Raw genomic sequence first — 115,343 nt, forward strand, 5'->3', positions numbered from 1 at the left:
ACGGTAAAGCAGATGTCGCGGTAAGGCGACCGTCCACCCAGTATCAGTATATTCTGCGCAGTAGCGATGGGGTCACAGAGCGAGTGTGGTTTGGCAAAGATGCAGCGGATATTCCACTGGCTGGTCCGGTACTCACCCGAATGTCGATGGCCGCCGCAGCCAGCGACTAATCGGGTAATTTATCAGGGGCCGCTATTGCGGCCTTTTTTATGGCTGTGACTGGTCGGCGGTAATGGCACAAAAGATGTTGTTCCACAACGATTCACAATGACTGCGAAAGTAACCCATATGACCAATTTGTTTGTCAAACTGGCGTGAATCGACGGTTTCCATATAAAGTTGGGCATTCTGATAATGGCGCATAAAGGCATCCCGGGAACGGGGTGGTGCCCATTTATCGTCAGTGGCATTAATCGCAGTGACAGGAAACTTTACCCGGGCAAAGTGCTGTTTGAGTTCCGACATTTCCGGATCATCAAAAAAGTAATTGGGAAAACTGCACCAGTGTTTCCACTGTTTATAAACATTTAGCGGGAGATCTTCCCCCATTCCCAGGCGACTCCAGGCTAAAAAACCGTACAAGCGAGTGATTAGCGGGGCAACAACATGCCACATAAAGCGCACTTTTATTTGCTCTGACTTTGGCATCCAACCATGCCAACCCGCGCCGGTACCGAATGTCCAAACGCCACGAACCGGGGTTAAATCGGGAAGCAACCCAATGGCATGACCGCCATAGGAGTGACCAACAATATAAAGCGGAGATTCAAATCGGGCGCAAAATTGTATTACCGCTGCCAGATCTTTTCTCGCCCAATCCAGATAATTCATTTTATAGCCTTTTAATGACTCCGGTTTAGAACGGCCAATTCCGCGATAATCAAAGGTTATTACCTGGCAACCTCGGGAAACGGCAGCAAGGGCGAAGCGTTTGTAAAAACCCTGAGGGGTGCCTGTTGCTCCTGCCAGAACAATCAAAGGAAGTTGAGGGGCATGCGCTGATGTGGTCGCAGGATGGTAGTGTAGGGCACCCAGTTGCACGCAATCGTCAGTGGTAATCGTCAGCTCTGTTACTGTGGCCATTATGGCTCTCCCATTAAATACTTAGCTGCATGATAAACTATGGAGTATACTCCGTAGTCAAGAGATAAAATGGGAAAAGCCTGATGCGCTCCGAACAATTAGCTGAAATAGCCAACGTGGGCAAAGATACGCTCAGATATTATGAAAAAATCGGTTTGTTAACGCCGCCACCAAGAGGGGCCAACGGCTACCGGCGCTATTCCAAAGAAAATCTGAACGAATTGAAATTTATCAAACTGGCACAATCCGTCGGTTTCACTTTAAATGAAATTAAACCTGCCATTGCTTTTGTGAACAATCCACAGCCGGGCTGTCCCAGGTTACGTCAGGCAATAGAAGACAAATTAACTGAAATTGAACTGCGAATAGAAGAACTGAACCAGTCAAAAGCGAAACTACGCCGCTGGATGGAGTACCACCTGGAGTGATCCGTGACCCCGTAGTGAGCTATAAATTCAGATCCTGTAGCGCGTCTTTAAGCTGAGGATACATAAAGGAAAATCCTGCTTCGCTGAGTTTGGTAGGGATTGCGTTTTGTCCCGTGATGAGCAAATCGGCCATCTCTCCCATCAGCACCTGCAATATTTTTTCAGGCATCGGCAGAAAAGCGGGTCGGCTAATTACCCCGGCCAGCGTTTTACTGAACTCCTTATTGGTAACCGGAGTGGGGGCCGTTAAATTAAAAGCACCTTGGCAATCGACGGTTTTTATCAAAAACAGTACGGCTCTGGCCATGTCTTCCAGATGAATCCAGGGCATATAATGGCTGCCATCACCGATTGGGCCCCCCAGACCAAATTTGAAGGGCAGTAGCATTTTGTCCAGCGCCCCGCCTTTATTGCTCAATACTATACCGGTACGGAGCAAACATACCCGGCTATGTGCTGAGGCCGACAGCGCCAGTGTTTCCCACTTTTTACAAAGCCGGTGGCTAAATTCATCGTGAATGTGCTCATAATCTTCTGAGATTGCAGCGTCACCCTGACGTCCGTAATACCCCACTGCAGAACCACTGATAAACACTCTGGGCGGAATATCACTGGCGTTTATCAGATCAGCCAGGCGTTTGGTGATCAACCAGCGACTGTTTTCCAGAAGGCGTTTTTGCTCGTCCGTCCAACGCTTGTTGACTATGGGCTCACCCGCCAGATTTATAACGGCATCAAACTCATTCAAATCTTTGAAACTGTCCAGGTTGCTGGTCCATTCTGCTTTAGCGGCAACCTGAGGCCCGTAGTACTTTTTTAATCGTTTTTTCGCGGCACTGACATCTCTGCTGACTCCCACAACTTCATGCTTTTCAATCACGGCATGTTTTATGATTTCCCGGCCTATCAGGCCTGATGCGCCAGTCAGCAATATTTTCATGGTTATTCTCGATAGCAACTCAATGTTAATGAAACGGAGTCGGCAAAACGCAGGGCGTGGGGCTTGTCTATCTCGACTGAAGCATAGGTTACCCATTCGTGTTCGCTGGCAATCTCCAGTACGTCTGAAGTCAGTTTTTCCAGAAGTGAAAAACGGTTATTTTCAACGTGCGCAATAATTTTTTTGGTGATGGTCCGGTAGTTCAGCGCGTCATTCATTTTATCTGAATCGGTGGCGTTGTCCGCGGGATAGTGAATAATGACATTTACAACAACATCCTGTTTGTTGTTGATCTCATCATCTTTGATGCCAATGTAGGTTCGTAGGCGTAAATTTTTAATTCTTATAACTGCTTGATTTAAATTCATTCTGGTAATCAACTTCCTGCTTTTTCTATGACATTTTAAACCATAAAATCTGAATATCACTGGTTAACACAAAGGTTATCTGCTACTTTTTGCAAAAAAATGAACAGGCCCCGGGTAATCGCGCCCGTGCTAACAATTTCTGGGAAAGCTACATGGAAAACCGTCTACCTACAACAATTAAGGTACTATTAGTTTGTGCTGCACTGGTGATAATACTTGCCGGGGTCAAAGCGGCGAGCAGTATTGTTGTGCCCTTTTTGTTGTCGATATTCATCGCCATGGCCAGCCATCCGATTATTAAGTGGATGAGCCGATACCACATCCCAAAAGGTATATCGGTATTATTGGTTATACTCACCATTGTGGTTTTTGGATTTATGCTGGCGGGATTAGTCGGGCAATCCATGAATGATTTTTCCGAGAAAATGCCGCAGTATAAATTGCAACTGGAAAATGAGTTTGTCTGGGTGGTGACACAGCTTCAGAATTTCAACATCCAGATCAACAAAGAGCAATTGCTCTCCTATCTCGATCCCGGTATGGCCATGAACGTGGCCACCAATCTGTTGTCCGGTCTGTCTGGTGTGCTGGGTAACTTTTTACTGATTTTACTGACGGTTATTTTTATGTTGATGGAAGCTGACAGCGTTCCACACAAGGTCCATATTGCGCTGGATGATCCGGCTATGCGCATGAATCAGGTCGATAAGGTACTGGCGTCAGTCAAAAATTATCTGGTGATCAAAACGGTAGTAAGCCTGGGGACTGGTTTACTGGCGGGCACATTTTTGTATTTCCTCGGCCTGGATCATTATTTCCTGTGGGGCGTACTGGCCTTCTTACTCAACTATGTACCTAATATTGGCTCCGCGATTGCCGCAGTCCCTGCGGTACTACTGGCTCTGATTCAGTTGGGGTCGGCATCCGCCGGCATAGTGGCTATCGGATACATAATTATTAATACTGTGATGGGTAACGTTATAGAGCCAAGGTACATGGGTAAAGGGCTGGGATTGTCTACGTTAGTGGTATTTTTATCACTGATCTTCTGGGGGTGGCTATTGGGGACCGTAGGCATGTTATTGTCGGTACCGCTCACTATGATTGGCAAAATTGTGCTGGAATCCAATCAGGATACCCGTTGGATTGCACTACTGTTGGCCGGTGGAGATATCAGTAATCAGGTTGCCGAAGCGCCTGAGGAGCAAGCTTAAAAGTGGCGCTTTTGAGAGTCAGGTAGCACTTGTCTGAGTAACGCCTGATACTGTTCATTCAGCAATAACTGTTGGTGCGTTTCGACGATTCGCTCACTGATATCAGCCCGGATTGCCGGGTTGGCTGCTAAGTACAACACTGGATTAGGCACAGGTACTGGTATGTCTGTTACGGTAAGCAGGTCCTGTTGATAGCCATAGTGAGCCAGAATTTGCGGTGTGATGGAAGGTTCATAAAATACAAAGTCCACCAATTGCGCGGTGATCATCTTTAACAGTCGCGATGATGAATCAACCAGAAGCAGTTGTTCAGATTCCAGAAAACCGGCTTCCTTCAGCATATGGTGGGTAGATAGTGCCCGCACAGCTGCCACTTTATAGTGCTTTAGCTGTTCGAATCTATTGATGCTAAGCTCAGGGCGACTGCTGAGCCTGGCAATTTGCAACTGCAATCTGGCAATGGGTATTAACCATTTGTAGTGGGCTTCGCGTTCAGGTGTTCTGGCTATCGCATAGATCAATGAGTTGCCATTGTCCTGACATTGTCGCTGCGCCTGTGCCCAGTTCATCATCAGTATTTCATAAGGTTGCCCGGTGGCATCTAACAACATTTTTACCGCATCTGTTGCTCTGCCGGCAGGTTGTTCCTCATGAATATGTTGCAGCCCATAGGTGATACCGGCGTAAACCTGAACAGGTTCCTGGCATTGACCCACTGAAACCAGCCATAAACCCGATAAAAATAATAAAACCCTGAGCACTTGCATATTGTTTGCCGATCATCTGCTATCGCATTAAGTATTTGTCATTTGCCGAATTTCGCAAGTGATTCCCGGCAATGACGTTGCAATGCTTAAAATTGCAAAATCACTTCCACACCGGACTGGTCAGCCAGGTTACGGATGCGAATTTTCGCCTTGTGATATTCAGCCACTATCCTGGCGATGAACAATCCCAGCCCTAAATGCGGAGTTTCCTGCGATTCTTCATGGCGGACCGAAATCATCGAGTCGAATAACTGTTCCTGCATATCTTCAGGCAGTAATTTGCCCTGATTACTCACCCGCAAAACGGGTTTTTGATTTTCGGTCATAAGAGAAATATCAATGCGGCCACCAGGGGGGCTGAAGTCAACCGCATTCGCGGTGATTTTGTCCAACATCTGCACAAACAAATCCGGTGCGCCCCAAAGTTTCAATTCCTTGTACTGGATATCACAATAAAAGGTCCGTTCCGGATACGCCAACTGATAACCGTGAGAACAACTATGTAGCAATGCCACCAGATCAAACTCTTCCGGCTCTGTGGCCTGTAGCGCATTTTCCAGGCGCGAAGCCTCACTCATGTTAGTGAGAATTTTGCTGAGCCTTTGCAGGCCTTCCTGTGCTCTGTCGATGTAGGGTTGTTGTTGTGGCGTGGGAGATTCAAGGCTTAAATTTTCCATTGAGGACTTAACAATGGCGACGGGAGTGCGTAGTTCATGAGACAGGCGTGACGCCATCTTTTCCAGGTAATTGTGATATTGCTGTAGTTTATCCAGGACACTGTGAAAGGTTCTGGACAGATCGCCGATTTCATCACGGGTACCGGACACCGGAATATTCGACAGGATTTTGCCATTGCCGTCTATCGCTTGCTCTGTTTCGTTGCGCAGTTTTCTGATCCGGGAGGAGATACGTGAAGCAAACAAAAACAGCGCCAGTGTGCCTAATATCATCACCAGTAAAATGATATTGAATAGGTCTTCCAGGGCTTTATTTTTCAGACTACGGATGCCATTTGTGGTTTGCTCAACAACAACCGCCCCCAGTACCTTGTCATCCAGATAGACCGGGTGTGCTGCCGACAGTATGACGGCCTTGTTGTCGGGCGTCAGCCGCCACAAGCTGTCTGCGGCACCTGCCAGCGCATTGTCAATGTCCTGGCCTTCCAGTGCGTAAGCATCTGTGAGTTCATCTACAAAGTCATCCGGTGGCCGGGTGAGAATGTGGTAATACAGCGGAAACAGGTATTCCTGTTCAAATTCTTCCCAGAGGTTTTCCGGCGGCAGCGGTTTAGCCAGGCGTGCTTCCAATCCCACGGAGGAAAAAATATCGCCGGAACGCGCCATTACCCGTTTGTGTTTGTCCACCACCCATACCCTGGCACCGGAGTGTTGAAGTCCTTTCACGATGCGTTCAATTTCCGGTGAGGGGACCAGCACTGTGCCCAGCGAATCCGGTTGTGCTGGGTTAGCGGTGCCAATTTTGAGTTTAACCTGAGGAGCCTCAGTATCGTCAACATCGTTAATTTCAAACGCAATTTTATCGGATAGCATCGCCAGTGGGATACGCAATTCAATGTTGTATCCCTGCTCCGTTGTTTCCCAATGACCCTGTATACGCGACTCAATACCCAACGGGCGAAACGAATCGTTAACGGGCGGTAACTCCCAGGCATTTACCCAGCCTGAGCTGTAATTTGAAATAAGATAGCGGTGAAAGCGTTTTTCCCTGTCAGTCAGAGCGATATGCAAAAAGTCATTGCGGTCCACACGTAAACTGTTTTTGTCCCGCATTACGGTGTGGTCGTCAGTGACCTCGAAAAACGCGTAAAGATAGGCATCGTAAATGCCCACCATATGGGTAAAGTGCAAATCTTCGCGCTGATAATTTTCAGATTCACCCAACACATAGGATTCACCATAATTGATGGCCAGATGTTTGTAGTCCAGCCAGTCCGCGAGTCCGCCATCCAGGCGTATGGGATCAACAATACGATGAGCGTACAGATCCCGTCCTGGGAATACATCTTGTTGATAGCTGGCCTGGGTATCGAATAAGGTAGGTCGCTCGTGCAGCGCCGTAGCAACTGCGCGGGCTGTTCCCATCAGGGTTTGTTCCTGTCCCAGCAACAGGTAATTTTCCAGCTCCCACATGTACTTGTATCCCAGCCAGGGAATAGTAAACAGGAATGACGAAAGCACGAGTAGTTTAAAGCGAATACCAACGCGAAAGTGCCACATTACAGAGTATCCCGACTCACAGGCTAGTGACTTTTCCAGCGATAGCCCATACCGTAAACCGTTTCTATGCGGTCAAAACTGGCATCTGATTGCTGGAATTTGCGTCGAATACGCTTGATATGGGAGGTAATGGTGGTGTCATCCACCACCATGCGGGATTCATCCATTAGCTGTTGTCGACTTTTCACATGACCGGCATGGCGGGCAATGGCAAACAACATCCAAAACTCGGTAACAGTCAGTTCAACAGGCTGTTGCTTCCAGCAGATGGTCATGCGATTTGTGTTCATACTCAGATCGCCCGATTCCAGGATATCTTCCTGATTTACCGGCATTTTTAGCAGTTCGGTGCGGCGAAACAAGGCGGCAATTCTGGCCAGTAAGTGAGGCAAACTAATGTCTTTGGTCAGGTAGTCATCCGCCCCCATCCTCAATCCACAAATGGTGTCATAGTCATTGTCTCTGGCGGTAAAGAAAATAATGGGCAGGGAAGGGGACAGACCCCGCAATTGTTGGCACAAGGTGAAGCCGCCGTCGATTTCTTCTTTCAGACCAATATCAATGATGGCCAAATCCGGCAATCGTTGTTGAAAGGCATCTGATGCGCTGAGTCGGTCTTCATAGCAAAGTACGTCGTAGCCTTGTTTACTCAGCGCCGCGTGATAGTTGTCCCTGATGGCGAAATCATCTTCTACCAGGGCGATTCTTTTTGACATAGTGATACGTACTCAGGTTACCAGGACAATAAAATATCGTTGATTAACAAATGCAGTCTTTGCTCCTGATAATCCTCAAGGTTTAAATAAAACAAAAATGCGATAGCAATCACGAAGCTCATCAAGAGTAATCCTTTATGACGTTTGCTGCTCATGTTTCTTCTCGTTTTTCAGGTTGCTGTCAAAGTGACATCTATATGACCGTAAGCATAATAAAAAATTCGGCCTGAACCAGAGTTAAATGACGAACCGTCACAATTTCCATTTTTTCGCCACAATTTGGCCTTTCATTGACACTTTTAACAGGCCGCAGCCGGGGGCATATTCTCGCCACAATTGCTCGCCACATTGCCATTTTTTATCCATACAGCGGCCATTTGTGAGGTTTTTAATGATAGGCACACAAAGCAAAAACCACTGAGGTGCATTATGAAAAACATCAACGTTAAAAAAACACTATTGGCCGTATCTGTTATCTCTGCCGTGAGCCTGTCGGGCATTGCCCACGCTGTGCCGCAGACATCCTATCAGGAGCAGGAAGAGAAGAATATTTTGGTGGGCATGGGCAGCGGTGCTTTGATCGGGGCCGGGGTTGCCGGACCGGTGGGCGGCATCATTGGCGGTGTTCTGGGAATGTTCATTGGGGATGACGTCAGTAAAACAGAGCAAAATCAAGATTTACAGGTACGACTAAAACACTCAGAAACGGCCCTGCTGGCAATGCAAAAAGACTACGAGGCAACCCTGTTTGCTTACCAACAACTGCAGAAGCAGCAAGGTCAGGTGCAGGTGGCCGCGATGGAAAAGAGCCGTTCACCTGTGGCCCTCGACGATCTGCTGGCAGCCAAGGCCAATATCCAGTTTAAAACCGCCTCCTGGCAGCTAGAGCAACACTATGTCGAACAACTGGATAAGGTTGCAGCGCAACTGAAAAGTGACCCAAAACTCATGGTTCAGTTGTTTGGCTATGCCGATCGTCGCGGCGATGAAGATTACAATCTGCAGTTGTCTGAAAAACGGGCCGACCAGGTTAAACGCTACCTGTTATCGGTAGGCGTTAATGCAGCCCAAATTGAGACCGCAGGCTATGGTGAGGCCCAACCGGTAACGGTTGAGCAAACCTGGGAAGATGACTTTTTTGATCGCCGGGTGGTGGTGCGTTTGACCTCCGATGATTCTGTGATGACAGCGAAACAATAGGGGAATTGTAGTGCGCAGCAATCATTCAGAATGGGAACGTGGGCAAACGCCCACCATTTCCCGGTGGTTTTCAGTGGCTTTTGCCAGATTAGTTTTCTCTGCCGCTATGCTACAAGGTATAGCATTTCTGGGCTTATTGTTATTGGCTGTGTGGCTGGCTTCATCTGCTGAAGCCAGCCAGAGCGAGCGGCGTCAAACGCAATGGGAGTTGTCTGTCATTAATGGGCTGTTGGTTTTTAAACAGGAAACCACAACCGATACTGGCGCTGATATTAAACCCGGAAGCGAGGACGCTGCTAAACAGCAAAATCGCACAGCTGAACAACAGAATGAACCCATGGTGCTGGTGTCGCAGCACAGCCAATACAACACTGTGGTTTCCGGGATGGTGGCCCGTTCTACACTGGTGCAGCGGTTCAAAAATCCTGGTGAAGATTGGCTGCAAGGGCGTTATCAATTTCCGCTGCCTGAAGACGCGGCAGTAGACAGCCTGACCATGCGCATAGGTCAACGGGAAATCAAGGGCGTCATCAAAGAAAAGCGCGCGGCACAAGCCGCTTTTAAACAGGCGCAGCAAAATGGACAACGCGCTTCTTTGGTGAGCCAGCAACGACCAAACTTATTCACCACGCAACTGGCCAATATTGGCCCGTTTGAAGACATCGAGATAGAAATTCAGTTTCAACAAAAGGTGCGTATTGTTGATGGTGAATTCCGGTTGCGTCTGCCGACCACTTTTATTCCTCGCTTTGGCTCTGATTCGGAGCATGAGTCGGTATTTGCACCCCGGAACAGACCTGATATCGATATTCGCCTGACCCTGGATGCACAGGCTGAACTGGCCTACCTGAACAGTCCTCACTTTCCAATTCGGACAGAACAAAGCGGCGGGTATCGCTATGCAATCAACCTCGCACAAGCCAGTATTGCTGATCGGGATTTTGAATTGCTCTGGCGCTACCAAAATCAGCAGCCGACAGTTTTGCATTACCGGGAAGCTTTGCCAGATGGCGAGTATGGATTACTGATGCTGTTACCGGGTCAGGAATCCGCGCGTATGCCCTTGTCACGAGAAATCACGCTGGTTGTTGATACCTCTTCGTCCATGGGCGGACAGGCCATAGAACAGGCTAAAAAGGCATTGTTATTGGCGATTGATGAGTTAACTGAACTCGATGCTTTTAACATTATTGAATTCAACTCAGCGGCAACTTCGTTGTGGGGTTCACCGCGCGCTGTAAATGCGACCAGTAAGCAGGCCGCTAAAGATTTTGTCACCCGCTTAAAAGCGGATGGCGGGACGAACATATACGAGGCGATTGATCTGGCACTGCTGACCCAACATGCTACGCAAGCTTTACAGCAAATCGTGTTTATCACAGACGGTGCTATCGGTTACGAAAACAGTATTCTTACCGAGATTCAGTCCCGGCTTGGTGAGACCCGGCTGTTTACCGTGGGTATTGGCGCCGCGCCAAACAGTTATTTTATGGTGCAGGCAGCACAGGCTGGCAGGGGAACCTATACCTACATCTCCTCGCCACAACAAATCGAGCAGCGGATGCGGGAGCTACTTAAAAAGTTAGCACAGCCGGCGTTGACCGACATCAACTTGCAATCTGACGTGGCAATGGCGTTTTATCCTGAACGTATACCTGATCTGTATTATGGTGAGCCCATCGTTATTGCCTATCAATCGCCGACAGCGGTAACCGATGTGCATTTTACCGGTGTGCTGGGTGAAGCCGCCTGGCAACAGACGTTGACCCTGGATTATTTGCCGGACCGACCCGGTGTGGCAAAGTACTGGGCACAACAAAAAATTCAGGATCTGTTGGCGAAGCAGCGGTTCATGGCTTTCGATGCCAGCAGCGATACGGCGCCATACCAGCAAAAGATTCTGCAAGTGGCGTTGCAACACAATCTGGTCAGCCCTTACACCAGTTTAATTGCGGTAGATCTGGCTGAAAACGGTCGCCCCAACAATACTCCTTTGTTGGCTCAAATGCCTTCAACCGCGCTGGACTCACCCAGACGATTTATGCTGGCTGGAATTTTATTGCTCATGGGATTGTGCCTATCTGTTTGGCACTGGCGGTCAGAACAAAGTCTCAGGCAATCGGGAGCTACTCATGTTTAGCAGTGAAACCTATTATGAGACCCGAAGGCCTTTTGTGACCTGGCGTAAGGCGTTGATCTTATTGTTGATTGCCGCTGCTGCGTGGCAATTCGGACAAGGTATGTGGATACAGGCGAAAGCATCAGTGGCGCAACTACTGATTTCCAGAGCGTGGCAGGAAACACTGCGCACTGAACAACCCATTCCGCCCTGGCCCTGGGCGGACACCTGGCCGGTAGCCAAACTGAGTATTCCGGCACATGGCAAACCACTGTATGGCCTGGCGGGAAGCTCTCCTGCGATTATCGCCTTTGGCCCCGGTCATCTGGTGCAATCAGCGTTTCCTGGGTAACCGGGCAACAGCGTATTTGTGGGTCATCGCGATACCCATTTCGCCATATTGGAAGCAATACAACCCGGCGAATTGATTGAAGTGGAAACCCGATACGGTAAAACTTTGTATCGCGTCGATGCGGTTCGAATTGCCCATGAATCTCAGGCGGATGTTGTCGAAGAAACCTTGTCGAGTACTCTGACACTAATCACCTGCTATCCCTTTAATTCTGTGCAGGCAGGTACTGACATGAGATTTATCGTGACTGCGAATAAAATTAGTGAGTAATTTGGGCTGATGCATGGTATTGCATCAGCGCGGGAATGTTACTGTAATCCTGGCACCCTGAAATTCTGATGTGCCCATGGCTAACTGGCCCTCGTAGGCTGACACCAGGTCAGAAACGATGGCCATACCAATGCCCTGACCGGATTCGTAACTATCCAGGCGTTTGCCCCGTTCTAACAACAGGTGTTGTTTGTCTTCGGGGATACCCGGACCGTCATCACTGACAGATAGCTCAAGGTACTTATCCGTTTGCCGGACTTCTATCAGTACCCTTTGTTTCGCGGCTTTACAGGCGTTATCCATCAGGTTCCCCAGCAATTCCATCAGATCCGTGGCATCACCGCAAAACTCGGTATTGGGGGCGATGTCGTGCTCGATAAGAATGAATTTATCTGCGTATACTTTTTCCATAGCAACAGTGAGTTTTTCAATCACAGTGTTCACTGGGGTGCTCTGGTTCCAACGGCTACCGGCACCGGCGACAGCACGTTTTAACTGGCGTTGAATGATCTGATCGATTTGGGTGACCGGCTCTCTGCCTTCGTCCGGCAAATTCCGAAGTCCGGACAACACGGCCAGCGGGGTTTTCAGACTGTGGGCCAAATCACCTAAACTGTTTTTATAGCGCTCTCTTTGATTTTCCTCGGTGCTGAGTAAATGGTTCAGATTGTTTTTTAAGGTTTCCAGTTCCGGAGGATATTGGTGGGTGATGCGAGTGTGGCTGCCTTTTTTGATACTGGCGATTTCATTAACCAGTTTATTGATAGGCCGCAACGCGGTATTCAGGGTGAAGAGCAATAACAGTAGCAAGAGTGCAGCAATAATGCCCAACCAGTTTAACAAGGTCGATTCAAAGCGTGCGATTTCTTCATCGTAGGTGGCCTTATCCATAAACACATGAAAAGCTACCGGGGAAAGCCCCAGGTCAGTTTCAAACTCGGCAGTGTAGCTGTAGCGAAAGTAGGTTATTTTGTTTTCGTCATCGGGTATCACCACAAACTGCGACTTTCCGGGTAGCGGAAAGGTTTGGATTTTGGGCCAGCGCCAATTTATCGCCGACATGGATTTCCACACCAGGTTATCGTAGTTGTGGATGATCGCGTAGATACCGGAGTCGGGCAGGTTAAATTCGCCATGGATCATTAACTCAGGCATATACACTTCTTTGCCTTCGATTTCGAACTCAGAAATCAGGGTTAAACTCAATAATCGCAGGCGTTCAAAGGTGGCCTGGTGAATACTGGCAGAGTAGGCCTGTTGCAAGGCGTAGTTCATCAGTGGGATAAAAAACAGCAGCGCTATAAGCGCTGCTGTGAAAGTACGTACCTTTAACGAGATGGGTTTCATAGTTGGCGATTAATGCGATATCCCCGGCCGCGCAGTGTTTCGATGGGCTTGTAACTATTGTCCGGATCCAGTTTTTTCCGTAAACGACCCACAAACACTTCGATAACATTACTGTCTAAATCAAAATCCTGGTCGTAAATGTGCTCTGTTAGCTCTGTTTTTGAGATGATCTTTTTCGGGTTCATCATCAGGTATTCTATGACTTTATACTCGTAAGCCGTCAGATCTAAAGACTCACCACCAACCAGGACCTCCTGAGTGACAGTGTCCAGGGTAATTGGGCCAATTTCCACTTTCGGACTGGATTGGCCAGACGAACGTCTTATCAGGGCGTTAACTCTGGCCAGTAGTTCCTCTTCCTGGAAGGGTTTAGTCAGGTAGTCATCGGCGCCGGCATCCAGGCCTTCTACCTTTTCCTGCCAGCGATCCCGGGCTGTGAGAATCAGTACCGGGCAACTGATTTGCTTTTGACGAATGCGTTTTAACAGCTCAAAACCATCGATTTCTGGTAAGCCAACGTCAACAATGGCAGCGTCGTAGGGGTATTCTTCAAATAAAAATTGCGCTTTTTTGCCGTCGTCAGCCAAATCAACACTGTATCCTTGCTTTTGCATCAGTTGGTCTAACTGAGTCAGTAGTCGGGCGTCGTCCTCAACAATTAATATTCTCATGTGCTACGTCCTTCTTGTCCTTCTTCGGCGCGTCTGTTGATTTCAATAAAAATGACGCGGCCCGAGCTTTGCAATATTTTAACCCGGTATTTATCACCGTACTTTTCTACTTTCAGCACCCGTCCAGATACCTGGCGCTGCGCCAATTTAGCCGCTTCCGCTTTGCTGCCGGCAGATTCAGACGCCATGCTCTGAAAGCCGAAAAACAACATTGTGAAAAGCGTTATATACCTCAAAAACTGCATTAATTTGTCCGAAAAATTCAGGTTACCTGGTGAATTAAACTCGCCATCGGGCGCGTTAACTTATGTGATTCACCTGTTTGGCAACCTCTAGTGTAACTGCTTATTTTCTTTTGTACATGGTCGGAGATAAGTTCACCTCCAGTCGAATCCGATTGCCAGGATGTTGTCGGGTAAACGTGGTAAAACGCTCCCCCTTATAGCGGTAGGTTACCTCATACCCTTTCAGTTTTTTACTGTAGCGAGAATTATGCACATTGTCGTAACAACGCTCGTCGTACTCCCTGACATGAGAATCATGGCTGTTGACGTAGTAATAGTCGTCTGAATACCCGTCATTGTAATGGCGAACATGCGGATCGCTATCCCGACCCACTTCGTGCCCAATGACGCCACCAACCAGGGCACCGGCAACCGTAGCAATACCTCTGTTTTTACTGTTTTTGCCCAATGTGTTGCCTACCACACCACCCAACACCGCGCCGGTGATAGTGGAAGCATCAGAGCGATGACCCTGGTAGTGGTGTTGGGTTCTTCGGTATTTCTTACGGCATTGATAGTGAGAATGTGAATGGTATCCATGACCACCGTGATAAACGGGCGTAACCTTAATCACTCGCCCATAATCATAATAACGGCTGTGGTGGCCTGCGAACGCTGTTGTACTGATGATTAACAGCAGTGATGTTAAAGCTGGCAATATGCGTTTCATAGTGACTCTCCTCAGTATATGGACCCAAATTACCGCAAGATTTTATGTCTGAGTGATCGCTGCGCCTTTTGCCAAAAACGCATAAAACAATACTCGACAACCAGCATGGTCAGCTCACTGTTGTTTGCCTGAACGCGTTATATTGCGCCGAATTCGAGCATCTTTAAGTACTCTGGGTATGTTTATACTGTAGGTCAGTGTTGCTGAATAACTGCTGAACTTTTATTAAACCATCAGGCACCACGCAGAAAACTCGCAGGCGCAGATATCTGCGTCTACAGGGACTTAAGATAATTCGGTATTGCGAGTCGGAGCCCGGTTCAGGCTTTGCTCATGGGGTTTTCACAATGGGCGTAAACGGTGTGTTTCTTGTTGTAGGTATAAACGTGTACTGACAGCGGAATATCCTTAATTTGCTGCCACATAGCGTGTTTGCTGGACGAAGGGCAGAGTGACATCTGCAGGTATTTTTCTTGATCACTGCGACTCATATTGAGTTTATCCGGAATTTGGATGTAGGCGTTGATTGTTCCGTTAACCGCCTGTGCCCCCTGATAATACCAGTTACCACCCAATATTGTGGTTCGAAAAGCGGCATTGACGCTTCTGAGCATGGGCTCGGTTACGGTTCCTTCAGAATCAAAGCTGATTTGTGTTGCAGCATTGCTTTGCATACAGCCTGACAGCGTCAAACTGGCGGCAACTGTCAATATGGCGAAAACCCATTTCAGTGTTTTATTAGTGGAAGCCGTTACTATGGTCATTTTACTGCTCTGAAGTCTTTCATAGTGCTTTTCTATCGGCCATTAGGGAAAACTCTGAAGCGAATATTTATATTAACGAGAAATATCCAGGCGGTTATTTCGTGTTATTTGTTATATGCTTTGAGGGATAATTTCTGGAGAAAGTGGGTCTTAAACACTATGTTGTTTACATAGAAATTTTTAAACAGATTGGTATGCAAAGGGTTTTTCGGTTTTTCAGTTTTATGTGTCTGGCCTTTATAAAGGTATTTGCCAGTGTTTTTTACCGGGGCAGGCCGGTTTGGTTAAGTGCCGAAAAAGAGGAGGCGATGCAGCAGGTGAAACTACTGGTGTTTTTAAATCACACCAGTTTGTTTGAACCGCTTTTCATACGTTTTGCCCCCTGGTCGTGGTTGTGGACTTTGTCGCATAAGTTGGTAGTGCCCGGAGCGGATATTACCCTGCAACGACCAATGACCGGACGAATTTTAAAAGCACTGATGCCCGGATGTGTGCCAATTACCCGAAAAAATGATCATTCATGGCTGTATTTTTTGAGTCAGGTCAATGACCAAAAAGTCACAGCAATCCTGCCCGAGGGCAGGATGAAGCGGCGCAATGGTCTGGATAAGTTTGGTAAACCCATGAGTGTCCGGGGTGGGGTGGCCGATATTTTAGAATGTCTGGATGAGGGGAAAATTCTGTTTGTTTACTCCGGTGGTTTGCATCACATTCAGGCCCCGGGCGACAAATGGCCCAATCTGTTTAAAACGTTAAAAGCCAACATGGAGTTGGTTAATATCAGAGATTACAAACAGCAGTTGTTAAACTCCGCAGACAACTTTATTGAACGACAAAAGGCATTCAAGGTGCGTGTTATTGAGGACATGAATCGTCGGCTGACAGAGTGCGTGCCCGGCAACTGAGCTTAGGTGAATGACTACCTGTAATGTTAACCGAAGAACCGGATTGATTTTGGTTTAACTGTCCGAAACTTAGCTGTTTACAGCAAGATATAGTGAGAAAGAGCTAACAACTTTACTGTCGGCGAGGACCTTGTAACGGCTGTATTGTCGTGTCACCAGGGGGGAGTGTTTTCAAGTTGATGAAGGTTATTTTCTGGTAACCCAAAAAACAAAAAAGCACTTCAAAGATGAAGTGCTTTAGAATCTTCTTTCGCAGTGAAAATTAAGCGTTGTTTAAAACCGCTGCTTTTCTTTTCATCAGGTTGTTCACCTGGCGCATAGAGTTAAGATGCATATAAATCGAAGGCAACATGCCTTTTTTACGCAACTCAAGGAAGTCTTCATCGGACATGTTGTTGAGTTTTTCTTCATCTACCATAGCAACACCGTCAACAGACATGCGCTTTTCACCAATGTTAACGGAGATATTGCGGGTTACCAGCATCTCTTTTTCAGCCAGCTCTTTAGCAAATAAAGTGGTGATGTGTTCCTGCTCTAAATACTTAGCCATTGCTTCTTTTTGCTTTTTCAGAAACTCAGTCTCTTCACCATCTTCAGTGAATAATGCCTGACCTTCTGTCTCAGAAACCTGGGTGTGCTCAACATCAATAGCAATGCCATATTGTGTATCATCATCAGGATTTCTCAACAGACCGAAGGGGGCGTGAGTGTATCTGGCAGGCATATAGGACGCGTCCCACTTGTCTTCTTTAACAAACAGGTTTTCGCCGCGTTCGATGCCCATCAGCGCAACGACCTGGTAACGTTGATTGTTTGGGTTTTGTACGAAGCAAATTGGAAATTCAACTGCGGCACTAGCAAATTCAGCAATGACCAAAGGTAACAGGTTTTGCTCTTTCAGGTCACTGACATCTGTATTAGGTTTAACGCGCAGGTTTTGATGTAGTTTATTGTTTAGTTGTTCTATCTTGGCCATTGCCACTCCAACTCATTGAACTTTAAAAAATCAGGAGCACATACTAAACGGTTCAGTGTATTAGGCAACCTATTAAGCGATAAAAACACAGAATTTACGCGATTTGTGGCGATAAAATCACCGTCCGGGATCAGGCTGAGGCGTCCAGTGATATTGGGGCGTTGGTTGAATCTGGCGCGGCTGGCTGAAACTGATCTCTGCCGTTTGATTTGGCTTTGTAGAGATTTTCATCAGCTTTGGCGATTGCGTTTTCGATATCGCTTTTATTGTGGGTAATTTCGCTGATCCCCATGCTGACCGTAATTTCAAAAATCGCGCCTTCATGTTCGATAGCGGTTGATTTTATTTTGTCCCGAATCTTGTTTGCCACGATTTGCGCCTGCAAGCTGGTGGTTTGGGGCAATACAAACAGAAATTCTTCGCCACCCCAACGTGCCACGATATCCTGTTTGCGCAACGTTTCCTGAAACAATTTAGACAATAACACCAGGGTCTTGTCACCGGCATCGTGCCCGTAATTATCATTCACCAGTTTAAAGTGGTCGACATCACACAAAATAATCGCAAGTGGGGTACTGTTGCGTTCCACCCGTCGTAATTCATAGTGGAGTTTATCCATAGCATCCCGTCGGTTTGACAGTTGCGTCAATGGGTCCAGTTTTGCCATCTGCTCATATTTGTTGCTCATTTCCTGCATAAAATCAAAAGACTGTTGCCGGGAATGTTCGTAAAACGCCGACAAAAAGGTAATGGTGAGAAACGAATAAAGTAGTCGTGTTTTAAATTCAATACTATATGACGTCGCCAGTAATTGCTCATTGGGGAAAAACATAATGACACTGATAATTACGACGAACAGAGAAATGGAAAATAACCCCTTTTTTAATCCACCAAAAAACAGCGCAACCGGTGAAACCATAAATATCCACAGTGGCCCGGTATTGTCTTTTCCACCTGAATAAACGAGGTAGATCATCAACGCAAACAAACTGTATAAAATTACGTTTGATGCCAGCCGAAAGTTGCCGGTGAACTTTTGATAAAGGTGCGCTAACAAATAAACACTGCTGGCGAGCAGCAACACAACAGCTAACAGCCATTGCTGGTTAAGAAACGCCGACACCGACATTATTGCGGTGATACTTAACCCTACTAATCCGAACAGATTAACAGTGAAAATCTTGCGGTTTGATTCGAAGTCGTACCTATCTTGCATACCTGTGTGCAGGTATCGAGATAGAAGTTGTTTGATCATTTTAATCAATGCTTACCGGAGCGGAAATTTATTCACATTGTTGCAGTATAGTAATTATTGGTTTAGGTGTCTTGGCGCTGACTGCATTTTTTGACCAAAGTATGAGTTCAGATCAGCACTTAATTGTTGCAATAATTGATATTGCTGGCTGACTGCATGGGAAAATCCATCGGTTGCCAGCGTTTCAGTGTAATTAAAGTGTTGTTTGGTGTGTGCTTTACCATCCACAAAAAACAACCAGGTTCCCTGTAATATGGCTTTGCCGGAGTCTGTGGGGTAAAACTGTTGAATGTTAATGTCCAACTGATAATGGGGTTGAGCCGGCGCATTTTTATAGTGTTCCACCATATACCAGGGGGCATCATGAGGGCTGATTTCATTCACCAACGCAGCCCTTATACTCTTCAAAGGTATCTGGGCCCAAAGGTGTAATTGGGCAAAATGCAGCTGATGTTGTCCTGTTTGTACCACCATCTTATTTTGCTTCAGATAGTCCGGTACTTTTACAGTTAATAGTACAGAATGTTTGCTGCTTAAATCGCTGGTCTTGGCCGGGAGGTTGTGCGCAGTGTCCGGACCCAGCTGATAGTAGTTAAAATTGCCGGGCTGAGTTGCACAGGCATTGATCATGATTAACAGAATTACTATGAAGAGTTGTTTCATGGCTGGGTTAATTCCTCTTAGCTCTGGGTAAGGTGTCGGATTGTCCGGTTTCTATGGGAAATACCAGGCTGCTGGGGGTTTCGTTAAGACGCTGTAATACCGGCTTTAATTCCAACATCAGTGCCTGGAATTCCAACAGGAGTTCATTAATTCCGGCATTGGTTTGAGAGTGACCCGAATAGGTATTTGCCAGCACCTCCAGGGCGTGCAGAGCATCGTTTAATTGGGAAATCAGCGCTTGTTCCTGAGTTTGTTGTAGTAGCTGATTTATCTCTTGTCCCGATTGTTCAAACGTCTTCGCTGTAGTATGAAGTTGCTGCAGGGTTTGATTGAGATTTTGTGCCAGACTTTCAAATGGCAATTCGTTGACCTTGTTCAGAATTGAAGAAATTTTTTGAGTAAGCTGGGCAAATTCATTCGAGATGGTTGGAATAACCGGCAAACCGGATGATTTAGTGATTTCGATTGATTCGAGGTTTTCATAGTTTTGCAAATCTACGTATTGCCCACCGGTAATGATATTCCCTGTCTCCAGGGTGGCCCGGAGTCCTTTTTGAATCCAAAGGGTGATTTGTTCGTTAACCCATTGCACGCCTTCGGGAGAATCTTCGAAGGACGCCATTCCCGGAAATATGGCAATAATGATAGGGATTTTGTAACCTTCTTCCAGCAGTCCTGGTTTTTGTTCGGTGACAACGTTGATTTGCTCCACCTCACCGATGGGGAGCCCCCGGTATTCAACTGGCGCACCGACTTTCAGCCCTCTTACAGAATCTTCTATCATTAATGCAAATCGCGCTTTGTGTTTGTAGCGGCGGGCATTGGCATCTGTCTGACTGGCATGAATGTCAAAATAAGCCCGTTGCTGGATAGTGTCACCCTGAGACAAGCCTTCAGGGATACCAAAGGTGACACCGTTGGTTAGTAAGGTTTCTACTGTACCTGTGTGAATCATCAGCCCTTCGGCGCCCAGCTCTAATCTGACCCCACTGGTATCCCAAAATCGGGTGTTGGAAGTGATGAGTTGATTGTAGGGGGCCTCTATAAAGGCATTGTAATAGACAACACGCTCCTCCAGATTGAAATAAATATCTTCTATCTGCCCCACCTGCAGACCTTTGTAGATAATGGGATCGCCTTCTTTATAGGCAAATTCATCATCACTGTTTAGAGTTACATGAAGCCCGGGCGTGCCTGCTGGTGTCACCGGAGGATCTTCAAGGCCTTCAAAGGTAAATTGCTCTTTGCCCGACATACCTGGCGTTAACTCTATAAATGGCCCCGATAATATGGTGCTCAATCCGGATACGCCGGACAATGTTATTCGCGGCGTAACTATCCAAAGATTGGTATCTTCCCTTAACAGGTGCGTTTCATCCTGATTGATTCGGGCGGTAACCACTACGCCGGGGCTGTTTTTTCGCAACTGAATGGCTGTTACGGTACCAATATCGACATGCCGGGTTTTTATTCTGGTTTTACCAGGCTCAAGCCCTTCAGCGGAGCTAAAGTAAATGGTGATCTCTTGTCCGCGGTTGCTGATCTGATAATAAACCAGCCAGGCCCCGATAAATATTGCGACAATAGGCAGTAACCATAATTTGGAAATATTGTGCAGCTCTTCAGCGTGGGCTTCGTGAATGACTTCTTGTTTGTCGTTATCTGTCATCGTGAGTCTGTTTTCCATAATAACTTAGAGTCAAAACTGTGTGCTGCGAACATAGTCACTATGACAACACCTGAAAAGGCGAGGGCCGCAGGCCCGGGATAAATGGACATGGTACCTCCTAACTGGACCAGGCTAACCAGAATTGCCACCACAAAAACGTCCACCATAGACCATTTGCCAATTAACTCTGTCAGTCTGTACCAACTCATTTTCTGCTCAGGTTTTTTGATGATGCCGTGCTGCACCGTCGCATTTAGCCAGCATAATATAAGTAACTTGACCACCGGCACGACTACACTGGCGGTGAAAATGATAATTGCAACCGGGTAAGAGCCTGACTCCCACAATAAATAAACGCCTCCCAGGATCGTAGATAATTCTGATTGTCCTAAAAATTGTGTTTTCATTATCGGCCACAGGTTGGCCGGAATGTACAACAGGCAGGCGACAATGAGCAGGCCCCAGGTTTGGTTGATGCTTTTCTGACGGCTTTTGTGGCGGGGTTTTATCAAGGCCTGAGTGATGGCGCGAAACTCATGTTCATCGAGATGAACCACCGTAAGGGTGCTGAAGCCCACAAAAGCACAAAACGTGAAAAAGGAAGGACCAAAAGAGACATCCGCCAATGATATTATTTTTACCAAGCTGACCAATACGCTGATCAAGAATATTTCTGCCATGCTCCAGGGGAGTAGCTGAAACACCATGTGAGTCAGGCGGCGATGATAGGGTTGTCGTTTATTGAGCAGCACAGACATCGACAAATAAAACACCGTGCCCAACACAATGGCCGGGATAAACAAAATAAAAAATGATTCAATGATGGCCAAAATCAAATATTGGTTGCTGACCAACACAGCTAAACCGGACGGAATAGAAATGGATTGTGTTTTCCCGGCCGCGGAAAATGAAATGAATTCAAAAGGGAGGCTAAGCAACAGAAACAGCAGTGAGGTCAGGGAGAACAGAGCGACTTTCTGCACCGCATTAGTACGTTTAGCGGTCAACAAATAGCGGCACTGAGGACAGATAACCCTGTGCTTTGGCGGCAGCATTTCAATGCGAACATTGGCTGCACATTCGTGACAATGAATAGTGTGAGCTTGGTTGTCCATTGCGCCGGATGATTGAAGCTTTATCCTGAGTGTGCATTAAATCTCCCGCGCCTGCAAACTGCAAATATCTGACCTGCAACAAAAAAGCCGACACTGGGTCGGCTTTTTCACATTGGTATCACACGGTTAGGGAACAGTTACAATCTTGCAGCCATTGGTGGCACCGACCGTTTCCATCGCATCGCCATAGGTCATGATGAATTGATCACCTGACTCCACCAGACCTTTCTCCAGCAGGCAGGCAATTACGTCATTCTTCAATTCACCCGGTGCACTGTGACTGGAATCAAAATACACAGGCTTGACACCCCGGAATAACGCCATTTCATTGAGTGAGTGCTCGTGACGTGATAACCCGTAAATTGGCAGGTAGCTGGTAATACGTGACATCAATTTGGCAGTATTGCCACTTTCTGTCAGTGCCACGATGGCTTTAATACTCTTCAGGTGATTGGCAGCATATACTGCGGACAACGCCGTGGTTTCGCTGATGGTGGTAAACTCTTCAGTAACACGATGCTTGGAGATTTTAACGCTGGGATGGGTTTCTGCACCTTCACAGACGCGAGCCATGGCCTGAACGGTTTCAATTGGATAATCGCCCGCTGCTGTTTCTGCAGACAGCATTACCGCATCTGTGCCGTCCAATACCGCATTGGCAACATCCATGACTTCTGCCCGTGTTGGCATAGGGCTGGTGATCATTGACTCCATCATTTGCGTCGCGGTGATCACCACTTTGTTTAGCTGACGCGAACGGGAGATCAGCTTTTTCTGTACACCGACTAATTCGGCATCGCCAATTTCAACCCCTAAATCGCCGCGTGCCACCATAACTGCGTCACTGGCCGCAATAATGTCATCCATAGCCTCGTCGGTTGCAACGGCCTCGGCGCGCTCAACCTTGGAGCAAATTTTAGCGTGACAGCCTGCTGCCACTGCCAGTTCTCTGGCGTAATTCAAATCGGCACCTGACCGCGGAAAAGACACGGCTAGATAATCAACATTCATCTTCGCGGCGGTTTTGATGTCTTCCTTATCTTTATCGGTTAACGCGTCAGCCGATAATCCTCCGCCCTGGCGATTAATCCCTTTATTGTTAGATAGTTTGCCGCCAACCGTTACTTCAGTGCGTACTTTAGCGCCTTCAACAGCGGTGACTTTTAGCTGAATTCTGCCGTCATCCAGTAGCAAAATATCACCGGGACCAACATCGTTAGGCAACTCTTTGTAATCAATACCAACTTCTGTTTGTGTGCCGGATTCCCGATCTAATTCAGCATCCAGTGTAAAGGCATCACCAACGGCCAATTGAATCGGCCCGTCTTTGAATTTTGCCACGCGAATTTTGGGACCTTGCAGATCTCCCAGGATTGCCACGTATTTTCCTAAGCGTTTCGCGGCATTTCTGACTTTCTGAGCGCGCTTGATGTGATCTTCCGCTGTGCCGTGAGAGAAGTTCATCCGGACAACATTTGCGCCCGCGGCAATAACCGCTTCAATACGTTCGTCAGTATCGGTGGCGGGACCGAGAGTAGCCACAATTTTGGTTCGTCTTAACATCTTTTTCTGCTCGCTTAGGTGGATATGAAGAAGGTCAGGAGCCTAAAAAAAGCACCTGAGTATCCAGTTTTGTAATTTTATTACAAAATACTAGTCTAAAATGAAGGGTTTGTGAAACTCATCTGAAATAAATTGAGATTTTTCCGCAAGTCATCGGATGAGTTGTCACGCGAAATGCTGTCTTATTCAGCTATCGCTTGTCATAACGCGAGTCGCGCAATGAGTCTTTGACCCGTTTCAGATTTTCTCTGAATTTTGAACCGCGACGCAGGGTAAAGCCCGTGGCCAGAATATCAATAAGCGTTAACTGCGCAATACGCGATGCCATTGGCATGTACATATCAGTATCTTCCGGGACTTCCAGAGACAACACCAGGCTGCACTCATTGGCCAGTGGGCTATTGACGGCGGTAACGCCCACAACCGTGGCGTCATTGGCTTTGGCCAACTGCGCCAGTTCAACCAGGCTTTTGGTGCGACCGGTGTGAGAGATAAGAACAACCACATCACCTTCACTGCAGTTCATGCAGCTCATGCGTTGCATTAAAATATCTTCAAAATAAATAACCGGGACATTAAAACGGAAGAATTTGTTAAGTGCATCGTGGGCAACAGACGCAGAGGCGCCCAACCCAAAAAACGAGATTTTCTTGGCCTGGGTTAACAGATCAACAACGCGATTGATTGCCTGTATATCGACAGACTGGCGCGCAACTTCTAACGCTGCCATCGTAGATTCGAAAATCTTTTTGGAATATTCTTCGGGAGTGTCATGCTCTTCCACATGCCGGTTGACATACGGCGTGCCGTTCGCCAGGCTTTGTGCCAGGTGCAGCTTAAAGTCCGGATAGCCCTTGGTATCTAACCTGCGACAAAAGCGGTTCACCGTGGGTTCGCTCACGTCTGACATCTTGGCCAGCGTAGCAATACTGGAGTGAATCGCGGTTTGTGGATTAGCCAGGATGATTTCAGCTACCTTGCGTTCAGACTTGCTGAAAGCCCCTTTTTGTTGAGCAATCTTTTCTAGAATATTCATGCGCTCTCGAAATAATTAATTATACTTGTTGTTTACTGCGTTTTTCGGCTGTAATTCTTTGACATGAAAATGTCACATAATTACAAACTAAGGCTGACATTAAATGAACGCTTCGTCAAAATTATATGCATTTAGTTGTAAATTTACTACAAATATAGTTTACTGTCGCCATGTGGCTAGGGTAAACGTGTTAAAATATAGTAAAATTACAGCACGTATCTGTACCTAACTGATTTTACTACAAAAGGTTAATTCTATGGCGCCTAATAAAGTAATTGAGCCTTGTGATTTTGTATTGTTTGGAACCAAAGGTGATTTGGCTCGTCGAAAATTACTGCCTTCCTTATATGAGCTTGAAAAGGCCAATTTGATTCACGAGCACACCAAGATCATCGGTGTGGCTCGCTACGAAGTTTCCCAAGACGAATATGTTGAACTGGTAAAAGCCAATATTGAAAAATTTACCGGTAATACCCTTTGCAATGATACCTGGAAAAGATTTAGTGCAAAATTAGAGTATGTACAAATCGACATGCAGGACTACGAAAGCTATTCCCTGTTGCAGGGCTGTATCGATGCTTCCCGCACTATGGTCTGTTACCTGGCTACGCCGCCTTCAATTTACGGTGATATCTGTAAAGGCATGAACGCCGCAGGTCTTATTGATCCCAGTGTCAGAGTGGTGCTGGAAAAACCCATTGGTCATGACCTGGAAACCTCCAAGGTGATCAACAATCAGGTGGCTGAGTTCTTTAAAGAAAGTCAGATCTATCGCATCGACCATTACCTGGGCAAAGAAACTGTACTGAACCTGATGGCGCTGCGTTTTGCCAATTCGATTTTTGCAACCAACTGGGATCACAATTGTGTTGATCACGTACAGATCACGGTGGCTGAATCGGTGGGTATTGAAGGCCGCTGGGGCTATTTCGACGATGCAGGACAAATGCGGGACATGGTACAAAACCATCTTCTGCAGATTCTGACGTTGATCGCAATGGAGCCGCCCGCCAGTCTTGACGCCAACAGCGTACGGGATGAAAAGCTAAAAGTCTTAAAGTCTTTGCGTCCGATTAATGCCTCTAATATTCGCGAAAACACAGTGCGCGGCCAGTACACCAGCGGCTTTGTCCGTGGCGAAGAAGTCCCTGGTTATCTGGAAGAAGAGGGTGCTAACACCGAAAGCGAAACAGAGTCCTTTGTGGCCTTAAAAGTCGAACTGGACAACTGGCGCTGGGCAGGCGTTCCTTTTTATCTGCGTACCGGTAAACGCATGCCGCGCAAAGTCAGTGAAATTGTGATCTACTTTAAGCCTCAGCCTCACAACTTGTTTAAAGACAGTTTTAATCAACTGCCGCCAAACAAGCTGACAATTCGTCTGCAACCCGATGAAGGGGTTGAAATCACCGTAATGAACAAAGTGCCTGGCTTAACCAGTTCAGGCTCGATGAATCTGCAAAAGTCTAAACTCAACCTGAGCTTCTCTGAAGCGTTTGATACCAAGCGCATTCCTGACGCTTACGAAAAGCTGTTGCTGGAAGTCTTACTGGGTGACCAGTCACTGTTTGTGCGCCGGGACGAAGTGGAAGAAGCCTGGAAATGGGTAGACAGCATTCTGGAAGCCTGGAATAAGAGCAATGAAAAACCAGAGCCTTACCAGGCCGGAACATGGGGACCGGTGGCGTCTATCGCGTTGTTGGCGCGTGAGGACCGCGCCTGGTACGAGAGCAAGATAACCAAGAAGTAGACCGGTTGGTGACGAGGGATATATGAAACAAACACTTTACAGAAACGCTGAAGAATTAACGGCCCATTTTGCCGGTAAAATCACCGCAATTTTAGATGATGCGATTCAGCGTAAGGGGCAAGCGAGCATACTGGTTTCCGGTGGCCGCACGCCATTACCTTTGTTCAAAGCGTTGTCACAATCGGACATTGACTGGTCTAAAGTAGTGATCAGTCTGGCGGATGAGCGTTGGGTTGCTGCGGAGGATGATGCCAGCAACGAAAAACTGGTCAGAGCCAATCTATTGCAGGACAAGGCTGCATCAGCCACCTTTATCAGTATGAAAACTGCCCACGAAGATGCTGCCGACGCCGTTGTTGAACTGGAATCGCGCTATGCAGCAATGAGTTGGCCGGTAGACGTTCTTATCCTGGGAATGGGGGAGGATGGTCATACTGCGTCATTATTCCCTTGTTCTGAGCAAATTCAGGAAGGGCTTAAAACCGAAGCGAAATTGCTGGCGGTGCAACCCACTACAGCACCACATCAACGCATGTCTTTTTCACTCAGCGCTCTGTTGCAGAGTGAAAATATCTTTTTACACCTGACTGGCGAGAGCAAAAAAGCTGTAATTGAGCAGGCTCTGGCTGGTGATAATGCACTAGAAATGCCCATTCGAGCGGTAATTCAAAATTCCGACATCGAATTAGTATGGGCTCCATAGGAGGAATTCATGAATACCCTTATTCAGGAAGTAACTCAGAGAATCGAAGAGCGTAGCAAAAAAACGCGCGCTGCTTATTTGAAGAAAATTTCTGATGCCAGAGAGCAAGGCCCTCACCGTGGCGTGTTGTCCTGTGGTAACCTGGCGCATGGTTTTGCGGCCTGTAGCAAAGAAGAAAAAGCCGACTTAACCAGCATGTTGAAGGCCAACATCGCTATTGTATCTTCATACAATGACATGTTGTCTGCCCATCAGCCGTATGAAGAATACCCTCAAAGAATTAAAGAAGCCGTGCGCAAAGTGGGCAGTGTTGCTCAGTTTGCTGGTGGCGTACCGGCCATGTGCGATGGGGTAACCCAGGGGACGCCGGGCATGGATTTGAGTTTGATGAGCCGTGACGTCATTGCTCAGTCAACCGCCATTTCGCTTTCGCACAACATGTTCGACGGCGCATTAATGCTGGGTATATGTGACAAAATTGTCCCGGGATTGCTTATCGGTTCATTGGCATTTGGGCACCTACCCACAGTATTTGTGCCTGCCGGACCTATGCCTTCTGGTTTACCAAATAAAGAAAAAGCGCGAATTCGCCAGTTGTTTGCCGAAGGTAAAGTCGGGCGCGATGAACTGTTAAAAGCCGAATCTGAGTCCTATCATTCTGCGGGAACCTGTACCTTTTACGGCACGGCCAATAGTAATCAGTTGGTGGTGGAAATGATGGGCTTGCACTTACCGGGTTCTTCGTTTGTTAATCCGGGTACTGAGTTACGCGATGCCCTGACCGAAGCTGCAGCAGTGCAGGTAACCCGACTCACCGATCTGGGGGATAACTACCTGCCGATCGGCGAGATTGTTGACGCCAAATCTATTGTTAATGGTCTGGTGGGCCTGTTGTCAACGGGCGGTTCAACAAACCACACCATGCACCTGGTGGCGGTAGCCAGAGCGGCGGGTTATATCATTAACTGGGATGACTTCTCTGATATTTCCAATGCGGTGCCATTGTTGACTCGCATTTATCCCAACGGTTCTGCCGATATCAACCACTTTACTGCTGCCGGCGGTATGTCGTTGTTGTTTAAAGAATTATTAGACGCCGGTTTACTGCATAATGATGTTAAGACTATCTGTGGTAACAGTTTAGACAAGTATCGAATGGAACCCAGAATCCTGGATGGTGAACTGACCTGGGTGGAAGGTCCGACACAGTCCATGGACAAAGAGGTTGTTGCTTCGGTGGCTGTGCCCTTTAAGCCTGATGGTGGTTTAACGGTACTTAACGGTAACCTGGGCCGTGCAGTCATTAAAAACTCGGCCATGAGAGCCGGTTCTGAACATATCAAAGCACCCGCTGTGGTGTTTGAAGATCAGTTTGAATTAGATGCCGCCTTTAAAGCCGGTGAACTGAATAAAGATTGTGTGGTTGTGGTGAGATTCCAGGGACCGAAGGCGATTGGTATGCCGGAATTACACCGTCTGACACCACCGCTGGGCGTGTTGCAAGACAAGGGCTTCCGCGTAGCTCTGGTCACCGATGGCCGTATGTCGGGTGCGTCCGGAAAAGTACCGGCCGCCATTCACGTGACACCGGAAGCCTGGGACGGAGGTTTAATCGCCAAAGTGCAAAATGACGATGTGGTTGAACTTAATATTGATACCGGTGAGTTAACCTTACATGTCTCAGAAGACGAGTTGGCTCAGCGTGAGGCCAAAACAGCCGACATTGCACATCACCAGATTGGTATGGGGCGCGAGCTGTTCGGCGGTATGAGAACCCACATGAGTAAGGCTGAAGAAGGTGCCTGTTCCTTGTTTATTGAGCAGGAGCAGGGGGAATGACTGCGAGTTTTGTAGCCGATGTCGGCGGCACTAATATCCGTCTGGCTCAGAGCCAAAACGGTAAGCTGACATCCATCAAAAAATACCTGTGTAACGACTACGAAACGATTGCCGACGTGATAAAAGCGTACATGGCTGAGTTTCCGGGGCAGAAATTCGTTGCCGGTTGTATTGGTATCGCCTGTCCGGTTAACAGTGATTTGATCATCATGACTAATCACACCTGGCGCTTTTCCGTTAAGGAGTTGCAGCAGCAACTGGAATTAGACTGGTTGCATGTGATCAATGATTACACGGCTGTAGCGATGTCTTTACCGGTGTTGGACGCCAGTCAAAAAGTTCAGATTGGTCCGGGTGAAGTTAAAGCCAGAGAAAATATTGCGGTATTTGGGCCAGGTACTGGACTGGGTGTTGGTCACCTGGTGCCGGTTTCCGAAGGTTGGCAGTGCCTTGATGGTGAAGGTGGTCACGTAGACCTGCCAATCTATAACAAAGACGATTTGGTGGTTTGGGAATTTCTGCGGGACAAATACGGTTATGCCTCTGCAGAGGAAGCCTTATCAGGGCGAGGACTGGTGCAAATTTATGAAGCCATTGCCCTGAATCGCAAACTGGCGGTTCGTTTTACAGAACCAAAAGAAATCACCGCAAATGCACTGGATGGCAGTTGCAATGTGTGTTTGTCTGCATTGAACCGTTTTTGTGAACTCATGGGGACATTTGCCGGTAATCTGGCATTAAATGTTGCTGCACATGGCGGAGTTTACATTGCCGGTGGCATTGCACAACGATTTGTGGATTTTCTTAAATCCAGTGATTTTAGAACACGTTTTGAAGCCAAAGGTCGGTTTCAGCAATACGTGGCAGATATTCCAACCTTTGTTATCACAGAGCCTGATCACGGTTTGATCGGCACTGCTGCATATCTGGAACAGAATTTTAAGGGTTAACACTATGAGTAATAATTGGCTCCGCAGCTCTGCGGATGTTTTCGCCCAAGGTCCGGTTGTTCCGGTATTGGTAATCAAAGAACTGGAGTACGCAGTGCCATTGGCAAAAGCGCTGATCGCTGGCGGCATTAAGGTGCTTGAAGTGACATTGCGCACACCGGTTGCTATCGATGTCATCGCAAAAATTGCTCAGGAAGTGCCTGAAGCTGTCATTGGTGCTGGCACAGTAACTAATCGTGAGCAGTTAAAGGCTGTTACCGAAGCAGGTGCGCAGTTTGCTATCAGTCCCGGGTTAACCCCTGATTTGCTGAAAGCAGGTCAGGAGGGGTCTATTGCCTTGATCCCAGGAATAGCCTCTATTTCTGAGTTAATGGTGGGCCTGGATCACGGCTATGATCATTTCAAATTTTTCCCGGCAGAAGCATCGGGCGGCATCAAAGCCATCAAATCCATCAGTGGACCCTTCCCGGATGTGACATTTTGTCCTACCGGTGGCATTAGCCCCAATAACTATCTGGACTATCTGGCGTTATCTAACATCAAGTGTGTTGGTGGCTCCTGGTTGGCACCGGAAGATGCCATGGAGTCAGGTAACTGGCAGCGCATCACTGAACTGGCAGCAGAAGCCGTTGCGGGTGCAAAGACAGTCAGCCAAAACTAATTGGCGTCTGGAAACAGAGATCAGAAAACCAGCAGTTTTGCTGGTTTTTTTGTATCTGCAGGTTGCCCATTTGTCAACGGGCACTGACCGTGACTATCAGGTTATCGATATAGCGCCCGGCGGGTTTAAAGTCTACATCAGTAACCTTAACTTTAAACGGAATTGAGCTGGTGGAGAGTGGGTTGTAATTGGTATAGCCTCTTGAAAATCCGCCGGCGGCATCAAAGGTACTGCCATCCATCGTTACCTGATAGGGGATCAGGGCTGAGCTATTTTGATGTTTCAGGCCTCTGTTTTCCGAAGCAACAGAGACGGTGTAATGAACATTGGAGTAGATATCAACATTCCAACTGGCGCTGGAGCCGTTATACAGGTTTCCCAATTCCACATAATAGTAACTGCCTGAGCCTGATACCTTCGAGTTGGTGGGCACACTGACATCCAATACAGAAGGAACTTCAGCTGACACCGTCGCCCACACTTCCGGCGAAATGTGATAGCCGTAATAGGTGGCGACAATACTGGTGATACCTGTGTAATTTCCGGCGATTTGTGCATCAGTACTGCGCAGTTGTGCCCAGACTTTCAGGTTTTTTACCCGATATACCGGCACTGCCCAGGCAATACGCCCGTTTATTGAATACTGCGCAAAATGATTGCGGTGTCTGTCTACCAGGTCTGTTTCCATGTTGTCCTGACCTGAACTTAATACCAGTGACGTGTTGTTATCTGTGTAGAAAAGAATGTGGGTTACACAATCATCGGTTCTGTCTGAGAATCTGACTGTGATTGGGATCGTTTGTTGGTTTCGTCTGTTGGCTCGCCATGACAGTGGATCGGTACTGACAGTAAAGTCCGTCGGGCAGAAGTCATAGTAGTACGAATCCGCCAGGCCGGGTTTAATGCTGAGTGCAAATAACCAGAGCAATACTGTGCCAACCAGCATTGCTTGTTTTAAGGGGAATCTGCCAGTGTTAACGCTCATTCTGATACTTTCTCGCTGTCTTTTAGTTTCACTATTCCCAGTCTAATCAGGCTGATTTCTCCTGCGGTTACTGTTATGTTGGCCTGCCGCTGACCAAACTTAATGATGTATTCACCCACCCCGATACCTTCAACAACAAACCGGCCTTTTCGGTTGGTAAACAAGGTTGCGGAATAATTCTCGCCGGTAATGGTACCTCGTTGCAATGATAACGGGTTGTTGTCCGGATCTTTGACGTAGCCTAATACCGTATATGAAAGATCCGAGCCAATTGTTAACACATGACCGGTATTTGCGCCACCAACGATATTATAGGTACCAGGCCCCCAGTCGTAACCAAACGGCACATTGAGGGCGTTAATATTAATAATCCCTTCGGTATAACCTGAGCCCACATTTACCAAACCGCCAAGTGCTGAACTGGAAGCGCCTAAACTCAATCCGGTGGGGGATGGGTTGATTTTAATGTCTGCTTTTTGCAGCGTTTTATGGGTTTCGATTACGGCAAAAGGTGTTCTGATATTGCTGCCAACGCCCACTTTACCATCCGCTATACCCAACGAACTGGAAAGGTTAACCCGATAATCGTTGCTGCGGGATAAATTGCTGCGTTGCTGGGTTCTGGCGCTCACATCCAGTCTAAATCTGTTGTGAGTATAGCTTCCTGCCAGGTTAACTGATTCCAGGTCATCGGATTTATTACCCTCCAGACTATACCCCCAGTCGTCCTGATAGTTTCGGTTTATTTTTGCATAACTGGCTCGCAAATTATTATTCTGACTGCGGTAATCAATCCTTTTTCGCGTGAGGCTGCGGTTGTCAAACGCTGACCAGTTAAAATTGATAAACAGGCTGTCTTCATCCTGAGTGACCAGACTATCATTGTTTTGTCGTTGATACTGGATACTGACTCGCATGTTTTGATACCGCCAGTTCAACTGCGCCGAAATGTTTTCCGAAGTGCGGTTTTGATTGTTCTTAGCCCGTCTGGCATTGATGTTAAAATCCATCTTTTCGGTGATAAACCAACTGTAATTTAGTGACCAGCTTTCATCGTTCAGTGAGGTGGGCGATTCCAGCCAGGGCGATTGGACAAAGTTCTTGCGCTTTTGATAGCTCAATCTGAGATTGGGCACGCCGAAACTGGAACTGCCAAATACCGTGTGTTCTGAATCCAGAGAAATCGCTGAACCCGGTGTATCCTGGTATTCACTGGTTGTCATGCGCAGAGTCAGGTTGCCGTATTGCGTCCCGGTGGTAACTGAACTGCCAATCAGGAAGTTACCTTCGCTGTATAGCGCGTTAATACCGGCGGTCAGCGTATTACTAAGTCCTGCCTCATAAAACCCTGTCATGACTAAAGGATCGAGATAATCATAGCTGAAATCGCGAAATTGACTGGGATATCCCATTTTGAATGCCCAAACGGATAGCCCTTCTTCCAACAATTGGGAGTTAAAAAAAGTGTTAAAGGTAAAAGATTCGCGTTCGCCGTTCGCATATGTTGCCACCACTTCTACGTCATTTTGCCCTGTGCTTAGCGGCAGGTCGTTTAAATCATAGCGGCCCGGGTTTAGTCTGACCTTGGCAACTATGTTGTTATTGACGATGACCTGCACTTCACCGGCCTGTTTCATATAAAACTCTTGAGAATTTGTGGGGCTGATTCGTTTCAATGGTTGTAGTTGTTGATATGGCGTAGAAATGCTCAGTCCGCCGGCATTGAGGGCAGGCAGGTGGCCTTTGTTAAAACTGGAAATGTCACCCACTTCGATGCGCCTGGGTTTGACAAAGTCATCTTTAAACAGTGTTATCTCGCCGCGATATACTTCGCTGTTGTTATCATCTTTTTCAAAAAATGCGGACCAGTCCAGGTTATAGCCATCGTGCCCGCCGAAATTACTTTGTGCAATCCAGTCAAATGCCAGGGCATCGTTTTCCTGATTGGATTTGTCTATGCGCAGATTAAAATTGTTAAGCACCGACCAGCGGGCCGCCGGACTGGGTTTGGCTAAATAATTGCGGTTGCCGTAAGTTAACTGATCCACCGCCATAGCTTCCGGCGTTAAGGTCAATTGTACTACCAGATCTTTGGTGTTCAGCGCCAGGCTGATGCCGCGCTCCGCTAATTCTGTAATAGGAATTTCACCCTGGTAGTTATTCAAAAACCGTTTCAGGTCGTCATTGATTAACTCCGCCAGTGGCAGGGCAAGTGCATCCCCTTCAACACTGTGCAGGCTAAAGTTATCTAATACAAAGGTGACTTCACCGATTTTCCGTTCCTGCCATTGAACAGGCAAGCCCATGCTGTACATGGCAGCATGGGCATTTAGGGTCAAAAAAAGCAGTATGAGTAATGCATTACTGCGCATTGTCGGCAGTCACCAAATTGACTTGCGCGGGTAGAGGAGATTCAGCAATGAGTTCTTTAATATTGATAGATAACTTATGTTCCGGCATTAGGAAGGTCACCGGCATATTTTGTTGTAACCACTGCCAGTTCCCGGTCATTTCACCATTGATGTGAATAGTGCTTTGTACCAGATTCACCACTGCATCACCGGTATTGACTATGTTCAGGTAACAGTGCTCTTTGTCTGTACAGTCCAGCGTCTGGAGTAACTGTCCAACAGTGTCAGGTTGAGAGACAAATACCAGCGTCGCAAAGTTAAAAATCATATTAACCTGAGAAGCCTGGCCTTGTTGTTCGATAGGGAGCTGTTTAAAAACAATGCGGTAAGACTGGGTTTTTTCAAAATCCGGATCTCCCAGAAATTGTGCTCTGAATACCTGATAGCCATTGGCAGGCACATCAACCTGGGGAGGCAGCACAATAAAGTCTTCTTCAGTTTCGGTGAGTATTTCCTTTTGGTTTTCATCAAAACTGCGCTTGTAAACGACGACTTCAATGGGGACCGGAGTGTCACTGGGGTTGATAACGCGATAGGTGACTGCGGAACGATTCCCGCTGGTGTGAAGCTCTGCCACCATAGGCTGCACCTGATAGGCGAACGCGCTGACGGAGAGGCCTGATAACAGAAAAGAAATTACCCATATAACATGGCGTAAGTGAAGCATGTGTGCACTCCGTTTTTTTTATTTTTATACAGGAAAGCAAAAGTCGGCAGGGCGCCGACTTTTGCTTAAATTGGTATGCACATTTATAACTCAAAATGGGGATTGAGTCACCTGCTACCTTAGTTGTAGGATACGGTGACCGTGATGGTATCTGAATATGAACCCTCGTATTCGAAACCGGATACCTGTGGTCTGATTGACACTGTTTTAGCGACAGAGTCACCTTTGACATCACTCCCCGAGCTTTGATTAACTTCCTGGTCGGAAGTCAGGCTTAAACCAGTCGCCGTATCGGAAATATCTAACAGGTAGCCAATGTCTTTGCCGCTGTGGGTATCATTTTTTAGTACACCACCATTCGCCGATGAATAGGTAGTATTGGCGGTACCTTGCCCGGTGTTACACCAGATTTCGACGCTGGCAACATCCTGTGAATTCGTGGAGGCCAGATCCAGACTGGTAGCACCATTTGCCTGAGTTCTGTTCACCTTACATTCCGGGAGAATTTCTCCACCGATATCAAACGAGGTTTGTTCAGTGTCGTCTACTGAAATGGTGGCAGCAACGTTCAGTGATGTAGCCAGTGTGGAAAAAGCAATTGTTTTAATAAAAGTGTTCATTTGTATTCCCCTAAAATTCTGTTAACTAATTTTGTTTTAATTCTGTTGGTTTATTCGTAAGAAACGGTAACTTCGATGGTGTCAGTGTATGTTCCGGCGTATTCAAATCCGGTAACTAAAGGTTTTACTGAAACCGAACGGGTTGCTTCTGCACCGTCCACACCTTTACCCGAAACCTGATTGACGGTTTGGTCTCTGGTTAGCGATAAATCATTGGCGGTGCCGGAGATATCAATAGAGTAGGCGATTTTCTTTCCTTCCTGGCTGACCATGTAGCCACCATTGATCGAAGAATAAGTCGTTTTGGCTGTTCCTTGTCCGGTATTACACCACAAGGAAATAGAAGCTGTTCTTTGCGCTTCGGCTGATGACAGGTCCAGCGCGGTTGCTGTGGTCGCTGCATTATTAGTGACTTTACATTCAGGTAAAATCTCGCCACCGATATCAAATGAGGTTTGCTCGGTATCATCTACGGAAATTGTGGCATTGGCATTTAAAGCAGTAAAAGCAGCGATAGCGATAAGTGTTTTGTTGATAGTTTTCATTGTATGGCCTCTCAAGCATTCGGTTAATTTTGTTTTTGGGGATTTCCCCGTTTGATTAACTCAATGCAGGAGTGGTGCCAACTTTTTCAAATGATGCTGTGAATTTCTCGAAAATTAATTCGCTGCGAAATAAAACATATAAAAAACAATACGTTAACTGTTAAATTTATAACGTAATTTTTTGAAATTATTTTGAATGGCTCTAAATTTGTGGTGCGAAGCGCAGATCGGCTCGACTTGGCGAGCAAAAATTTGACGCACATTTACCGGCACAACAGACAATATTCCAGCTGTCATATTTTTGGCAGTCAAAAACATGACACTGCTATCGCATTGCCATTGGCATACACAAATTTGACTGTCGTTTGTATCGTCGTATGTTTATAACCCGGCGCAGGGCACCCTATATTTTAAAATTACCGATAGGCAGTTTCCTTGTTTGATTCGGACGCAACCAAACAAGATTGGGGGAGCAGAAGCAGAACTGTTTAGTTATAGGATACGGTAACGGCTATTGTATCGCTGTACGAACCGCTGTTTTCAAATCCACTAACCTGAGGAATAATTGCAACATTGCTGGATTGAACTCCACCTTGCACACCGGTACCGCTGGCTTGCTGTACCGTCTGTGGAGAGCTCAACGACAGTGCGCTGGCATTGTCACCGACATTAATATTGTAAGCGATTTGGTTGCCAGACTCGTTGACGAGATAACCATTGTTTGCTGAAGAATAAGTGGTATCCGCTGAGTTTTGTCCGGTGTTACACCAGACTGAAATGGTGGCGGCACTTTGCGCAGAAGCATTGCTTAAGTCTAAACTCGCAGCCTGTTCCGTTGTGGTGTTGGCTACTTTACACTCTGCTGCAATAGAGCCACCAATATCAAACGACGTTTGCTCTGTTGCGTCGAGCGACATTTGGGCTGATGCGTTTATCGCTAAACCGGATAAACACAGCACAGCAGCAAACACTCCTGGTTTCTTCATTGACTTGTCTCTAAAATCGCACCGCATTTATATTGTTGTCAAACAATATAAACGGGACGCTGAGCAACAAATCACGATAAACGCGACCATTGCCTGATACCTTCACACCTTAAAGACTATATCGGCAAAAATTCTGGTTCTCAAGTCACAATTTTGCAAATTTCCTAACTTTAGTTCCGGGTACACTCCTCATCTTGTTTGTTCTCTGTAACATTTGTTATTTCAATATCGGCTTAGGTTGCAGCCAACATTGAAATAACAAAGGCCTCGTCAGAGGCCTTGCAGAATTACTCGTAAGAAACGGTAATGCTGATGGTATCGGAATAGCTACCTTCGTATTCAAATCCGTTAACCTGCGGTCTGATTGACACCGTACGTGCGATTGATGCGCCTTCGATATCTGCGCCAGAACCCTGGGATACAGTTTGCGCGGTAGAAAGGTCAATGCCGGTTTGCGTATCAGAAATATCTAACAGGTAGGCGATATCTTCTCCGGAGTGAGTACCATTTTTCAGTACACCACCGTTAAGCGATTCATAGGTGGTATTAGCAGTGCTTTGCCCGGTGTTACACCAGATTTCAACAGTGGCAACGCCCTGAGCTTCTGTCGATGCCAGGTTCAATGACATGGCGCCAGAAGAGGAAGTGTTGTTGACTTTACACTCGGGTAAAATGGTTCCGCCAATTTCGAATGACGTTTCTGCGGTATCGTCAACCGATATCGCGGCATTGGTGTTTAAAGCTGCAGTCACAGAAAGTAAAGCAACGGTTTTAATAAATTTTTTCATTGTTTTATTCCTAAAGGTTGAAATTGCAGCCCGGCTGTCTCTTGCTCGTTCTCCTAAAAACTGAGAGACCCGTGGATTTCCGTCCTTACCTCGCGATAAGTTTGGCAGGTTTAAAGCGTTCGGGTCTTCCTTAGCAGGTGGTGTGCCAACTTTTAAATTGACACCTAAATCGGTGTGTTGAAACTTCGGTTGTGATATTTAACTGTATGAAATTACTGGATAAAAATGGGTGTCTAATACTTTTGTCCAGGTTGGTTGGTCAAGTTGGCGGCAGGTTTCGAAGCCTAATATTAAGAGTGGGATTTCAATTTTTTGACGGCGTGATTTTGCCGCTTTTACTGTTGCCGGAGGCGAAGGGACGGATAGAGTTCAGGCGCAGTCGATCATGAGATCGACTGCGTTAGCGTGTGGCTTTGGCCTGGTGCGATGGAAAGAGGTGATGTTATTGCCGCTTCAACACAGACAAAATGCTGTATTGATTCATCCGGAATGTTATTGATCGTTGTCACTAACGTGGCACCGGGATTCCAAACTACCAGACTGTCATGGCCAGCATTGTCTGTGACGGTGTGAGCTTCTTTATCTTTAATGGTGACCTGGTTTATCTGGGTTTCGTGGATCCGATCCACTTCGCCATCAAAATTGTAATGTGCCGGTGTTTCAAATGTTTCAAAGTTTTTTGTCTTGTCCCGGTATGGTCCTGTTAAGCCGGTCAGGATCACATCATTTAAGTTGTCGACACGAAAATAGGTGTGCAGTGCGCTGGTAACAGCAAAGGTTTGCGTGTCGGTGTTGTGTGTGGTTAGTGACATTGTTAGTTTGTTACCAATAACGATGTTGTACACCAGTGTAGCTGAATAGGGAAAACCTGGCTGATGGTTACAGCTGAACTGCAATTGTATCTCTGTTTCACCGGATGGCAGGCTATTAATATGAGCAATCGCCCACTGGCTGGTGCGGGCAAAACCATGAGCAGGTAGGTCTGCTGCATTGTCGGGAAACTGATTGGAGAACCATGGCCAACATACGGGAGTGCCACCGCGGATTGCTTCGTTGCCTTCGAGGTTAGCCAGAGGACTGAGCCATAAGCGTTCTTTGTTGTCCTGCTTCGGAATAAAAGAAAACACATGAGCGCCCACCAGAGAAATACTGGCTTTTGCGAATTGATTTTCGATATGGATGACTTGATTGTGGGAAAGCGTATCGATTGAGATAGTCTGCATAGTATTTCTGGTTTTAGTAAAGCGGTTGACGGGTAACTTGCGTACCAATAAAAAAGGCGACATATGTCGCCTCAGAGCGTATTGTTCTCTGCAAAGTTTGTACTACAGAGACCAACTGCCTCTATAGTACAGCAGATTAGTGCTGATTACTTCGCGATGTGTGCCGCCAGGTCAAGAACCTTGTTTGAGTAGCCAATTTCGTTGTCGTACCAGGAGACTAATTTAACGAAAGTATCTGTTAGTGCGATACCTGCTTTAGCATCAAATATGGAAGTGCGAACATCTCCGATAAAATCCTGAGAAACCACTTCGTCTTCGGTGTAACCCAAAATACCGGCCAGCTCTCCTTCGGATGCTTCTTTAATCGCTGCACAGATTTGTTCATAACTGGCAGGTTTTGCCAGGTTTACTGTCAGATCAACCACAGATACATCCGGTGTAGGTACTCTGAATGCCATGCCGGTTAACTTACCATTTAACGCAGGGATAACTTTACCGACTGCTTTGGCGGCACCTGTCGATGATGGAATGATGTTTTGATACGCACCACGACCACCACGCCAGTCTTTCATTGACGGGCCATCGACGGTTTTTTGCGTTGCAGTGGCGGCGTGAACTGTCGTCATCAGGCCATCTACAATACCAAACTTATCATTGATAACTTTTGCCAGTGGTGCCAGGCAGTTTGTCGTACAGGAGGCATTGGAAACAATGTCCTGGCCTTCGTATTCTTTGTGATTAACACCCATGACGAACATCGGCGTGGCATCTTTTGAAGGTGCTGACAGTACGACTTTTTTAGCACCGGCTTTGATGTGGGCACGGGCTGTTTCGTCAGTCAGGAACAAACCGGTAGACTCAACAACGACATCTGTATCTAAATCGCCCCAGGCCAGATTGGCCGGATCACGTTCAGCAGTAATGCGAATGGGTTTGCCATTGACGATTAATTGCCCGCCTTCGACTTCAACTGTGCCTTTGAAACGGCCATGTGTGGAGTCGTATTTCAGCATGTACGCCATGTATTCAGCGTCTAACAGATCGTTAATACCAACAATCTCTATATCATCTCTTTCACATGCCGCTCTAAAAACAAATCGACCGATGCGGCCAAAGCCATTGATACCTACGTTAATTGCCATGAGTATTCCTCGCGATCTCGGTATAAAATGAAAATAAATTACGGAAATTATGTCTTAATACCGACAATATAGCAAAATAATTTCAATAAATGTTGTTTAATTACAGTTTTTCGTAATGCAAATTTCTTCCAACTGTTTTATTTTAGACTGGTTAAATTGGTCTATTATTTAAAATTTGTTGTCTGAATACGTTTGCAGTCACAGCCGCAGCTGTTTCGGATCGCTAGCGGGTGTTGATAGAATAGCCCACTTAAACGATTTTGATACAAGCTAACGTTTAAACGTTTGGACCATGGTTTTGTGACATCTGATAGATATCGTTGTCGTAAGTACCGCTGAGACCACAATGTCCAGTGTTAGCAATGAATAGGAAGCTAAGCCAGCATGACCCCATCTGTGATTGAAAAATTGGTAGAAATTCGTGGCATTGAGTCGAATTACGTCGACGCCTGGGGGAAACCCGCTACGGTCAGTGAAACCAGTAAAGCCAGACTACTGGAAACCATGGGATATACCGTTTCTGATGAGACGGCTCTGCAAACGGAGTTAAAAGAGTTTGTCGCTAACAACTGGATGCAACCGTTAAATCCGGTGCAGGTAAATCGCGAAGGTGAGCAAGTTGTTTGCGCCCTCCGTTTGCCAATTGAATTGGTCAACGACAGTTATGATCTGCGCTTTGTGTTAGAAGACGGCACGGAACTGCATCAGAAACTTATCCCTTCTGATGGTGAGTTGATCAATGTGGCACACATCGACGATATTGAGTTTCAGGAATACATCATTGATATTCAGCACGTATTACCACTGGGCTATCACGATGTACACTTGCTGGGTGATGATGGCGATAAAATTGCCGACATGCGCCAAATCATTGCGCCCAAATCATGTTACAAGCCCGACAATATTGCCGATGGCAATAAAGTGTGGGGGCTAAGTGTTCAATTATATTGTTTACGCAGTGAGAAAAACTGGGGGATCGGAGATTTCACTGATCTGACCTATCTGATTCAGGAAAGCGGTCGTCAGGGAGCGCAATTTGTCGGCCTGAACCCAATTCACGCCTTGTATCCCGCTGATCCCGAAGCCTGCAGTCCTTATGGTCCTTCGTCTCGTCGTTGGCTTAATTTTATCTATATTGATGTCACCAGACTGGATGGATACAGCGATGAAAGTGTCCAGGCGATAGTGAAAGCGCCTGAATTTCAGGCCGCACTGGAACACGTAAGAAATGTGGATTACGTAGACTATGACGCGGTAGTGAAATTAAAGCTGCAGGTGCTGAAAGCCGTATTTGAAGTACAGTGGAAAAAGTCACTGAGCAAAAATACCAAACTCAACAAGGCCTTTAAGGGCTTTATTGAAGAAGGCGGTGAAAGTCTTGAAATGTTGGCAACGTACGATGCTATTCAGGAAAAGTTAGCGTCTGAAGGTAAGGCATCGTGGGGTTGGCCGGTTTTTCCTAAGGAATTGAGTGAGTTTCATAAACCGGGTGTTGAAAAGTTTTTTAAAGCCAACAGTAAAACGGTTAAGTTTTATATGTTTTTACAGTGGCAGGCTGCGCTGCAATTAGATGCTGCACAAAACGCCGCGTATCAGTCGGGCATGAGTATCGGCATCTACCGAGACCTGGCCGTAGGCGTCAGTGAGGGCAGTGCTGAAATCTGGGGAAACAGAGATCTGTACATCACAGAAGCCAGTGTTGGTGCGCCACCCGATGTGCTGGGTCCACTGGGACAAAACTGGGGCTTACCGCCTATGGATCCGGAAACCCTGTATCAGCAAAAATACCAGCCAATTATCGACTTGTTTAGTTCTAACATGAAGTCAGCCGGGGCATTAAGAATTGATCACGTTATGGCGTTATTGCGCTTGTGGTGGGTTCCCAAAGGTGAAAATGCGAAAGCGGGCGGCTATGTTTATTACCCGGTTGATGACCTTCTCGGTATTTTGGCGTTGGAAAGCCACCGCAATGAAAACCTGGTGATCGGTGAAGACCTGGGCACGGTTCCGGATGAAATCCGTATTAAACTGGCGGAAAATGGCGTGCATTCCTATCGGGTATTTTTCTTTGAACAGGCAAAAGACGGTGGTTTTTACTCTCCGCATCATTACCCGGTGCAATCAATGTCGACACTGACAACCCACGATATGCCGACGCTGACCGGTTTCTGGCATTGCCTGGATCTGGAAAAGGGCCAGGAGCTGGGGCTTTACCCAAGTGAAGAAATATTACAAGAGCTCTACAGCAGTCGACACGATAATAAACAGCAGATATTAGATACGCTGCACGGTCACTTCTCTATCCCTGACTGGATGGGACGTCAGGTAGAGCAGGTGGGTATGGTCAAAGAGCTCAATCATGGCATGCAGTATCACATGGCTAAAGGCAGCAGTGCATTGCTGAGTTTGCAGCTGGAAGATTGGCTGGAAATGGATAAGCCGGTGAACATACCGGGAACATTCAAAGAGTATCCAAACTGGAAGCGCAAATTAACTCGCAATCTGGAGCAAATTTTTTCAGATCCGGTATTAAATAGTCTAGCCTTAGGGTTGACCGAAACCAGAAAGAAGGCGTCAGAACAAAAGTAGTGTGTCGCTAAACTGCCTCCGGCAAACATCATCCACAATGAGCAAAAATGGGTAGATTAATGCAAATAGTAGAAAAGTTAGAAGTCGCCAATTGTGGTTCGCCTTTTGAAATGTTGGGTTTAAAAGAATCTGAAAAAGGCCGAACATTAACAGTATGGAAGCCAGGTGCGAAATCTATCAAGGTGAAGGATTTAAGCACGGGCAAAATGCTGGCTGACATGACCCCGGCCAACAAAACCGGGCTGTTCGTTGCAGAATTTGCGCAGCAAGACGATTTTTACTATTCGCTGGATGTCGAAAATGAAGAAGGCGGGTTTAATCAAATAGATCCTTACCAGTTTCAGGAGCAGGCCTATCACGCGGTGCATTTTGTTGATCACCAGCCGGAGAACGTCTACAACCAGTTAGGTGCTCAGGTGTTGTCTTTAGACATCGGTCTGGAAAAGCCTGTGCCCGGTACGCGGTTTGCGGTGTATGCGCCCAATGCTTCTTCGGTGGCCTTGGTGGGCGACTTTAACTGGTGGAACGGAGCCACGCACCCCATGCAAAAAACCAGCATGGGGTATTGGGTTTTGTTTGTGCCGGGAGTGCAGGCGGGCGTGAAGTATAAATACCACGTCAAAGACAGCCATGGAAACGGATTGCCACACAAGGCCGATCCGATCGGGTTTCAGGCAGAACAATATCCCTCTCATGCCTCAGTGGTGTACGATCACCAATCCTATCAATGGCAAGATGCAAAATGGATGCAGCGAGAGCAGGGCAGTGTTTACGAAAAGCCCATGAGTGTCTATGAAGTGCATCTGGGGTCCTGGCGCAAAAAGACTGACGAGAACGGCCAGCTTGCCTATCTCTCCTACAAAGAACTGGCGGCCGAATTGATCCCTTATCTAAAAGACATGGGTTACACGCACCTTGAGGTGCTGCCGGTTCACGAACATCCTTTTGATGGGTCCTGGGGGTATCAACCGGTTGGTTTGTTTGCTCCAACCAGTCGTTTTGGCGATCCTGACGACTTCAAATATTTTGTCGATCAGTGCCATCAGAACGATATTTCAGTCATCATTGACTGGGTGCCAGCACACTTTCCGGAAGACGGTCACGGCTTAGCAAGGTTTGATGGTACGCACGTTTATGAATACGAAGACCCGCGCAAGGGCTGGCATCCCGACTGGAATTCCTGCATCTATGATTTTGGTAAAGATACGGTGCGTCAATTTCTGGTGGCCAACGCATTGTATTGGGTTGATAAGTTTCATATCGACGGACTCAGAGTCGATGCGGTAGCGTCAATGTTATATTTGGATTATTCCCGTAACGACGGTGAGTGGATCCCCAATGTTGATGGCGGCAATAAAAACTACGAGGCCATCAGTCTGTTGCAATGGATGAACCGGGAAGTTTACCAGAAACACCCTCATGCCATTACCATCGCAGAAGAGTCCACTTCATTCCCCAAAGTATCTCGTCCAATATATGACGGAGGCCTTGGCTTTGGCTTTAAGTGGAATATGGGCTGGATGCACGATACCTTGCATTATATTGCTAAAGATCCCGCTTATCGACGCTACCATCACAATGAAATTACCTTCTCTATGGTTTATGCCTTTGACGAGAATTTTGTATTGCCGATTTCTCACGATGAAGTTGTGCATGGTAAAGGCTCATTGCTGCGCAAGATGCCCGGTGATGAGTGGCAACAGGCGGCGAATATGCGCCTGTATGCCGCGTTTATGTATGCCCATCCGGGTAAGAAGTTAAACTTCATGGGGAACGAGATTGCGCAGTCTGCTGAGTGGAATCACGACAGCTCGATAAACTGGCACCTGTTAGAATTTGATAAACACAAAGGAATTCAAAGCCTGTACCGTGATCTGAATCACTTGTATCAGCAACAACCTGCATTGCATGAACAAGACTGCCATCATGAGGGCTTTGAATGGATAGACCATCACAATTCTGAGCAAAGTATTCTTTCATTTGTCCGAAAATCAAAAGATGGCAAAGAAAAGGTGTATATAGTCAGTAACTTTACGCCGATTCCTCGCGAACAATTCCGATTAGGGGTGTTGGACAAGGGCAACTATCAGTTATTGCTGACTTCTGATGATAAAGACTATTGGGGCAGCGGCTTTAACTGTAAAGACAACGTCAAGTCTGAAAGCGTCGCCTGGAATGACCGCGAGCAGTCAATTTGTATTAATATACCGCCGTTGGCCACCTTATACATTTTACATAAAGAAAAATAGCTATGGACGAAAAATGGATACTTGAAACCGGTTCGCCGCTGCCGATGGGCGCGACACTGAGTAGCGAAGGGTGTAATTTTTCATTACATGCACCTGACGCAGAAGCTGTCCATTTGTGTTTGTACAACCAGGCTGAACAGTCCATTGCTGAATTACCCTTACCTAAAAAGACCGGTAAGGTATGGCATGGATTGGTAAAAGGCATAAAACCCGGGCAACGTTATGGCTATCGGGTTCATGGTGCGAATATGCCGCAACTGGGGTTGCGCTTCGATCCGCAAAAACTGCTGATTGATCCCTATGCCAAAAGGTTGACCAGACCACTGGTCTGGAACAAAGCTCAGTACGAAGGGGACAGTGCTGAGATGATTCCCAAAGCTGTCGTGTGTGACAACGACTTCAACTGGGATGGTGTAGAAAAACCCCTGTATGGCCCCGACGAAATCATTCTGTATGAAACTCACGTCAAAGGCTTAACACAGCAACACCCTGAGGTTCCCAAAAAATTGCGGGGTACGTATCTGGGCGTTGCCAGTGCACCGGTGATCAAGCACTTGCAGGCCTTAGGGGTAACGGCTGTGCAACTACTACCGGTTATGGCTGCCATGCCTGAACCCTTTATCACCGAAAAAGGGCTGACTAATTACTGGGGTTACAACACCATTAATTATTTTTCTCCTGATAGTCGTTTTGCCATTGAAGACCCGGTCAATGAATTCAAAACTATGGTTAAAACACTTCATCAGGCTGGCATTGAAGTGATTCTGGATGTGGTTTACAACCACACAGCTGAAAGCGGAGATCAGGGGCCTACCTTGTCCTTTAAAGGTATCGATAATTCTGCGTTCTACCTCTTTGAAATGAACGAGCATGGCGCAGTGGATTTTCTGCAATACAGCAATAATTCAGGTTGTGGCAACAGTGTCGATATCTCTCATCCTTATACTATGCGCCTGGTACTGGATTCGTTGCGCTATTGGGTGGAAGAAATGGGCGTGGATGGCTTTCGATTCGACCTGGCGGCCAGTTTGGGCAGAGATCCTCATGAGTTTTCGGCATCTTCGGGATTTTTTAAAGCCCTGCGACAAGATCCCGTGCTGCAACAGGCCAAGTTAATTGCTGAACCTTGGGATATTGGTCATGGTGGTTATCGCCTCGGTCATTTCCCCAGCAACTGGCACGAGTGCAATGACAAATACCGTGACAATGTACGCGCGTTCTGGCGCGGTGACAAAGGCCTCACCAGCGAATTCGCCACCCGTTTACTGGGTTCCCGCGACGTCTTTAAAAAGGGACATCGCTCTATACATTCTTCCGTCAATTTTATTAGTTACCACGATGGCTTTACCTTGCATGATCTGGTTACTTTTCGCGAGAAACACAACGAAGCCAACAGGGAACAAAACCGGGATGGTCACGGCCACAATGTATCGGAAAACTATGGTGTCGAAGGGGAAACCCGCAAGCCTGCAATCATCGCAATTCGCGAGCGACAAAAACGCAATTTGTTTACCACTTTATTGTTGTCTCAGGGCATTCCACATTTACTCGGTGGCGACGAACTAAGCCGTACACAGTTGGGCAACAACAATGCCTATTGCCAGGATAACGAAATCAGCTGGTATCACTGGAAGCTGAACGAGCGGAAACAAGACTTTTTACACTTTTGTCAGGCGGTCGTGGCATTGCGTAAGAACAGCGTATTGTTGCGCAATTTAAATTTGGAAGATGATAGTTTTTGCAACCGGCACAATGTGGTCAGTGTGGGTTGGTATCGTCCTGATGGTCGTCGCAAAGTTGAGGATGATTGGCACGACGCTGACAACCAGGCGTTTGCGGTGGAATTACAAGGGGATGACCAGTCAGATGAACACTGGTTATTGCTGTTTAATGCCAGTGATCACGATGTCAGGTTTAGCTTGCCAGAGCTATCTGCAGATATCGCCTGGCGACTCAAACTGGATACCCGCTACAACAAATTACGTGATCTACCGGAAATCTCGGTAACCGGACATTTTCTGCAGTCTGAAAAAAGCATCAGCGTATTTCGTAAACGAAAGAAGTAAGCTTTCGGTGAATTAAACTCACTGACAGGGATTGTTTACAGTTCAAATCGCTATCACTGGCTGCAAAAGACATCAGTAATGGTTATAATACAACGCCATAACACTGCACATTATTAGTACCTTGCCTGTCTTCGGGTAACCGGTACTCCTACTAAGGATTTCTCAGTACATGTCTGATTCACTTTGTAATATCGGCTTTATCGGTTTGGGGGTTATGGGTAAGAACCTCACGCTTAATCTGGCTGACCACGGTTTTAAAATCGCCTGTTTTGATCTGGACAGCAGTAAGATAGACGATCTTATTGCCACCGATAAATATGAAAATCCGCAAGGTGAATCCCGTATAGTGGGTTGTTACTCCTATACTGAATTATTGCAAAAACTCACTGCACCACACCTTATTATTTTGTCGGTACCGGCTGGTGAACCCGTTGATCACGTTTGTCACCATCTGATAGATGCTGGTATTGAGGCGGATGACATTGTCATTGACACTGGCAACAGCTTGTGGACGGATTCCGTTGAGCGGGAAAAGAAATACAAAGGTAAATTTATCTTCTTCTCGACAGCCGTTTCCGGTGGCGAAGTAGGGGCGCGTTTTGGGCCTTCGCTGATGCCCTCTGGCGACCCTTACGCCTGGACCCGAATCGAACCGGTTTTCACCGCGATTGCCGCAAAAGTGGACCCCGAAACCGGTAAGCCAATGGAATCCCATGTGCCAGGTCAACCGATTCAGGGTGGCGAGCCATGTGCGACTTATATTGGTCCGATTGGCGCTGGTCACTATGTCAAAATGGTACACAATGGCATTGAATATGCCGATATGCAGTTGATTTGCGAAGCATACGATTTAATGAAAACCGGACTGGGTATGACCAGCCTGGAAATTGCCGAAATATTCAGAGAATGGAACAAAGGCATTCTCAACAGTTACCTGATGGAAATCAGTGCCGAAGTTTTATCTAAGATCGACGACGAAACCGGACAGCCTCTGGTGGAGCTGATCATGGATAAAGCGGGACAAAAAGGCACTGGCTTATGGACGGCAGTTAGTGCTCTGCAGGTTGGTGCACCCACGCAAACCATTACTCAGGCGGTATTTGCCAGAAGTTTATCCAGCCTAAAAGCTGAGAGAACACAGGCCGCATCGGTATTGACCGGCCCGGAACCGGCTCGCTTGTCAAATGACGCCAAATCGGCGGCGATTGAGGCATTACGCGATGCCCTGTATTGCTCCAAAATCTGCTCTTATGCTCAGGGTTTTCAGTTGATGGCCATGGCAGCGAAAGAGCACGGCTGGAAGCTGGAATTCGCTGAAATCGCTAAAATTTGGCGAGCAGGTTGCATTATTCGTGCTGTTTTTCTGCAGTCGATTACCAACGCCTATGAGCGCGATGACGACTTAGCCAATCTGCTTTTAGATCCTTTTTTCGCTGAGCAGCTTATCAACTTACAGGGGCACTGGCGAAAAACCATTGCTGATGCCACACTCATGGGGATCCCCTGTGCAGCGATGTCTTCGGCATTAAATTATTTCGATTCCTATCGTCGGGAAACCCTACCGGCTAATTTACTGCAGGGACAACGGGATTATTTTGGCGCGCACACCTATGAACGCGTGGATTGTACGCCTGGTAAAAAGTATCACACAGAATGGAATATGACAGGGCAACCGCAAATAAAGATTAAACGCTAAGCTGAGGTATTATGAAACTGACTGAGCAACAATGGCGAGATAAGCTGACCAACGAGGAGTATCGCGTTTGTCGGGAAAAGGGCACAGAGCGACCTTTTACCGGTGAACTGCTCAATGTCACCGAGCAGGGCGATTATTGTTGTAAGTGTTGTGGCGCGCTGTTGTTCAGTTCAGAGCATAAATTTGATGCCGGCTGTGGTTGGCCATCATTTTTTGAAGAAGCGCAGCAGGGCAATGTGGGTTATCACGAAGACCACAGCCATGGTATGCACCGAATCGAGATTGTGTGTAACAGCTGCGACGCCCACCTTGGGCATGTGTTTCCGGATGGTCCACAACCCACCGGAAAGCGTTATTGCGTGAATTCTGTATCCATGGCATTCAACGCCAAAGAGTAGCCTGCCATCTGTACAGATATTTATACATTGTGGTTATAATTTAGAAGAAAATTAATTTTTGTAATTCTCTTTCAAAATTACCGGTAACTCAGTGTCAAAATGCATTGCCCGTATGGCATTTAATAGACAAACGGCTTGTGTTCTGGTGCAACAAATTTCCCGGAGCGAATGTCGCTGATATAGTCATCAGCGATGTCTTCCAGGCGGTTGGGACGCTTTCCAACTTGCCGCACCAGGGCTTCGATTTGTGCCAGATCTAAATCTTTAACTCCATATTCCTTGGCGATATAAGCCCATACATATGCTCTGGGAAAGCGTTCCTGCTTTAAGAAAATGGTAGACAGACTGTAGAATATCTCGGGTTCAATGGTATCGCCGGATTCATAGAGCTCCAGGGCGTGGTAGAGAAGATTCACGGTTTTGTCTAAATCCTTTTTAACATAGTATTCTGCTAATTTGACCTGCAGATCCGGTTTCTCTAACTCGCCAGTGTTTTCCAGCGCCAAAAACTGCGTCATTGATTCTTCTTTGCCAAAGCGTGACCAATGGTAGTGCAGCAGATAAGGGTATTTAGAATCTTTAGTATCTCTTGCTAACTGTGCTAACTGACGTCTGGCAGTGATCACCCCTTTAACCCGGTCGGTTTTCTTTTCTTTGCGCTTAATGTGCTCTATCTGTGCAGCTTTGCCGATACACACTTTGTAATCTTCAAATTGCAACAACAATTGGTACTTAAGTGGGTCAGAGGGGGCCTGTAGATTGGCATAGCGGGTGCGAATGATCTCTGCTTTTTCCTTTCTGCAATGAGCGTCAGTATTAAGATCCTGACACATCTGCGGATAATCGCGGCAGATTTGCGAAATGGTCTTTTCACCAAAAAATGCGTTTTCACAAGCAGTCAGAAAAAAACAAATAGTCAGAAGACAAAGTAAACGCATTGAGCAGGCACCCTTTGGAGAAAACTTACAAACATAAAGCTGGTTTAACCCTGGTTATTGGTCAAACGTGAAAATTTAGCACAATTTTGTGCAAAGCATAGCTTCCCATAAAATAGCCGCCCTTCAAGTGATTAGCAATGTAAAAACCGGAAGAAATCAGCTTTTACGATTCTTTCATGACCATGAGGTAAACAACAAACATGAATCAGCAGTTAGAACAGGCGTTATTAAATAGTTGGCAGGAACGTCAGGAATACGCGGAGCAAATGCTTCCCTTGCTGGGCAAGCTATACCGTAATTTCGCTGTTGAAGTGACCGTTTTTGGGAAGCCGTTAATGGGCGCGAGTGTCATTGATATTATCAAAGCGCATCGTAGCGTTCGGTTGCACAAAGAAGAAAAATTAAAAGTCAGATATAGCTTTGCCGTGTTAGAAGCTTTATCAAAAATGACGCTGTCTCCGGCGAAAGTGGATATCGGAAAGCTGGCTTATGGCTTCTATCACGAGGATCGCGCTAACGGTCTGGATATGGAAGCCTACCTGGCCCGGGAACTGGAAGGTGTGGCCGGATGTGTGGACAATCACGCACCACAAGACGTCGTGCTTTACGGATTTGGTCGTATCGGACGTATCATGGCGCGTTTGCTAATCGAAAGACAGGGCGAGAATAATAAACTGAGATTGCGCGCTATCGTAGTCAGAGGCGGTAAAGACGGCGATCTGGAAAAACGTGCCAGTCTGTTGCGTCGTGACTCGGTACATGGTCCGTTTAACGGCAGTATAACGGTGGATCACGAAAGAAATGCGTTAAAGGCGAATGGCTCATACATTCAGGTGATATATGCCAATAGTCCTGAAGAAGTGGATTATGAGCAATATGGAATTAAAAATGCGCTGGTGGTAGACAACACCGGTGTTTGGCGCGACCGCGACGGACTGTCAAAGCACCTGGCCTCTAAAGGTGTGGCAAAAGTACTGTTAACAGCCCCAGGTAAAGGCGATATCAAAAATATCGTGTATGGGGTTAACCAGGACGATATCGTTGCCTCTGATCAAATAATGTCTGCTGCGTCCTGTACCACAAATGCAATTACGCCGGTATTAAAGGCGCTGGATGAAAAGTACGGGATCCGCAACGGCCACGTTGAAACGGTACACTCATACACCAACGACCAAAACCTGATTGATAATTTCCACAAGGCAGAACGCCGCGGTCGCAGTGCTTCTCTGAATATGGTTATTACTGAAACCGGTGCAGCTAAAGCCGTGGCTAAGGCCTATCCTAAGTTGGCGGGTAAATTGACTGGCAACGCAATACGGGTACCAACGCCGAACGTTTCGTTGGCGATCCTGAACCTGAACCTGGACAAAGCCACATCAAGAGAAGAAATCAATGAATACCTGAAAGAAGTCTCATTGAACTCTGAACTGCAGGATCAGATTGATTACACCGCATCAACCGAGATTGTCTCTACCGACCTGGTAGGGTCTCGCGCTGCATCTGTAGTGGATTCTCAGGCGACAATCACTTCCGATGATCGCGTTACCCTCTACGTTTGGTACGACAATGAGTTTGGTTATACCTGTCAGGTAGTCAGAGTTGCTCAGAAAATGGCTGGTCTGACATTTGAACACGTGCCAAAGTGGTAGGCGTTAAAACGGGTCTGCGTTAAAATGCGCGAAAGTTGAAATAAAAACCCGGTTCGCCGGGTTTTTTGCTATCTGAGCTTCTGCATTTTCAAAACAGGTGACACTGTGCCGCTAAATAAAAAAAAGTTACTCCGCTGGGGATGTGAGCTATCGCTGTTAGTACTCATTGTCGGTGCAGTCATTACCTGGCAAAGCAAGGATATGCTGTCTGCTGATGGTAGCAGCACTGTCCCTGAAGCCCGCCTTGTGAGCCTGAGCGGTGAGGTACTGCCGCTCGCAGAGCGGGGTAAACGTACCCTGATTTATTTTTGGGCGCCATGGTGTCAGATTTGCGCGCTCAGTATTGGCAGTTTACAAAATATCGAACAACAAGATTTGCATGTAGTTACTGTGGCAATGGATTATGATTCTGTTGAATCAGTGGCAGCATTTGTTGCAGAGCACGATGTACAAAATACGGTGTTATTGGGTACGCAAGCAATTAAACAGGACCTGCAAATTCTGGGATATCCCAGTTATTACCTTGTAAACGAACAACGCAAGATTGTCGCCAAAAGTTATGGCTTAAATACTTCTGTGGGCATAAAAATGAACAACTGGCTTGCACAACTCCGGGAAAGTGCAGAAAAACCCTGATAAGCCCTGTTTTGTTTGGGCTTGGTGGGCTTTGGTGCTAGATTATTCCGCGTTTAAATTCCGGGAATAATAATAATGAGAATAAGCGCCAACTTCGACAGTGGCAACATTAACGTGCTGAAACAGCAGGCAGCCGATGATATCGAGCTGCAAATTCACAAAGATAATAATTCCGATTTTTTCCAGTGGTTCCATTTTTGTCTGGAGTCCACGGCTTTACAGTCCCATGTTATTCGAATCACCAATCTTAAAAACTCTGCTTACCCCGATGCCTGGGAAGGTTATCAGGCCGTCGCTTCATATGATCGCGAAACCTGGTTTCGCGTCGATAGCAGTTTTTCTGATGGCACCTTAACCATTGAATTTACGCCGGAAAATGAATGTACCTGGTTTGCCTACTTCGCGCCTTACAGTTATGACCGCCACCTGGACTTAATCGCCTGGTCTCAGGCTCAGACCGCCTGTCGTGCTGAATTTCTCGGTTACACGCTTGATGGCCGGGACATGACATTGCTGACGGTTGGCAGTGAAGGCGAGGGCAAAAAACGGGTTTGGTTGACGGCCAGGCAACACCCGGGTGAATCCATGGCCGAGTGGTTTATCGAAGGATTACTGGAGCGGTTGCTCAACGAAGACGATCCGATGAGTCAGGCGTTGCTGCAGGAATGTGTATTCTACATAGTGCCGAACATGAACCCTGATGGCTCTGTTCGCGGTCATTTGCGCACCAACGCTAACGGTGTAAACCTCAACCGCGTATGGCACGATCCCAAAGAAGCGACCGAACCGGAAGTCTTTCACGTGCTACAAAAAATGCATCAAACCGGTGTAGACCTGTACCTGGACATACACGGTGATGAAGCCATCCCCTACAATTTTGTGGCAGGGTGTGAGGGGAATCCGGACTATAGCGAGCGCCTTGCCCAACTCGAGGCAAACTTTAGTAAAATTCTGCTTAGCGTAACACCGGAATTCCAAACCACGCACGGTTATGCTAAAGATGCTCCTGGCAAAGCGAATATGACCGTCGCTTCAAACGCAGTATGTAATTATTTTGACTGCCTGGCGCTTACGGTTGAAATGCCATTTAAAGACAATGATAAACTGCCAGATCCTGCCTACGGCTGGAGCCCTGAGCGTAGTAAACGTTTTGGCGAAGATATGCTCACCGCCATTTTCAATATCAAAGAACAATTAAAATAAGAACGGAATAACAAGTAAGAGGGTAAAGCTTTGGAAGCATTAGGAAATTTTTTATTATTGCTGGACAGTTATCTTGGGAGTTCATGGTGGTTCCCATATGTCTTGTTAGGCACCGGTCTGTACTTTACGTTGTATCTGAAGTTTCCTCAGATACGCTATTTCAGACACGCTCTGCGCATTGTCTCCGGTAAGTATGACAAGAAAACCGACGAAGGTGATACCTCTCACTTTCAGGCACTGGCCACGGCGCTCTCCGGTACTGTCGGTACCGGTAATATCAGTGGTGTGGCATTAGCTATCTTTTTAGGTGGCCCTGCGGCACTGTTGTGGATGTGGGTTACGGCATTTTTGGGGATGACCACTAAGTTTGTGGAAGTCACCTTGTCTCATAAATACCGTGAAAAAACCGAAGATGGCACCATGGCTGGGGGCCCCATGTATTTCATGGATAAGCGCCTGAACATGAAATGGTTGGCAGTGGGTTTTGCCATTGCTACCGTCGTCAGCTCATTTGGTACCGGCTCATTACCCCAAATTAATGGCATTTCAACCAGTATGGAAGCCACCTTTGGCATCGAACCTATTTTAACCGGTGGGGTATTATCGATTTTACTGGCCTTAGTTATTCTGGGCGGCATTACCCGTATTGCTGCGGTAACATCCAAAATCGTACCTTTTATGGCTGGCCTGTACATCATTGGTGCGTTGGCGGTTATTTTCTACAATATTGAAAATATTGGTCCTTCATTTGTTTCGATTTTTGAATACGCATTTACCGGCTCTGCCGCGGTAGGTGGATTCTTAGGTGCCAGCTTTGCTTATGCTTTCAATCGCGGTGTTAATCGCGGCTTGTTTTCTAACGAAGCTGGTCAGGGTTCAGCGCCGATTGCTCACGCATCAGCCAAAGCACACGAGCCTGTTTCTGAGGGTATGGTATCCATCCTTGAACCTTTCATTGATACCATCCTGATCTGTACGTTAACCGGTTTGGTTATTTTGTCGTCCGGTGTCTGGAATGAAAAGTTCGAGAATCAGTTTGATCGCACTGACATGCTTATTGTGGCAGGCGAATACAAACAAGACGATGATGCCAATAAAGTTGAACTGTACAAATTCTTAAATGACGATGGTGCGCACACCGTTGAACCGTTTAACGGCAAAATTGAAGTGGTTGCCGGCAAAGCTCTGGGCAACGATTTCACCATTATCAATGCCCGTTCTATCGCGGAAAATATCAGCTTTAGCCTGAGCAGCAACGATGACCCATTCACGGGAACTCTGAATGTCGTGGATGGTAAGTTGGTGAAAGAAAATATCGTTGTCACCGGCAAGTCATTGATCCATTCGGCAACACTGACAACGAAAGCCTTTACACGGGGATTCTTTGGTGAGTCAGGGCAATACATCGTATCAATTGGTCTCTTATTGTTCGCCTTTTCAACGGCAATTTCATGGTCTTATTATGGCGACCGGGCAATGACTTACCTGATTGGTCCCCGGGCGATAATGCCATACCGCGTATTTTATATAGCCGGATTCTTTTGGGCTTCGTTTTCAGATACAACGTTAATCTGGTATTTGTCATACGTCGCGATTGTGGTTATGACCTTGCCTAACCTGTTCGGCATCCTTATGTTACGTAAAGAGATGCGTGAAACTGTGGATCAATACTGGCAAGACTTTGAGAAAGAGCAAAACTCAAAATAACAGATAGCGCGGCCACAGCCGCGCTTTTGCTTTAATACTGAGACAGTTTTTACCGTATAGTTAACTTATCTGAACCAAATTCGGAGTATTATTTTTTAATGTCGATCGTAAACTGTGTGTCCTGCAACAAAAAAATTTCCAGTCGTGCTGAGTCTTGCCCACATTGTGGCTTTTCCACAAGCGGTATGACTCAGGATGATGAGGAACGTAAAAAGCGACACAAACATTTTCTGAAAGTGCAATCCATTAATAATCAGGCTGCGTTAGCGGTACTGCTCTTTGTTGCCGGTTTTGCCTACATGTATTGGGGCGGTGTTAGCCCCAGTGAAAAAGAGTGGTATATTGCAATGAGTGTTTCTGGCATTGGATTTTTTTGGTATATCATCAATCGGATTCGAATGGTGATCGTGAAACGTTCTAAGAGATAGTAACCACGCCATGACTCCCGAAACACTTCTCAGGGCTATGACCCCCGACATATATGAGCGGCTTCGACAGTCTGTTGAAACCGGAAAATGGTTGGATGGGAAACCATTGTCTGAAGAACAAAAAAACACCTGTATGCAGGCCATCATGATTTACCAATCAAAGGTGCTGGCCAGTAAAGAACACATGACAGTTGACGAAAACGGCGAAATCGTTCACCTGTCAAAACAGGAATTTAAAAAACAATTTAACTCGCAGCGCGATATTGCCCGGTTTAAGCAAGATGATTTTTAGCAAACTTTTTCAACCCAAGTACAAGCACAAGGACCCATTAGTTCGTATTCAGGCTATTGGTACGCTCTCTGCAGAAGAGTCACAGCACAAATCGGTGTTACATGAGCTGGCCTTCAACGACAGTGACAACCGCGTTAGTGTTGCGGCGCTAAATAAGCTCAACAACTTTGATCTTTGGTGGAAAATGATGGAAATCTCCAAAGACGAGCGCCTGGCCAGGCACGCCAGAAGCAAAGTAGAAGACGCGTTATTGGGTAAAAATGACATCGCCATTTCACCGAAGGCGCGCAATGCTTTTATCAAAGAGTGTAAGAATAATTCGCTGCTGGAAACCCTGTTGCAAAAACACGCTATTGAGGAAAGTGACACCGATATATTTTTGAGTGTGCTGAATCGCCTGAATAAAGCGCAGTTAACTCTTCGTACTTTGCTAAACACGCCAAATAAGGCGTTGCAGGAAGCCTTATTTGACAAGGTGTATGATGAAGCTGAATTGGCCAGGATCGTAAAAAAGGCAAAGGACAGCGCGTTGGTTGAACAAGCGCGACAGCGCCTGGAGCGTATTCAGACAGATAAACTAAAGCCCATTCAGTTGGAAAAAGAGGTTAAGTTAACGCTGTCAAAATTACTGGCGCTAGCCGAAGAGTCCGATTTTCAAAAGTTTCAGGATGTCTGGCAGGCACTGCAAAGCGAGTTTCAGGCGCAACAGGCACAGTTTAACCTGTTGGCAACGGAACAGGCGCAATCACTGCTTGGCAAATATCAGGAAATAGAACACAAGTTAAAGAATAAGTCTGGTCGATTACGTGGTGACTGGGATGTTCAACAGGAACTCGCTCGCACCAGTGCGGCACTGAAATCCGCATCACAACGATGTGAAAACGTCTTATCTCAGGTGGAAAGTGCGCTGTCCAGTCATGCAGCGGATATAACTCTGGGCGAGCTGGAATCCTTTAACGAACAAATCAGCCAGGCGGAGCAGGACCTGAATGATATGCTGTCATTACCGCTGACAGATGCAGAGCGACGTGGCATCGAGGATTTAATCAATAAACTGATGACCAGCAGAACCAGTCTGGACTCACTACCGGCATTGCAACAAGCCCTGACACAAGGTGAAGAGGTGCTGCAACAGATTCAAAAACTCAGCCTGCCTGATGATGTCAGCCAGATTGACGCGGCTCAGATGTACCTCAATGAGACGGCTGAACGGTGGCAAGATATAACCACCGGTTTTAAATCTATCTGGCCAAAAGCTTTGCAGCAAAGGTGGTCTGAGAGTCAGAAAGAATGGAAAAAGGCATTGCAGCAATTGCGCAAAGAACTGCAGGAGCAAGTTTCCAGGGTGCGAGGCCGCTTGAATGGTATTGAAAAAGCTATCGCACAGGGCCGGTTTAAAAATGCCATGCGCAATTATGAACAGATTAAACAAGATTATCTGAGCTTGCCGGAAGGGCAGCAAGTCAGGCTGTCCAGACAGTTTGATAAAGTCAAAGAGCAAATTGAAAACCTGCAAGACTGGCAGGCTTATATTGCCACTCCCCGCAAACCTGAGTTATTAAAAGAGATTGAGCAACTGGTACTCAATCCTTTGGACCCGGAAACTCAGGCTGAGCGGGTAAAAGAGCTCAGAAAGGAATGGAATGCCCTGGGTGTCGTGGCCAATGAAACCGATGATGTGCTGAACAATGCATTCAATCTGGCTTGTGAAGAGGCATTTAAACCCTGCCGTGAGTTTTACGCCGAGCAGGAGAAACAACGACTTGAAAATCTAGAGGCGAAGCAAAAACTGTTGGCAGAGTTACAGCAAAAGCCTACGGATGACGTTGTTGAACTCAGTAAAGCATTGCGTCAAATGCAAACCCAGTGGAAGCAAGTTGGTGCAGTAGATTACAAGGATCTGGAACCCCTGAATGCGCGCTATCAGCAGGTGGTTAATCCGCTAAAAGATAAAGTGAATCAGTTCTATCAGGACAATGCACAATTAAAACAAAACCTGTTGCAAAAGGCTGAGGCGCTGTTATCGCTGGAGGACTGGAAAGAAGCCACTGAAGCCGCAAAGAAAATCCAGCAGCAGTGGAAGCAAATTGAATTTGCCGGGCAACGGCTCGAAAACAAATTATGGTCAGATTTCAGAGCTATCAACGATAAAATCTTTGCTAAACGGGAGAGCGCTGTTAATGAGCAAAATGACGCTGCCCAGGCGCGTTTGACAGAAATAGAGCGAATTTTGCAAGACGCTCAAAAGACCCTGAATGACAGTAGTAACAAAGCAGAAATAGAGCAGTTTTTGAATGACCAGTGGCAGGTGTTGTCTCAGGAAATTCAGTCTCTGCCTCGTAAATTAAATGCGGATGTCTTCAGGTTATCTCAGCAGATAAAATCCGAATTGCAGGAAAAATTACTTTATTTAGGAGACAGTCAACGCACGGCTCAGTATCAGGCTGTATTTGAAGTACTGGCTGCATGGCAACAATCTCAGGTACCAGAGTCTGCCACTGAATTGCCTAACTACTGGCGTCAGGCGTTTCATACGGCCACACTGGTGGAACATGAGCTCAGCGATTTTAATCGCCATCAGTTGGTGATTTTATTGGAGCTTTTGCAGGATAAAACCTCACCTGACAACGATGAAGCCGAGCGCAAACAGGTGCAATTGCAACTCATGACATTAAAGCTGCAGGAAGGCATCAATCTGGATACGGATGAAATATTGAAAGTCTGGATTTCACTGGGGCCGCTGTCCGGGTCTGACGTACAGTTATTACCCCGGCTAAAAACCTTGTTTGGGATCTGACAACCCCTCTGTACACTGTGTCACCAGAGGTTGTTCTGGTGACACCTTCGTCTGGATTTGCTGCTCTGTGCAAATTATTCGCTTAATTCACCTTTGATATTGCTGCTCATCTTCTTTCTTGATAATTCGAAGTCCAGGCCAGTACTCAGCAGGAAATGCAACTTCGCCAACGCGGCTTCAGGGGTCATATCCATACCTGACACCACGCCGACTTGTTGTAGCGCTTTGCCTGTTGCGTAACCTTCCATATTCACTTTGCCATGCATACATTGAGTGCAATTAACAACCATGATCTGTTTGTCATGGGCCCGTTTGAGTTCCTGCAATATGCCTTCATTTTGCGGGGCATTACCGACGCCGTAGCTCAATAAAATTAAGGCTTTTACCGGTTGCATTAGCGTATTGTGAATAACCTTGTCGCTGATACCCGGATACAGAGTGATAACCCCAACCGGTTGAGGCGCCACAGGCTGTACTTTTAGTTCATTGCCCTTCGCCAGAGACACTTTTCCAGCAACTACCTCAATATTGATACCCGCCTGTAATAACACCGGAAAGTTTGGCGAAGTAAATGCATCAAAGCCATCGGCGTCTGTCTTGCGGCTGCGGTTACCTCTGAGCAGTTTATTGTTGAAGAACAGAGATACTTCAGGAATAGGGTAGTTGGCAGCGATATACAGTGCGTTTAACAGATTGGTTTGACCGTCAGAGCGCAGCTCTGCCAGTGGGATCTGTGAACCGGTTACGATGATAGGTTTATCCAGGTTATCCAGCATAAAAGACAGCGCAGAGGCGGTATAGGCCATAGTGTCGGTGCCATGTAAGATAATAAAACCATCAAACTGTTGATAATTTTGCTGGATGTCCTGGGCGATTTGCATCCAGTGTGAAGGGTCCATATCTGAAGAATCGATCAGTGCATCGTATTCATGGATGACAAATTCCGGCATCTCACTGCGATAGAATTCCGGCATCTTTCGAACCGTATCTGCCAAAAAGCCCTTAACCGGGACGTATCCCTTGTTTGAAGGTTGCATACCAATGGTGCCACCGGTATAGGCTACATATATTCTATTCTTCTGCATTTTTGCAATCTTATGTTTAGGGACGAGGCGCGCAAATTATGCCATTGAAGGCAAGGCGGATAAAGAAGGCAAGGGGATAAAAGTGTTTAGAGGTAAAAACTGCAGAACCAGACAGAAAAATCCGGGCTTCACTGCCCGGTAAAAGAGAATTGATAATACGTTAACCAGTGGTGATATTATCACCAATTCACCTCAAGTTTAAAGCTCTTTTTTTATACAGCGTGAGATTTTTCACAATAAGGATAAAACCTTTCCCTGGTCTTTATCCTGATAAAGGGTTAAGTGTTAATACTCACACATAAAACAAAGCGCATACATGCCTCTGGGATCATTCAGACTGCCCAGTTTGTCATAGTCACTGACCAATTGTTGAACCATATTCATTAAGCGGTGATCACTGTCAACGGTAATTGCTTTGCCCACCAGTGCGGATGCACCGCCAAAAAACTCTTTCCAAAATTGTTCAGACGCGGAAAGTGGGCGTTCAACGTATTGAATGTCGTAACGTTCCATGCTGGCGAGGTTGGCTGCGGATTGCACGGCATCGTTCAGATAACCCAGATTGTCAACCAGCCCCAGGGACTTTGCTGTTTCACCAATCCAAACGCGACCCTGAGCGATTTCATCTACCCGCTCTACAGGCATATCTCTGGCGGTGGATACCAGCTCAATAAATTGCTCGTAACCATGCTCGATACTGCGCTGAAATATATTGCCAATCGCCGGATTTAATGTTCTGGCCGGTGAAAAGGCGCCTGAAAACTCAGTCGTACCCACACCGTCGGTATGGATGCCCAGCCAGCCTAAAGTATCTTCGTAAGTCAGAAACATACCAAATATGCCGATGGAGCCGGTGATAGTCGATGGCGCAGCCCAAATCTCATCCGCGTTGGCAGATATCCAGTAACCTCCGGATGCGGCCATGGAACTCATTGAGGCTACGACAGGTTTGCCGGCTTCTTGCAGCAGTTTGACTTCCTGGCGAATAATTTCTGACGCAAATGCACTACCTCCCGGCGAATCAACCTGCAATACTACTGCCTTGATATTGTCGTCCAGACGGGCTTGCCGCAATAACCGGGCGGTGCTGTCTCCGCCGATCGTACCCGCTTTTTGATTGCCGTTTAAAATGGTGCCTTTTGCCACCACAATGCCGACCTTATCGGTATCGTTTTTAAGCAGCGGTAAAGGTTTTACAACCTGTAAGTACTTTTCAAAGTCGATATTGGAAAACCCTTTTTTAGAACTGTCTTTACCGACTAATTCCACTAACTCGAGGCGCACTTCTTCGCGGGTTTTTAAGGCATCAACCCAATTGTTTTGCAATGCGTATTGCGCAAAATCACCCCCGGCGTTTTCAAACTTGAGCATAAAATCATTGATCTGCTCATCAAAATTTTCCACGGTAAAACCCCGTGCCTGGGCGATGTCTTGTTTGTATTGTGACCAGAGACTATTTAACCAGGCTTCGTTGGCTTGTTTAGCTTCTTCTGACATGTCATCCCGTAATACTGGTTCAACTGCCGATTTAAAGGTACCAACCCGGAATACGTGAGTCTTGGCTTTTAATTTTTCCAGTGCTGATTTGAAATAGGCCTGATATCGACCAAATCCGTCCAGGAACATGAATCCCATCGGATTGAGGTAAAGGTGATCGGCATGGCTTGCCAGGTAGTATTGCCCTTGAGAATAAAAATCCCCAATGGCGTAGACGGGCTTATCAGCCTGCTTAAAGTCTTCGATGGCCATGGCGATTTGTTTTAACTTGTCCATACCGGCGTTACCCAGGCCGTGCAGATCCAGTACCATCGCTTTGATGCGATTATCCTGTTTAGCATTTTCAATGGTCCACAATACATCTCTGAGCAATACTTCCGGGTTTTCTTCCCGTTGATCAAAGGCTTCCCGCATAAACTCATCAAAAGGATCAACGGTTTGTTTTTGAATAACCACATCACCGTACAAATTCATCACTAATGCGGAATTTTTGGGAACACTGATTTGTTCCTCACCTGACATCAGTGCGTAAACGATAAAACCAACAATCCCTAAAAACACAATATTAAATACCAAATTTCTAAAGAAATTTAATAGTGTCCATATGCCGGTAAAAAAAGATTGAGTCCAACTTCTATCTCTAGACATAATTCTCTCTAATTTAAACAACTGTCTATAATCGTACCTAATGTCAAAACAATAACACAATGTGAAATGTAATTTTTTATGTTGTGAACCTTGTCAGATTAGATACACTGTTTTGAAATACAGGTAAGACCAGTTAGTTATGAATAAAAATCCTCATTACCCTCATTTGTTTGAACCGCTTGATTTGGGGTTCACCACACTTAAAAACCGAACCCTGATGGGATCGATGCACATTGGCCTGGAAGAAGAAAAAGGCGGCCATGAAAAAATGGCGGCGTTTTACGCTGAAAGGGCGGCTGGTGGTGCCGGTTTAATCGTTACCGGTGGTATTGCGCCTAATTATCAGGGATGGGTGATGCCGTTTGCGGCACGCATGACGAAAAAAAGCCACGCCAAAAAACACAAAGTTATTACGCAGGCTGTGCATGACCACGGTGGTAAGATATGTATGCAAATTTTGCATACCGGCAGATATGCCTATCATCCCTTTGCCGTGGCTCCCTCGGCCCTGAAAGCGCCGATAAATCAGTTCAAGCCCAAAGCTTTGTCCTCACGGGGCGTCAGGCAAACTATTAAGGATTACGGCCAAAGTGCACTGATGGCTAAAGAAGCCGGATATGACGGTGTGGAAGTCATGGGCTCTGAGGGTTATCTGATCAATCAGTTTTTATGTCCCAGAACCAACCATCGCGAGGATGAATGGGGAGGTAGCTTCGAGAACAGGGCGCGGTTTGCCGTGGAAACAGTAAAAGCTGTTCGGGAAAGAGTGGGTACCGATTTTATTATTATCTTCCGGTTATCAATGTTGGATTTGGTGGAAGGCGGTAGCAACTGGCAGGAAGTTGTCGCACTGGCAAAAATGATTGAGGCTGCCGGGGCCACCATAATAAATACCGGAATTGGTTGGCACGAAGCCCGGGTACCGACGATTTCCACCTCAGTACCCAGAGCCGCATTTACCTGGGTAACTGAGCGCTTAAAAGGGGAGGTAAGTATTCCGCTTATTACCACCAATCGAATCAACACCCCGGAAGTCGCAGAGCAGATTCTGGCCAGCGGTCAGGCTGATATGGTGTCCATGGCACGCCCCTTTCTGGCGGATTCTGATTTTGTGAATAAAGCCGAAAAAGGTTTGGCGGATCGCATTAACACCTGTATAGCCTGCAATCAGGCCTGCCTGGATCACGTATTTCAGCGCAAACGCGCCTCCTGTCTGGTGAACCCACGCGCCGGTTATGAAACCGAGTTAAATTTCCCATTAACCAATCACAAGAAAAAGATAGCCGTAGTGGGCGCAGGGCCTGCCGGACTGGCATTTTCATGTTATGCCGCCGAGCGAGGACATGAAGTACACCTGTTTGACAAGGCCGGGGATATCGGTGGCCAGTTTAATTATGCCAAACGCATTCCCGGCAAAGAGGAATTCTACGAAACGTTGCGTTATTTTAAGCATCGCCTGCAAGACGCCGGTGTCAATGTGCATCTCAATAGTTTGCAAACTGCGCAAAGTATAGCCCAGGGGGGCTTTAATGAAGTGGTGTTGGCAACCGGGATTATGCCTCGGCAACTGGATATACCAGGCATAGAAGATGAAAAAGTCATGACCTATCTGGATGTCTTGCGGGACAATAAACCCGTTGGCCGTAAAGTAGCTATTATTGGTGCTGGTGGCATTGGGTTTGACGTAGCAGAATTTATTGCCGAAGAGCACTCTTTAACGGTGGACCCGGAGAAGTGGCTTAAGAACTGGGGAATAGATAAAGACTATAAGGAACGTGGTGCACTCGCTGAACCTACTCACACAGCCAGTGAGCGGGAAATTTATCTGCTGCAGCGCAAAGCCAGTAAAGTGGGCAAAGGGCTGGGTAAAACCACCGGCTGGATACACCGCGCTACGTTGCAGCAAAAAGGCGTGAAAATGATGCCTGGTGTCACCTATGAGCGCATTGATGAGCAGGGACTGCATATCGTGGTTAATGAACAGCCGCAATTGCTGGAAGTGGATAATGTGATTGTTTGTGCCGGACAGGAGCCCTTTAAAGCATTCCATCGGGAACTGACGGAGCTTTCTGACGTGAAAGTCCATATTATTGGCGGTGCTGATGTCGCAGCAGAACTGGATGCCAAGCGCGCTATACGACAAGGCGCAGAATTGGCCGCTGTGATATAAACCGGGCAGAACACAGAGGGCGATTGCCCTCTGATTGCTATCATATTCCGGAACTCCTTCACAAAATAACCAAATATCTTTGAATAAAATAACTTCACTTGCCAAACTGAGATTATGAATATTTCCCTACGCCAGGTAGGGGTAACCGAGCAGGCGAAGATGACATCATTCACAGTTTCAAAAACAGGTTACCTATGTAAATCACGAGCAGTGGTCGCGGCGACTTTACTGGCAGGATTGTTAGCAACACAAGCTCAGGCCAATCGTTTTGGATTGGGCAGTGGCGATAATGCAACCGGCAGAACCGGCATGACATGCGCGCAATCAGGATGTCATATTTCGGGCCAGGATTATCGTTCTTCACTGGCTTTCAGTGGTGAAACAACGGTTTTACCCGGCAGCTTAAACGATATCAGTCTGATTTTAAGTTTTCGTCCGCCCTCGGGAGTGTCGACGCCCGTTGCAGGATTTCAGGCTGAGTTGTCCGACAGTGATGCTTCCCTGGTGCCGGGGGAATTGCAAAAGAATGATACACTGGGCCGCCTGACCCATTCTTCACCTCAGTTTACATCCGGAAATAGCGCAACATTTAGTTTCCAATGGCAGGCACCTGAAGTGCCTGGCAGTGTGACACTGTATGCCTGCTCTCAACCAGCCAACAATGATTTTTTCCAGACCGGTGATGATGCTTCTCCGGCCTGTATTGAGCAGGTTTTAACTGTGGCGGACGAATCCCCTCAGGAGCCAGGAGAACCCGGTGATTTTGTCCCCTACGATTATGATGGTGATGGCCTGGCGGATGTGGGAGTCAGAAGGCCCTCTACCCAATTTCAGTATATTAGTAATTCATCTGACGGCGATACACAGCGCCATCATTTCGGTAAGCAATCGGAAGATATCCCGGTTTCCGGCGATTTTGATGGTGACGGCATTGCAGATGTTGCCGTTAGAAGACCGTCAAACTATTTTTGGTACATTCAGAATAGCTCAGATGATGCCCTGCAACGCATTCAGTTTGGCAAAGATGAAGCAGATATTCCTGTTCCGGCGGATTATGACGGCGATGGTATTACGGATGTCGCGGTTCGCCGGGCTTCCAATCAGATGTGGTATATCCTGAATTCTGGCGACGGTGAAATTCAACGAGTAAATTTTGGTAAACAGGCCGAAGATATTCCTGTTCCGGCGGATTACGACGGTGATGGTATTGATGATATTGCAGTGCGCAGACCTTCTAACTTTACCTGGTATATTTTGCGTTCCAGTGACGGTGAGTTAGAAAGTGTGGTATTCGGCAAAGATGAGGCTGATATCCCGGTTCCCGCGGATTACGATGGCGACGGCAAAGCCGATGTGGCGGTTCGCAGAGCATCTAATCAATTTTTCTATATTCTGAATAGTTCAGACGGTGAATTACAGCGCATCAATTTTGGTAAACAGGCGGAAGACGTGCCAATCGTGGCTGATTACGATGGCGATGGAAAAGCCGATGTGGCTGTGCGCAGGCCGTCAACACAATTTCAGTATGTACTGCGCAGTTCTGATTCCCTGATTGAGCGCATTCAGTTCGGGCGTCAGGCAACGGATGTGCCACTGGCCGCACCGGTATTACAACGAATGCAAATGGTGACAGAAGCCAACGCTGTAAGCGAGCAGGTGGAAAAAGAGCAGGTTGAGTGGTGGGATATGGATCTTATCGCGGTAGAGCCAGAATAAAACGAGCGAATCAGGCAGGGACAAGCCATTGTCCTTTGCCTGAAAAGTGTTGTGTGATTAGCACCAGTGTTCGAAAAACTCCTCGCCAACTTCATTGTCTTTTTCGATATTGTCCGCCCCGGGTGTCCCCAGATAAAGAAAACCGACAATCTCGTCCTGTTCTTCCAGAAATAAAGCGCTTTTCAGGTTTTCGTCCTGTGCGTAAGCACCGGTACGCCAGATGCCCTGAAAACCCTGAGCGACAGCCGCCATTTGCATTGAGTTTATGGCACTTGCTGTGGCTGCCACCTGTTCTACCCAAGGCACTTTAGGGTGCTCTTTGAACTGCATAATAGCGATGATCACCATTGGCGCTCTGAGTGGTAATTCCGGCGCCCGTTCAATATCCCGTTCACTCATATCACTGGCAATCGCCGCCTGCTCTAACAAATCCCCCAGCTTTTTACGGCCATTGCCTTCGCAAATGATAAATTTCCAGGGCTTTAATGAGGCATGATCCGGTGCTCTCAGTGCGGCTTTTTTAATGTTTTCCAGTGCTTCACCAGCAGGAGCCGGCTCTTTTAGCCTTGGCTGAGACTGTCGGGTAGTGAGTAGTTCAATAGCGTCCATTGTAAGGATTCCTCCCATGTATTTGGGACCAGTAATGGCTGCTTTATAGCGAATCATTTGACGATTTTCAATGGCTAAGACTATTCTGTTAAGAGAAGTAATGCTGATCTGATTAAATATGCAACGGGAACGGTGTGTCCCCCCAACGTGGTTTAAATATCGGGTGATTTACCTGAGTCTGCAAATATTGAGCTGATCCCGAAAACAATGAATATTATGAAAAAACAAAATCAACAGCGTGGTTTTAGTGGTTTCTTCCTTCGCCACCAAAAAAAGGTCAATCCTAAAAAGCCGGTTGCAAATGTGTTATCTGAATATGCAGAGCAGGATTTGGAGCGAATTGCGGTTTTGATAAAGGAGTGGTTAGCGCGGGATGAAAAAGATAAAGCCGGTGCTGCGCCCAGGCGTAAACCGAAGCGATAACGTATCGGGGCAGGGAACCTGCCCCAGATCGCTATTCAAAGAAAGAGTTATGCACCCTCAGACGCAGACATTAAATCAATCTCTGCATCGCTGTTATCTCTCTCAATATACATTTTGATCAGCTCAGCTGGTTTGAAGCCACACGCCATCGACATCGCTAAAAACTGGTTCATGCTTGGTGAACCCACATTCTTTTCCCAGTTTTCATAAGTTTTACGCGTTTTAACGCTGGCAAACTCGGCCATTTGAACGGTTGTTTTACCTGCTCTTAAGCGCATGATGCGCAAATCAGTACCAGTGATAATCATAATAACGATCCTCTTTCGATAAAGTGTAATTTGAATTACCGATTATTTCTTCTCAGCACTGTAATGGTAAAAAATATTTTGTGGGACGAGATTAACATGCCTAAAAAAAACAGCGTAAAATTGTTAAGTGACTGAAATATAGTGAAAAATAGTTTAAAAAAAGTTCAGTGTTAGGGTTTTTACTGGCCTCTGAAGCCCTGTGCCTGTAACCGAATATCGTGTTGTTAGGAATGATAATTTCTCTCATTCGTTTCATTGGTGAGATTAATTGACCTTTTACGCCTGGGTGGAGATTAAAAAGTAGCCAATGTAAATTATACTTTATATGTATATTAACGAAATTCTAATTAATTTTTATTATTTGCATTGAGTGGATTTTATCCCATGGTTCGGGTTAACTGAGTACAATATAATTCGGCTATGTCTTACAAACTTCGGCGCTTTTGTCCCACATATTCGGGTAGCAGTAATGAGGGGAAGTCATGCACCAACAGGTCGGTTAGTTGTCCGGTTTTTAGCAGACAATTAAGCGTGCTCGATAGCGTGCGATTGGTAGGGTTACTTGAGAAGTTTTGGTTGGGGAGCTTTGGAGCCGTATTATCGATTTTACGGCCGTTAGTATGAATCGCAGACTTACCCGGAACAGGTTAGCAAAGTCGCAGCGTGCTTGTTATCTTAAATGGCTGAAAAAAAGGCACCGGAATCGGTGCCTCAGTTGTACATGGCCGGATATTAATACTCAGCAGTACCTGGTGTTCTTGGGAAGGGGATCACATCCCGCACGTTCTGCATTCCGGTCACGTAGGCGACCAGTCGTTCAAAACCCAATCCAAAGCCTGCGTGAGGTACAGTACCGTAGCGTCTTAAATCGCGGTACCAGCCGTAATCTTCTTTGTCCAGATCCATTTCTTCCATACGTTGATCCAGAACATCCAGACGCTCTTCACGCTGTGAACCACCAATAATTTCACCAATTCCAGGAGCCAGAACATCCATGGCGGCCACCGTTTTACCATCCGGGTTCATGCGCATATAAAACGCTTTAATGTCTTTGGGGTAGTTTTGCATGATAATAGGCGCACCCACATGTTCTTCTGCAAGATAACGTTCGTGTTCCGATGCCAGGTCAATGCCCCATTCCACAGGGAATTCGAATTGTTTTCCGGATTTTTGCAGGATGTCGATGGCATCGGTGTAATCCATACGAACAAAGTCTTGCCCGATGACTTTTTCCAGACGTGATATCGCTTCTTTGTTGATGCGTTGCGCAAAGAAAGCCATGTCGTCAGCTCGTTCTTCTAACACGGCTTTAAACACGTATTTCAACATATCTTCTGATAGTTGTGCGATATCAGCCAGATCAGCAAATGCGACTTCAGGCTCGATCATCCAGAATTCTGCAAGGTGGCGACTGGTATTGGAATTTTCCGCTCTGAATGTTGGCCCGAATGTATATACTTTGGACAAGGCACAGCAGTAGGTTTCAACGTTAAGTTGGCCTGAAACGGTTAAAAACGCTTCTTTACCAAAAAAATCTTTCGAGTAATCCACGTCACCCTTGTCATTTTTAGGCAAATTTAGTGCATCCAGCGTAGACACTCTGAACATCTCACCAGCACCTTCGGTATCACTTGCTGTAATAATTGGCGTGCTGATCCAATAATAGCCGCGTTCGTGAAAGAAGCGGTGAATCGCCTGAGAAAGACAGTTTCTGATACGGGTGACGGCACCAATAACATTGGTTCTGGCGCGAAGGTGAGCATGCTCTCTTAAAAATTCGATACTGTGGCGTTTAGCCGCCATAGGGTAGGTATCCGGATTTTCTACCCAGCCCAAAATTTCAACCTGTTCGGCTTCAATTTCCAGAGCCTGACCTGCACCTTCTGATTCTTTCAGTAATCCTGATACAGATACTGAACATCCTGTGGTTAGTTTTTGAATATCAGCGTAATTATTTAAACTATTTAAGGCGATGACCTGTACCGGGTCAAAGCAGCTGCCATCATGCACTGCAACAAAGGATAAACCTGCTTTGGAATCGCGACGCGTGCGAACCCAGCCTTTTACTACGATTTTGTCTCCTGCTTGGTACTTACCTGACAGTACCTCTGCGACGGCGGCGTGTGCCATTCAAATCTCCACTTATGAATCATGTAGGTCGCGAGTGCGACTTAATTGGTTAATGATGCTGCAGTACAGTTTTAGGCTGTAATGCGTCTGGATACCGTATGTTACTTTTTGTTTCCTGTTAAACAAGCACAATCATAGGAAAAAGTGACATTTTTTATGGAATTGTTGGGTAATTGCGTTAATCGGAGGTTTTTTGCAAAAGAGTATGCTCAGAGCGGCCTATATAATGCGCCACAATTTGTGTCAGTTCACCAGTGTCTTTTAAGGTAGCGATGGCTCGGTTAATTCGATTCAGGAGGTAGCGATGTTCTTTTCTCAGCCTGATGTGTAAATCTCCGGCGGAATGCAGGGTGGCAAAAGCGATTTTGGTTCGCGATTGTTCCGCCCAATAGGCAGCCGGCAGGTCGCCTAATATTGCTGCCTGTATTCTGCCTTTGCGCAATGCCTGGATGAGTTGAATTTCGGAATTAAAATCAACCCGTTCGAATAAATGATCATTGTTGTACAGGTAGCCGCGAATAGTTCCTATCTTCTGGCCAAAGGTGGCTGATAACGTCGGGTAACGGTGTTGGTTTTCGGGCAAAGTTACAATGTATTCCTTTATTACAATCAAGCCATCACTGAGCACAAATTCCTGAGAAACCTGCTGGCCTGGAAACCAGCTCGGGCTAACCACATCAAAATCCAGCTCGCCGTTGGATAATGCCAACAGAGTTCTTTTAGGGGGCAGTGACACTGGTAAACCTTTGATGTCTGCATGTTTGAGTATTTTGTCAATTAGCTCTGCAACGATACCGGGCTGTTTTGCATCCGGGATAAAATAAGGATACCAGGCGTTTGAACCAGATATGTCATAACGCAGGGCAGTGGCGTCTGTGGGGCTGTTTACTACTGGAAATGAGCTCAGGGAATAACCCTGGCCTGGAATGAGCCAAAGGAGCAAGAGGAAAATACACCGCATTTGACGCGATGAAAATTGAAGTAACTTCATCTTTTTGTAATCGATTGCATTAATGTTTAATTCAGACTACTTGTCAGACCATAAGGGAAATTATGAAGGATGAGACATTGAAAGCAATGCTACTTTTGTCTGATAAATAAACCTGGTTGCAGTTTGGGTAAGGCCGGATTTGTAATACCCAAAGGCACGGATTGAGACCTTTGCAGCACAGTGTAATGGCGATCTGACTTATTTTCTGCCAGTGTTTTGAATGGGAGGGTTAACCATGGTCGTAGGTTGCAAACGTCCTTGCTTTTGCTGAGTAACATGCGCTGTTTCATGGGGCAAATGCCGTTCGCCGCCCCGCGCAGTGTGCACTGCGTTGCCTTGCGCATAAGCATGAGCCTGAACACTGGCAGCTTGTGCAGAATGTGTTCGTATTCTGACATTTGACAGATCAGTACCTGCTAAATGTTCAATACTTGTTCTTAGGTTGTTTGGTAACCCGTTTCTGCCATTTGCCATATTGCTCTCCAACTTTGGGTTATCATAGCACTGTGTTGTAAGCAATGCTATTCAGGCGTTCTGGGACTGTAATGACGTTTTAACCAGGCACTCAATCCATCTAAACCGGGAAATAATACTCGTTCAGTGATATTTGACTGATCTAATTTATCTCTGACTTCCCATTTAATTTCTCTGGGGATAACAATGGCCATGTTGTCGATTTGATGTTTTTCCAGCAGATCATCCAGTAGTAAATGGGCACCTGAAGCAACCGAAAACAAAGCATGTTGATTAACGATACGGGCATCCGTTGAAGGCGGTTCGTAAAATATGAAGAACTCCTCTTTGCTCATCAAGTCAAATTCTTCCAGGTCTTTGACCAGGCTTTCAAGCATTTCCAAAGTGAATACATTACCGCCTTCATTGTCCAGGCAGTCACGCATTTTCCTGGGGAATTGCTTGTAGGAGTCGTGGTAATTAACCTTCCAGATAATGCCATCCTGTTCGGCGTAATCAATATCGGCAGTGGCAAAGTGCAGGGCAACAAGCGGTGAATACGTCCAGTCCAACATCCGGGTGGGCAAACCGTGATGCTGAGCAATAGTCAACCAGTGCCAGATAGCATCTGTGGTATCGAAACTGTCGTGTCCATACTTGCGAAAATTGCGAAGCAGGTGTTTCTCCAGAGTTTGATATTGGCCGCCCAGGCGCATCAGAGAAGTTTTTAAATCAAACTTTTCCGAAGGTTGCCCTCTGAACGCAAAAGGAGAGCGGTATCTGGCTATTTCATCATTCCATGAACCCGCGAACAGTAATTCATGTAAGTGTGCCCATGACTCTGCAATTATGGTGTTCATGATTACCGGCTACCTAATGTAAAAAGCCCGGATAAATCCGGGCTTTCGTTGCGTTTAAAGGACTTTCACCAGGGCTTCTGCCAAATCGTCCACATTGCTCAGTGAAATACCGGCAATGTTGACCCGGCTGGAGTCGACAAAGTAAACGGCACTTTCTGCACGCATTTGCTGTACCTGTTCCGGTGAAATACACAGGAAGGAAAACATGCCTTTTTGTTGTGTGACAAAGCCAAAATCCATTGCTGCGCCTTTTTCCTGGAGTTTTTTCACTAACAAAGCGCGCAGATCCTGCATGCGGTTACGCATTTCAGATACTTCGGATTGCCACAGCGCTTTTAACTCTGGGTCATTCAAAATAATATCAACCAGGGCAGCACCCCAGGACGGTGGCATAGAATAGTTGGCACGGGCCACTGACTGAATTTGTGTTTGCAGGTTGCGACGAATTTCATTTGAGGCAGTAACCACACACGCCATACCCGTGCGTTCACGATATAAGCCAAAATTCTTTGAACAAGACGCTGACAAGATCATTTCCGGCAGGTTTTCAGATAACAAACGTATGCCGTAAGCATCTTCGTCCAGGCCGTCGCCAAACCCCTGATACGCCACGTCAATAAAGGGCACAAACCCGGTCTTTTGAGCCGCTTCTAACACAGCCTGCCACTGAGCTTGATTTAAGTCCTGACCGGTAGGATTGTGGCAGCAGCCATGTAGCAACACGATGTCGCCTTTATTGACTTTTAACAGGGTTTCCATCATGGCATCAAAGCGAATACCGCGACTTTCTTTGTCAAAGTAAGGGTATTTTTCGATTTTCAATCCGGCAGTTTCAAAAATAGGGATGTGGTTTGCCCAGGTAGGATCGCTCACCCAAACAGTCGCCTCGGGATTACCTCTGGCGATTAACTCTGCCAACAGGCGCAACGCGCCGGTTCCACCGGGTGACTGCACCGCGGTAATTCTGTCTTCTAAAATAGCTGGGTGGTTTGCACCAAAAAGCAATTCTTTCATGCCGGAAAGAAAACCTGAAACGCCCTGAGGAGCGATATAGGTTTTAGTGGTTTCTGTGTCCAGAAGTATTTGTTGCGCTTTAGCGACGGATTTTAGAATGGGCGTGTTGCCCTGTTCATCTTTATAGACACCAACACCCAAATCAATTTTCTTCGGGTTTTGGTCTTCTTTGTAAGCAGCTGATAGTCCCAAAATTGGGTCCGCAGGCAAGGGCGGTAATACTTCGAACATAATATTCCTCTGTGAATTTCGGTACCGGACCAATGAAAGCATGAATAAGGGCGATATTATGACACTTTGTTATTTATTTACGAGTACTGTTGCGCTGATCAGACTGTAAAAATAAGACTATCATTGAACAAACTGTAATAAGTGTTCTGTTTTGTTGCCAGTTATTTGTCCCTGTGGGTTGAATGTGCGTTCGTGCCACATGGCGTCACCCTGTGTATCGACCCAAAAAAGCGTTGATGTTCGGGTGCCGTAGCCCTCAGATTGAATGAAGATCGACGACAATTGTTTTTCCCACTGCTCCGGAATTCCCGTTTGGGGGAGCAGGTGGTCTGCGGCTTTTTCTTCGTTGCGCAGCAATGCCAGTAAACTTTCCGAATCGACGTACTGTTGTTGCTGACAATAGGTTTTCAATGCCTGTACACCTTTGTTAATTTTGGGCCATGGGCTGTTGAGATTGGCATTGGATAAGCCGTAAAACCCCGGACTTAAAAACTGTAGCGAATCTTCATGGTTATTATACACCGCCAGATCATTCCAACGTCCAAACAGCAGGTTGTAGCCGTTGTAATGATGGCGCTGCTGATGCAGGCGTTGCACATAGTCGGGTCTGAGCTGAGGTTGACTCAGATAATCCAGTACCAATCGCCCCCGGCTATCGGCATCGTCCCGGTTTAAGTGAGGAGCCCGAATGTTGGTCAGCGCGCTGATAAAACCACCTTTGGTAACGCCCATCCAGGTACCGCCCGCTTCTAAATCCTGACCGGCCAGTAAATCCGGACACTTTTCCCAAAAGTGACTTTCACTGGTTGGACGTTGATAAAACTCATCGCGGTTTGCCGCGATGATCAGTGGATAGTTAGGGTGCTGTTTAACTGCAATGAATAAAATACACATAAGTGGTGGATAACCTAAACAAACGTCGACAATGTCCTGATAGACAGGGTAAAAATCACAAGCATTTCACCTATTGTATTGAGCCCGGTTCAGTTTACAAATTGTCATTTATGCTATTAGGGCGTATTGTACGTTTTGGATTTACCGGTTTATGGCACTCTGTCAGCACCTTTATTTTACCTGGCCAATATCAGAGAGTCTGAGGTGCTTTGAGTATATGTAATAGCAACTCTTAACAGTATTTTAAACGTTTTTATGGTAGCTTCTGATGATTCTCATTATCAGAGCCACAAAGCTCAGTATTTATTCAACTTTTTGACGTTACCATGTCCGATATTCTTAAACAAAAAGGGTTTAACACCCGCTTAGTGCACGCCGACAGATTACTGAACGACCCTCAGGATGGTGCTGTGCACCAGGCAACCAATAATTCAGTATTATTTAATTACCCCGATATTCAGGATCTGGTGGATATTTTTCAAGGTAAGGTGGCCGGCCATGCCTATTCAAGACAGTCCTCCGCATCCATTGATGCGCTACAGAACATGATCTCGCAACTGGAAGGCGGCGTTGGCTCGCTGACTTTTGCTTCCGGAATGGCGGCAATTACCACGGCGTTTTTAGCCTTGTTACAACAAGGTGATCATTTAATTATGAGCCAGTTCGTATTTGGCAATACCAGCAGCTTCATTGGCACAATGCGACGCTATGGCATTGAGATTAGCGTGGTGGATGTGACTGATGTTAACGAAGTTGCACAGGCAATACGTCCCAACACTCGCGCTGTTTACGTAGAAACCATAGCCAATCCGGTCACCCAGGTTGCGGATTTATTACCCATTGGCGAGTTGTGTGAGCAGCACGGGCTGTTATACATGGTAGACAATACCATGACGCCGGCGTACATCTTTGATGCGAAGTCAGTGAAAGCATCTTTACTAATGGGTTCACTGACCAAATATTACGCTGGCCATGGCCAGGTTCTCGGCGGTGTTGTCGTCGACACCGGCTTGTTTGACTGGGCACAATATGCCGGAATCCAGGACAGTTTCAGATCACTGCCAGTCGCCATGCAGGGGTTGATGCAAATTAAGAAGAAAGGCTTGCGGGATATGGGGGGATGTTTAACCTCTGAATCTGCACATGCTATTTCGATCGGTATGGAAACCCTGGCATTACGCATGGATAAAACCTGTGACAATGCGATGCAACTTGCAAAATACCTGCAAAGTCACCCTAAGGTTGCCAATGTGTATTACCCGGGCCTGGAAGAGCACCCACAACATGCCAAAGCGGCACAATATTTTGCGCAATTTGGTGGAATACTCAGTTTTGATCTGGTTGATTCAGTAGATTGTTTTGCCTTTATGAATAAACTGCAACTGGTGCTAAACGCGACGCATTTGGGAGACACCAGAACGCTGGCCATTCCGGTAGCGCACACCATTTATTTTGAAATGGGAGAGAAAGTCAGAGCGGAAATGGGGATCAGTGACAATATGATCCGTCTTTCCATTGGCATTGAAGATATCGCTGATCTTATTGCAGACTTTGAACAAGCCCTGGCATAAAACAATACGCCAATGATGTAGGGGAGGGGAATCCTCCCCAAACACGGCTATGTTAGCCCAGCGTTGACACCACAGAATCATCGTCATAAGACGATTGTGACGGAATATATTTGTCGGCCGCCCAATCATTCTCCCAGCTTTCGCCGTCCAGAAGGTATCGGAATCGGAATTCTTTTCCTGCTTCCAGATCCAGCGTTTGGGTAAAGCCGCCATTTTTTAATTTCTTCATTGGGGCTGCCTGACTGTCCCAGTCATTAAATTCTCCCACCAGTTGCACCGAATCGGCGCTTTGTGCCTCTTCCTGGGTCAATTTGAATGTAACTTTGCAAACGGGTTTTGATTTTAAATATTTTTTAGTGAGTGCCATGCTGTGTATCCTAAGTTAAATTGTAATAAAATTACATATAGTGCTTATTTATACCGCACAAAACTAATATTATCACTGTTACTGTGTAATAAAAGTACTAAAAAGGTGCGAAAGCAACAGTTTACTGTGTGAATTTTGCAATTGTGTTGCCAGCTTTGGACTCTGCATGACTATTTACCTGGGGTCGGACCAGTATTCAGCTATTTTCCTGATCCCGGGCCATAGTTAATGGAGCTGGTATCAGGGTCTGTTTCACGAAGAAATCGCGCCTGGTTAGAACACAATGTGTACTGCAAATATCAACAGACTTTACATTAACCAGGCGTAGCTAAATTTAACGAACAGGCTGCGGTCATCTTTTTCTAAATCCGTTAACCTGTCATCCTCATAGGCGTAGTCTGCGTAACCGGCAAAAAATACCGTCTGAGGGTTTATTTTGTAACTGTAAATCAGTTGCGTTGCGATATCCGCATAGGATTCGTCCGGCAAGTCGTCGGCAGCCCGACCCGGTTGGTTGGCGAGATTGTGAGTAATACGTGTATAGATCAGGTTGAGTTTGATGGAGTTTCTGACATCAACATTATACTTTAACCGCACATCTGCCTGATGCGCGGTAAATACTTCTGCTTCATCAGCGTCCAGCTGTTCATACAAATAACGTACTTCTGCTCTCAGGTGCGCATTGATGCTGTATTCAAATGCCGGACGCCAGGTAAAACGGTCTGCCAGACGGTTGTTTGCAAAGTCAATTTGCTTGCCAAATACAAATTCATTTTCCAAAAACAAACCGGCAGCAGGCTGAAAATTGCCGTATACAAAACAAAAGTTGCGATTAAACAGTGTGGTATTTCCCGCGATGGCCAGGCTTGATGCATCCTGACGTTTTCCCACGTGTTCATTTGCGATACAACCTATTTCACCAAAAGACTGCATAGGCCCATCAAAATTAAAAATGACTTCCACTTCTCGTTCAATTACATCACCGGCTTCATTGTGAGTAATGTCCCAGTCGGACCTTAATTCAGAGCGCGTCCACCAGTCACTCTCTTCGCCATACCAGATCAAACCTCCGCCCAACAGTGCTTTGTTGTAATCCGTCCGGCTTTCAAAACCTAAATCGGCTCTGTGATCGCTGCCAATACTGCGAAAATCCGCATACATAAACCAATCTCTTTCTTCATGGTCGTAGGCTAAATACCACGCGTTATCTTTCAGCCCGGTATAATTTTGGGTTCGCAACACCTGTTCATTGGTAATACAGTTGGAAAAACTGCATTCAATGTTTGCCTGGCGACAATCTTCCTGTTCACAAAATTCGTTGCTAAGCCATTCGGGATACTCAGTATCACTGACAACGAATTGCGCTTTGATAATATCCTGGGCGGTTATCTTATAGGTTACATCTACAGAGCCCGTGTAGTTGTGGTAATCATCCGAACTCCGGAAGGTGCCCAGCAAACCAACAGAAAGATCGGCATTGGCATCATAGCGATACCGGACCGCAGCGTTGTTACTGTCCTGATTGAGTTCGGCTATGTCTGAGCGCAGATTACCGGGCACCAGAAACCTGGTATTGCTATCGTCTGCCGCGAACAGACCAAAGGTGTGCTTACCCGATTTACCGGTTAATTTGGCACCGACATCCGGTGCGCCAATATTGCGGGTATATACCATGTCAAACTGGCTATTGAACATATCCTGATTTTCCAGGAAAAAAGGTCGCTTTTCGGGAAAAAACAACGTGAAGTTGTTATTCAGCCCCAATTGTGCAGAGTCGGCCTCTACCTGCGAAAGATCGGGATTGATGGTGGCGTTTAAAAAAATGTCTGAACTGATACTCCATTTTATATCCAGTCCCGGCTCTATATTCGTCTTGCTCTGCCAGTCGGTGAACTGATAACTTCCGGGCGCCTCTTCGCTATCTTGCAGCTCCCGGGTTTGCCGGTAACCCAGCGCCAAAGTCGGCACTATCGCCAACGAGTTTCCTTGTTGCATCCCTTCAAAGCCCTGAATTTCTTCCATTTGACAGGCCCAGCAATCGTTGTTTCGATCGATTTTCATGCTGGAAATTCGCTGTCGTTCACTTCTGGGGTAAAAACGCAAAAATTCTACGGCCCAGGTTTGTTCTCCCTGACCTGGATTAAAGTTAAAGTTTCGAAGCGGAATGGCCATCTCAACTGTAAAGCCCTCTTCGTGTATTCTGCCTTCAGAATCCCAGAGACCGTCCCAGGCGTCACTTTCACTATTTCTGATCACGTTTTCTATACTGTCTAACTGGACACCCAGGGGATTAACGAAAAACTGGAAAACCAGGCGATGATCATTATAGGGATCGAGCTTTATGCCAACCAGGTCGTCGCGCCAGACTTTGTCGCGGTCATTATAAAAGGCCCTGATCGCCTCGGGATTGGGATCATAAGCCTGAAAAGCCACAAACAGGGTATCGCCATTTTCAAAATAACTTACCTCAGTTTGTACTAACGGCGGGGTGTTTTCCTGTGGCCAGGTGATGTTGTTTAAGTTTATTTTTGCGGCATGTTGCCAGGCCGAATCTTCCAAAACGCCATCTATTTTAATCGTATCTATAACCTTAGGCACTTTAGGTGGGTTAGCACTGGCACCAACAGAAAATATCAGGCACAACAGCCCCACAAAATGTCGCATTGATTTCCTTAACAGTTCTTAGTCGCTTTATAGCGTAGGTTATTTCTTTTATAAGCAGCAACTTTGATTTCGCTGCAATGGAAAAGCAAAAGCTTAATCGTATATTTGAAGTTGTAAATGCAAAGCGGCATATTTCAGGACAGCAAACCGCATAACCATCTAAACTTATGACATTATGGAGGAAGTTGCTACGCAGAGCAGCAGATACTAAAAACGCTCCAGGAGGAGCGTTTCTTCTTAAACCGGAAAAAAACGTTTAGTAACGTTTTCTCTGACCACCACCATTGTTAGTGCGTGGCTTCGGTGGACGAGCTTCATTCACGACAACAGCTCGACCGCCAACTTCTTTGCCATTCAGGCCTTCAATTGCGCTTTCGCCATCTGCTTTAGATTCAAACTCTACAAATCCAAATCCCTTTGAGCGATTGGTTTCTCTTTCCATAATGATCTTGGCAGATAAAACATTACCGAAAGGAGCAAACGCTTCTTCCAACTCGGCATCAGTCAACCGGTAGGACAAGTTACCAACGTATAATTTCATGATCTCTTCTCTTTGACTGTTGTAGTAATACGCCACAAGGCTCCAACAATCAAAGTCACCTAATGCCGCGAGTGCCGCCTCAATGCTTCACCCAATCCCGTCTCGCAGTCTGATGCAGCTAAGGGTAAAATGCAACACAATTTTTGTTAAATAATTATTAATGCAAAATGACACCTATCCCTTGTACGCTCTGGCTCATAGTATTTTTCGCTGATGTGAGTTCACCAAACTTTTGTGTGAAAATTTGTAATCGGGATGGGTAAATTAAAAAACCTGTTGGAGAAAACGAATTAACACAGGGTTGCTCAAAAAATGTGCCAATTTTAATCGTGTGGGCGAAATTCATCAAACAGCAGCACAAATGACACATTATCGTCATTTTATTCTCTTATTTTTTTAAAGGAATTTAATCCCTTAATTTTTGACTTAAAACTGTTTCAATGACCCCTATCAAATTGCCAGAGACCATACGCTTATCCTCTTTGGTTACATTGGTTGTATCCCTTTGTGTCTGGCTGATGCTGCTGTTTCACTTCAACGCCGATTCGCCCATTTTGGTAATCAATTATTACGATGTCGTGAGCGAAATATTCTCAATTTCGTTTGTACTACTGCTGTTGGGAGTGAATTTGCGTCTTGAGTCAGAAACCCGTGAATCTAAGATGTTGTTCGTCGGATTTTGTTTCATGTTGGTAGGAGACGCCCACGATCTGATGGATGAATTTGTGAATATTCGGCCCGACTGGATAGCGCTGCTGTTAGAAAATGTGGCAACCAATGTTGGTATCGTGCTTGTGGCCGTGGCTATCTTTCATTGGTCAGGCCGATACAAAGAACAACTGCAATTGCTAAACAGGCAAAAAGAGATCCTCATAGATGCCAGCAACACCGATCCCTTAACCAAGCTATATAATCGCAGATTCCTGAACAACGAATTTATTCAGAACATGCTGGGGTCGCAGGCACAAAACCCGCGAACCCTGTTGTTACTGGATTTGGACCGATTTAAATCCGTTAATGACAACTATGGGCACGGCACGGGGGATAAGTTGATTGTGTTGATTGCCAATGTCATTAAAAGGGAAATTCGTCAGCAGGATTATGCGTTTCGCTATGGCGGTGAGGAGTTTTTGGTGGTTTTGAACTGTCATCACGAGGTGGCCCATAAAGTTGCAGAGCGGATCAGGGCACAGTTTCAGGAAGCTGAGTTTGATGTGGCAGATGGCACATTGCACAAAACGGTGAGTATTGGTTTGTACGAGATCCCGCAAAACTCCTCGTTTGAAGCCGCTTTAGATATCGCCGACAAAGCGCTGTATCAGGCAAAAAATCGGGGCCGAAACTGTGTGGTTTCAGGCACCCAAAACAGTTTCGCCTGATTTATACCTGCATGGTTTTAGTTCACGCCATAACTGGCGCGATACTTGTCTACCCACATGGCTGTTGCCCCACAAATGGCGACCGGCATCACAATAAAGTTAACGATGGGGATCATTGAGAAAAAGGTGACTGTAATACCAAACAAAAAGGCGTCTTTTTTATTGGCAGCCAGTTCGGCGCGCATTTTTTTAAAAGCCACTTTATGGTTGTCAAATGGGTAGTCGCAGTATTGAATGGCCATCATCCATGCGGTGAACAAAAACCAGATAACCTGACCAAATACCGGCAAAATGAAAAACAGAATTAAAAACCCTACCGCCGGTGGAATATAGTAAAGCAGTTTCACCACCTCCCGCCCCAGGGTTCTGGGAATGTCTTTTAACAGATCAGTAAATCCACCACCGGCGACAGGTTGCCCGGTGAGAATGAGTTCTATACGCTCTGCTAATAATCCGTTAAATGGTGCGGCAATCCAGTTTGCCAGAGTGCCAAAAATAAATGCTGAAAAGAGCAATATAATCAACACGGCCAGAGGCCAGATAATATAGGCCAGGCTGTCTTTCAGCCAATCCAGCCAGTCGGGTATCCAGGCGGTGACTTCTTCCACCAGTGGGTTTATTTGTCCGAATAAATAATAGAATGCCACACTAAAAAGTAGCACGTTTACCACCAAAGGTACGATGACAAACAGGCGCACGCCCGGTCTGGAAATCAGGTCAAAGCCTTGAAAGAAGTAGTCTAATCCGGATTTATTATTCATAGTTTCCCTGTGTGTATGCTATCGCCGCCATAATAACGAAAGCCGGAATGGGATTAAACCGGTTCGTTATAGGGAATTGTTACAGATATTGAGAAGTGGTAGATTACTGAAACTGAGCCCGGAAAAACAAAAACAATTTAGCGTGCTACTCCTTTTACTTCAAACAGGCCAATCATAAAATGCGTCTCAATAAGATTCGCCTGGCTGGATTCAAGTCCTTTGTGGACCCGACAAACATCCCATTTCCGGATGATATGACCGCTATTGTGGGACCCAATGGTTGCGGTAAATCCAATGTAATTGACGCCGTGCGTTGGGTGCTGGGTGAAAGCTCTGCAAAAAACCTGCGTGGCGATGCCATGACAGACGTTATCTTTAATGGTTCCTCATCACGTAAACCCGTATCTCAATGCAGCGTCGAGCTGGTATTCGACAACAGCAGTCAGCGTATTCAGGGTGAATATGCGGCGTTCGATGAGATTTCCGTTAAACGGGTGGTGACCCGGGACGCGCAGTCCAACTATTACCTCAACGGTGCCCGGTGTCGTCGCCGGGATGTCACTGATTTGTTTTTAGGAACAGGATTAGGCCCCCGCAGTTACGCCATTATCGAGCAGGGAATGATTTCCCGTCTGATTGAATCTAAACCTCAGGAATTGCGGGTGTTCATTGAGGAGGCTGCCGGTGTATCCAAATACAAAGAGAGACGACGCGAAACCGAAAACCGCATTCGTCATACCCGGGACAACCTGGACCGCCTGGGCGATGTGCGGACCGAGTTAGGACAGCAACTGGACAAACTGCAAAGGCAGGCCGCCGCTGCCAAACGCTATACTGAGCTCAAAGCCAAAGAACGAGCCTACAAAGGTCAGTTGGCCGCAATTCGGTGGTTAAAACACAGCGGAAAAATCGCCGATCTAGAGCAACAGGTGCAGCAACAGGAAGCAAACATCGAAGCTTACATTGCCAAACAGCGTGGCGATGAAAAAGAAATCACTGAACTGCGAGAGCAACAGCAGGAAGTCAAACAGCAAATCGCCGATATTCAACATCAGTTTTATCTGGTGGGGAACGAAATAACACGTCTGGAACAAAACAAAATTTTTCGTTTGCAGCGTGAGAGCCAACTCAACGAAGAAATTAATACGGCGGAATCATTGGCCGAAGAACTGTCAATGGGACTGGAACAGGCACAGGAAAAATCTTTAATTCTGGCCGAGCAACTAGATGCTTTAGAGCCGGAAGCGGAAATTCTCAACGAAGCGCTGATGGATGCTGAAGAGCAACTGGCAAGACTGCAGGATGAATGGCTGGAAAAACAAAAAAACTGGCGTAGCGCAGATCAACAATTTACACACTTAAAACAACAGGCGCAAAATCGGCACAGCCGCATTCAGGGCTTGTTACAGGTTCAGTTGCGTACCGAGCAGCGCATAAAAGAACTGCACTCAGAATTGAACCAGGATTTGGACCCTCAGTTGGTGTCTGAATTGGAAGAAGCGCTGTTGCGTAGCGAGCAACTCGACGAAACCGAACACCTGGCGCAGCAATCTTGTGATTCACTGGTGACACGCAAGGCACAAAGCCAGGCGCAGCTGCAAACCCTGCGCACAGAACGAGAAGCGCAGCACAAACAACTCAGTCGTCTGGAAAGTCAACTGGAAAGCGCCCGCATACAGTATCAACGGCAATTTGAAACTGCCGGTGAAGAGCAGCGCTGGCTCGAAGCGCAGCCAGATGCCCGGCCTCTGTGGCAAACATTACAGGTAGAAGATGGCTGGCAATATGCTGTTGAAACCGCAGGGCAACAGTGGCGCACCGCCTGGCTGCTAAGCCAGGAAGCGGATAACGCATTGCCAAAGGGGTTGCCACTGTTTTTTTCTGACCGCATGAGTGCCGAAAAAAGGCCTGCAAGTTTGGCTGAAAAGTGTCTTAACAAGGTCGTGCCACACTGGCTGAATAACATTTTTGTGGTGGATGACTCCGAACAGGCCATACAAATCAGAGAAACCCTGGAACCCGGTTACAGTGTGATCACTCAGGCGGGAGAATGGTTTGGCAGTGACTGGCGCATTTCCGGTTTAGATAATCGTCATGAGAGCCCGTTGCAGCAAAAGTCAAAAATCGATTTGCTAGACACCCAATTGCTACAACAACTGGACTTAACGCAGCAGTCAGACGGCAGCTTCAGTGAGCAGGAAGCGGCATTGGAGTCTATCAGTATTGCGCTGAAAGACGCGGAACTTGTTTTGCAGTCAACTAAATTAGAAAGGCAACACCTGACGCAGCAAATCCGGTTACTGGAAAACCAGCAACAACAACACCTTCATAAACAAGGGAGAATCAAAGAAGAATTAGCCCAGCAGCAAGCACAGTTAGAAGAAGAAAAAATGCAACTGGAAGAGCTGGCTATGGAAGTAGAAGAGCTGGAAATGCAGATTGCTGAGTTGGAAGAAGGGCACGGCGATATAGAACAGCAGCGCAACCAGTACGAAGATAAACTGGCAAACGCCAGAATGGCAGTGGAAAACACCCGAACTCAGCAACACAGTGTGGCGTTAAAGCTTCAGGATGTGCGTTTTCAGGCTGATGCCAATAACAATAAATTGCACACTGGCAATGTGGAGGCTCAGCGCAACCAGGAAAAGTTAAGCCGTCTTAAACAAGAGCTAAATGAACTGCTTGAACCGGGCGAAGGTCAGCAAGGAAAACTGGATGAACTGCTGGCACAAAAGCAGGCTTTAGCTGATGCACAACTGCAATTCAACCAACAGTTACAAACCCTGGAAGAACAACTGGCAGACGCGGAAAAAGGGCAGGTAGGTGTGCAACAACAAGTGGAAAAAATGCGCGCTGAAGCCCAGTCACTGCAGCTTGAAATTGAGCGAAATCGCACCCGCGCCAATACCTTTGTAGAACAGCTGCAAGAGATGCAACAGTCGCTGAAACAGATATTGGAGCATCTGCCCGATGATTGTGACGAAGAAGTGTGGCGTGTGGAACTGGAAAAAACCACGTCGGCGCTGCAAAAACTTGGCGCGGTAAACCTGGCCGCTGTGGATGAATACCAGGTGCAGTCAGAGCGAAAGCAACATTTAGATACACAAAATGATGATCTGGAAGCGGCGCTGGAAACATTAGAAAATGCCATCAGAAAAATAGACAAAGAGACCCGCACACGCTTCAAGGAAACTTTCGAAAAAGTCAATGAAGACGTTAAAATGCTGTTCCCGAAGGTGTTTGGTGGTGGAGCCGCCTGGCTGGAACTCACCGGCGAAGATTTGCTGGAAACGGGCGTTACAATCATGGCCAGACCACCCGGAAAGAAAAACAGTACAATTCACCTGCTTTCTGGTGGAGAAAAAGCCCTGACCGCTTTATCATTGGTTTTTGCAATATTCAGGCTAAATCCGGCACCATTTTGTTTGCTTGATGAAGTAGACGCACCATTAGATGATGCGAATGTAGGCCGATTTTGTAAACTGGTTTCCGAAATGTCGAAAACCGTACAGTTTATTTTTATAACCCATAATAAGATTGCGATGGAAATGGCTTACCACTTAACCGGAGTGACCATGGCGGAGCCGGGCGTGTCCCGTATCGTTGCTGTGGATGTGGAAGAAGCTGTTGCTATTGCAAACGCATAATTTTGAAAGCGCCAAACAATAATAAAATATGCGCTGTTTAACAAAGGGTGACCATAGAAATGGATGAATTCCGACTTGCGCTAATTGGTATCGGTATATTTGCCATAGTGGGCATACTAGCTCATGGCATGTGGACTATACGAAAAAATAACAAGGCTAAAAACAGTGAAGCCGACAGTCTTTCCCAGGCAGAACGTGCCGAGCCGGGGATTGTGATCAGTGATGATGATCCTTTGTTATCCGCCGATGAGAAAGTAAACGACCTGCAGTATGAGCAGGACGAAGACACGGAGTACGACCCTTTAGTGGGCGATGTGCCTTTGTATACGGATAGCGATATTGCATCATCTTCTGTTAAACAGAGTGCGCCAGCGCCAGCCGCTGCTGAATCCACGAAACGCGAAAATTATGACGAAGACGGGATTGGTGCCGTTCGCGTTGTATCTGATGCCCCGGCACAGAAACCAGAGCCAAAGGCTGCAACCCCTGACGTTGCAGTATCGGAGCCGGATGTCGCTGAGTCTGATGATATGCCGGAACCGCCTTCCAGTTTATTAAAAAAGGACGTACAGCTAAGCCGCAAAGTGTCTGCCGATGACATTCCCATGATCGATACTTCAATCGAAATTGAAGATGCGCCACGTCGAGGCAGTGCCCTGAAAAGTGAACATACCCGAACCGAAGTGGTAGGGGGCAATAAACTGGGACGCAATGCAGATTCCATTGCTGCCAAAGCTAAAAAGCTGGTGGGCCGAAAATCAGAAGAGAATGACACAAAAGCGAAGAAAAGCAGGAACGCGGAAAAAGACCGGGATCAGTTCGGCCTGGATTTGGAAACCTCACCAGAGCGGGAAGCACCCACCGACAATAAACTGTCTGCTGATGCTGCTTCTGAGGATACGCAACAAAACGAAGTGCTTATCCTGAATGTACGTGTGCCTGAAGGTAAAGCCATCCAGGGGGCGGCATTATTGCCGTCATTGTTGACCCTGGGCTTTAAATTTGGCGAACACAATATGTTTCATCGTCATGCGGCCAGTAATGGTAAAGGCCCGCGCCTGTTTACCCTGGCGAACATGTTCAACCCGGGTACCTTTGATATCGATAACATGGAAAACTTCAATACCCGGGGTTTATCGTTGTTTATGACCTTGCCTATCGAAGCAGATGCACATCAGGTCTTTAATATGATGCACAATGCGGCCAGAAAGCTGGCTGATGAATTTGGTGCTCAAGTACTGGATAGCCGACGCAGTGTGTTAACCAAGCAAAGCTTGCAACAGTATGTTGAAAAAATCCGAGAGTTTGAGCGACGCCGTATGATTCGCCGCGCCTGACCTACACTTTATCATCGGGCGGCGCAAAGCCGCCCGAAAAAACGCTATAATTCCCCAAGAGATTGATTAAGGTAAATTACCATTATGTCTGCCAATGACAGCCTGATTAGTGAGTTACAGTTACTGAAAACTCAGCTAAACGAATACAATTATCAATATTACGTGCTGGACACACCGACCGTTCCTGACAGTGAATACGACAGGCAATTACGTCGATTGCAGGAAATCGAAGCTGCCCATCCAGAACTCATTACTGCCGACTCGCCCAGCCAAAAAGTAGGCGGGGCGCCACTGGATGCGTTCCGTCAGATCACCCATGAATTACCCATGTTATCGCTGGACAACGCCTTTAATGAAGACGAGCTATTCGCGTTTGAGAAGCGTCTCAAAGATCGGCTAAAGCGTGACGTTGAGATAGATTACAGCTGCGAACCCAAACTGGACGGCCTGGCTGTCAGTATTCTGTATGAAAACGGTCAGTTTGTAAGAGCAGCCACACGCGGTGATGGTCGTGTGGGCGAAGACATTACCGCCAATGTGCGTACTATTAAAAATGTGCCCCTGAGCCTTAGAGGTGATGACTTTCCGGCTCGTTTAGAGGTCCGTGGTGAAGTCTTTATGTCGCTTGCCGGATTTGCGGCATTGAATGCGGCGCAAAAAGCGAGTGAAAAAAAGGTGTTTGCCAATCCAAGAAACGCCGCCGCGGGCAGTTTGCGCCAGTTAGATTCGCGTATCACTGCGTCTCGCCCTCTGATGTTCTATGCCTATTCCGTTGGCGTTGTGGAAGGCGAAAGACAAGCATTGGCTGATAAACACGCAGAGCGTCTTAATCAACTTACTCACTGGGGCATGCCACTCAGTCCTGAAGTTGCTGTAGCCAAAGGAGCGAAAGGTTGTCATGCGTATTATCAGGGTTTGGCAACAAAGCGGGCTGCTTTACCTTATGAAATTGACGGTGTTGTGTTCAAGGTTAACGACATTGCGCTGCAACAAGAGTTGGGATTTGTAGCCAGAGCGCCGCGCTGGGCTATTGCGCATAAATTCCCAGCTCAGGAAGAAATGACAAAGCTACTGGATGTTGAATTCCAGGTGGGGCGCACCGGTGCCATTACCCCGGTAGCAAGACTGGAACCGGTGTTTGTGGGCGGTGTGACCGTATCTAATGCCACCTTACATAATCAGGACGAAGTTGCCCGGTTACAGGTGAAAATTGGCGATACGGTGATAATACGTCGGGCTGGTGATGTGATCCCGCAGGTGGTATCCGTTGTCCAGGAGCAGCGTCCGGACGATGCCCGGGACGTGGTATTTCCGGTTGCCTGTCCTGAATGTGATTCTCACGTAGAACGACTGGATGAGGAAGCGGTATTGCGCTGTACCGGTGGCCTGATATGTCCGGCCCAGTTGAAGGAATCCCTGAAACACTTTGCGTCCCGTAAAGCCATGGATATTGATGGATTGGGTGATAAGTTGGTGGTGCAACTGGTGGATATGGGACTGGTTAAAACCCCCGCTGATTTTTTCCGTCTTGATGTCGCACCAATTGCCGCCATGGAGCGCATGGGCGAAAAGTCTGCTACCAATATCATTAATGCCCTGGACAAAGCCAAACAAACCACCTTGCCTCGCTTCTTGTATTCTCTGGGGATTCGGGAAGTGGGTGAAGCCACCGCGGCAAATCTGGCCAATCATTTTAAAACTCTGGATGCGGTGATGAATGCCACTCTGGAACAACTGGTGGAAGTGAACGACGTTGGGGAAGTGGTGGCGGCCCATGTCCGACACTTTTTTGCTGAAGAGCACAATCAAACCGTCATTGCGCAGTTACAGGAATTGGGAGTCAACTGGCCGGATATCGAAGACAAGTCCGGTACAGCACAACCCCTGCTGAACAAAACCTTTGTGTTAACCGGTACCCTGAGCGCGATGGGCCGTAATGAAGCCAAAGTGGTTTTGCAAAACCTGGGCGCGAAAGTGTCTGGTAGTGTTAGTGCCAAAACAGATTATCTGGTTGCAGGCGAAAAAGCCGGCTCAAAACTCACTAAAGCGCAGGAGCTGGGGGTTACTGTAATGACAGAAGATGAAATGCTGGCGCTATTTGCGCAGTATTAGCTATAGATCTGGTCGTGAAACAATGTGCTTGCTCAGATAGTTTCACGGCCCTCAGACTTCGTTCCCCGAAAAATATCAAGTATTAAACTAAATACCTCAATATCCACGCCGATACTCTTAATGAGGAAGGTAGTGTTTTCTCCAAAATGACAAGTGCACGCGTTGTGAGGACGAAGTGCCGATCATCATTATTAATTGCGATGACTATGGGCCGCTATAAAGTGCGTCGGTTTTTCGCTGTCTAAAATAATTAAAAATAACGGGAGGTCCTTGTGGCCTTGTTCGTGAACACGAACGTGTCAGCCTTGATTGCGCAAAACACCTTATTCGACGCGAATGCCGCGTTGAGTGTTTCGTTTGAAAGGCTGTCGTCAGGATTGCGTATTAACAGAGCCGCTGATGATTCAGCAGGACTACAAATTATCAATAAATTTGTAGCGCAGCGTGATGGCCTGGAACAAAGTGTGCGCAACGCCAATGATGCGATTTCTATGACTCAGGTTGCGGAAGGTTCTCTGAAGGAAGTGACAGCATCTTTGCAACGCATTCGGCAACTGGCAGTACAGTCGCAAAGTGGTATTAATGGCTCTGCTGAGCGAACAGCGATCCAACAGGAAATTACCGCACTGACATCGGAAATGAGCCGGGTGGTGAATGATACCAACTTCGCGGGCAATGCAATTTTGTCCGGTGCTTATTCTGCCCGTTTTCAGATTGGTACGTTTGCCGGCCAAACGATATCGGTAAACCTGTCCCGCAGTGGCGGATTTGGTCCTTCCGGCATTGGTGTTGGCAATGTTGATATCACCACCAATGCAGGTGCTTCTGCGGCGCTAACTGCCCTGGACAGTGCGGTTTCAGCCATTGGCAGGGAAAGGGCGGATATTGGTGCGTTGACCAATCGATTTCAGTCTACCATTCGCAATCTTACCAATGTGCAATCCAATCTGGCATCATCTATGAGTCGCATACAGGACGCGGATTATGCCAAAGAAACCTCCGAACTCACCCGAAACCAAATAATCCAGCAAGCCACAGTGGCAGTGCTGCGTCAGGCAAACAGTTACCCGCAAACGGCTCTGCAACTATTGATCTGAACATAGCCGCTTTCAGTCGGCATTAGTCCGGTATCTTTATCACACCGCGTAAGTAGCGCTGGCCCTGCCCGGAAATATAAACCCATTCCCCCTGTACATCGCAATATAATGTACCGCCTCGTTTTGACGCCTGATGAGCGACTAATTGTGATTTGCCCAGGCGCTTCGCCCAATAGGGGGCCAGACTGGCGTGAATGGAGCCGGTTACCGGATCTTCATCACCGCCATTGGCGGGCCAAAAGTACCGGGATACAAAGTCGTATTCCGTCCCGGGAGCTGTGACTACCAGATCCAGCGGTGCCAGTTGTTTTACCAATTCCAGATCTGGCTGGCATTCAAAGACCTGTTGTTCCGATTCATAAATAGCGTGCCAGGCCTGAACACTCCTGAATATTTGAGTGGGTTTTGGCTTCAGAGCGTTTTCCAGCGCCATTGGAATGACCGGCTCCGATTCCAATTTGCGCACCGGAAAGCGCATGCTAATTTTGCCATCGTCAGATTGAGTAATATCTAACGTTCCCACCGTCTGTGTGTGTATTTGCAGTCTTTTTAGCGCCGGTGTGGCATCAAATAATACCCAACAGGCCGCCAGGGTAGCATGACCACAAAAATCGATTTCAGTCAGTGGAGAAAACCAGCGAATGCTGTACTCTGACTCTGAGTTTTTAACCAGAAAGGCCGTCTCTGCAAGATTGTTTTCACTGGCTATCTGTTGCATCAGATTCGCTGATAACCAGGAATCGCGAATAACTACTGCAGCGGGATTGCCCGCAAAGAGGCGGTTGGTAAAGGCGTCTATAATATGCATTTCTTGCAGCATCAGCATTCTCGATTAGTAAATGTTTACAATAAGTTACAGTAAATAAAAAATGCTAGTGTACTATTTTCGACGACGTTTTCGCAGCAATGGAAGGTAAAAATGTACGATCCGATTGAACGCTTACAGACGATTTGGTCTCAGGCAAAAAACAACCCGTTACTACAACAAAAAAGTGCGGTTTGTGTCTCCACCATAAATGCTGAGGGCTTCCCCGATGGGCGTTTTGTGGACCTGAAAGAAATCAGTCAGGCAGGCATTTTGTTTTGTTCCGGCTATGACTCACAAAAAGGCCGGGATATAGCGCGCAACCCGAAAGTCGCCATGACAGCCTGGTGGGAACCGGTGGAATATCAGGTTCGCCTGTTTGGTGTGGCGGAAAAGATTGATTCTTCACTGGCCGATAAATATTGGCAATCTCGTCATCAGAGTGCCCGCATTATTTCGGCTCATATGCAGCAAAGCCTGCCTGCTGATTCGCTTCAGGCTATTCAGGAAAACTTTAAAAACGCACAAGCTCAGTGGCAGGAGAAGATGGTTCCCCGACCTGCAAACTGGGGAGGCTATCGGGTAATACCACAGCAAATTGAACTGTTGCGCTTTGAGGCCTCGCGATTACACTACAGGGAATGCTTCACAAAGACAGGTTCTCAATGGCATTATCAGGTTTTACAACCCTGAATACAGCGTAAATCTGATGACCGATAACCATGCTCAGCAAAAACTTGAATTAAGCGACGATAAACAGTTACTGGATGTGGAACTGATCCATGACTTTTTAGCGAATCAAAGTTACTGGGCCAAAGATATTTCACTGGAGCGCGTAGTGGTGTCGCTGGAAAACTCCCTGTGTATTGGTGCCTATTTAGGTAATCACCAGGTGGGATTTGTGCGGGTTATTACGGATTATGCCACTTACGCCAATATCAAAGATGTCTTTGTGGTGCCGGCTTATCGCGGCAACGGAATCGCCCGGGAACTGATGCGCTTTACTATGGCGCATCCGCATTTGCAGGGGCTCAGAAGAATGACACTGACCTCGAGTGATGCCAGAGGGTTGTATGAAAAATTTGGTTTTGCAGCATTGCAGAAGCCGGACACGCACATGGAAATTCACTGTCCGGATATTTATAAACAGCTGTCGGAATAGTCCGGCGTATTGTGACGATAGCAGAGGCGTAAATATTTTCCGAAAGTTGCCGTTACAATAGTAATAGCAGTTAGAGCAGAGTTATGGCTGACAAATGGGATGGTATCAACCGAAGAGTTACTTCTAAAAAGCACGACTTTTTTTTCCGCTTGAGTCGTGTTGGTAGCATTGTATCTTGGATTTTGTTTGTCAGTGGTTTGGTAGTGTTTCACTATGCCCGGCCAGAGCGGGTTTCCGGTGTTCAGCGCTATTGGGGGGTCTCCGGCAGAGAAGAGTGGAATGATGCCTTGCTGCCATGGCTGTACGCCCTGTTTGCCTTGTGTATCCTGTTTGGTTTGGGCATGTTGCTGTTACATCGCTATCGCAGCCGCCGCCAGAATGAAAACTGGGCCAGCGGCTTAATATTCCTGGTCGTTATAGCAACGGCGTTTGTGATTGGTGTGTATCAGGCGGTAAGTTGATGCACCAGTTGATTTAACACCTGAGTTACCTGACCCAATTCATCCTCGGAGATGATATAAGGCGGCATAATATACACCAGTTTGCCAAATGGCCTTACCCATAATCCGCGTTCAACACAAAAGCGCTGAACGGCGGCGACATCCACGGCTGAACGCATTTCAATGACACTAATGGCACCTAACACTCTGACATCAGCCACTGCTGCTGAGTGTTTGCAGGGAGCCAGTTCATGCAATAGTTGCTGTTCAATGCGATTGACTTGTGTTTGCCAATGTCCTTGTTGCAGGATACCCAGACTGGCATCTGCTACTGCGCAGGCCAGCGGGTTACCCATATAAGTCGGACCGTGCATAAATACCCCGGGTTGCCCCTGACACACCCCCATGGCCACATCATCGTTGCATAAGGTGGCTGACAACGTCATATATCCGCCGGTCAGCGCTTTGCCTAAACACAAAATATCAGGGCTGATACCGGCATGTTCACAGGCGAATAGTTTTCCGGTACGGCCAAAGCCGGTGGCAATTTCATCGCAAATTAACAGGATATCGAATTGATCACACAATTGCCTGACGCGGTGCAGGTATTCAGGGTGATACATGCGCATACCGCCAGCACCCTGAACAACCGGCTCCAGAATCATGGCAGCAATTTCGTGATGGTGTTGTTCCAGCATGTCGATAAGCGGCCCCATTTCATCTTCATTCCAGGGCTGACCAAAACGGGTTTGAGGGGCCGGTGCAAACAACTGCTGATTGAGTACCGGCTCAAATAGCGAATGCATACCATTGGTGGGATCGCTCACTGACATCGCGGCAAAAGTATCACCGTGATAACCATTGCGTGGGGCGATAAAACGGTGTTTATTTTGGTTTCCCTGACAGGCCCAATATTGCACAGCCATTTTCATTGCCACTTCTACCGCGACAGACCCCGAGTCCGCTAAAAATACCCGATTTAATCCTTCCGGAGTCATCTCCACCAATTTCTTGCACAGTGCAATTGCTGGTTCATGAGTCAGGCCGCCAAACATCACGTGGGCCATCTTTTCTAATTGGTTTTGTGCCGCGGCGTTTAAAATCGGGTGGTTGTAGCCGTGCACTGCCGCCCACCAACTGCCCATACCATCAATAACCTGATGGCCATTTTCCAGGGTAAGGCGCACCCCTGACGCTGATTTGACCGGGTAGCAGGGTAATGGGGAAATCGCCGAAGTGTAAGGGTGCCAGATATGTTGCGTGTCGAACTGAACATCAATAGAAGACAAAATACTCACCGTTTGATTAAAAAACAACCAAAGGTAAACTTTGGACTATTCTTTAAGTTGACAAATTAAATGGCGATTTTAGACTAAGCAGGCAAAAAAGAAAGCGTGTTTACAGGAAACCACATGGTCAGACAAAACGAATCTGCTTCTCAATTGCGTCATAATTGGACGCTGGCTGAAGTGAATGCTCTATTTAATTTACCTTTTAACGATTTGTTGTTTCAGGCACAAACGGTTCATCGTCAGCATTTTGATCCCAACCAGGTTCAGGTAAGCACGCTGTTGTCGATTAAAACCGGTGCCTGTCCGGAAGACTGCAAATACTGCCCGCAAAGTGCCCGATATGATACAGGTCTGGAAAAAGAGCGGTTGCTGGAAGTTGAAAAAGTACTGGAAACGGCCAGACATGCCAAGGCCACAGGTTCAACCCGATTCTGTATGGGGGCGGCCTGGCGTAACCCGAAAGAACGGGATATGCCTTATCTGGTGCAAATGATCGAAGGGGTGAAAGCGCTGGGGTTGGAAACCTGCATGACCCTGGGCATGTTAAACCGTGATCAGGCGCTGGCATTAAAGCAGGCCGGTTTAGATTATTACAACCATAACCTGGATACCTCTCCTGAATTTTACGGCGAAATCATTACTACCCGAACCTATCAGGAGCGTTTAGACACCCTGAGTAACGTGCGGGAAGCCGGTATGAATGTATGTTCCGGTGGTATCGTTGGAATGGGCGAAGGCGCCAATGACCGTTCCGGCTTATTGATGCAGTTGGCAAATCTTGAGCAACACCCTGAAAGTGTGCCTATCAATATGTTGGTGAAAGTGGAGGGCACACCGTTGCAGGATCAGGAAGATCTGGAGCCTTTTGAATTTATTCGCACTATTGCTGTGGCGAGAATCATGATGCCGAAGTCACATGTTCGACTGTCTGCCGGGCGCGAAGCTATGAATGAACAAATGCAGGCAATGTGTTTTATGGCAGGCGCGAACTCTATCTTTTACGGTTGCAAGTTACTGACCACACCTAACCCCGAGACAGACAAAGATTTATTGTTATTTAAAAAGCTGGGTATTAACGCGGAGAAAGGTCGGGATTATTCAGACGAAGCCCATGAAGCTGTACTGCTTGAGGCTGTTCAGGAACAAAAACAAGACAAATTGTTTTACGACGCGGCATTGTAAACTTCAATGCCATTCGAGCGCATTCAGTTAGCCCTTGCTGAACGTCAACAGCAAGATTTGCTGCGACAAACGGTGATTGTTGAAGCCATGCAGGGGGCATCACTACAGATACAGGGTAAGTGGTACCTGAATTTTTCCGGCAATGATTATCTGGGCATGAGCCAGCATCCAAAGGTGATGAGTGCGTTTGCTCAGGCGTTACCTGCGGGGGCTGGCGCATCGCCTGTGGTTACCGGCTTTAGCCAACATCATCAGGCACTGTGTGATTATCTTTGCCAACTCACCGGGCAAGAAAGTGCAATGTTGTTCAGCTCGGGATTTGCCGCTAACTATGCCGTGTGTAAAACCCTGATGGGGGAACCTGAGAGTTTAATTCTGGCGGATAAACTCAGTCATGCTTCTTTGATCGATGGGGCAATGTCGGCAGAAGCGACACTGAAGCGCTTCAAACACAACGACACGGTTCATTTACAAAAACTGTTAAGCTCGGCAAGCCGTCAGGGTGTTAAGGATATCCTGGTGGTATCCGAAGGGGTATTTAGTATGGATGGTGACAAGGCTCCCTTGTCGGCATTGCTGAATCTGACACAAAGCCATAATAGCTGGTTGATGCTGGACAATGCGCACAGTATTGGTGTTTTGGGGCCCGAGCAGTTTTCTATCGCCGCGAACGGTTCGCGGCATAAACCTCAAATCGTTATGGCGACCTTTGGCAAGGCGGTTGGCACCGGAGGCGCTTTTGTTGCAGGCTCTAAAACATTGATCAGTTTCCTGCAAAACTTTGCCCGCCACTATGTGTACAGTACCGCATTTTCGGCCGCGCATGCGCATGCCACACTTACCAGTTTAAAAACGATGGACGCAGAACCACAGCGACTGGCGCAATTGCAATCAAACATTGCGGCATTTAAAACTGCTTGTAAGCAAAACGACATTGTTGTGGCAGATTCAGATACTGCGATTCAACCGGTGATTATTGGTTCACCCGGGGCGACAATGCACATCAGTCAAATTTTGCAGCAGCAGGGCTTTTGGGTAACGGGGATTCGGTATCCCACCGTACCTAAAAACAGTGATCGTTTGCGCATTACCTTGTCAGCTTTACACAATGAGAATCAAATCAGCGCAATGGTTACCTGCCTGGCAAACGCCCTACATGAAGTGAATGGAGCTGTATTGCAATGTTAATGGCAAATGGTACGCAGTCAGACTGTTGCGCAGAGGCAACCTTTCAGGAAAACGAGGTGATTTCAACGCCAGTAAACAATGCTGAGTCAGCATCTGTTAAACAGGCCATTGCCTGTCGATTTGGCGAGGCCGCTGCCCAATATGACAGCCATGCACTGATCCAACGGGAGATTGCCGACTATGCCCTGACCCTGACAGGCAAGCACTGCAACAGGGGCTGTACGCAGGCGATTGATATTGGCTGTGCCACCGGCACTTACACACGTCGTTTAGTGCCTTTTGCACAACAGGTAGTGGGGCTGGATTTATCCGAAGGCATGATTAAATATGCCAAAGCACAAAGTGACAACAGTGCGATCCGTTGGGCGGTAGCTGATGCCGAAGCGTTACCGCTTGCTGACAACTGTGTCGATTTACTTTACAGCAGTATGGCGCTGCAGTGGCTAAATAGCCCTGTCAGGGTGGCTGGTGAAAGTTTTCGGGTGATGTCGCAACAGGGGGGGGGCGTTATAGCCGTGGTGGTGGATGGCTCCTTAATGGAATTAAACGACAGCTGGAATTGCCTTTCCCAGCCATCGCCGGTCAATCACTTTATGACCGCTGACGTCTGGCATCAGGCGTTTACCGCCGCCGGTTTTAAGGTGACAATTCAGCAACAGGCGTTTACTTCATGGCACAGTAATATTTTCGAAGTACTGCACTCTATAAAGGATATCGGTGCCGGCGTGGTGTTAAATAGCCAAAATCAGGGGCGCCTGAATAAACGCAAGCTGACCACACTGAATGAACAATATCAGAAGAGCTTCGCTGTAAACGGACGATTTCCGTTAACCTGGCAGATTGCTTTTCTTAGTTTTTGCAAACCTTAATCGGAGAATATAGCTTGAGCGCTTTTTTCGTAACCGGTACTGATACCGAAGTGGGAAAAACCTTTATTTCACGCACGATAATGCACATTTACGAGCAAAAGCGTAAAACCTGCGTGGGATTCAAGCCCGTCGCTTCGGGCTGCGTGGATACACCGCAAGGCCTGAGAAATGAAGATGCGCTGTGTTTACAAGACGCCAGTACCATTAATCTCAGGTACGAAGAAGTGAATCCCTTCGCTTTCAGAGAGGCTGTAGCCCCACATCTTGCAGCGCAAAGCGCTGGGCGAAAAATTTGTTTAAAAGCCATCGCTGACAGTTATGAAAAACTGTTAAAAAAACAGGCGGATCTGACCATTATCGAAGGCGCTGGTGGCTGGCGATTACCCATTGGTGAAAAGCGGTTTATGTCTGATTTTGTGCGGCAATACGACATTCCGGTGGTCATGGTGGTCGGTGTGCGTTTAGGTTGTATCAATCATGCCTGTATGACCGCTGAAATCATCCATCAAGACGGCTTACAGATTGCCGGATGGGTCGCCAATCATGTTGACGCGGGTATGCCATTTTTAACCGAAAATGTTAAGGCGTTAAAAGAGCATCTGGACATGCCTTTTCTCGGGGAAGTTCCTCTGGTGAAAGGCCCTAAAGAAGCCGCACATTACTTGGACGTAACACCACTGTTGCAATTTGATATGGTGGCCTGAGAAGCGCCTCAAACCGGGCGCGGGATAGTAAGGAGTGATGATGCAGTGAAAGCCGATTCTGCAGGCGCAAAAATCGGCCAGCCAGGTGGTGTGGGGTGATTTAGCGTGGAGCCCGGCTAGGTCCGGGTAACGTCCACAAAGATTTTCAATTTCTGACCGGGTTGCAAATACTTGTTCTTATTCAACTGGTTCCACTTTGTCAGATCACTCACAGCGACATTAAACTTGCCAGCAATACGGGCCAGTGAATCGCCTTTTCGCACCGTATAGGTAACGGTGCGCACTACGGCATTATCGGTTTGCATTTCACTGACTTTATTCACCCAAATTACCAGCTTTTTCCCCGGTTTTAAGGGATCGGTTGGTGCCATACCATTCCATCTGGCAAGACTGCGTAAATTAACGTTGTATTCACGACTGATATCCCACAAAGTATCACCGCTTTTGACTTCGTGTTGTAGTTGATATGAACCGCGCTTTTCGGACTGTTTGGCCAACAACCGCTGTTCCTGTGACAGAGAGTAATAATCCAGTGATTTTAGCGCGACCGGTATCATCAGGAAGTCACCTGCCCGTATCACGTTACCGCGCAATTCGTTGACCTGCTGAATAACATCAACTGACGTGTGATATTTCTTTGCCAGTTTTAACAGGCTCTCACCGGATTTAATTTTGTGTCTGACCCAGTTGAGCCGTTGTCTCTCTGACTTTTCTCCCAGTGCAATTTCAAACTGTTCAACTTTATCAACGGGTAATAACAGCCGATGTGGCCCATTTGGATCGGTGGCCCAGCGGTTAAAACCCGGGTTTAACGAATGTAATTGCTCTACTGTCAGACCGGCCCATTCTGCCGCCATGGCAAGATCAATTTGTGAGCCCACATCAACAATTTGCGTCACGTCTTCGTTTTTCAGTGTAGGCCAGGCAAACTCCAACTCATCTGCCCGATTCAACAAATCAGACAAGGCTAATAGTTTAGGCACATAGGCGCGGGTTTCGCGCGGTAGATCAAGATGCCAGAAGTCTGTGGGTTTGCCCGCTTTTTTATTGCGTCTGATGGCATTTCTTACCCGGCCTTCGCCGCTGTTGTAGGCCGCAATGGCATGCAACCAGTCGCCATCAAAATACTTGTGCAAATAGGTAAGGTATTTAATGGCGCCATCGGTGGCCGCGATGACATCTCTGCGGCCATCAAACCACCAGGTTTGTTTAATGCCGAAACGTTTAGCTGTTCCCGGGATAAACTGCCAGGTACCCGCGGCCCGGCCATGTGAGTAGGCAAAGGGGTCAAATGCGCTTTCGACAATGGGTAATAGTGCCAATTCCATTGGCATGTCTGCTGCTTCTAATTTGGCAACAATGTGTTTAAAGAAAGGGGCGGCGCGTTTGTTAACCCGTTGCATATATTCGGGATGCTTGCGGTACCAGGCTTGTTGATTCCAGATACGTCTGTCATCGGGAATGTCCATAGATAGCTGGTCGCGTACCTGTTGCCATAGGTCATTGCGTTCTATTACATCTTCTTCTGTCACTTCTTCCACCTGAGGTACAGAGCTAATCAGCTCTTCCAGCTCGGTGACCGGGTGAATGATCGGGTGCGTACCTTCACTGTTTTCATCACATTCGAAGGTCAGATCGGCTACATCAGGGGTAATGTCGCATTCATCGGTGTATTCTGCCGCCAGGAAGTTGGGGTTGTCAGTCTCACTGGTTTCAAACGGAGATGTAACCTGGCAACCTTGAATAACAAAAGGTAATAGTAAGGGAAGTAGAATTCTGTAGGTCACGCAATAATCCTGTAGGTTAGTGGCATATTCATTAAAACTGGTCTTTTAGATGACGGACTGCGGCAAAGGTTTCCGTGTCATTATCCGGCAAAGCTCCGGTTTTTCTCTGCACCGCCTCAGCCAACAACCGTTCTGAAACTCGCAGATACGGGTTTACCTTTTTTTCACGGGCAATGGTTGTCGGTAAAGTGGGGGTATTTTGCTGCCTCAGCTGGTTAACCTGAGTGGCATATTGCAACAGTGCTTCGTCATCAGGCAATAAATCTAATGCAAATCGCAGGTTTGCCTGAGTGTATTCGTGGGTGCAATAGACTTTGGTGTGCTCCGGCAGGTGGGCATAGCGTTGTAAAACCTGATGCATTTGTTGTGGGGTACCTTCGAACAGTCGGCCGCATCCGGCAGAGAACAAGGTATCACCACAAAACAAACCAGGTTCACCATAAAATGCTATATGCTCTCTGGTGTGTGCCGGAACTTCCATTACCTGAAATGCAATGTTTAACGGTTCAAGCAGGATGGTATCTGCTTCACTCACTGCTTTATCGATATGTGCTATACGTTGGGACACCGGGCCAATAACCGTCACATTGGCCTTTTTCAATTCAGCCACACCGCCAATATGGTCCGGGTGGTGATGGGTAATCAAAATATGAGTAAGCGTCAGTTGCTGTTGTTGTAAAAAAGCTTGGACAGGTGCAGCGTCACCCGGGTCTACAACGACAGCATGGGTGTCGTTGTGCAGGCACCAAATGTAGTTGTCGGTAAAGGCCGGAATTGGGAAAACGCTGATCATATACTGTTTAAAAATACTATAGTTCTTGGCAAAGTTGCCATAATATAACGTTCTTGAGTTCAGACTGCTAATTTGATTTATTCGGAATAACGTTGTTCAGGCCAGCATTTACTAATAAAAAACTGGTTGCTCCGCAATCCTGGCAAGCTATGCCTCACTCAGAGGCGTTGCGCGCAGTGTATGAGCAGCAATTGTCTGACATTATGCAGCAGTGCTTTGGCTATCACCTGATCAAGCTTGGGGGCCTGAGCCAGTCGTTGTCGTTAAAGAGTTGTCCTATAAAGCACCAGGTGTCACATACCTATCAGCAAAACCCGGAGGGTGGGGTGGTTTCTTTGCCCACTCATTTACCCTATCGGGAAAAAAGTGTTGATGCGGTGCTGATGACTCACGTGCTGGATTATGCCAGCGATCCACATCAGGTGCTGCGGGAGGTGGATCATTGCCTAATTCCCAATGGACATTTGGTGATTGTGGGCTTTAATCCTTACAGTATGGCGGGCGTGGCGCGTTGGCTACCCATCAAAAAAGACAGCGCTTTACATGATGCGCGTTTTTTCAGTCGGTCACGGGTTATAGACTGGCTTTCCTTAATGGGGTATCAGGTGACCCAGGAAAAGCGTTTCTTGTTTTCAGAGTTGCTGTACAGTAAAGACCTCAATAAAACCAGACAGTGGCACACACATGCAGAAAAATACTTATCTTTTTTCTCTTCTGTTTATGTGATTGTCGGGAAAAAACGAGAATACCCACTATCTTTAATAAAACCGGCCTGGAAACCCGTGCGGAAGTTCTCGCCTGTCGGTGCCAGCCTGCGAGTAAAAGAACGAAATTATTAAAAAAATGTCTGATGCTTTCCCGAGTTCAGACGATAAGTAAAAACACGCGTACATTGTTTCAATAACTAGAGAAAATGCCCTATGTGGTGGTTAAAAAAAAGCAACGAAGACGACCTGCGTCAAATCAAACAATTAACCGATGAAAATCAAACGCTAAATCAACGCCTTTCGGCACTGGAAAAACAGTTGTCAGATACCGAACTGCTGTTGTCTGAAACACAACAAAAAGATACCGGCGAGAGCAAGCTGGCAGAAAGCCTGTTACGCGGTAATGCTCAATTGAGCAATATGCGGGATTTGTTACAGGATAGTGCCAATGTACTGGCATCACAGTCCGACAGTCTGGCGAACACCGAAGATTTATTCAGTGGCTCCGCTGAAATGTTAGACGAGGCTGTTGGTGGTCTCAGTCAAATTGACAGTATCGCAGCCAAAGGCGTTACCCATGCGGGCGAGCTTTCCGGCCTGGCAAGCAGCATCAGCAACTTTGTTGGTGTGATTAACTCTATCGCTGAACAAACTAACCTGCTGGCACTGAATGCCGCCATTGAGGCAGCCAGGGCCGGTGAAAGCGGGCGCGGTTTCGCCGTGGTAGCAGAAGAAGTCAGAAACCTCGCAATGCGCTCTTCTGAATCCACTCAGGAAATCAATAACCTGGTAGAAAAAATTGAAGAAGGCACGCGTAACATCGAATCGAATATTAACGACGTTTCGGAAAAGTCGCGGGTGCTGGTGGAAAAAACCCGTGAAGTTAAAAGCAAGGTGTCGCAGGTGCTGAGTATGTCTGGCACTATGCGCGACACCATTTTATCTACTTCGGACAAGAGTTTACTGGCAGTCGGCCAGGTCGAGGTGTTTCACGCCAAAGGGCTGGTTTATGAAAGTCTGTCTGGGCGAGGCCGGGGCACAGTTCCGGGCAGAGAAGATTCTGAGTTGGGACGCTGGATGCAGCGCGAAGGTCAGGATAAATACGGTAAACTGAGTGAGTTTAAATCCAGTCAGCAAACTATGCAGAAATTCTACGACGTGGCAAAACAGGTGGTGTCGTCTGCAGCGCACGGCGTCAACGATAATACGCTTGAATCAGTGCAAAAAATGGAACGTGCCGCAGATGATTTTCTGTCCTCACTGGTGCGCTTAAGCAACAAACTCTGATTGTTCATCTTCACTAAAACTAAGGTGCAATTCCAACCGGATTTGCACCTTGTTAAGCCTAAAAACTCTACGCTGTTTTCAGACCATTTTTAATCAGCTTATCTTTTAAAATGTAGTTTTGCGGGAACAACAAAAAGTAGGTAAAACCTGTAAAACCAATCCATTTAGTAGGCACAAATATCGCCAACACTAAAGCTAAAACACAAATACTGGCGGAACTGAGCCATAACCACGCCTCTGTTTTAGCGATAAACCCTTCATCTTCGGTCAATTGAATTTCTTTAGCCATGCTGGCGGCATGTGCATATAGACCGGCAAAGGTCAGACTTAACATAAAAAATCCAACGGCATAGAATCCAAACAGAAAACGCACCTGCCAGACAGCTTTAAAATCCATATTAAAGGGAAACCATCCTTGCGACACAAAGCCCATTAAACCTTGCATCATCAGTCGTAATGGGTAGATATACACCAGCACCAGGAACACCAACAGGCAACTTAGAAAGATGGTTTTGTTGTCTTCCAGACCATATTTGCGGCACCAGGTAGCATGCTCGTGCCAAATCCACGCCAGGATTGCAAAGCTGGCCGCAAAGGCAGGGATGTGTTTGGCTGCATCCTGTAACTCAGCAAATGTGCTGGGGATCGAATCTACTGAAATTACCAGCATAGAAACTGCAAAGGCAAACGCCGCTGCAACAAAAGTTTCTATACGGCTCATGCTGTCGCCACGAAACTCTGACATGAGTATGTTCCCTTATAGGTTGTAATTTTTGTTTTTCTCGGAACTTAGTTTGCCACAGGTGAACGAGAAGGGGGAGGGAAAGTATCCGGGAGTTGAGTTTGCGCGATTTTATCCCAGGGTTAAATATCTTTATTTTTAAACACCTGTTTTGCTATTCGTATTGTTCGGTGCATATCAGTAAGTTGTTTTTCATGGCATATTGCAGGGCTTACCACTGCTCCAATTAACATGAGAATTGTGAAAGTTACCATCCTGTAGGCTTTGAATTCTATTTTAATTTAGTGGAGCAGGGGAACTCAGCTATGTCTTATATCTTCTGGTTTTCTGCGCGTTATCCATGACTTTTTCTTGTTTCATCATTGAATGCTCGTTTTTCTGGATGGGCTATAATTAAATTCTGAAATCAAGTGAACTGAGTTTCCATGAATCCCCTAAAGCGTTTACCCACGACATTAGTGTGTTTTCTGTTCCTGATGATTCCTTGTTTGGCGCAAGAAAGCTCACCGGCCCCAGGTAAGACAATTTTCCTCCTGGCAGATGAGTGGTGCCCGTACAACTGTCATCCTGATTCGGAACTTCCGGGTTTTATGGTGGAAATTGCTAAAGAAGTATTTTCTCCACATGGCTATAGAGTTATATACGAAAAAACCAATTGGTCTCGGGCGGTGCGGAATGCACGCATAGGCAAGGTGCATGGAATTATCGGAGCACTTAAGGGCGATGCGCCCGGTTTTGTATTCCCAGAAAACTCATTAGGAATGACGGAAAATCTTTTTTGGGTGCCAAATACGTCTAATTTTGCTTACCAGTCAATTACCGATTTGCAAGCCATTCGGGTGGGGGTTATTCAGGGCTACTCTTATGGCGAAGACTTGGATAAATACATTGAAAGCAACAAACTAAACGAAGCAACATTGCATTCTATCTCAGGTCAAGATGCCCTGGAGCGGATCCTGCAATCACTAATCTTGGGGCGGGTAGATGTGATAGTGGAGGAAAGGGCTGTGATGTTGAATCACTTACTTTACCATCCAAATAAAAACGAAATTAAGCCCGCAGGAAGAGTCAGTATTGACCCCGTGTATATTGCATTTTCTCCAAACCGACCTGAATCAAAGCAACTTGCCAAATTGTTGGATGTTGGAGTTGCCCAATTGAAAGCTCAGGGGAAACTGCGCATTATTTTAGAAAAGTACGGATTAACAGAATGGTGAATGTAACTTAGAGAACAATATTGACAGGCTCGCTGAAGTCATTCGTAAGTTACATAAAGTCAATGACTGGAAAATGTAAAGCAGGCGAAATTTACAAAGTAATATATTAGGGTTAATTGGAGAGCACGTCAGATTCAGAGTGCGGGGGGATTGTCCTCAAGTCCGTCCATTAGGCAATCTGATTGAATTTAGAGATATGAATTTTTGTGCCGGGAGCTTTAAACCATCCATGGTGAGGGCTTCCTGCTCGACGTCCACTAGTCTTGCGTTCGCACCTAAAATTGCTCCAGGTATTCCCAATTTTCGGGCGGTGTTCATCCCTTCGGGCGCCTTCGGCGGTACAAAACGTTCCAGACGTTTTGTGAACCCTCTGCGCGGGTCAGTCCCGCTCCACCAATAAAAAACCCCATACCTTTCGGTATGGGGTTTCTGATTGGTGGAGCAGGGGGGATTTGAAATTGAGCCTTAAGTTTTTGAAAAATAATTAATAAATATTTATTAGTATTTTCTGATGTTTCTTCTGGTGTTGCTTTGCGTGATGGCTGTAGTTGAAGTTAGTGTAATTAATTAAAAGTTAAAAAAGTGACTATGTCTCTCCTGAGATTTGCCACTTCCTCTGGTTTAGCCTTTTCGAGGTACTTATAAATAGTCTCGTAACTCATCAAGGGGATCGGTTCTCTTTGGTGAGTTTTAGTTAATTTCCAAACTAAGTTTCGAGCACGAGTTCGTTCTGAGCCCCCATCAACACTATCGACTCTAGGAATAGAAGAGTTCTCTAATTCGTAGTCTTGTAGGATTTGTTTTTCAATGCTAGGAAATGGTAATAATAAAATATTCTCTAAACCTTCGATAAAGCTTTTGTCAGCTTTATCACCATCCAGTAGGGTTACAACGTTTTCGGAGGCCGCGAAAAAATTGAATCTAGCGTTTCGTTCCATCAAGTCAACTACTTGCTCACCTCCTCCCGCATATATTATTTGATATTCGTAAAAAGTAGGTTGCCCGGAAGAGGATATTAAGTATTCAATGTAATGTTTTAGTTGCTTATCCTCTGTTAGAATGTACTTGTCATACCCTTTGAATCCATACATGACGCTTTTTATAAAGTTATACGGCCTCAAATGTATTGTGGTTTTTTCTTCGTTAGGGATTTTTTCCATGTAGTACAGTTCATCGTCATTGAGCGTTTTCATCAACGCCAGTGAATGAGTTGTGAAAACAATATTTGTACTGAATTCAAGGCAGAGGGATCTTAGCCTTTCAACTAGTTTGGTTTGAGCTCGAGCATCCAATGAGATGTCTATTTCATCGATTACAATTAATTTTTTGTTTTTACTGATTTGCTTGTAAAGGTTGACTAAAAAGTATTCACCTGAGCTGAAATAGTCCTCTCTTATATAAAACCGTTCCTGTTCATCTTTTAGGATGAAGTAGTAAATGGTTTTCTTGATTTCAACTGACTTAAGCTGAGCAAACCGATAGCTCTCGTAAATGCTATGTAAAAATTCAATCAGATCAGTGGGTGTTTCATAATCCCCAACTGCAATTTTCGCCCTTAATTCTTCGTCAATATCAGCAAGTTTTCTAAAGTGATCAAAACGCTCGCCATGTGGCAGCGGTAGCTCAATATTTATCATCTGCTTAATTGACTCAGGGATTCTTTGCTTACTATCGATTCCTTTTAAAAAGCGATTATATTTAAAAACTATTTCTTCATTGTGCCAACTCAGGGAATATTTTATCGAACTATCTGGAGTGAATATTAGCGGCGCTGCCGTTTCTTGGAAGGTGCTATTGATTACCAAATTTCTAATGGCACGAATTAATGTTGTTTTACCTACGCTGTTCTTACCTGTTATGCAGGTTATTCCATTACGTGATAAGTCAAATCGCACTTCTTGGTGGTGTACGTGTTGTACGTTATTGACGTTTATAAGTATCTCCAATTTACTTGGCCGCCTTTCTGATAAACATGTCTATTACCGTATTTCCATATTTCCCTCTCAACTTTGATATGTAATTTTTATCCATCGAATTAACCCCAATTAGCTTTCCTGATAACGATGCGATAGCACGCTCGCGAATGCTAACAGAGTCCACTTCATTTAACGCTACCTGATTCGTCTTCGTGAAGAGGTCCACGAACTTAGAGCTGTCAGTGAGGTAAAAATATAAAGATGTTTCGATTTCTTTCTTATCTTGACTAGGTATTGTAATTTTGCCATCTGGTAGGATGGTAAATCCTAACAATCGAAAATAGCGTCCTTTTTTGTGGACTTTGGTTTTATCAGGATTGAGACTTACATTTGTGTTGATGTACTTGTGGAGTAGATCTTCTGTAGTTTTGGTCACTCGATCAACAAATTCGCTTGATTCGCCAGAAATTATAATGTCATCAGAATATCGAGAATAAATTAACCCGTTGTTTTCGCAATGAACTTGCAAAGCATTATCGAATTCATACAGGCAGATATTACTCAGAACCGGAGACGTTGAGAATCCCGCTGGAATATGATTGTCTACAACAACTAGTTTGAGAATTAAGGGTATGTATTCCTTTATATCAGAAATAGGGACATTGTTTAGTTGTTCTCTGAGCGAATGCTCAACATTCTCTCTTGTAATGCTCCCATAGAAATTTGATATATCAGTTTGAAAGAAGATTTTGCTACCGGCGTGTAGCTCTACCGCTTCACGAACACTTTTCCCTTTTCTGTAAGAAAAGACAACTTCTTTATTATAATCCGCATATTCGAAAACGGTGTTGTTCAAGAATCTATGAATATTTTTTAACTTTGGCGTTGGCGCATAGGTCTTCCTGCTTTTATGCTGAAAAATTTTGTATTCATTTTCAGTTTCAAGTGTTATCAACTCTTCTTGAGAAATCTTTTCATGAAATGTTGATCTAAATACCTCTATGAATTGGCGTTTTTCAGGCAACTTTTAGGTGCTCCATAGACTCCCTCAACTACTATTCTTATGATCCATTAGCGATAGAGACTCACGAATGACTCACCTATGTTTTTAGTTGGATGAGCAATTCGGGCTCGTAACTACGTTACAATGATGATCTTTATTAATCAATTATATTAATTTGTGGTTATTTTAGTCAGGTTGACTGTATTTGATTAGGAGAGGGAGCTCTTGGGAGTTTACTGAAGGCCGGGTTACTTGCTTACACCATGTTGTGTTAATAACGGTAGTTAACATCAACAATGGTGCAAGGGTAACATTCATCATAGCCCGTAGTGACCTGCGCCTTTGTGACTGGAGATGCTCCTAGTCGCGCTGGTATATTTATAATCTACATTAATTAGACAAAACATTCAACCTGCGTTTAGGTCAACGAGTCTGCTTAACATAAGAGTTCCAAATAAACTCTTCAAAGTTTCGAGCTGTGTGATTAATCCTGTCTCAGCGAATAGTAGTGTTACAAAAATAGCCACCGCAATGAAAAATCGAATGAAATAAATCATCTAGAATACCTTTTGTTGAGTTTGGTTCCTCATTGTATTCTGAATGACAAGCGACCATTTCGTGTTATGCAAGAAAAATCCCTTCATAAATTCACATTTTTGCTCTTGAGTTGTTGCAATTAGAGGCGCGATGGGAAATCAAAACCCAGACAGTACATAGGGAAGAGCCAAACTTTCCCAGATTCCCACATTTCGCAGGAGTATTAGACAAAGCGCAACTCGCGCTCGATTTCCGGTTTTTCGAATGCGTCCACCAGTTGGCAAAACAACAATATTCAATGCATATTTGTTTATCGATATGCGGCTAACTGAATCAAAAAAATGTTTTGAATTTTGGCATTTGTCAGATATCCCCTGTAGCGGCGGTACTACATCGAAAAGTAGTAGGGATTTTGGGTGCCCCCGATTTGAATACTTATTCATTTAACCCCCCCTCTAAAAAATACCAAGTTATGAAAAGTAAGTTAGAGGTGCGGTGTCCATCATACAGTCTTCAACTTTTACTACCCCCGGGCATAGAGTGGTGAATAACTATTCAGAATATAAGTACTCTTAATCTGACAAGAGTTATTGAGTTCTGGTCATGAAAGTTCAAATATAACCCCCTAGTTGATTGAGTACAGCTGTAAAAGACGTGCGAGAACTGAGTCGTAAATCGAACTTCTAGAGAAGGACCCGCCATAATACTTCTGTGTTCAATGTTATAAACGTGAATGGTGGGAACGTGTGAATCACATGGCTACGGCCCAGAAAAATTAATGTGTAGGCACTTCACAGAGAATGTTATTTGAGTTTCCCATTGGATCTGAAATGGGAATAGTTTGGTGAGTATCCCCTTTCTGAGCGCAATCAAAGATCGTCCAAAAGGGGAGTGGGGAGCTAGAATGTTTTGGAGACGCTTAAGCTTTCGAAGATTGACCCGAAAATAAAAATATAAATGCAGAGCTCCCTCAAGCTGCCAATACCCTCTGTACAGTCGAAAGAGCACAACCGCACTCTTTGGCAATGTTTCGTAAAGATAATCCATCTTGTTTCAACAATTGAATTCGCTGGTGCAAATCGGTATTGGTTGGTCTGCCTTTATACTTACCTTGGGCCTTTGCAAGTTGAATACCTTCCAACTGACGTTCTCTTATCATTGAGCGCTCAAATTGATAGACAGCACCTAACATACTTAACATGAGTTCCTGCATTGGGTTAGTCTCGCCAGTGAAAGTTAAATTCTCCTTGTGGAACTTTATTGAAACACCCATTCCGTTAATTTGCTTGACGAGGTTTAATAAGTCTTCAAGATTACGAGCTAGCCTGCTTATATCGTGGACATGAATAACATCGCCTTCGCGAACATAATCGAGCATGGATTTTAGTGCGGGCCTATTTGTATCTTTCCCGGAGCATTTATCTTCAAACGATTTATCTAGAGCAAACCCAGATAACTGTCTTTCTGCGTTTTGCTCAACCGTACTTACTCTGCTATAGCCAACATTAGCCATTTTATCCACCTGTACCGATTTAAGTCTAAGATGTTATAATTTAATTGTGCCGATAAATTAAATCAACTTAAATCGGTACTTATAGCAAAGAGTTCTGTATTCATGTTCTCTGTACTCGTTTGGGTATAGTTAAATCGGTTCTTTAATTTGGCGTAATCGATATTTGGTTATTAATATTTACCTTTACAGATTTCTAAATGTGTGACTAAACTACTGTGGTGAATATCATTTAACATATGGAGTTGGTAAATGGCCCTCTTGAAATGCAAAGAATGCGGTAAAGATGTTAGTTCAAAGGCAAAGTCGTGTCCCAACTGTGGTGCAAAACCTCCTAAGCAAACTTCTTTCCTTACTTGGCTTGTTACGATACTTATTGTGATTGGATTTGTCGGGGCTTTTATAGGTGAATCAAGTCTAACAGCCGAGCAAAGGGCAGCTAGGGACGAGCAAGTGAGGCTCAAACGTGAACAAGAAGAGGTCGCAAAAGCCGAGAGGGAAAAATTAAAAGCCAAAGAAGATGCTGAAAAGAAACTTAAGGGGTTTCATTGTTTGAGTTCATGGGATGGCTCGCATCGACAAGTAGCTTCATATGTTGAAAAGAATATGCGTGATCCTGATAGTTTTGAACATATCGAGACTGTCATAACACCAGTTGATGAAGACGGTAACCATCTTTTAAAAATGACCTATAGAGGTAAAAATGGATTTGGAGGAATGAGTGTAGAATCTGTTGTAGCTACTGTTTCTAATGATGACTGCAATGCCACAATCTTGAGTAGCAACTAATCTAGCATTTACACCAATAAATGCCTTATGTGCGAGCTGATAGATTTGATTGTCAACAGTTTCATTATTAATAATTAGCTGAAATCAAGTTGAATTATTTTTGATGGATTGCGATTAACGGCGGATTTAGATTTTTGATATGTCTTCTACGACAAGTATTTTGTAAATACTGTTCAATTTACCTCTAAGGTTTATCCATTTATCTATTGCTTCATTTCTCAATTCTACTTTTTCCAATTCTTCGAAGTTTTCACAGTAGCCTGTATCGATCTGAAGAGCCATATCATCTTTTCTTGTTTCAATGAAGTAAAGGTACAACTCAGCTTGCTGACAGAGTGACTTTATTAACAGCTTGTTTTCAGGATTTAAGAAATAGCCGAGTTTACGGATTTCTACAAAGTAACCACAAAGGACGTCAATGGTTTCAGTCCACCAAGGAAATCCATGCTGGTCATAGTATTTTCCTCTCGTTTCATCAAAAGTTATTTTTTCAAGTAGTGCTAAAAGCTCAGCCTTTTGGTTTAGTGTCGACTGATGTCTGGATAAAAAATATGATTTACCTGAAATGTACACAGCTAAGCCTGAAATTATTATTGGAATAGCTCCGTAAATCGCGGCTAATGGATCGGGAAGGTCAGAGAGCTCAAATGCTGTGATGCAAATAAGAAAAATAACTCCAAAGCTGAGAATAAAAATCAAAACTAAGTTATCGATACTAAATTGAAAATCTTTCCTGAAAAGTTGCATACGCTATCCTTGTAATTTTTATTGGCTTTGGGTGTGAAATTTTAATACTAGGTTTACTGTCAACAAGATTCAAACAATATACTTCCTTTGATTTTATAAATCTGACGGTACTTTCTACCAGAACCGGGAAGACGCTCTTTCGTTTTAAGTCGATTCTCTTTTAACTCACTGTCTCTTAGTTCAAGTGCTCCTATATCTCTTAAAAGCCGAGCAACACGAAGATGATCATTGCCCTTACAGATCACTTTTTCGAACGCATTTGGGAAAATATAATAAACGACTTCTTGGGTATCACCGTCAATTTGGCTCTTGTGATCAATGTGACGTCTGTATCCCCACATTTCTGAAGGAGAGGGTACATGGGTATCAATAATCGTGCTTTCGTTTTCTATAACTGGTTTTGTTGTTTTGTCCCAGCGTTTGAATTTTGAATCGCCATACATTTCAAGCTGTAATCTGAGGTCATTGAGGATCTGTGAATCTTCCATGTTACCTTCACCACCGCGATTTTTTAACCAAGAAAAAAAGCACTCTCTAGATGCAACATAGGCTTGTCCTTTTTCCCATCCTGTAATGCCCCATTGGGTTGCTAGTTCGCCAGCCATACCAACTAAAGCAAATTTTGCTGCGGCCCTTTGAACTTGACCTCCAGCTTCGTTAGATAAATTCTGGCTAACAAAATAGTCGACTTGCTTAACAAGATGAGCTGTCAATGTACTGAAGTTTTGTTTTACTAACTGTTGTATGAACGCTGGAAATGCAGAGCCATGGTATTTTTGCATTTCTCTTTTTAAGTGGTTTGATAATTCGGCCCCACCACTAAACTCATGGCAATGATTAAAAACCCCTTTGTGCTTTTTATCTGCTTCTGAATTCTGGAATGTGGCTTGTATTCCGAGAAAGCGCATCTCCATACCACCAGTAACTTTTTTTCCTCCTTCCAATAGGTATTGCTCTAATGTTTTTTCGCCGTTGGTTAAATAGGTAAGTTTCCATTTGTGTTGTGTGTCCCTTGCTTGGCCTCGGTCATTGGCTCGATGTTTACCTTGGCCGTTCCCCAGCATGTATATGATGTCTCCAATGATACGAGCGTCTACTTGGTTTATTTCATCAAGGGCCAGTAACATATCAGAGTGAGCTGAAGCCAAGCTTTCAAGTGCGTTATCAGTGGCTCTAAATGTACATTTGTAACTATCAGGATTGCCATAAACCGAGCAGGCTAAATCGAGTAAAGTTGATTTCCCCCAAGAGCTGTCGCCGTAATAATGAAAGCCCATTGATTCATACCCCATGAGCTCGACCAATGGCGCTGATAGGGCTGCGCTTACAGCGAAGAGCGCTAGCGGATTTCCATTGCAGTATTTACCAATATTCGATTTCCATTCACTCACATTACCTTTTGTTGATAGTTTGCAAAGAGATGGGTTTTCGCTGTAGTACATTGCATTTTGATATTCTCCGACAACAGAGTTGGGAAATACAAAAGAGTCCTTAAACCATCCCATTTTGTAAACCAAAGAAACGCGCCGGTCTGTTTGATATTCCTGCAAGTATTCCAGAATTTTTCTTTTGGCTTCCCTATGAGAGCTAATTGGTAATCCTCGGTCCATCAGGCCTCTAATTACCTCACCGCCTCCATCGGTTGCGAAGGATTGCATCGAAATATTCCAAAGCTTCTCTTCAGAATCGAAATCTTTAAACCTAATTAGGATGCCCCAATTTCTTCCATCTCCATTGCCACTTCTACTTCTAGCGACAATGTTAATGGGATCACATATTTTACGCCTGTTATCATTGGAGTCTGTAAACCAAACACCACTCTCATCTAGCCTGAAACCGTAAGGAACATTGTCTTTAGACTCTGGGACGAGGTGGGTTGGATTTATAAGAAGTAATCCTTGTGCGTTTGCCTGCTTCAGGTGGTTGGCTGTCCAGCCCATTTCCAAAGCTTCGAAAGCGTCAGCCTTTTCTGGCCAGTGTCCCGTTGACTCCCAATCTGTAGCATTCACTGGATGGTTGTTTTTAAAAAATTCCAAATTTATTTGAGATGTTTGCTGAACATTAACTTTAGTCAACTGTGTATGCAATTGAGGAATCGTTTGATCTCCAGCGCTATCATTATCAGGCCATAAAATAACTTTCTTGTTTTTCAGAGGTTCAAAATCCGTTTTTTCAATGGCCTTTGAGCCACCTGACCAGCTCGTTACAAAGCATGATGGAAAAAGCATAGAACAGGCATCGGCAGCTTTTTCACCTTCACATATAACAACAGTTTCTTGGCCTATAAATGTTTCTAATCTGTACAAAGGTCGGTTTTTTGGGAGTTGTCTCCAGTGCCAGCGTGGGGTTTGGTTACCAAGCTTCCCATAGGTCAAAGGGCGAAAGTCTTTTTTCCTTTGGCCATTTTGCTTTGATTCAAAACGCATAACCCGCATAAGAAGCTGACCTTCAGCAGATAAGTAATCCCATAGAGTGACAGGATCCCCTAGTTTTGGGTGGTTCTTGGGACATAAGGCGATTGATTCTAGTGGGGGAGGGTAAATTGGGGCAAAGGCTTGATTGGTTGTTGTCTTGCCAGTATCCGGTTGCGGTGAAACATCAATATTGGTGTTCCCCAAAAAGGCGACTAAAGACTTTGCCGCTTCACTTTGATTGCACCTTTCTACATATGCCACAAGACTAATTAGATCAGAACCACCATCGTCTGTGGAAAAGTCCTTCCACACACCGTTGTTTAAATTAATGGAAAAAGAACCTTTTGAATGGTCTTTTCTGGTGGGGTTCAACGCAACCCACTCATGGCCATTCCGAGAACCATCTGGAGTCCAATGCCTTACTACTTGTTCAGCATTTAAAAGAGCTTTTTGGTTAATATCTTTATAATTAATTTTAGACATAGAAATCCCGATCCCCCGATATCGGGGGGATTAAAATCAATAGTTGGGGGTAGGTGTTAAGCCGCTGGAATAGTAATTTCTTCGTAACCGAAATAGTTAATTAGAAGTTCCCTGACTTTATCGATGTTCTGCTGCTCTCGATGCAACCAGTAGCGGTTGTAAATGGTAGAAATTCCTTTGTACCCTTTGACCGACTCGGTTTTACCGGCAACCAAGATACCTAAATTATTTCTGATACCAGAAATAGTTGAGTTTAGGCAGGTATCATGGAGGATTGAAGCCGCTTCGAATCTATTGAGCGAACCACCTTCGTAGAGAAAATGGAGTATCCTTGCAATTTTTACTGGTTCTTTATTTGAAGGTGGGACTAATGAAACGATCATAACAATGCTCCTAAGCCGCTTTTTGGCGAGCATTAAGTAGCTCCCCAATAAGTTCGCGAATCTGATCATTATTCCTACCCGCCGCTCTGGCTTTCAGAACAGCATTAATTTCATGCTCATACCATCCTACAGCACGACAACCTAGGCTAAATGGAGGAGGGATAAGTGAGTCATTAATCAATCGATACAGAGATGTTGAGGAGATGCCAAGTACAGCCATAACCTCGTTTTTGCGAATAACTTTAAAAAATGGAGTTTCTTGATACATGTCAGTATTCCTAGTGGTTAACTGACACTCTATTGTTCACATCTAAAGGCAAATAAATACAGGAAAAAACTTTTAGATTTGAAAACTTTTTCGGGTATTAATAATTGAGGCTTCTGACTTGATTAAGTCTATGCTCCAAGTCTGGAGTCGGTTGATTCATAGATTCGTATAAAATCTCTATCAGCTTACGTAATGCCGCTTCACTTCCTCTTGGCTTCCTCCCATTTAAAAAGTAGTCCCATGTGTCTACTACTTGCTTAATAAAAAAGATTGGTGTTCTGGTTCTACTGTAATCAATTAAGTTTTCTTTGAGGTGATGGTCGGCAGCAGTTTCGATCAAATGCAAAAACTCCAGCACATCAAAGGAATCCAGATTTTCCAATTTTCCTTTAAATATATGTGGTAGTCCAAGTCGTAAATCAGACGCCACAAATGATCTTATATCTGAATCAAGTTCGATGAACTTTTTGATTGAAGAGGTAATAGATTGTTTAAATTTTTGCAACTGACGATTTTGAACATGGCTAGGGTTTGTTTTATCCCTGTTAATACGCAACAAAGATAGTCGAGCCTGCTCCATTCGGGCATGAGACATCAATCGTTTAATAAAAGCATCGGTGTCCTCAAATTCAAATTTACTCGTTATTTTTAAGAGTTCCGTTTTGGACTTTTGACTAAATTCAAATTGTCCAAGCCAAACTGAATTTTGCTTTGCGCTATCCTCCATCAATTCTATATATTCGTCGATATTTGGCAGCACATCATCTCTGGTATATTGGTAAAACTCACCGCACTCATTGTCTTCAACAGACTCGGTATCGGGTGAGTTTTCACAACCTTTCTTTTGCAGAGATTTAATATTGATTTTCAAAACGTTGCCTCACTCCATTGAATATTTATAAAAAGGATAGCGACGGGAAGCTATCCTGTAATCTTTCAATCATTAAGCTTGTTCTTCTCATTCAGTAGCTCGGTAAATTCACTCTCAATTTGTTTTATCTGATCTTCCACTAGCCAAATATTACTGCCCAATGTTGCATGACTAATACATGAATATTGGTCGTTTACCGTCAGTGTTTCTAAGACCGCTTTCGTTTGTGAAAGTAGTCGCATGATGTTTTCTTCTCTGTTAGCTGAATCGGCACCCAATAAATTATTTTGGCTGTTGGAAGTCATAATTTTCACCTTTATTTTGTGTTGACTAATTTAAGACCACTTTTCGAGTTAGCAATTCCCATATTCCCTATGGCAGCTTCCTCTATATGATTTGACCACCAGGTCATTAGTGTTTTTCTTCTTTCTAAGTAGTCGGCGCGGTTATACGTGCGCCTAACTTCATTTTGATCCACATGCGCTAAAGCAGCTTCAATAATGTCAGGGGCGAATCGTTGTTCATTCAATATTGTGCTCGCGAGCGCTCTCAAACCGTGTGATACGAGTTTTCCAGCATATCCCATACGTTTTATCGCCATGTTGGCTGTTTGTGCGTTTGAGTGTGTTTTTGGGTTCCTATCTGATGGGAAAAGGTATAGCCTGTGTCCACTAATGGGCTTTAACGTTTCTAACAAGCTCAATGTATGTTCTGATAATGGAACGATATGTTCCCGTTTTTTCTTCATTCTTTCCGCGGGAATAATCCAGAGATTATTTTTAAAATCAATTTCTGACCATTTGGCTCCAGCAGCCTCAGAAGGGCGAACCATAGTATGTAGTTGCCATTCAATAAGGCAGCGCGTTACCAACTTGATACTCGCGGAATTTAGCCTCTTCATAAAATCGGGTAGTTCGTTCGGTCTTATTGTTGCCATGCTTTTCTTCTTTGGTGACTCAAAAGCCTGATTAATACCCGAAAGTGGATTACTAAAAATAACACCGGTATTCACCGCAAACGTCATTATTTCATTTAATCTTTGGCACAACCTTTTTACTGTTTCTAATTTCCCCTTGGCTGCAATTGGATTGAGAACTTCAATCGCGCTGGGCGCACTTATTTTACTTATGGGGTAATTGCCTAATTTGGGGAAGATATGATTTTCAAGAGAATTCCACAGGTCTTCTCCGTAATCGAAAGTGACCTTGGTTTTCT

101 protein-coding genes, 1 pseudogene and 1 riboswitch (1 of these 103 running past the window's edge) are annotated in these 115,343 nt (G+C 46.0%); of the genes and pseudogenes, 44 read left to right on the forward strand and 58 right to left on the reverse strand.

Translation table 11 applies throughout. The features are described from left to right. Positions 1-207 precede the first annotated feature (207 nt). The gene (locus LJ740_RS17865; RefSeq protein ID WP_229530497.1) at positions 208-1,083 is read right to left on the reverse strand and encodes an alpha/beta hydrolase family protein; all 876 of its coding nucleotides are present in this window, start codon (positions 1,081-1,083) and stop codon (positions 208-210) included. A gap of 83 nt (positions 1,084-1,166) precedes the next feature. Between LJ740_RS17865 and LJ740_RS17870 the strand changes: the two genes are divergently transcribed. Continuing rightward, complete coding sequence (locus LJ740_RS17870) at positions 1,167-1,511, forward strand: MerR family transcriptional regulator (RefSeq protein ID WP_229530498.1); 345 nt, start codon at positions 1,167-1,169, stop codon at positions 1,509-1,511. A gap of 19 nt (positions 1,512-1,530) precedes the next feature. On the opposite strand, the gene LJ740_RS17875 is transcribed toward LJ740_RS17870, so the two are convergent. Next, positions 1,531-2,451 carry a TIGR01777 family oxidoreductase gene (locus LJ740_RS17875; protein WP_229530499.1) on the reverse strand — a complete coding sequence of 307 codons (921 nt, stop codon included), beginning with the start codon at positions 2,449-2,451 and terminating at the stop codon, positions 1,531-1,533. A 2-nt stretch (positions 2,452-2,453) separates the two neighbouring features. Beyond that, positions 2,454-2,819 (reverse strand): dihydroneopterin triphosphate 2'-epimerase, encoded by a 366-nt coding sequence (gene folX / locus LJ740_RS17880; RefSeq protein WP_229530500.1) that lies wholly within the window; start codon positions 2,817-2,819, stop codon positions 2,454-2,456. 152 nt (positions 2,820-2,971) lie between these two features. Between folX and LJ740_RS17885 the strand changes: the two genes are divergently transcribed. Further along, positions 2,972-4,033, forward strand: a complete 1,062-nt coding sequence (locus LJ740_RS17885) for an AI-2E family transporter (RefSeq protein ID WP_229530501.1) — start codon at positions 2,972-2,974, stop codon at positions 4,031-4,033. Here the strand turns inward: LJ740_RS17885 and LJ740_RS17890 are convergent. The 4 genes from LJ740_RS17890 to LJ740_RS17905 form a co-directional block, all read right to left on the reverse strand. Continuing rightward, a complete protein-coding gene (locus tag LJ740_RS17890) occupies positions 4,030-4,800 on the reverse strand; it encodes a type 2 periplasmic-binding domain-containing protein (RefSeq protein WP_229530502.1) in 771 nt (256 codons plus the stop codon). The two genes, LJ740_RS17885 and LJ740_RS17890, sit on opposite strands and share 4 nt — an antisense overlap. A gap of 86 nt (positions 4,801-4,886) precedes the next feature. Continuing rightward, the gene (gene pdsS, locus LJ740_RS17895; protein WP_229530503.1) at positions 4,887-7,037 is read right to left on the reverse strand and encodes a proteobacterial dedicated sortase system histidine kinase; all 2,151 of its coding nucleotides are present in this window, start codon (positions 7,035-7,037) and stop codon (positions 4,887-4,889) included. Positions 7,038-7,060: 23 nt separating this feature from the next. Beyond that, positions 7,061-7,753 (reverse strand): proteobacterial dedicated sortase system response regulator, encoded by a 693-nt coding sequence (gene pdsR / locus LJ740_RS17900; protein ID WP_229530504.1) that lies wholly within the window; start codon positions 7,751-7,753, stop codon positions 7,061-7,063. 17 nt (positions 7,754-7,770) lie between these two features. Beyond that, complete coding sequence (locus tag LJ740_RS17905; RefSeq protein ID WP_229530505.1) at positions 7,771-7,908, reverse strand: hypothetical protein; 138 nt, start codon at positions 7,906-7,908, stop codon at positions 7,771-7,773. Positions 7,909-8,182: 274 nt separating this feature from the next. Here LJ740_RS17905 and pdsO point away from each other — a divergent pair, with 274 nt between their 5' ends. From pdsO to LJ740_RS17925, 4 genes and pseudogenes are all read left to right on the forward strand, one after another. After that, positions 8,183-8,953, forward strand: coding sequence for a sortase-associated OmpA-like protein PdsO (gene pdsO / locus LJ740_RS17910; RefSeq protein ID WP_229530506.1), 771 nt, complete (start codon positions 8,183-8,185; stop codon positions 8,951-8,953). Positions 8,954-8,963: 10 nt separating this feature from the next. Next, positions 8,964-11,093 (forward strand): VIT domain-containing protein, encoded by a 2,130-nt coding sequence (locus tag LJ740_RS17915; RefSeq protein WP_229530507.1) that lies wholly within the window; start codon positions 8,964-8,966, stop codon positions 11,091-11,093. After that, positions 11,086-11,424: a sortase family protein gene (locus LJ740_RS17920; RefSeq protein WP_229530508.1), complete on the forward strand. Its 339-nt coding sequence runs from the start codon at positions 11,086-11,088 to the stop codon at positions 11,422-11,424. Before LJ740_RS17915 ends, LJ740_RS17920 begins: the two co-directional genes overlap by 8 nt. A 15-nt stretch (positions 11,425-11,439) precedes the next feature. Next, positions 11,440-11,694 (forward strand): annotated as a pseudogene (locus LJ740_RS17925) (sortase domain-containing protein); the annotation flags it as partial. Positions 11,695-11,718: 24 nt separating this feature from the next. Here the strand turns inward: LJ740_RS17925 and LJ740_RS17930 are convergent. From LJ740_RS17930 to LJ740_RS17950, 5 genes are all read right to left on the reverse strand, one after another. Then, complete coding sequence (locus tag LJ740_RS17930) at positions 11,719-13,041, reverse strand: ATP-binding protein (RefSeq protein ID WP_229530510.1); 1,323 nt, start codon at positions 13,039-13,041, stop codon at positions 11,719-11,721. After that, complete coding sequence (locus LJ740_RS17935) at positions 13,038-13,712, reverse strand: response regulator transcription factor (protein ID WP_229530511.1); 675 nt, start codon at positions 13,710-13,712, stop codon at positions 13,038-13,040. The genes LJ740_RS17930 and LJ740_RS17935 overlap by 4 nt, the downstream gene beginning before the upstream one ends. Continuing rightward, entirely contained in the window at positions 13,709-13,900 is a 192-nt protein-coding gene (locus tag LJ740_RS17940; RefSeq protein ID WP_229530512.1) for a PepSY domain-containing protein, read from the reverse strand. Before LJ740_RS17940 ends, LJ740_RS17935 begins: the two co-directional genes overlap by 4 nt. Before the next feature lie 157 nt (positions 13,901-14,057). Beyond that, a complete protein-coding gene (locus tag LJ740_RS17945; protein ID WP_229530513.1) occupies positions 14,058-14,666 on the reverse strand; it encodes a glycine zipper 2TM domain-containing protein in 609 nt (202 codons plus the stop codon). A 320-nt stretch (positions 14,667-14,986) separates the two neighbouring features. After that, a complete protein-coding gene (locus LJ740_RS17950; protein WP_229530514.1) occupies positions 14,987-15,430 on the reverse strand; it encodes a hypothetical protein in 444 nt (147 codons plus the stop codon). Between the two features lie 194 nt (positions 15,431-15,624). Here LJ740_RS17950 and LJ740_RS17955 point away from each other — a divergent pair, with 194 nt between their 5' ends. Beyond that, positions 15,625-16,335: a 1-acyl-sn-glycerol-3-phosphate acyltransferase gene (locus tag LJ740_RS17955; RefSeq protein ID WP_229530515.1), complete on the forward strand. Its 711-nt coding sequence runs from the start codon at positions 15,625-15,627 to the stop codon at positions 16,333-16,335. A gap of 262 nt (positions 16,336-16,597) precedes the next feature. Here the strand turns inward: LJ740_RS17955 and LJ740_RS17960 are convergent, their stop codons facing one another. The 7 genes from LJ740_RS17960 to LJ740_RS17990 all read right to left on the reverse strand — a co-directional run bounded on the left by LJ740_RS17960 (position 16,598) and on the right by LJ740_RS17990 (position 24,612). Further along, the gene (locus tag LJ740_RS17960; protein ID WP_229530516.1) at positions 16,598-17,311 is read right to left on the reverse strand and encodes a SapC family protein; all 714 of its coding nucleotides are present in this window, start codon (positions 17,309-17,311) and stop codon (positions 16,598-16,600) included. A 130-nt stretch (positions 17,312-17,441) separates the two neighbouring features. Further along, positions 17,442-18,566 (reverse strand): GGDEF domain-containing protein, encoded by a 1,125-nt coding sequence (locus tag LJ740_RS17965; RefSeq protein ID WP_229530517.1) that lies wholly within the window; start codon positions 18,564-18,566, stop codon positions 17,442-17,444. A 54-nt stretch (positions 18,567-18,620) separates the two neighbouring features. Further along, complete coding sequence (locus tag LJ740_RS17970; RefSeq protein WP_229530518.1) at positions 18,621-19,229, reverse strand: PqiC family protein; 609 nt, start codon at positions 19,227-19,229, stop codon at positions 18,621-18,623. Between the two features lie 7 nt (positions 19,230-19,236). Beyond that, on the reverse strand, positions 19,237-20,898 hold the full coding sequence (pqiB, locus tag LJ740_RS17975) for an intermembrane transport protein PqiB (RefSeq protein WP_229530519.1): 1,662 nt from the start codon (positions 20,896-20,898) through the stop codon (positions 19,237-19,239). After that, the gene (locus LJ740_RS17980; protein ID WP_229530520.1) at positions 20,895-22,013 is read right to left on the reverse strand and encodes a paraquat-inducible protein A; all 1,119 of its coding nucleotides are present in this window, start codon (positions 22,011-22,013) and stop codon (positions 20,895-20,897) included. The genes pqiB and LJ740_RS17980 overlap by 4 nt, the downstream gene beginning before the upstream one ends. Before the next feature lie 126 nt (positions 22,014-22,139). Further along, positions 22,140-23,576 carry a pyruvate kinase gene (gene pyk, locus LJ740_RS17985; RefSeq protein WP_229530521.1) on the reverse strand — a complete coding sequence of 479 codons (1,437 nt, stop codon included), beginning with the start codon at positions 23,574-23,576 and terminating at the stop codon, positions 22,140-22,142. A 190-nt stretch (positions 23,577-23,766) separates the two neighbouring features. Then, positions 23,767-24,612, reverse strand: coding sequence for a MurR/RpiR family transcriptional regulator (locus LJ740_RS17990; RefSeq protein ID WP_229530522.1), 846 nt, complete (start codon positions 24,610-24,612; stop codon positions 23,767-23,769). A gap of 256 nt (positions 24,613-24,868) precedes the next feature. Here LJ740_RS17990 and zwf point away from each other — a divergent pair, with 256 nt between their 5' ends. Genes zwf through LJ740_RS18015 form a run of 5 tightly spaced genes read left to right on the forward strand, consistent with a single transcriptional unit; the run spans position 24,869 to position 30,512 of the window. Continuing rightward, a complete protein-coding gene (zwf, locus tag LJ740_RS17995) occupies positions 24,869-26,359 on the forward strand; it encodes a glucose-6-phosphate dehydrogenase (RefSeq protein ID WP_229530523.1) in 1,491 nt (496 codons plus the stop codon). 22 nt (positions 26,360-26,381) lie between these two features. Beyond that, positions 26,382-27,062 carry a 6-phosphogluconolactonase gene (gene pgl, locus LJ740_RS18000; protein ID WP_229530524.1) on the forward strand — a complete coding sequence of 227 codons (681 nt, stop codon included), beginning with the start codon at positions 26,382-26,384 and terminating at the stop codon, positions 27,060-27,062. A gap of 9 nt (positions 27,063-27,071) precedes the next feature. Continuing rightward, on the forward strand, positions 27,072-28,901 hold the full coding sequence (gene edd, locus LJ740_RS18005) for a phosphogluconate dehydratase (RefSeq protein WP_229530525.1): 1,830 nt from the start codon (positions 27,072-27,074) through the stop codon (positions 28,899-28,901). Next, positions 28,898-29,851 carry a glucokinase gene (locus LJ740_RS18010; protein ID WP_229530526.1) on the forward strand — a complete coding sequence of 318 codons (954 nt, stop codon included), beginning with the start codon at positions 28,898-28,900 and terminating at the stop codon, positions 29,849-29,851. Before edd ends, LJ740_RS18010 begins: the two co-directional genes overlap by 4 nt. Before the next feature lie 4 nt (positions 29,852-29,855). Then, positions 29,856-30,512 carry a bifunctional 4-hydroxy-2-oxoglutarate aldolase/2-dehydro-3-deoxy-phosphogluconate aldolase gene (locus LJ740_RS18015; protein WP_229530527.1) on the forward strand — a complete coding sequence of 219 codons (657 nt, stop codon included), beginning with the start codon at positions 29,856-29,858 and terminating at the stop codon, positions 30,510-30,512. A gap of 73 nt (positions 30,513-30,585) precedes the next feature. On the opposite strand, the gene LJ740_RS18020 is transcribed toward LJ740_RS18015, so the two are convergent. The 9 genes from LJ740_RS18020 to gap form a co-directional block, all read right to left on the reverse strand. After that, entirely contained in the window at positions 30,586-31,497 is a 912-nt protein-coding gene (locus tag LJ740_RS18020; protein ID WP_229530528.1) for a hypothetical protein, read from the reverse strand. Further along, the gene (locus LJ740_RS18025; RefSeq protein ID WP_229530529.1) at positions 31,494-33,869 is read right to left on the reverse strand and encodes a fimbria/pilus outer membrane usher protein; all 2,376 of its coding nucleotides are present in this window, start codon (positions 33,867-33,869) and stop codon (positions 31,494-31,496) included. The genes LJ740_RS18020 and LJ740_RS18025 overlap by 4 nt, the downstream gene beginning before the upstream one ends. Beyond that, positions 33,859-34,575, reverse strand: coding sequence for a fimbria/pilus periplasmic chaperone (locus LJ740_RS18030; protein WP_229530530.1), 717 nt, complete (start codon positions 34,573-34,575; stop codon positions 33,859-33,861). Before LJ740_RS18030 ends, LJ740_RS18025 begins: the two co-directional genes overlap by 11 nt. A 119-nt stretch (positions 34,576-34,694) precedes the next feature. Beyond that, entirely contained in the window at positions 34,695-35,195 is a 501-nt protein-coding gene (locus LJ740_RS18035) for a hypothetical protein (RefSeq protein WP_229530531.1), read from the reverse strand. Positions 35,196-35,245: 50 nt separating this feature from the next. Further along, the gene (locus LJ740_RS18040; protein ID WP_229530532.1) at positions 35,246-35,740 is read right to left on the reverse strand and encodes a hypothetical protein; all 495 of its coding nucleotides are present in this window, start codon (positions 35,738-35,740) and stop codon (positions 35,246-35,248) included. 488 nt (positions 35,741-36,228) lie between these two features. Further along, entirely contained in the window at positions 36,229-36,726 is a 498-nt protein-coding gene (locus tag LJ740_RS18045; RefSeq protein WP_229530533.1) for a Csu type fimbrial protein, read from the reverse strand. A gap of 287 nt (positions 36,727-37,013) precedes the next feature. After that, positions 37,014-37,514: a hypothetical protein gene (locus LJ740_RS18050; protein ID WP_229530534.1), complete on the reverse strand. Its 501-nt coding sequence runs from the start codon at positions 37,512-37,514 to the stop codon at positions 37,014-37,016. Between the two features lie 21 nt (positions 37,515-37,535). Next, positions 37,536-37,630: riboswitch (cyclic di-GMP riboswitch) on the reverse strand. A 267-nt stretch (positions 37,631-37,897) separates the two neighbouring features. Beyond that, positions 37,898-38,800 carry a D-hexose-6-phosphate mutarotase gene (locus LJ740_RS18055; RefSeq protein ID WP_229530535.1) on the reverse strand — a complete coding sequence of 301 codons (903 nt, stop codon included), beginning with the start codon at positions 38,798-38,800 and terminating at the stop codon, positions 37,898-37,900. Between the two features lie 83 nt (positions 38,801-38,883). Next, positions 38,884-39,879 carry a type I glyceraldehyde-3-phosphate dehydrogenase gene (gene gap / locus LJ740_RS18060; RefSeq protein ID WP_229530536.1) on the reverse strand — a complete coding sequence of 332 codons (996 nt, stop codon included), beginning with the start codon at positions 39,877-39,879 and terminating at the stop codon, positions 38,884-38,886. Between the two features lie 384 nt (positions 39,880-40,263). On the opposite strand from gap, the gene malQ reads away from it, so the two are divergent. The 5 genes from malQ to msrB all read left to right on the forward strand — a co-directional run bounded on the left by malQ (position 40,264) and on the right by msrB (position 48,877). Continuing rightward, positions 40,264-42,468 (forward strand): 4-alpha-glucanotransferase, encoded by a 2,205-nt coding sequence (gene malQ / locus LJ740_RS18065; protein WP_229530537.1) that lies wholly within the window; start codon positions 40,264-40,266, stop codon positions 42,466-42,468. A gap of 59 nt (positions 42,469-42,527) precedes the next feature. Continuing rightward, the gene (gene glgB / locus LJ740_RS18070; RefSeq protein WP_229530538.1) at positions 42,528-44,717 is read left to right on the forward strand and encodes a 1,4-alpha-glucan branching protein GlgB; all 2,190 of its coding nucleotides are present in this window, start codon (positions 42,528-42,530) and stop codon (positions 44,715-44,717) included. Positions 44,718-44,719: 2 nt separating this feature from the next. Next, entirely contained in the window at positions 44,720-46,783 is a 2,064-nt protein-coding gene (glgX, locus tag LJ740_RS18075; RefSeq protein WP_229530539.1) for a glycogen debranching protein GlgX, read from the forward strand. Positions 46,784-46,952: 169 nt separating this feature from the next. Then, the gene (gene gndA, locus LJ740_RS18080) at positions 46,953-48,479 is read left to right on the forward strand and encodes an NADP-dependent phosphogluconate dehydrogenase (RefSeq protein ID WP_229530540.1); all 1,527 of its coding nucleotides are present in this window, start codon (positions 46,953-46,955) and stop codon (positions 48,477-48,479) included. 11 nt (positions 48,480-48,490) lie between these two features. After that, positions 48,491-48,877 carry a peptide-methionine (R)-S-oxide reductase MsrB gene (gene msrB, locus LJ740_RS18085; RefSeq protein ID WP_229530541.1) on the forward strand — a complete coding sequence of 129 codons (387 nt, stop codon included), beginning with the start codon at positions 48,491-48,493 and terminating at the stop codon, positions 48,875-48,877. A gap of 119 nt (positions 48,878-48,996) precedes the next feature. Here the strand turns inward: msrB and LJ740_RS18090 are convergent, their stop codons facing one another. Beyond that, positions 48,997-49,815: a DUF2989 domain-containing protein gene (locus LJ740_RS18090; RefSeq protein ID WP_229530542.1), complete on the reverse strand. Its 819-nt coding sequence runs from the start codon at positions 49,813-49,815 to the stop codon at positions 48,997-48,999. 200 nt (positions 49,816-50,015) lie between these two features. Here LJ740_RS18090 and LJ740_RS18095 point away from each other — a divergent pair, with 200 nt between their 5' ends. From LJ740_RS18095 to LJ740_RS18125, 7 genes are all read left to right on the forward strand, one after another. Further along, the gene (locus LJ740_RS18095; RefSeq protein ID WP_229530543.1) at positions 50,016-51,464 is read left to right on the forward strand and encodes a glyceraldehyde-3-phosphate dehydrogenase; all 1,449 of its coding nucleotides are present in this window, start codon (positions 50,016-50,018) and stop codon (positions 51,462-51,464) included. A 105-nt stretch (positions 51,465-51,569) separates the two neighbouring features. Further along, a complete protein-coding gene (locus LJ740_RS18100; protein ID WP_229530544.1) occupies positions 51,570-52,100 on the forward strand; it encodes a TlpA family protein disulfide reductase in 531 nt (176 codons plus the stop codon). Positions 52,101-52,175: 75 nt separating this feature from the next. Further along, positions 52,176-53,303 (forward strand): M14 family metallopeptidase, encoded by a 1,128-nt coding sequence (locus LJ740_RS18105; protein WP_229530545.1) that lies wholly within the window; start codon positions 52,176-52,178, stop codon positions 53,301-53,303. Positions 53,304-53,333: 30 nt separating this feature from the next. After that, positions 53,334-55,010 carry an alanine/glycine:cation symporter family protein gene (locus tag LJ740_RS18110; protein ID WP_229530546.1) on the forward strand — a complete coding sequence of 559 codons (1,677 nt, stop codon included), beginning with the start codon at positions 53,334-53,336 and terminating at the stop codon, positions 55,008-55,010. Positions 55,011-55,108: 98 nt separating this feature from the next. Next, positions 55,109-55,438, forward strand: a complete 330-nt coding sequence (locus LJ740_RS18115; protein WP_229530547.1) for a hypothetical protein — start codon at positions 55,109-55,111, stop codon at positions 55,436-55,438. A gap of 10 nt (positions 55,439-55,448) precedes the next feature. Further along, positions 55,449-55,730 carry a YeaC family protein gene (locus tag LJ740_RS18120; RefSeq protein WP_229530548.1) on the forward strand — a complete coding sequence of 94 codons (282 nt, stop codon included), beginning with the start codon at positions 55,449-55,451 and terminating at the stop codon, positions 55,728-55,730. Beyond that, positions 55,720-58,527: a DUF349 domain-containing protein gene (locus LJ740_RS18125; protein ID WP_229530549.1), complete on the forward strand. Its 2,808-nt coding sequence runs from the start codon at positions 55,720-55,722 to the stop codon at positions 58,525-58,527. The genes LJ740_RS18120 and LJ740_RS18125 overlap by 11 nt, the downstream gene beginning before the upstream one ends. 74 nt (positions 58,528-58,601) lie before the next feature. Here LJ740_RS18125 and ansA read toward each other — a convergent pair whose 3' ends face one another. Together ansA and sppA are read right to left on the reverse strand one after the other, a co-directional pair. Then, positions 58,602-59,612 carry an asparaginase gene (gene ansA / locus LJ740_RS18130; protein WP_229530550.1) on the reverse strand — a complete coding sequence of 337 codons (1,011 nt, stop codon included), beginning with the start codon at positions 59,610-59,612 and terminating at the stop codon, positions 58,602-58,604. 285 nt (positions 59,613-59,897) lie between these two features. Further along, a complete protein-coding gene (gene sppA / locus LJ740_RS18135; protein ID WP_229530551.1) occupies positions 59,898-61,757 on the reverse strand; it encodes a signal peptide peptidase SppA in 1,860 nt (619 codons plus the stop codon). A gap of 139 nt (positions 61,758-61,896) precedes the next feature. On the opposite strand from sppA, the gene LJ740_RS18140 reads away from it, so the two are divergent. Beyond that, the gene (locus LJ740_RS18140) at positions 61,897-63,927 is read left to right on the forward strand and encodes an oxidoreductase (protein WP_229530552.1); all 2,031 of its coding nucleotides are present in this window, start codon (positions 61,897-61,899) and stop codon (positions 63,925-63,927) included. A 114-nt stretch (positions 63,928-64,041) separates the two neighbouring features. Then, positions 64,042-65,643: an FG-GAP repeat domain-containing protein gene (locus LJ740_RS18145; protein ID WP_229530553.1), complete on the forward strand. Its 1,602-nt coding sequence runs from the start codon at positions 64,042-64,044 to the stop codon at positions 65,641-65,643. Positions 65,644-65,700: 57 nt separating this feature from the next. On the opposite strand, the gene LJ740_RS18150 is transcribed toward LJ740_RS18145, so the two are convergent. After that, positions 65,701-66,252, reverse strand: coding sequence for an NAD(P)H nitroreductase (locus LJ740_RS18150; RefSeq protein WP_229530554.1), 552 nt, complete (start codon positions 66,250-66,252; stop codon positions 65,701-65,703). 216 nt (positions 66,253-66,468) lie between these two features. On the opposite strand from LJ740_RS18150, the gene LJ740_RS18155 reads away from it, so the two are divergent. Then, complete coding sequence (locus LJ740_RS18155; protein ID WP_229530555.1) at positions 66,469-66,675, forward strand: hypothetical protein; 207 nt, start codon at positions 66,469-66,471, stop codon at positions 66,673-66,675. 47 nt (positions 66,676-66,722) lie between these two features. Here the strand turns inward: LJ740_RS18155 and LJ740_RS18160 are convergent, their stop codons facing one another. From LJ740_RS18160 to LJ740_RS18190, 7 genes are all read right to left on the reverse strand, one after another. Beyond that, positions 66,723-66,983, reverse strand: coding sequence for a helix-turn-helix domain-containing protein (locus LJ740_RS18160; RefSeq protein WP_229530556.1), 261 nt, complete (start codon positions 66,981-66,983; stop codon positions 66,723-66,725). A 732-nt stretch (positions 66,984-67,715) separates the two neighbouring features. Continuing rightward, complete coding sequence (gene asnS / locus LJ740_RS18165; protein WP_229530557.1) at positions 67,716-69,113, reverse strand: asparagine--tRNA ligase; 1,398 nt, start codon at positions 69,111-69,113, stop codon at positions 67,716-67,718. 178 nt (positions 69,114-69,291) lie between these two features. Next, positions 69,292-70,056 carry a substrate-binding periplasmic protein gene (locus LJ740_RS18170; RefSeq protein WP_229530558.1) on the reverse strand — a complete coding sequence of 255 codons (765 nt, stop codon included), beginning with the start codon at positions 70,054-70,056 and terminating at the stop codon, positions 69,292-69,294. Positions 70,057-70,302: 246 nt separating this feature from the next. Next, positions 70,303-70,578: an eCIS core domain-containing protein gene (locus LJ740_RS18175; protein WP_229530559.1), complete on the reverse strand. Its 276-nt coding sequence runs from the start codon at positions 70,576-70,578 to the stop codon at positions 70,303-70,305. A 47-nt stretch (positions 70,579-70,625) separates the two neighbouring features. Continuing rightward, entirely contained in the window at positions 70,626-71,417 is a 792-nt protein-coding gene (locus tag LJ740_RS18180) for an FRG domain-containing protein (protein WP_229530560.1), read from the reverse strand. Positions 71,418-71,471: 54 nt separating this feature from the next. Further along, positions 71,472-72,662: an amino acid aminotransferase gene (locus LJ740_RS18185; protein ID WP_229530561.1), complete on the reverse strand. Its 1,191-nt coding sequence runs from the start codon at positions 72,660-72,662 to the stop codon at positions 71,472-71,474. 120 nt (positions 72,663-72,782) lie between these two features. Continuing rightward, the gene (locus LJ740_RS18190) at positions 72,783-73,556 is read right to left on the reverse strand and encodes an NRDE family protein (RefSeq protein WP_229530562.1); all 774 of its coding nucleotides are present in this window, start codon (positions 73,554-73,556) and stop codon (positions 72,783-72,785) included. A gap of 326 nt (positions 73,557-73,882) precedes the next feature. Between LJ740_RS18190 and LJ740_RS18195 the strand changes: the two genes are divergently transcribed. Beyond that, positions 73,883-75,127 carry a cystathionine gamma-synthase family protein gene (locus tag LJ740_RS18195; protein ID WP_229530563.1) on the forward strand — a complete coding sequence of 415 codons (1,245 nt, stop codon included), beginning with the start codon at positions 73,883-73,885 and terminating at the stop codon, positions 75,125-75,127. A 52-nt stretch (positions 75,128-75,179) separates the two neighbouring features. Here the strand turns inward: LJ740_RS18195 and LJ740_RS18200 are convergent, their stop codons facing one another. The 3 genes from LJ740_RS18200 to LJ740_RS18210 form a co-directional block, all read right to left on the reverse strand. Further along, on the reverse strand, positions 75,180-75,494 hold the full coding sequence (locus tag LJ740_RS18200; protein WP_229530564.1) for an isoamylase early set domain-containing protein: 315 nt from the start codon (positions 75,492-75,494) through the stop codon (positions 75,180-75,182). 309 nt (positions 75,495-75,803) lie between these two features. Then, positions 75,804-78,158: a carbohydrate binding family 9 domain-containing protein gene (locus tag LJ740_RS18205; RefSeq protein ID WP_229530565.1), complete on the reverse strand. Its 2,355-nt coding sequence runs from the start codon at positions 78,156-78,158 to the stop codon at positions 75,804-75,806. A gap of 256 nt (positions 78,159-78,414) precedes the next feature. Then, a complete protein-coding gene (locus tag LJ740_RS18210) occupies positions 78,415-78,699 on the reverse strand; it encodes an RNA recognition motif domain-containing protein (RefSeq protein WP_229530566.1) in 285 nt (94 codons plus the stop codon). A 440-nt stretch (positions 78,700-79,139) separates the two neighbouring features. On the opposite strand from LJ740_RS18210, the gene LJ740_RS18215 reads away from it, so the two are divergent. Further along, positions 79,140-80,078: a GGDEF domain-containing protein gene (locus tag LJ740_RS18215; protein ID WP_229530567.1), complete on the forward strand. Its 939-nt coding sequence runs from the start codon at positions 79,140-79,142 to the stop codon at positions 80,076-80,078. A 17-nt stretch (positions 80,079-80,095) separates the two neighbouring features. Here LJ740_RS18215 and cysZ read toward each other — a convergent pair whose 3' ends face one another. Continuing rightward, entirely contained in the window at positions 80,096-80,839 is a 744-nt protein-coding gene (cysZ, locus tag LJ740_RS18220) for a sulfate transporter CysZ (RefSeq protein ID WP_229530568.1), read from the reverse strand. 179 nt (positions 80,840-81,018) lie between these two features. Here cysZ and smc point away from each other — a divergent pair, with 179 nt between their 5' ends. The 4 genes from smc to LJ740_RS18240 all read left to right on the forward strand — a co-directional run bounded on the left by smc (position 81,019) and on the right by LJ740_RS18240 (position 89,032). Further along, entirely contained in the window at positions 81,019-84,486 is a 3,468-nt protein-coding gene (gene smc / locus LJ740_RS18225; RefSeq protein WP_229530569.1) for a chromosome segregation protein SMC, read from the forward strand. Positions 84,487-84,545: 59 nt separating this feature from the next. Next, positions 84,546-85,823, forward strand: a complete 1,278-nt coding sequence (gene zipA, locus LJ740_RS18230) for a cell division protein ZipA (protein ID WP_229530570.1) — start codon at positions 84,546-84,548, stop codon at positions 85,821-85,823. An 84-nt stretch (positions 85,824-85,907) separates the two neighbouring features. Further along, the gene (gene ligA, locus LJ740_RS18235) at positions 85,908-87,935 is read left to right on the forward strand and encodes an NAD-dependent DNA ligase LigA (RefSeq protein WP_229530571.1); all 2,028 of its coding nucleotides are present in this window, start codon (positions 85,908-85,910) and stop codon (positions 87,933-87,935) included. Positions 87,936-88,207: 272 nt separating this feature from the next. Continuing rightward, the gene (locus LJ740_RS18240) at positions 88,208-89,032 is read left to right on the forward strand and encodes a flagellin N-terminal helical domain-containing protein (RefSeq protein WP_229530572.1); all 825 of its coding nucleotides are present in this window, start codon (positions 88,208-88,210) and stop codon (positions 89,030-89,032) included. A gap of 22 nt (positions 89,033-89,054) precedes the next feature. Here the strand turns inward: LJ740_RS18240 and LJ740_RS18245 are convergent, their stop codons facing one another. Then, positions 89,055-89,852 carry a PhzF family phenazine biosynthesis protein gene (locus LJ740_RS18245; RefSeq protein WP_229530573.1) on the reverse strand — a complete coding sequence of 266 codons (798 nt, stop codon included), beginning with the start codon at positions 89,850-89,852 and terminating at the stop codon, positions 89,055-89,057. A gap of 99 nt (positions 89,853-89,951) precedes the next feature. Here LJ740_RS18245 and LJ740_RS18250 point away from each other — a divergent pair, with 99 nt between their 5' ends. The 3 genes from LJ740_RS18250 (at position 89,952) to LJ740_RS18260 (ending at position 91,460) form a co-directional block, all read left to right on the forward strand. Beyond that, positions 89,952-90,530: a pyridoxine/pyridoxamine 5'-phosphate oxidase gene (locus LJ740_RS18250; protein ID WP_229530574.1), complete on the forward strand. Its 579-nt coding sequence runs from the start codon at positions 89,952-89,954 to the stop codon at positions 90,528-90,530. A gap of 16 nt (positions 90,531-90,546) precedes the next feature. Continuing rightward, positions 90,547-90,999, forward strand: coding sequence for a GNAT family N-acetyltransferase (locus tag LJ740_RS18255; protein ID WP_229530575.1), 453 nt, complete (start codon positions 90,547-90,549; stop codon positions 90,997-90,999). Between the two features lie 83 nt (positions 91,000-91,082). Then, positions 91,083-91,460 carry a hypothetical protein gene (locus LJ740_RS18260; protein ID WP_229530576.1) on the forward strand — a complete coding sequence of 126 codons (378 nt, stop codon included), beginning with the start codon at positions 91,083-91,085 and terminating at the stop codon, positions 91,458-91,460. On the opposite strand, the gene bioA is transcribed toward LJ740_RS18260, so the two are convergent. Beyond that, positions 91,445-92,728, reverse strand: coding sequence for an adenosylmethionine--8-amino-7-oxononanoate transaminase (gene bioA / locus LJ740_RS18265; protein WP_229530577.1), 1,284 nt, complete (start codon positions 92,726-92,728; stop codon positions 91,445-91,447). The genes LJ740_RS18260 and bioA overlap by 16 nt on opposite strands. A 123-nt stretch (positions 92,729-92,851) precedes the next feature. On the opposite strand from bioA, the gene bioB reads away from it, so the two are divergent. From bioB to bioD, 4 genes are read left to right on the forward strand one after another with little or no spacing between them, the layout of a single operon-like run. Next, positions 92,852-93,913, forward strand: coding sequence for a biotin synthase BioB (bioB, locus tag LJ740_RS18270; protein ID WP_229530578.1), 1,062 nt, complete (start codon positions 92,852-92,854; stop codon positions 93,911-93,913). A 6-nt stretch (positions 93,914-93,919) separates the two neighbouring features. After that, positions 93,920-95,101 (forward strand): aminotransferase class I/II-fold pyridoxal phosphate-dependent enzyme, encoded by a 1,182-nt coding sequence (locus LJ740_RS18275; protein WP_229530579.1) that lies wholly within the window; start codon positions 93,920-93,922, stop codon positions 95,099-95,101. Beyond that, positions 95,095-95,970: a methyltransferase domain-containing protein gene (locus LJ740_RS18280; protein WP_229530580.1), complete on the forward strand. Its 876-nt coding sequence runs from the start codon at positions 95,095-95,097 to the stop codon at positions 95,968-95,970. The genes LJ740_RS18275 and LJ740_RS18280 overlap by 7 nt, the downstream gene beginning before the upstream one ends. 14 nt (positions 95,971-95,984) lie before the next feature. Next, positions 95,985-96,674, forward strand: a complete 690-nt coding sequence (gene bioD, locus LJ740_RS18285) for a dethiobiotin synthase (RefSeq protein ID WP_229530581.1) — start codon at positions 95,985-95,987, stop codon at positions 96,672-96,674. A gap of 116 nt (positions 96,675-96,790) precedes the next feature. Here the strand turns inward: bioD and LJ740_RS18290 are convergent, their stop codons facing one another. Further along, a complete protein-coding gene (locus tag LJ740_RS18290; RefSeq protein WP_229530582.1) occupies positions 96,791-98,461 on the reverse strand; it encodes a lytic transglycosylase in 1,671 nt (556 codons plus the stop codon). Between the two features lie 31 nt (positions 98,462-98,492). After that, complete coding sequence (gene gloB, locus LJ740_RS18295; RefSeq protein ID WP_229530583.1) at positions 98,493-99,254, reverse strand: hydroxyacylglutathione hydrolase; 762 nt, start codon at positions 99,252-99,254, stop codon at positions 98,493-98,495. 92 nt (positions 99,255-99,346) lie between these two features. Between gloB and LJ740_RS18300 the strand changes: the two genes are divergently transcribed. Further along, positions 99,347-100,093 carry a class I SAM-dependent methyltransferase gene (locus LJ740_RS18300; RefSeq protein WP_229530584.1) on the forward strand — a complete coding sequence of 249 codons (747 nt, stop codon included), beginning with the start codon at positions 99,347-99,349 and terminating at the stop codon, positions 100,091-100,093. Between the two features lie 81 nt (positions 100,094-100,174). Beyond that, positions 100,175-101,248, forward strand: a complete 1,074-nt coding sequence (locus LJ740_RS18305) for a methyl-accepting chemotaxis protein (RefSeq protein ID WP_229530585.1) — start codon at positions 100,175-100,177, stop codon at positions 101,246-101,248. 67 nt (positions 101,249-101,315) lie between these two features. Here the strand turns inward: LJ740_RS18305 and LJ740_RS18310 are convergent, their stop codons facing one another. Then, entirely contained in the window at positions 101,316-101,993 is a 678-nt protein-coding gene (locus LJ740_RS18310; RefSeq protein WP_229530586.1) for a TMEM175 family protein, read from the reverse strand. Positions 101,994-102,415: 422 nt separating this feature from the next. Between LJ740_RS18310 and LJ740_RS18315 the strand changes: the two genes are divergently transcribed. After that, positions 102,416-103,207, forward strand: a complete 792-nt coding sequence (locus tag LJ740_RS18315) for a substrate-binding periplasmic protein (protein WP_229530587.1) — start codon at positions 102,416-102,418, stop codon at positions 103,205-103,207. A gap of 563 nt (positions 103,208-103,770) precedes the next feature. Here LJ740_RS18315 and LJ740_RS18320 read toward each other — a convergent pair. The 3 genes from LJ740_RS18320 to LJ740_RS18330 all read right to left on the reverse strand — a co-directional run bounded on the left by LJ740_RS18320 (position 103,771) and on the right by LJ740_RS18330 (position 108,176). Continuing rightward, positions 103,771-105,153: an AAA family ATPase gene (locus LJ740_RS18320; RefSeq protein WP_229530588.1), complete on the reverse strand. Its 1,383-nt coding sequence runs from the start codon at positions 105,151-105,153 to the stop codon at positions 103,771-103,773. Position 105,154: 1 nt separating this feature from the next. Then, on the reverse strand, positions 105,155-106,147 hold the full coding sequence (locus LJ740_RS18325) for a reverse transcriptase family protein (protein WP_229530589.1): 993 nt from the start codon (positions 106,145-106,147) through the stop codon (positions 105,155-105,157). Between the two features lie 1,486 nt (positions 106,148-107,633). Continuing rightward, positions 107,634-108,176, reverse strand: coding sequence for a recombinase family protein (locus LJ740_RS18330; protein WP_229530590.1), 543 nt, complete (start codon positions 108,174-108,176; stop codon positions 107,634-107,636). A 249-nt stretch (positions 108,177-108,425) separates the two neighbouring features. On the opposite strand from LJ740_RS18330, the gene LJ740_RS18335 reads away from it, so the two are divergent. Next, entirely contained in the window at positions 108,426-108,962 is a 537-nt protein-coding gene (locus LJ740_RS18335) for a zinc ribbon domain-containing protein (protein WP_229530591.1), read from the forward strand. A 126-nt stretch (positions 108,963-109,088) separates the two neighbouring features. Here the strand turns inward: LJ740_RS18335 and LJ740_RS18340 are convergent, their stop codons facing one another. The 7 genes from LJ740_RS18340 to LJ740_RS18370 form a co-directional block, all read right to left on the reverse strand. Further along, complete coding sequence (locus LJ740_RS18340) at positions 109,089-109,709, reverse strand: hypothetical protein (protein ID WP_229530592.1); 621 nt, start codon at positions 109,707-109,709, stop codon at positions 109,089-109,091. A 59-nt stretch (positions 109,710-109,768) separates the two neighbouring features. Continuing rightward, positions 109,769-112,606 (reverse strand): DUF927 domain-containing protein, encoded by a 2,838-nt coding sequence (locus LJ740_RS18345; RefSeq protein WP_229530593.1) that lies wholly within the window; start codon positions 112,604-112,606, stop codon positions 109,769-109,771. 56 nt (positions 112,607-112,662) lie between these two features. Further along, a complete protein-coding gene (locus tag LJ740_RS18350; protein ID WP_229530594.1) occupies positions 112,663-112,989 on the reverse strand; it encodes a hypothetical protein in 327 nt (108 codons plus the stop codon). Positions 112,990-112,999: 10 nt separating this feature from the next. Continuing rightward, the gene (locus tag LJ740_RS18355) at positions 113,000-113,257 is read right to left on the reverse strand and encodes a helix-turn-helix transcriptional regulator (RefSeq protein ID WP_229530595.1); all 258 of its coding nucleotides are present in this window, start codon (positions 113,255-113,257) and stop codon (positions 113,000-113,002) included. Between the two features lie 97 nt (positions 113,258-113,354). Next, complete coding sequence (locus LJ740_RS18360) at positions 113,355-114,128, reverse strand: hypothetical protein (RefSeq protein WP_229530596.1); 774 nt, start codon at positions 114,126-114,128, stop codon at positions 113,355-113,357. A gap of 65 nt (positions 114,129-114,193) precedes the next feature. Then, on the reverse strand, positions 114,194-114,433 hold the full coding sequence (locus LJ740_RS18365; RefSeq protein WP_229530597.1) for a hypothetical protein: 240 nt from the start codon (positions 114,431-114,433) through the stop codon (positions 114,194-114,196). Between the two features lie 11 nt (positions 114,434-114,444). Then, positions 114,445-115,343 carry the 3' portion of an integrase domain-containing protein gene (locus LJ740_RS18370; RefSeq protein ID WP_229530598.1) on the reverse strand. 352 nt of this gene lie beyond the right edge of the window, so the window shows 899 of its 1,251 coding nt (coding positions 353-1,251); its start codon lies off the right edge, out of view; it ends in the stop codon at positions 114,445-114,447.

The organism is Planctobacterium marinum (genome assembly GCF_020687805.1).
In the GTDB taxonomy this organism is placed as follows: domain Bacteria; phylum Pseudomonadota; class Gammaproteobacteria; order Enterobacterales; family Alteromonadaceae; genus Planctobacterium; species Planctobacterium marinum.

What these genes read in the sequence shown, in the direction of transcription:
- LJ740_RS18245 (WP_229530573.1), bottom strand. Translation starts at nt 89,852, where the DNA reads ATGCTGCAAGAAATGCATATTATAGACGCCTTTACCAACCGCCTCTTT.
- LJ740_RS17980 (WP_229530520.1), bottom strand. Translation starts at nt 22,013, where the DNA reads ATGGACAACCAAGCTCACACTATTCATTGTCACGAATGTGCAGCCAAT.
- pqiB (WP_229530519.1), bottom strand. Translation starts at nt 20,898, where the DNA reads ATGACAGATAACGACAAACAAGAAGTCATTCACGAAGCCCACGCTGAA.
- LJ740_RS18015 (WP_229530527.1), top strand. Translation starts at nt 29,856, where the DNA reads ATGAGTAATAATTGGCTCCGCAGCTCTGCGGATGTTTTCGCCCAAGGT.
- edd (WP_229530525.1), top strand. Translation starts at nt 27,072, where the DNA reads ATGAATACCCTTATTCAGGAAGTAACTCAGAGAATCGAAGAGCGTAGC.
- LJ740_RS18315 (WP_229530587.1), top strand. Translation starts at nt 102,416, where the DNA reads ATGAATCCCCTAAAGCGTTTACCCACGACATTAGTGTGTTTTCTGTTC.
- glgX (WP_229530539.1), top strand. Translation starts at nt 44,720, where the DNA reads ATGGACGAAAAATGGATACTTGAAACCGGTTCGCCGCTGCCGATGGGC.
- pdsR (WP_229530504.1), bottom strand. Translation starts at nt 7,753, where the DNA reads ATGTCAAAAAGAATCGCCCTGGTAGAAGATGATTTCGCCATCAGGGAC.
- LJ740_RS18160 (WP_229530556.1), bottom strand. Translation starts at nt 66,983, where the DNA reads ATGATTATCACTGGTACTGATTTGCGCATCATGCGCTTAAGAGCAGGT.
- LJ740_RS17935 (WP_229530511.1), bottom strand. Translation starts at nt 13,712, where the DNA reads ATGAGAATATTAATTGTTGAGGACGACGCCCGACTACTGACTCAGTTA.
- ligA (WP_229530571.1), top strand. Translation starts at nt 85,908, where the DNA reads ATGTCTGCCAATGACAGCCTGATTAGTGAGTTACAGTTACTGAAAACT.
- LJ740_RS18155 (WP_229530555.1), top strand. Translation starts at nt 66,469, where the DNA reads ATGAAAAAACAAAATCAACAGCGTGGTTTTAGTGGTTTCTTCCTTCGC.
- LJ740_RS17955 (WP_229530515.1), top strand. Translation starts at nt 15,625, where the DNA reads ATGCAAAGGGTTTTTCGGTTTTTCAGTTTTATGTGTCTGGCCTTTATA.
- LJ740_RS18180 (WP_229530560.1), bottom strand. Translation starts at nt 71,417, where the DNA reads ATGAACACCATAATTGCAGAGTCATGGGCACACTTACATGAATTACTG.
- gndA (WP_229530540.1), top strand. Translation starts at nt 46,953, where the DNA reads ATGTCTGATTCACTTTGTAATATCGGCTTTATCGGTTTGGGGGTTATG.
- LJ740_RS18025 (WP_229530529.1), bottom strand. Translation starts at nt 33,869, where the DNA reads ATGCGCAGTAATGCATTACTCATACTGCTTTTTTTGACCCTAAATGCC.
- LJ740_RS17970 (WP_229530518.1), bottom strand. Translation starts at nt 19,229, where the DNA reads ATGAAACAACTCTTCATAGTAATTCTGTTAATCATGATCAATGCCTGT.
- LJ740_RS18190 (WP_229530562.1), bottom strand. Translation starts at nt 73,556, where the DNA reads ATGTGTATTTTATTCATTGCAGTTAAACAGCACCCTAACTATCCACTG.
- LJ740_RS18120 (WP_229530548.1), top strand. Translation starts at nt 55,449, where the DNA reads ATGACTCCCGAAACACTTCTCAGGGCTATGACCCCCGACATATATGAG.
- LJ740_RS17905 (WP_229530505.1), bottom strand. Translation starts at nt 7,908, where the DNA reads ATGAGCAGCAAACGTCATAAAGGATTACTCTTGATGAGCTTCGTGATT.
- LJ740_RS18020 (WP_229530528.1), bottom strand. Translation starts at nt 31,497, where the DNA reads ATGAGCGTTAACACTGGCAGATTCCCCTTAAAACAAGCAATGCTGGTT.
- LJ740_RS18185 (WP_229530561.1), bottom strand. Translation starts at nt 72,662, where the DNA reads ATGTTCGAAGTATTACCGCCCTTGCCTGCGGACCCAATTTTGGGACTA.
- LJ740_RS17990 (WP_229530522.1), bottom strand. Translation starts at nt 24,612, where the DNA reads ATGAATATTCTAGAAAAGATTGCTCAACAAAAAGGGGCTTTCAGCAAG.
- LJ740_RS18280 (WP_229530580.1), top strand. Translation starts at nt 95,095, where the DNA reads ATGTTAATGGCAAATGGTACGCAGTCAGACTGTTGCGCAGAGGCAACC.
- LJ740_RS18055 (WP_229530535.1), bottom strand. Translation starts at nt 38,800, where the DNA reads ATGTCGCCTTTTTTATTGGTACGCAAGTTACCCGTCAACCGCTTTACT.
- LJ740_RS18350 (WP_229530594.1), bottom strand. Translation starts at nt 112,989, where the DNA reads ATGATCGTTTCATTAGTCCCACCTTCAAATAAAGAACCAGTAAAAATT.
- ansA (WP_229530550.1), bottom strand. Translation starts at nt 59,612, where the DNA reads ATGCAGAAGAATAGAATATATGTAGCCTATACCGGTGGCACCATTGGT.
- bioB (WP_229530578.1), top strand. Translation starts at nt 92,852, where the DNA reads ATGGTCAGACAAAACGAATCTGCTTCTCAATTGCGTCATAATTGGACG.
- folX (WP_229530500.1), bottom strand. Translation starts at nt 2,819, where the DNA reads ATGAATTTAAATCAAGCAGTTATAAGAATTAAAAATTTACGCCTACGA.
- zwf (WP_229530523.1), top strand. Translation starts at nt 24,869, where the DNA reads ATGGCGCCTAATAAAGTAATTGAGCCTTGTGATTTTGTATTGTTTGGA.
- LJ740_RS17875 (WP_229530499.1), bottom strand. Translation starts at nt 2,451, where the DNA reads ATGAAAATATTGCTGACTGGCGCATCAGGCCTGATAGGCCGGGAAATC.
- LJ740_RS17930 (WP_229530510.1), bottom strand. Translation starts at nt 13,041, where the DNA reads ATGAAACCCATCTCGTTAAAGGTACGTACTTTCACAGCAGCGCTTATA.
- asnS (WP_229530557.1), bottom strand. Translation starts at nt 69,113, where the DNA reads ATGGCACACGCCGCCGTCGCAGAGGTACTGTCAGGTAAGTACCAAGCA.
- LJ740_RS18210 (WP_229530566.1), bottom strand. Translation starts at nt 78,699, where the DNA reads ATGAAATTATACGTTGGTAACTTGTCCTACCGGTTGACTGATGCCGAG.
- LJ740_RS17870 (WP_229530498.1), top strand. Translation starts at nt 1,167, where the DNA reads ATGCGCTCCGAACAATTAGCTGAAATAGCCAACGTGGGCAAAGATACG.
- LJ740_RS18040 (WP_229530532.1), bottom strand. Translation starts at nt 35,740, where the DNA reads ATGAAAACTATCAACAAAACACTTATCGCTATCGCTGCTTTTACTGCT.
- LJ740_RS18215 (WP_229530567.1), top strand. Translation starts at nt 79,140, where the DNA reads ATGACCCCTATCAAATTGCCAGAGACCATACGCTTATCCTCTTTGGTT.
- cysZ (WP_229530568.1), bottom strand. Translation starts at nt 80,839, where the DNA reads ATGAATAATAAATCCGGATTAGACTACTTCTTTCAAGGCTTTGACCTG.
- msrB (WP_229530541.1), top strand. Translation starts at nt 48,491, where the DNA reads ATGAAACTGACTGAGCAACAATGGCGAGATAAGCTGACCAACGAGGAG.
- LJ740_RS18340 (WP_229530592.1), bottom strand. Translation starts at nt 109,709, where the DNA reads ATGCAACTTTTCAGGAAAGATTTTCAATTTAGTATCGATAACTTAGTT.
- LJ740_RS18255 (WP_229530575.1), top strand. Translation starts at nt 90,547, where the DNA reads ATGACCGATAACCATGCTCAGCAAAAACTTGAATTAAGCGACGATAAA.
- LJ740_RS18115 (WP_229530547.1), top strand. Translation starts at nt 55,109, where the DNA reads ATGTCGATCGTAAACTGTGTGTCCTGCAACAAAAAAATTTCCAGTCGT.
- LJ740_RS18175 (WP_229530559.1), bottom strand. Translation starts at nt 70,578, where the DNA reads ATGGCAAATGGCAGAAACGGGTTACCAAACAACCTAAGAACAAGTATT.
- LJ740_RS18150 (WP_229530554.1), bottom strand. Translation starts at nt 66,252, where the DNA reads ATGGACGCTATTGAACTACTCACTACCCGACAGTCTCAGCCAAGGCTA.
- LJ740_RS18050 (WP_229530534.1), bottom strand. Translation starts at nt 37,514, where the DNA reads ATGAAAAAATTTATTAAAACCGTTGCTTTACTTTCTGTGACTGCAGCT.
- LJ740_RS17945 (WP_229530513.1), bottom strand. Translation starts at nt 14,666, where the DNA reads ATGAAACGCATATTGCCAGCTTTAACATCACTGCTGTTAATCATCAGT.
- LJ740_RS18200 (WP_229530564.1), bottom strand. Translation starts at nt 75,494, where the DNA reads ATGGCACTCACTAAAAAATATTTAAAATCAAAACCCGTTTGCAAAGTT.
- LJ740_RS18205 (WP_229530565.1), bottom strand. Translation starts at nt 78,158, where the DNA reads ATGCGACATTTTGTGGGGCTGTTGTGCCTGATATTTTCTGTTGGTGCC.
- smc (WP_229530569.1), top strand. Translation starts at nt 81,019, where the DNA reads ATGCGTCTCAATAAGATTCGCCTGGCTGGATTCAAGTCCTTTGTGGAC.
- pdsS (WP_229530503.1), bottom strand. Translation starts at nt 7,037, where the DNA reads ATGTGGCACTTTCGCGTTGGTATTCGCTTTAAACTACTCGTGCTTTCG.
- gloB (WP_229530583.1), bottom strand. Translation starts at nt 99,254, where the DNA reads ATGATCAGCGTTTTCCCAATTCCGGCCTTTACCGACAACTACATTTGG.
- zipA (WP_229530570.1), top strand. Translation starts at nt 84,546, where the DNA reads ATGGATGAATTCCGACTTGCGCTAATTGGTATCGGTATATTTGCCATA.
- LJ740_RS18125 (WP_229530549.1), top strand. Translation starts at nt 55,720, where the DNA reads ATGATTTTTAGCAAACTTTTTCAACCCAAGTACAAGCACAAGGACCCA.
- LJ740_RS18140 (WP_229530552.1), top strand. Translation starts at nt 61,897, where the DNA reads ATGAATAAAAATCCTCATTACCCTCATTTGTTTGAACCGCTTGATTTG.
- LJ740_RS18195 (WP_229530563.1), top strand. Translation starts at nt 73,883, where the DNA reads ATGTCCGATATTCTTAAACAAAAAGGGTTTAACACCCGCTTAGTGCAC.
- pdsO (WP_229530506.1), top strand. Translation starts at nt 8,183, where the DNA reads ATGAAAAACATCAACGTTAAAAAAACACTATTGGCCGTATCTGTTATC.
- gap (WP_229530536.1), bottom strand. Translation starts at nt 39,879, where the DNA reads ATGGCAATTAACGTAGGTATCAATGGCTTTGGCCGCATCGGTCGATTT.
- LJ740_RS17885 (WP_229530501.1), top strand. Translation starts at nt 2,972, where the DNA reads ATGGAAAACCGTCTACCTACAACAATTAAGGTACTATTAGTTTGTGCT.
- LJ740_RS18310 (WP_229530586.1), bottom strand. Translation starts at nt 101,993, where the DNA reads ATGTCAGAGTTTCGTGGCGACAGCATGAGCCGTATAGAAACTTTTGTT.
- LJ740_RS18355 (WP_229530595.1), bottom strand. Translation starts at nt 113,257, where the DNA reads ATGTATCAAGAAACTCCATTTTTTAAAGTTATTCGCAAAAACGAGGTT.
- LJ740_RS18275 (WP_229530579.1), top strand. Translation starts at nt 93,920, where the DNA reads ATGCCATTCGAGCGCATTCAGTTAGCCCTTGCTGAACGTCAACAGCAA.
- LJ740_RS18250 (WP_229530574.1), top strand. Translation starts at nt 89,952, where the DNA reads ATGTACGATCCGATTGAACGCTTACAGACGATTTGGTCTCAGGCAAAA.
- LJ740_RS18330 (WP_229530590.1), bottom strand. Translation starts at nt 108,176, where the DNA reads ATGGCTAATGTTGGCTATAGCAGAGTAAGTACGGTTGAGCAAAACGCA.
- LJ740_RS17940 (WP_229530512.1), bottom strand. Translation starts at nt 13,900, where the DNA reads ATGGCGTCTGAATCTGCCGGCAGCAAAGCGGAAGCGGCTAAATTGGCG.
- LJ740_RS17865 (WP_229530497.1), bottom strand. Translation starts at nt 1,083, where the DNA reads ATGGCCACAGTAACAGAGCTGACGATTACCACTGACGATTGCGTGCAA.
- LJ740_RS18345 (WP_229530593.1), bottom strand. Translation starts at nt 112,606, where the DNA reads ATGTCTAAAATTAATTATAAAGATATTAACCAAAAAGCTCTTTTAAAT.
- LJ740_RS18365 (WP_229530597.1), bottom strand. Translation starts at nt 114,433, where the DNA reads ATGACTTCCAACAGCCAAAATAATTTATTGGGTGCCGATTCAGCTAAC.
- LJ740_RS18335 (WP_229530591.1), top strand. Translation starts at nt 108,426, where the DNA reads ATGGCCCTCTTGAAATGCAAAGAATGCGGTAAAGATGTTAGTTCAAAG.
- LJ740_RS17950 (WP_229530514.1), bottom strand. Translation starts at nt 15,430, where the DNA reads ATGACCATAGTAACGGCTTCCACTAATAAAACACTGAAATGGGTTTTC.
- LJ740_RS18105 (WP_229530545.1), top strand. Translation starts at nt 52,176, where the DNA reads ATGAGAATAAGCGCCAACTTCGACAGTGGCAACATTAACGTGCTGAAA.
- LJ740_RS18095 (WP_229530543.1), top strand. Translation starts at nt 50,016, where the DNA reads ATGAATCAGCAGTTAGAACAGGCGTTATTAAATAGTTGGCAGGAACGT.
- pyk (WP_229530521.1), bottom strand. Translation starts at nt 23,576, where the DNA reads ATGTTAAGACGAACCAAAATTGTGGCTACTCTCGGTCCCGCCACCGAT.
- LJ740_RS17890 (WP_229530502.1), bottom strand. Translation starts at nt 4,800, where the DNA reads ATGCAAGTGCTCAGGGTTTTATTATTTTTATCGGGTTTATGGCTGGTT.
- LJ740_RS17965 (WP_229530517.1), bottom strand. Translation starts at nt 18,566, where the DNA reads ATGATCAAACAACTTCTATCTCGATACCTGCACACAGGTATGCAAGAT.
- LJ740_RS18260 (WP_229530576.1), top strand. Translation starts at nt 91,083, where the DNA reads ATGGCTGACAAATGGGATGGTATCAACCGAAGAGTTACTTCTAAAAAG.
- glgB (WP_229530538.1), top strand. Translation starts at nt 42,528, where the DNA reads ATGCAAATAGTAGAAAAGTTAGAAGTCGCCAATTGTGGTTCGCCTTTT.
- LJ740_RS17920 (WP_229530508.1), top strand. Translation starts at nt 11,086, where the DNA reads ATGTTTAGCAGTGAAACCTATTATGAGACCCGAAGGCCTTTTGTGACC.
- LJ740_RS17960 (WP_229530516.1), bottom strand. Translation starts at nt 17,311, where the DNA reads ATGGCCAAGATAGAACAACTAAACAATAAACTACATCAAAACCTGCGC.
- LJ740_RS18305 (WP_229530585.1), top strand. Translation starts at nt 100,175, where the DNA reads ATGTGGTGGTTAAAAAAAAGCAACGAAGACGACCTGCGTCAAATCAAA.
- sppA (WP_229530551.1), bottom strand. Translation starts at nt 61,757, where the DNA reads ATGTCTAGAGATAGAAGTTGGACTCAATCTTTTTTTACCGGCATATGG.
- LJ740_RS18145 (WP_229530553.1), top strand. Translation starts at nt 64,042, where the DNA reads ATGAATATTTCCCTACGCCAGGTAGGGGTAACCGAGCAGGCGAAGATG.
- malQ (WP_229530537.1), top strand. Translation starts at nt 40,264, where the DNA reads ATGACCCCATCTGTGATTGAAAAATTGGTAGAAATTCGTGGCATTGAG.
- LJ740_RS18030 (WP_229530530.1), bottom strand. Translation starts at nt 34,575, where the DNA reads ATGCTTCACTTACGCCATGTTATATGGGTAATTTCTTTTCTGTTATCA.
- LJ740_RS18045 (WP_229530533.1), bottom strand. Translation starts at nt 36,726, where the DNA reads ATGAAGAAACCAGGAGTGTTTGCTGCTGTGCTGTGTTTATCCGGTTTA.
- pgl (WP_229530524.1), top strand. Translation starts at nt 26,382, where the DNA reads ATGAAACAAACACTTTACAGAAACGCTGAAGAATTAACGGCCCATTTT.
- LJ740_RS18090 (WP_229530542.1), bottom strand. Translation starts at nt 49,815, where the DNA reads ATGCGTTTACTTTGTCTTCTGACTATTTGTTTTTTTCTGACTGCTTGT.
- LJ740_RS18010 (WP_229530526.1), top strand. Translation starts at nt 28,898, where the DNA reads ATGACTGCGAGTTTTGTAGCCGATGTCGGCGGCACTAATATCCGTCTG.
- LJ740_RS18035 (WP_229530531.1), bottom strand. Translation starts at nt 35,195, where the DNA reads ATGAACACTTTTATTAAAACAATTGCTTTTTCCACACTGGCTACATCA.